A 111907-nucleotide genomic window follows, 5' to 3' on the forward strand; every position below is an offset into this window, starting at 1 on the left:
GCGGCCGGGCCCGGCCGCCGCCCGGCCCGAGCCGGCGCCCGAGGACCCGCGTCCGCCGCTGCCCGCCGCCGCGGCCCGCCGGCTGGCGATGCTGCTCGCCGACCGGCCGGGCACGGCGTCCGGCGGCCGCCGCGGCACGGCCCCCGACCTGATGGAACTGCTGCCGCAGTGGCTCGCCACGGCCAACGCGCGCGGGTACGCCGCTCCCCCGCAGGTCCTGCCCGCGCTGCTCGACGCGGCGCGCGGGCGCACGGACCTGCGCCCGGCCGCGCTGGAGTTCGCCGGGCCGCGGGCCCTGTGGCTGGCCCGGCTCAACCCGGACTGGCGGTTCGCGCTGCGTGCGCTGCCCGGCGGCGGGGCGGCCCTGCCGCGCCCCGAGGAGACCGACCGGGTGCGGCGGCTGTGGGCGGAGGGGCTGTTCGCGGAGCGGGTCGCCCTGCTGGCGGCCCTGCGCTCCCGCGAGCCCGACACCGCGCGCGAGCTGCTGACGACGACCTGGACGACGGAGCGGGCCGAGGACCGCCTGATGTTCCTGGACTCCCTGCGCACGGGCCTCGGGCCGCGCGACGAGCCGTTCCTGGAGCAGGCCCTCGCCGACCGCTCCCGCACCGTCCGGGCGACCGCCGCCGAGCTGCTCTCGGCGCTCCCCGGGTCCGCGCTCGCCGCCCGAATGGCGGTACGGGCCGCCGCGTGTGTGGCCGTGGACCCCCTGCACCCCGTGCCGACGCTCGTCGTCGAGGCTCCCCACGCGTGCGACGCGGGCATGGAGCGGGACGGCGTGGTGCCCAGACCGCCGGCCGGGCGGGGCGAGCGGTCCTGGTGGTTCGGGCAACTGGTGGAGGCCGCCCCGCTGGCCACCTGGCCCACGCGGCTGGGCGGTCGTACGCCGGAGCAGATCGTGGCGCTGCCGGTCGCCGACGACTGGCAGGGCGAACTGCACGCGGCCTGGTGCCGGGCCGCCGTGCGTCAGCGGGATCCGGCCTGGTCACGGGCGCTGCTGGGGCCTCCGTCGGCCCCGGAGGCGGGAGGCCCTGGGGCGGTCTCGCTCGCCGAGCGGGCCAAGCTGCTGGGCACCCTGCCTACCGGGGAGCGGGCCGAGTGGGTGGCCGGGTTCATCGGCACGCACGGCTTGTCGGAGGCGTTCCAGCTGCTCGGCGTGTGCGCGGTGCCGTGGGCCGCGCCGCTGGGGCGCGCCGTGGTCGACGCGCTGAACATCGCCCGGGATGCGGGCAGCTACCCGTGGAGTTTCAGTGGCGTCATGGGTCTCGCCGAACGCTGTCTCGACCCGTCGGAGGCCGGTCGCCTCGACGCCCTCATGGCCGTCCCGGACGAGCCGGAGGACGCGTCGCCGGGCGCCGGGGGCTACTGGGCGGAGGCGTTCCAGAGGCTGGTGACGACGCTCAGGTTGCGAGGGGTGATGAGGGAGGAGCTGGAGGCGCCATGACGCTCGGTCCCGTTCACGACAAGCCCGCACACAGCCCGGCGGGGCGCCCGGAGCCACGGTGGCCGCGGCTCCCGGTGGGCGCCCGTCCCGGTCCGTCCGCGCGGGGAGGCCGGGCGTCAGCTCCCGGAGCCCGCCGGCTGCCGGACGTTGGCGCGCACCCAGTCGACGATCGACTGCGTCGTGGCCCCGGGCGTGAAGATCTCGGCGACGCCCTTCTCCTTCAGCGGCGGGATGTCCGCCTCGGGGATGATGCCGCCGCCGAACACGAGGATGTCCGCCGCGTCCCGCTCCTCGAGCAGGTCGATCACGGCGGCGAAGAGCGTGTTGTGCGCGCCCGACAGGATGGACAGGCCGATCGCGTCGGCGTCCTCCTGGATCGCGGTGTCCACGATCTGCTCGGGGGTCTGGTGGAGCCCGGTGTAGATGACCTCCATACCGGCGTCGCGCAGCGCCCGCGCGATCACCTTGGCCCCGCGATCGTGGCCGTCGAGCCCCGGCTTGGCCACCACCACGCGGATCGGACCGGCTGCCACACCCATCACTGCCTCCATGAAGCGACTCCGTCCATCGGTACCCGACCCGGTGCGACCCTGCACACCGGGCAGTACTCCGGACGCCCGCACCACAGCGTGCGGGGAAGTGAACGAACGTTATCGCCAGCATCCCGCAACCGGCCGTTTCGCGGTGGGGAGCGAGGGGGAAATCACACGGTGGGACACATTCACCGTGCGCCGGTCCCCTTCCTGACGGGGGACCGCGCGCACCGGGAGCCGCAACGGGGTGGCCGTACCACAGCGCCGCAGGCCGTGCGGCGTGCGGACACGGCACACCGGCGCCGGCACGACGGACCCGCAGGACAGGTACGGCACGACAGCGGGACGCCTCGTCGCCACACCGGCGCGGCGCACCCTCCGGTCACCGGCGCCCGCGCCGTTCGCCGCTCCCTCCCGCCGCGGTGCCGCCGCGCCCCGTCGCCTGCCTCGCCCACCGTCTCCCACGAGGGCACACGGGGGTCGCAGGTGATCCCCGGCGTGCCGACAGGAGGTCGGCCATGAAGGTCACCGACGCTTTCGAGCCGTTCGTCCCGCTGTGCCAGCGGCTGCTGCCGTGCAAGCTGGCGGGACTGTCCGTGGCCCTCCTGAAGGCGACCGCGCTGGAGTTCGCGATCCTGGCCGGGCACCTGCTCCTCTATCCGTCCGGCCTGATGCAGGAGCGCCGGGAGGCGGCCGCGCTGCAGTCTTCCGAGGGCGCCGGGGACCCGGCGCGCCTGCCCACCCAGGGCCCGCCCCCGGTGGTCCTGCTGCACGGCTTCATCGACAACCGCTCCGTGTTCGTGCTGCTGCGCCGCAGCCTCGTCCAGCACGGCAGGCACCGGGTCGAATCGCTCAACTACTCGCCGCTGACCTGCGACATCCGCACCGCCGCCGAGCTGCTGGGCCGTCACATCGAGGAGATCTGCGAGCGTACGGGCAGCCCGCAGGTCGACATCGTGGGGCACAGCCTGGGCGGGCTCATCGCCCGGTACTACGTGCAGTGCCTCGGCGGTGACCTGCGGGTACGGACCCTGGTCACGCTGGGCACCCCGCACGCGGGCACGCGCGTGGCGCCGCTGGCCAACGCCCACCCGATCGTGCGCCAGATGCGCCCCGAGTCCCCGCTGATCCAGGAGCTGCGGGGCCCCGCACCGGGCTGCCGCACCCGCTTCGTCAGCTTCTGGAGCGACCTCGACCACCTGATGGACCCGCTGGAGTCCGCCTGCGTCGACCACCCCGACCTGCACGCGGAGAACGTGCGGGTGACCGGCGTCGGCCACCTCGCCCTGCCCGTGCACCCGACGGTGGCCACCGGGATACGGCAGGCCCTGGACGGAACGGGCGTTCAGGACACGGACGGCACGACGAAGGCGCACAAGGGCGGTCTGACGGTCGCCTGACCCCCCTGCATCATCGAACAGAGGTCGAACATAGGGCCAAGGTCGTGCCCGCCGTCCCCCGAAACACGGCCGAATGCCCGTTTCCAGCGCGCGCGAAACCGGTCGAAGATTGTCGCGCCCGCATACCGCCGGGTACAGTCGCCGCACTGCTCTGCCAGCCCCTGTTGTCGAGGCGAAAGAGAAGTTGGTGAACGACCGTCACCCGTCGGGGACTCTGACCACCCCGACCCCGGCCTCCGAGGCCGCCTCGGCGCCCTACGCGTCGTACGGCAGCCAGGAGGCCCAGTACGACGGTTACGCCACGTACGCCTCCGGCTTCGACGCACCGGGCGCCCACAGCACGGATGCCCACACCACTGGTATCCACGCTCCCGGTGTCTACACCCAGGAATTCGCCCCGACCGGTGGCGACTACGGCTCGCCCGCCGACCACGCCACCGCCCACACCTACGCGACGGGCACGTACGACACCACGCAGTGGACGACCGGCACGCACCAGACCCTGAATTACGACCCGTACGCGGCCCAGCACCACGCCGCCTACGACACGGGCGCGTACGACACCACGAACTGGTCCGCGGACCACGAGCAGTTGTCGGCCATTCCGCAGCAGACCGCGGCGCCCGACGTCAGCGGCCAGTGGGACGCGAGCGCCTGGCTCCAGCCTGACCCGTCCGGCGGCCCCGCCGACCGGACCCAGCAGTGGGACTGGAACGCGCAGTCCCTGGACCAGCCGTACGACACCGGCACGTTCGACACCGGCGCCTACGACGCCACGCAGTGGAACTCCGCCGGGGACACCGCGGCGCAGGACGCTCACGAACAGGGTGCCGAATCGTTCGACCAGCAGGTGACCTCCGGTTTCGAGGCCGCCCCGGGCGACGAAGGGCTCACCTCCACCGGCGAGTTGCCCGCCGTGGAGCCGGTCGCCCTGCTCGACGAGCAGGAGGAGACCGCGCCCGCCCCGCGTGCGGCCACCCGCAGCGGGAACCGCTCCCGGCGCCGGCCGCCCCCGAAGCGCTCCGCGCTGCTGACCGTGGCGGTGCCCTCGGTCTGTGTGATGGGCGTCGCCGGGATCGCCGCCGCGTCCGTCGGCACGTTCACCGACGACGGCAAGGAGACCAGCGCCTCCGCCGCGGAGACCAAGTCGGTCAGGCCGTCCGCCGCGAACAACAAGCTGGACACCCAGCTCGAGACCCTGAGCGCCGAGGCCGACAGCTTCGCCGACCGGGCCAGCCGCACCCAGGAGCGCATCGACCTCAAGGCGCAGCAGGAGGCCGAGAGAAAGAAGGCGGCGGCGGAGGCGGCCCGCAAGGAGCGGCTGCGCCCCAAGTACGCCCTCCCGGTCGCCGCGCGCGGACTGAGCGCCTACTTCGGCCAGTCCGGCGTCAACTGGATGTCCCTGCACACGGGCATCGACTTCCCCGTCTCCTACGGCACCACCGTGATGGCCGCGACCGACGGCACCGTGCGGACGCAGTGGAACAGCGCCTACGGCAACATGATGATCATCACGGCGAAGGACGGCACGGAGACCTGGTACTGCCACCTCTCCAGCTACCGCGTCGCCTCCGGTACGACGGTCAAGGCCGGCGAGCCCGTCGCGTACTCCGGGAACTCCGGCAACTCCACCGGCCCGCACCTGCACTTCGAGGTCCGGCCCGGTGGCGGCTCGGCGATCGACCCCCTGCCGTGGCTGCGCAGCCACGGCCTGGACCCGACCTGATCGTCCCTACAGCTTCTCCACCGGCGCGTACCGCAGCAGCAGCCGCTTGGGCTTGGTGTCGCCGAAGTCGATCGTCGCCTCGGCGTTGGCCCCGGTGCCCTTGACCGCGACGACCGTGCCGAGCCCGAACTGGTCGTGCGTGACCCGGTCGCCCACGGTCAGCGCGACCACCGGCTGCTCCGCCGTACGCCGGGTGGCGAAGCCAGACGCGCCCGAGGCCGACGAACGCGACCGGGTCGACGACAGCGAGGCCGCCACGCCCGAACCGGGGGACGCGGCCTGCGCCCCCGTGCGTTTCCAGTCGACGTACGTGCCCGGGATCTCCTCCAGGAACCGCGACGGCGGGTTGTACGACGGCTGCCCCCAGGCGCTGCGCATCGTCGAGCGGGTCAGGTAGAGCCGTTCCCGCGCGCGGGTGATGCCGACGTAGGCCAGGCGGCGCTCCTCCTCCAGCTCCTTCGTCTGGCCGAGGGCGCGCATGTGCGGGAAGACGCCGTCCTCCATGCCGGTGAGGAACACCACCGGGAACTCCAGGCCCTTGGCGGTGTGCAGCGTCATCAAGGTGATGACGCCGGAGCCGTCCTGCTCCTCGTCGGGGATCTGGTCGGAGTCGGCGACCAGCGCGACCTGCTCGAGGAAGTCCGCCAGCGTGCCCGTCTCCCCCTCGCCGCGCTCCTGCTCGAACTCCAGCGCCACGGCGGCGAGTTCCTGGAGGTTCTCGATGCGGGTCTCGTCCTGCGGGTCGGTGGACGCCTGCAACTCGGCCAGGTACCCGGTGCGTTCGAGTACGGCCTCCAGCACCGTGGCCGGTCCGGCGCCGGACTCGACGATCGTCCGCAGCTCCTCCATCAGCGTGTTGAACCGCTTGACGGCGTTGGTGGAGCGCGCGGCCATGCCGTACGCCTCGTCGACGCGGCGCAGGGCCTGCGGGAAGCTGATCCTCTCCCGCTGGGCCAGTGCGTCGATCATGGCCTCGGCGCGGTCGCCGATGCCGCGCTTGGGCACGTTGAGGATGCGACGCAGCGGCACCGAGTCCTCGGGGTTGGCGAGGACGCGCAGGTAGGCCAGGACGTCCCGGACCTCCTTGCGCTCGTAGAAGCGGACGCCGCCGACGACCTTGTAGGGCAGGCCGACGCGGATGAAGACCTCTTCGAAGACACGGGACTGGGCGTTGGTGCGGTAGAACACGGCGACGTCGCCGGCCTTGGCGTCACCCGCGTCGACCAGGCGGTCTATCTCGTCGGCGACGAACTGCGCCTCGTCGTGCTCGTTGTCCGCGACGTAGCCGGTGATGCGCGCGCCCGCGCCCGCGTTGGTCCACAGGTTCTTGGGGCGGCGGGACTCGTTGCGCTCGATGACCGCGTTGGCGGCGGACAGGATGGTCTGTGTGGAGCGGTAGTTCTGCTCCAGCAGGATCGTCGTCGCGTCCGGGTAGTCCTCCTCGAACTGGAGGATGTTGCGGATGGTCGCGCCGCGGAAGGCGTAGATCGACTGGTCGGCGTCGCCCACGACGCACAGCTCGGCGGGCGGGACCACGGCCTCGGGGGGCACGTCCACGGGGTGTTCGCTGCTGCCGACCAGCTCGCGCACCAGGGCGTACTGGGCGTGGTTGGTGTCCTGGTACTCGTCGACCAGGACGTGCCGGAAGCGGCGGCGGTAGTGCTCGGCGACGTCCGGGAAGGCCCGCAGCAGGTTGACCGTCGTCATGATCAGGTCGTCGAAGTCGAGGGCGTTCGCCTCGCGCAGCCGCGACTGGTACAGGGCGTAGGCCTGGGCGAGGGTCTTCTCGAAGCCGTCGGTGGCCTGGGCGGCGAAGTCCTCCTCGTCGATCAGCTCGTTCTTGAGGTTGCTGATCTTGGCGCTGAAGGACTTGGGCGGGAAGCGCTTAGGATCGAGGTCCAGGTCACGGCAGACCAGGGCCATCAGGCGCTTGGAGTCGGCGGCGTCGTAGATGGAGAAGGACGAGGTGAAGCCGAGCTTCTTGCTCTCGCGGCGCAGGATGCGCACACACGCGCTGTGGAAGGTCATGACCCACATCGCGTTCGCCCGCGGGCCGACCAGTTGCTCGACGCGCTCCTTCATCTCGCCCGCGGCCTTGTTGGTGAAGGTGATCGCGAGGATCTGGCCCGGGTGGACGCCGCGCTCGGCGAGCAGGTGGGCGATGCGGTGGGTGAGCACGCGGGTCTTGCCGGAGCCGGCGCCGGCGACGATGAGCAGGGGGGTGCCGGCGTGCACGACCGCGGCGCGCTGGTTGTCGTTCAGCCCGTCCAGGAGCGCCGCCGCGTCGAGCACCGGACGCGGGGCGCCGTCGCGGTAGTGGGTCTCCCGGTCCGGGGGCACGTCGAACTTCCCGGCGAACAGATCGTCCGGAAGCGGCTCCGGGAGGTGATCGTCCTCGGGGGGCGGCGGAGGTTCCTCCTCGTGGCCCCGCGGGGCCTGGAGGTTCGCCAGGAAGCTGTCGTCAAAGAGGCTGCTCATCGCTCTACGAGTCTAGGGGGCCCCACTGACACCCCGGTCGCCCTCCCGGAAACCGGGCGGCCGTACTCTCCGTGACGTGCACGACACGGGCCGCCCCGGCGGTGATCCGGACACGGCGAGGTCACGACAATGTATCGGGCATATCACCCGTCGACCTTCCCAGGCACCCCACGCGTTGGCTACCGTTCCGGCAGGCCGTACGACACCCACCGGCGAACGTCGCCGGGCCGCGCGGCCTCCGCCGAGTCCGGCCCGCCCCGACGGCAGCCGGAGCCGGGGACCCACCGAGATCCTTGGGGTGAATCGGCCCGACCTCCCGCGGGGGGACACGGCCGTAGGGCAACCCTTCCGACCGACCGCCCGAACCCGACAGCTAACCCGGTAGGCGGACCGTGGAAGGAGTCGCCTCCCTTGGCGTCGCAGCACCGCAAGCCCCGCTCCGCGGGCCCCCGGGTGGCCGGCATACGCCCGCCCGTCCTCGCCACCGCCGCCCTCACCTCGGTGGCCCTGTTCTCCCAGACGGCGCAGGCCGCGCCCGCCGACGACGGCAGGCCCAGCCTGGAAGAGGTCGAGAAGAAGGTCGACGACCTGTACCGCCAGGCGGAGTCGGCGACCGAGAAGTACAACGCCGCCAAGGAGAAGACCGCCACCCAGCGCCGGCGCGTCGACGGCCTCCTCGACGACGTCGCCCGGCGCACCCAGGAACTCAACACCGCGCGCGAGGAGCTCGGCACCTTCGCCGCCGCCCAGTACCGCACCGGCGCCTCCGCCCCCGACACGGCGACGTTCCTGCTCGCGGACACCCCCCAGGACTACTTCGACCAGACCCAGCTCATGGGGCGGATGACCGCCCGGCAGAAGAGCGCCGTCGACGACTACGTGACCGAGCAGGCGGCCACGATGAAGAAGCGCCAGGAGGCCGCGCGGAGCCTGCGGACGCTCACCGACACGCAGAGCGACCTCAGGACCGCCAAGGCCACCGTCCAGCAGAAGCTCGGCGCCGCGCGCGAGCTGCTGGCGCAGCTGACGGCGCAGGAGAAGGCGCGGCTCGCGGCGATCGAGAAGCGCAGGCAGGAGGAGGCCGCGCGCAAGGCGGCCGCGCTGGCGAAGCAGCAGGCCGAGGCGCGGGCGGCGCAGCAGGAGAGCGCACCCGGGGCCGCAGCCGGGCCGGGAGCGGGCTCGGGCACGTCCCCGTCGTCCTCGTCGTCCTCGTCGTCCTCTGCGTCGTCGTCCGGAGGCTCGGCCACGACCGACCCCGCCTACGCCACCCGGGCCGGCAAGGCGCTCGCCTTCGCCCGCGCGCAGATCGGCAAGCCGTACGTGTGGGGGGCCACCGGCCCCGGCTCCTTCGACTGCTCCGGCCTCACCCAGGCCGCCTGGAAGGCCGCCGGCGTCACCCTCCCGCGCACCACCTACGACCAGGTCGACGCCGGCACCACGGTCCCGCTCTCCCAGGCCCGGCCCGGTGACCTGGTCTTCTTCTACGGGGACGTCAGCCACGTCGGCCTCTACATCGGCAACGGCATGATGATCCACGCCCCGAAGCCCGGCGCGTACGTCCGCGAGGAGTCCGTCTACTACGACGGCGAGTCGGCGATCCACAGCGTGGTGCGGCCGGCGTAGCGAGGGCGTCTTTACGGGCGCACGCGCGCGTGGCCCGCCCGCACGGCGCCCGATGGTTCCTAGCATCGGGCGCATGTCCGGGACCTCACCTCTGCGCGCCTGGTGGGCGCACCGTCCGCCCGCTGCCGGGGCCGCCGTGATGGCGACCGGCATCCTCTCGGTCGGGCTGCGCCTGACCGGCCACGGCCTCCTGTCCCGCCTCGCGCTGCTGGTGACCGCCGTCGCCTGGGTCGCGCTGGCGGCGGACTTCGTCCTGCGGCTGGCGCGCGACCGCGCGCAGTGGCTGGCCGATGCGGGCACCCCCGGGGCGCTGACGGCCGTGGCGGCCACGGCGGTCCTCGGGACCGGGGTCTCGATGGCGGGCCGGCAGTCGCTCGCCGCGGCGCTGCTGGCGCTCTCGGCACTGCTGTGGCCGGTGCTGCTGGTGCACGTCCTGCGGCACGTGCGGCCGCGGATGCCCGGAGCGGTGTTCCTGTGCTGCGTGGCCACCGAGGCGCTGGCCGTGCTCGGGGCGACGCTGGCGCGGGCCGACGCGGTGGCGTGGCTCGCGCACACGGCGCTGGTGTTCTTCTGGCTGGGACTGCTGCTCTACCTCTTCGCACTCACCCGTTTCGACCTGCGGCAGGTCGTCATGGGCGCCGGTGACCACTGGGTGGCGGGCGGGGCCCTCGCGATCTCGGCGCTGGCGGGTGCCAAACTGCTGGGCGCGGACGAAGCCGGCCTGTACCTGTGGAACGGCGACGACACCGACGTCCTGCGCACCGTCACCGGGGCGCTGCTGGTCCTCGACCTGGCGTGGTACGTGGTCCTGCTGGCCGCGGAGCTGCTGTGGCGGCGCCCCGGCTACGACGTACGCCGCTGGTCGACGGTGTTCCCGCTCGGCATGACGGCCGCGGCGACCCTGTCGGTCGCCGCCGCCCTCGACGCGCCCTGGCTCAGGGGGCCGGGGCAGGTGCTGCTGTGGATCGCGGTCGCGGCCTGGCTGGCCGTGGCGGCGGGAGCGCTCACGACGGCCCGCGCGGCGCTGGCCTCCCACGGGTGGGGGCCCGCTAGGTCCACAGGACCGCGATGAAGATGTTGGCCACGGTCAGCAGTCCGACCAGGCCGAACAGACCCTTGTCCACCTTCTCGTCGTCGCGCTTCACGTAGACGAGGCCGAGGATCACGATCAGCAGCGCCAGCTTCACGCCGATCTTGATGTTGTTGACGTGCTGGTCGTCCGCCTGGTTGAGACCGACCAGGAGCACACCGGTGACCAGCATCGTCGCGGCGCCGTGCAGCATGGCGGGAACGAAGCGGGCGGTGCCCCGGCCCATCGCCTTCATCTGGGTCAGGAAGCCGCCGAGGAGCGCGGCGATGCCGATGATGTGCAGGCCCACGAAGAGATGGATGAGTACGTCCATGGGGCCGGACTCTAATCAGCCGCCCGGGTCCCCCCGACACCGGCCCCGCGACAAGCGCCCGCGGCACATCCAGCCGTTCGCATATATGCGTCCATAGCAGCGCGCCCCTCCCTCGCGCCTCCCCTTCCCCACATCGGTCAGGGCGCCCCGCGAAGTCGGCGCACCCGGACCTGCGACGCGGTCACATACGGCTCTCCCTCGGTCCACTCGTGTCATTTCCGCACATCTCGTTACCGGGCCGACACCGACGGGCCTAGCGTCCTCCCCCAGGTGACCGGCTCCCCACCGCCGCCCGGGCCAGGGGCGGCAGTCGGACACCACCGCCGAAAGGTCCGGCGGCGCCCCGCTCCCCCGTGCGGGGCGTCGCCGGACGCGCCCGCCGCCCCCGCGGCCGGGCCTCCGCCCCCTGTCGGCGCCTCGGCCCCCGCGAGGGCGCGAGGCAGTCGTACGAAAGGACGTGCAGTCCCACGTGGCAGCGCACCGCAAGTCCCGACAGCGCTCGCTCAGCGGCCATACGGCCCGCACCGCGGCCACCCTCGCCCTCGCCGGCGCGGCCACCGCGACCGCCTTCGACGGCACCGGCCACGCCGAACCGGCGCTGACGCCCGCGCAGGTCAAAGCCAAGGTGGACAAGCTCTACCAGGAGGCGGAGGCCGCCACCGAGAAGTACAACGGCGCCAAGGAGCAGGCACACCAGGCCGAACAGCGGCTGGAGTCGCTGCGGGACCAGGCCGCACGCAAGGAACAGCGGCTCAACTCCGCCCGCGAGGCGCTGGGTTCCATGGCCGCCGCGCAGTACCGCAGCGCCGGTCTCGACCCGGCCGTGCAACTGGCCCTCTCCGACGACCCCGACCAGTACCTCGACGGCGTCGCCCTCGCCGAACGCGCCGGTGACCGCCAGTCCGCCGCCGTCGCGGGCGTCCGCAAGCAGCTGCGGGAGATCGAGCAGGTGCGCGGGGCCGCCCGCGTGGAACTGGCCACCCTGAAGGCCCGGCGGGCGGAGCTCCAGCAGCAGAAGAAGAAGGTCACCGACAAGCTGGACGCGGCCCGCCGGCTGCTGTCCCGGCTGACCGCGCGCGAACGCGCCCGCATCGCAGCGGACAGCGCGGCCTCCGGCGCGGACGGCCGCGCCTCACGCACCGTGCCCGGCGCGCGCACCGGCCTCGCGGCGCCCGGCTCCGCGACCGCCCAGGCCCCCACCTCCCGGGCCGCCGCGGCGGTCGCCTACGCCTACTCCAAGCTCGGCAGCCCCTACGTGTGGGGCGCGACCGGCCCCAACGCCTTCGACTGCTCGGGACTCGTCCTGGCCGCCTACCGCTCGGCCGGCGTCTCCCTGCCCCGCACCACCTACGCCCAGATCGACGCCGGCCGCCGGGTCTCGCGCTCCGAACTCCGTCCCGGCGACCTGGTGTTCTTCTACTCCGGCATCAGTCACGTCGGCCTGTACATCGGCAACGGGCAGATGATCCACGCCCCGAACCCCTCGGCCCCGGTGCGCATCGCCCCCATCGACGAGATGCCGTTCGCGGGAGCGACCCGGGTGGCGTGAGCGGGCCGAGGCGTGAGCACCCGCGGTCACCGGGAGCTGATCGCTCAGACCAGTCGCCGGGCCGTCGCCCACCGGGTGAGCTCGTGGCGGTTGGAGAGCTGGAGCTTGCGCAGGACCGCCGAGACATGGGACTCGACCGTCTTCACCGAGATGAAGAGCTGCTTGGCGATCTCCTTGTAGGCGTAGCCCCGGGCGATGAGCCGCAGCACCTCGCGCTCGCGCTGGGTGAGGCGGTCGAGGTCCTCGTCGACCGGCGGGGCGTCCGTGGAGGCGAAGGCGTCCAGCACGAACCCGGCCAGCCGGGGGGAGAAGACCGCGTCGCCCTCCTGGACCCGGAAGATGGAGTCGATCAGATCGGACCCGGTGATGGTCTTGGTGACGTAACCCCGCGCGCCGCCGCGGATCACGCCGATCACGTCCTCCGCCGCGTCGGAGACCGACAGGGCGAGGAAGCGGACGGGCTGCTCGGCGTCCGCCATCAGCGCGGCGCAGCGGCGCAGCACCTCCACCCCGCCGCCGCCCGGCAGGTGCACGTCGAGGAGCACGACCTCGGGCCGGGTCGCGGTGATCACCGTGACCGCCTGGTCGACGTCCGCGGCCTCCCCCACGACCTCCACGCCGGTCTGCTCGGTCTGCCCGATCTCCGCCTGCACGCCCGTGCGGAACATCCGGTGGTCATCGACGAGGACCACTCGCACACGGCGCCGGCCCGCGCCGTCGGCCTGCTCCCCCGCCGCCGTCGCGTTCGTCTCGGTCGGATCGCTCATGACGTCTTCTCCGCCCTCTCCATCTCCAGCTCGACCTCCGTGCCGCCGTCGGGCACCGCCCGCAGCCGCGCCGTGCCGCCGTTGCGCTCCATGCGGCCGATGATCGATTCTCTGACACCCATGCGGTCGGCGGGTATGGAGTCGAGGTCGAAGCCGGGGCCCCGGTCGCGGACGGACACGAAGACCGTCCTCCCCTCGACCTCGGCGTAGACCTGTACGGCGCCGCCCTCGCCACCGTACTTGGCGGCGTTGACCATCGCTTCGCGCGCGGCCTGCATCTGCGCCGCGGTCCTCTCGTCGAGCGGGCAGTCGCCGACCACCACGACCTCGATGGGCACCCCGTGCTTGTCCTCGACCTCGGCGGCGTTGCGCCGGACCGCGTCGGCGAGGGTGGCCGGCTCGTCGGCCTCGTCCTTGCCGGTGCCCTCCGGCTTGTACAGCCAGGTGCGCAGGTCGCGCTCCTGGGCGCGGGCCAGGCGGCGCACCTCCGCGGCGTTCTCCGCGTTGCGCTGGATCAGGGTGAGGGTGTGCAGCACCGAGTCGTGCACGTGGGCGGCCACCTCCGCCCGCTCCTGGGCGCGGATGCGCATCAACCGCTCCTCGGACAGGTCCTGGGTCATCCGCACCAGATACGGTCCGGCGAGCAGGGTGATGCCCACGAGGACCGCGAGCGCCGCCTGGAGGACCGACCCGAGGTGGGCGACCGAGCCCTGGAGGACGAAGACCCCCGAGACACCGGCGGTGACCAGCAGGACGCCGCCTACCGTGCGCAGCAGGGTGAGGGTGCGTCTGCGGCGCCCGACCTCGACCCAGCGGGCCCGGCGGGCGTTGTCCGCCTGCCGCCACACCAGTGCCACGCCGGCGCCGACGAGGACGGCCGGCAGGAGGTAGGCCTTGGCGCCGTTGCCCAGGTTGACGTTGCCGACGAAGACCACGGCCACGACGACCATGAGCAGCAGGGCGACGATCTGCCCCTTGTCCGGCTTGCGGGCGACGAGTCTGCGGCGGCCGTCGGGTGACGTCTCGGTGGTGACCAGGGACGGTGGCTTCTGCGCCTCCACCCCGCCGACGCCGAGCGGCACGAAGAACCAGAAGGCCGCGTACAGCAGCGCGCCGAGCCCGTCCGCCATGAACAGGCCCACGAAGACCAGCCGCACCCAGATCACGGGCAGTCCGAGGTGCCCGGCGAGCCCCCGCGCCACACCACCCAGCCAGCGTCCGTCGCTGCTGCGGTAGAGCTTGCGCGGCGGCCGCGGTTCGACGAGTGGCGCAGTGGCGGCTTCCGGCATGCCAACGATGTTCACACGGCGGGCGGGCCCGGGCATCAGGGTTCTCCCCCGAGACACCCCTGATCCGGGGCGCCGTCGCCCTTCGAACGTCTCCCGGGCCGCCCTCAGGGCCGATCTCAGGGTCCGACCAGGGTCGTTCCGACTGCCGCGACGGCGCCCCGCCCGCCACCATGGACTCATGACGGATCACCAGCGCGCCGGGGACGCCGTGCCCGACGGGGGCGCCGCGTCCGACGCGGCCACCTCGTCCTCGCCGGCGACGCCCGGCACCGCGGGTGAGGTCGCCCGCGCGCACGAGCGGGCGGGCGAGCGCGCGGAAGAAGGTGTGTCCGCGGGGCCCGGAGCGGGTGGGTCCGGTGCCGGTGGAGGCAGGGGTGCGTCCGAGGGGGCGGGCCGGGGTGGGGAGGCGAGTGTGGGAGAGCAGAGGGTGAGGGACGCGGTGGCAGCGGAGTCCGGCGCGGGTCCCGCCGGAGTGGGTCATGCCGGAGTGGGTCATGCCGGGCTGGGTCACGCCGGGCCGGCGGGCGCCGGTGACCGGCCCACGGACGCCACCGGGGGTGGCGAGGCTGCCGGGGCGGCCGCTTGGGGCGGCGCACCCGGTGCACCGCACCACTTCCGGCGGGACCGGGAGCACAAGATGCTCGCCGGGGTGTGCGCGGGACTGGGACGGCAGTGCGACATGGATCCGGTGATCTTCCGGATCACCCTGGCCGTGCTGTCCGCGACCGGCGGCATAGGACTGATCTTCTACGGCTTCGCCTGGCTCTTCGTGCCGTTCGCCGACGACGAGCAGAACGAGGTGCGCCGGCTGCTCACCGGCCGGGTGGACGGCCAGGCGCTGGCCGCGGTGCTGTTCGCGCTGGTCGGCTGCGGGGTGTTCCTGACGATGCTGGGCAACGGCGGGGTGCTGACCTTCGCCGTGATCCTCTCCCTGCTGCTGGCCGGCGCCGGGTACTGGTCGCAGCGGCGCGGGGCGCCCGACCCCGACCCGCTGGCCGCGCAGGCCGTCGCCGACGCCCCGCCCGAGGCGCAGGCCCCGCCGGTGCCGGCCGCCTACCCGTCGTGGTGGCGCGAGCCGATAGTGAAGGACGGCACGCACGTCGGCGGCACCGGCTACCTGTGGGGTCCGCGCGACTCCCGCGACCAGGACGTCCTCGGGGCGTTGGACGTCGGCCTCGATGCGTCCTACCCCCACGGCCGGGGGTCGGTGCGCACCCCGCAGCAGCAGGCGGCGCGCAGGATTCGCGGCCCGCGCTGGATCGGTGGCTGGCTGTTCCTGCTGGCGCTGCTGGCGGGTGGTCTGACCAGCCGGCTGGTCTGGGACGACCACCCGCTCGGCACCAGCCTGCAGGCCGGCCTGTCGGCCGCGCTGATCGTGCTGGGCACAGGCATCGCGGTCAGCTCCTTCCTGGGGCGGACCGGCGCCGGGTCGGTGTTCCTGGCGGTCGTCACGGCGGGCCTGCTGGCCGGCTCGACGGCGCTGCCCCGGGACATCAGCACCCACTGGACGACCACGACGTGGCGGCCGGTGGCGGTGACGGACCTGCGCCCGTCGTACGACCTCGGTACCGGAGACGCCACGCTGGACCTGTCCCGGCTGAGACCGGCCGCGGGACAGACGCTGCGCACCGATGCCGAGGTGGGGCTGGGCCGGTTGCGGGTCGTGGTGCCCCGGGACGTGACGGTGAGGCTGACGATCGACGTGGGCGTGGGCGACATCCAGTTGCCGGGGGACGACAAGAAGGACGTGGACGTGCAGCCCGACAAGCACAAGCGGGTGACGCTGACGCCCGTCATGGGGGGCGCGAACACCGGGACGCTCGACCTGGACCTCCAGGTCGGTGCGGGACAGGCGGAGGTGAGCCGTGCTGCGTCATGAGTTCCGGCCGGGCAGGCTGGTCGCGGGCACGTTCTTCGTCGTCGCGGGCGTCACGTTCGCGGGTGACGCGGGCGGGCTGTGGGACACACCCTGGTTCGCGATGATCCCGATCGTCGTGGTCGGCCTCGTCCTGGCCGCCGTGACGGCACTCCTGGCCGGGGGGATACGCAGGCGCCGTCGGGGGGCGGACGGCGGGGGCGGTGCCCCTGGCTCGGGCGGCGCCCCTGGCTCGGGCGGTGTCTCCGGCGCGGGCGGTGTCTCCGGCGTAGGCGACGGGCGTGGCGGGGCCACGGCGTCCGGAGCATGGCGGGGATCCACGGGCTGAGGGGGACGCGGAAGTCAACGCCTGGGGATCGGGCGCAGACGACCCCGGCTCCGACCCGCTTCCGGCCCCAGACCCCGGCCCACTTCCGGCCCCAGACCCCGGCCCGCTTCCGGCCCCAAACCCCGGCCCGCTTCCGGCCCCACACTCCGGCCCGCTCCCAGTACCCGCTCCCGCCCCCTTCCAGCTCCGGCTCCCGCCCGCCTCAGGCCCACGCGCGGGCGCGCAGCCGGGGGCCTCGGCTCAGTACGCGCCGCCCGCTCGCCGTCGCCGTCGGGCTCGCAGGTAGGCGTCCAGGGAGAGGACCGGGGCCCCGGCGAGGACCAGCGGGAGCCAGGCCATCAGGTAGGCGAGGTCGTTGCCGTAGTAGTAGGGGTCGGACGCCCAGCTGACGGTCAGCCACAGGCTCAGGGAGATGAGCGCTCCGCCGAGGGCGGCGAGGCGGGAGAAGAGCCCGAGGAGGATGCCGATGCCGACGGCGAGTTCACCGAAGGCCATGGCGTAGCCGAAGGCGGGCGGGTTCTTGAGGGCGAAGTCGACCAGGGCGGGGATGGCGGAGGAGTCGCGGACGGCGCGCATGGTCTCGCCGATGGAGCCGGCGCCCCAGGACTTCATGAAGGAGCTGGAGGTGAGTTTGTCGAGGCCCGCGTAGACGAAGGTCACGCCGAGGAAGACCCGGAGCGGGACGAGGGCGTAGCGGGTGGCGGTGTCGCGCCAGTCCCGGTGGCCGTCGAGGTAGGGGGTGTGCGTGTCCGTCCGCATGCTGTGAGTCATCGCCCGTAGCCGCCTCTCGCCCGCTGGGATGAGCCTCAACAGACACTACGTACGAAAGGGGCGGTGCGCTCAATGGGTCGGGGGACGGATCGGGGTGGCCGTCGTCATTCGGTCACGTCGATCGTGTACCGGTTGGTCTCCACGCCGGCCGCGGTCACCACCTGGACCTCCAGCCGGCCGGGCTCCACGTCGGCCGGGACGGGCACGGTGAGGACGGCGTCCGTGGGGTTGCTGAAGCCGCCGGTGACGGGGACGAGGGGCACGTGGACGTGGACGGGGCCGATGCGGACGACCATGCGGGAGAGGCGGTCGGCGGTGTGGGCGCCCGGCGGGACGAATCCGGCGCCGCGGATCTCGATGTCGTCGCCGGTGCGGATCGGGCCGTCGAGGTCGCCGGCCTCGCGGGAGCGGACGACGGACAGGATGACCGGGCGGCCGCCCTCGGCGTACTTGCCGGCCACGTACGTGGCGGCGGAGACCAGGACGGCGACGGCCAGCCCCCAGGGCAGGTCGGGCAGTTGGTCGGGGCGGCGGGCGAGGCGCACGGCGGCGAAGACCAGGGCGGCGCTGCTGAGGACGACGTACTGGATGTCGGCGAAGGTCCCGCGGCCCGAGTCGTCGGTGAGCAGGTCGGCGGCGCGGGGGCGGTCGGCGCGGACCTTCTGCAGGCGCTGGGCCAGGACACGCAGGCCCACCACGCGGCGCACCAGTACGGCGATCCCGCACACCACGGCGAGGACGGTCACCACGCCGGCGCCGCGGGCCAGGTCGAGCCCGGCGATGAGGGCGTCGCGCTCGGCGGGGCCGGAGGCGGCGGCCAGCCGGACGGCCAGCACGAGGACGGCGTACCCGACGAGCAGCACCCAGGCGGCGGCGACCGCGCGGGAGGTGGACAGGCGGTTGTCCTCACCGATGACGGGGGCCAGTGCGCCGCCCCGCGCGCGGTGGAACCAGGAGGCGGCGGTCAGGGCGCCGGCGACGACGGCCGCGGCGAGCAGGCCGGCCGTGCGGGCGGTGGTCCAGCCCGCGCCGATCGCCGTGAGCGACTGGACCAGCAGCAGGACGACGACGGCCGCCCAGACCGTGCCGGTGGTGCGCAGCCAGAGGCGGGCGAGCCAGGCCTGGCCCTCGGCGCGGCGGCGTTCGGCGACGAGGTCGGCGGACTGGGTGAGTTCCTCGGAGACCCACTGGCGGGAGGCCGAGGCGGAGTGGGCGACGGCCGCGGGCAGGCCCTGTCCGGCCGCGAACCCGTCCCGTTTGACCAGGAACGCGGCCACCGCGCGTCGGTGTCCCTCGCGGGCGCCGTGCGGGCAGTCCCCGCAGGCGCAGCCGCCCGCGTGCGCACCCGGCTCCGTGCTCTGTCTCGCCTCCTGCACCGCCACGTGTGACGCCCGCCTTCCCCGCGACCTGTCAGGACGGCGGCGTTCCGCGGACTGCGGGCACCACCGTGCAACTCCCGTGCGACGAGAGCGAATTGTGCCCTACGCGACACGCGCTCCGCCCCTCAGGTCCGGTGGGCGGACGGGCCTGGCCGGACGGGGGTGGCATCTGTGCAGGACGGAGGGGTGGCCGGGGCCGGCCGGGCCCGGGGGCGGGTTCCCTCGGGGCGGGTGAAGCGGGGGTCACCGGGTTGACCCGGCCGGGGGATCGGCGCCCTGTCCGCGGGCCTCAGCTCAGCAGGTCGGGTTCGCTGCGGCTGATGTCCTGCCAGAGGGGCTGGTAGTTGATCCATGCCACCAGGTCGCCGCCGAGCTGTTCCCGGGTGGCGACGGCCTGCCGGTGGTCGATGAGCACCGGGCGGCCCGCCGCGCGGGCGGTGAGCTGCACCTGGCTGGACCGCTCCATCGACACGAACCACCAGGCGGCCGCGTCCACCGAGTCGCCGACGGTCAGCAGGCCGTGGTTGCGCAGCACCAGCGCCTTGTGGGTGCCCAGGGCGGTGGCGATGCGGCGGCCCTCCTCGGCGTCCACGGTGACGCCGGAGTAGGCGTCGTAGAGGCTGTGGTCTTCGTAGAAGGCGCAGCTCTCCTGGGTGATCGGGTCGAGGAGGTCGCCCAGGGCGGCGAGGGCGCGGCCGTGCACGGAGTGGCAGTGGGCGACGGCGACCACGTCGGGGCGGGCGGCGTGCACCTGGGCGTGGACGGTGAAGGCGGCCTGGTTGACGTGGTAGCGGCCCTCGACGACCTGGCCGTCGGCGTTGACCAGCACGAGGTCGCTCACGGTGACGTGCTTGAAGGGCAGGCCGAAGGGATTGACCCAGAAGCAGTCGCTGTACTCGGGGTCGCGGGCGGTGATGTTCCCGGAGACGCCGTCCTCGAAGCCGAGGCGGCCGAAGATGCGCAGGGCGCCCGCCAGCCGTTCCTTGCGGTGCCGGCGTTCGTCCTCGACCGACTCGTGCCGGGGCGGCATGGCGAACTGCAGCCGGTCGGTGGGCAGCGGGGCGGGGGGTGTGGGCCCGTGCATCGGTCCTCCAGCACTGGGTTGCGTTACCGGGCGGAAGTTACCGTCGGTCAGCGCGGGAGAACAGTGCTGTTGATGAAGAGATGACACGGCGGCGCTCGAATACCGGACAAGAGGTGTCCGCTTTTCGGGGGAGGCTGGGTGCATGAGCGCTGTGCAGACCCCTGTGAACTGGGCGGCCTTCGCCGCCGCGGAGCCCGACCTCGCCCGGACCGTGGAGGAGCGGTTCGGCGCCTTCACCCACCACGTCCTCGCCACGCTGCGCCGGGACGGGTCCCCGCGCACCAGCGGCCTGGAGGTGCGTTTCCTGGGCGGGGAGCTGTGGCTCGGCATGATGCCGCACTCCCTCAAGGCCCTGGACCTGCGCCGCGATCCGCGCTTCGCGCTCCAGGCCAACCCCGGGGAGGGGCAGTCGATGGGCGGGGGCGACGTACGGATCGGCGGCCGGGCGGTCGAGGTGACGGACGCCGGGGCCAAGGCCGCGTACGCACGAGAGGTGGAACCGCCGGAGCCGTTCCACCTCTTCCGTGCCGAGCTCACCGAGGTCGTGCGGACCCACGTCGAGGACGACGCCTACCTCGTCCTGCAGACCTGGAGACCGGGCGAGCCCCTGCGCACCGTCAAGCGCACCTAGGGGGCGTCCTCGCCCGCCGACCCACCGGAGCTACCGAGCGGTCACTCCCACTCGATCGTCCCCGGCGGCTTCGAGGTGACGTCGAGGACGACCCGGTTGACGTCGCGGACCTCGTTCGTGATGCGGGTGGAGATCTTGGCGAGGACGTCGTACGGCAGGCGGGACCAGTCCGCGGTCATGGCGTCCTCGCTGGACACCGGGCGCAGCACGATCGGGTGGCCGTAGGTGCGGCCGTCGCCCTGGACGCCGACCGAGCGGACGTCCGCGAGCAGGACGACCGGGCACTGCCAGATGTCCCGGTCCAGGCCGGCCGCGGTCAGCTCCTCGCGGGCGATCGCGTCGGCCTCGCGGAGCAGGTCGAGCCGCTCCTTGGTGACCTCGCCGACGATCCGGATGCCCAGGCCCGGGCCCGGGAACGGCTGGCGCTGGACGATCTCCTCCGGCAGGCCCAGCTCCTGGCCGACCATGCGGACCTCGTCCTTGAACAGCTTGCGCAGCGGCTCGATGAGCTTGAACTCGAGGTCCTCGGGGAGGCCGCCGACGTTGTGGTGGGACTTGATGTTGGCGGCGCCGGTGCCGCCGCCGGACTCGACGACGTCCGGGTAGAGCGTGCCCTGCACCAGGAACTCCACCGCCGGGCCCTCGTCCGCGATGATCTCGGCCTGGGCCTGCTCGAAGACCCGGATGAACTCCCGGCCGATGATCTTCCGCTTCTCCTCGGGGTCGGAGACCCCGGCCAGCGCCTTCAGGAACCGCTCCTCGGCGTCCACGACCTTGAGCTGGACGCCGGTCGCCGCGACGAAGTCCTTCTCGACCTGCTCGGTCTCGCCCTTGCGCATCAGGCCGTGGTCGACGTAGACGCAGGTGAGCTGGGAGCCGATGGCCTTCTGGACCAGCGCGGCGGCCACCGCGGAGTCGACACCGCCGGACAGGCCGCAGATCGCGCGCTTGTCGCCGACCAGCTCGCGGATGGCCGCGACCTGCTCCTCGATGACGTTGTCGGTGGTCCAGTTCGGCTGCAGTCCGGCGCCGCGGTACAGGAAGTGCTCCAGCACCTGCTGGCCGTGCGTGGAGTGCATGACCTCGGGGTGGTACTGGACGCCGTAGAGCTTCTTCTCGTCGTTCTCGAAGGCGGCGACCGGGACGACGTCCGTGGACGCGGTGACCGTGAAGCCGTCGGGGGCGGCGGAGCAGGCGTCGCCGTGCGACATCCACACGTGCTGCTCGGCCGGCGTGCCCTCGAAGAGGGTGGAGGACGCCTTGGCGACGTGCAGGTCGGTCCGGCCGTACTCACGGGCGCCGGTGTTGTCGACGGTGCCGCCCAGGGACTGCGCCATCAGCTGGAAGCCGTAGCACATGCCGAAGACGGGGACGCCGGCCTCGAAGAGCGCGCTGTCGAGGCGGGGGGCACCCTCCTCGTACACGGACGAGGGGCCGCCGGAGAGGATGATCGCCGCCGGGTTCTTGGCGAGGATCTCCTCCACCGGCGTGGTGCTCGGGACGATCTCGCTGTAGACCCGGGCCTCGCGGACTCGGCGGGCGATGAGCTGGGCGTACTGCGCGCCGAAGTCGACGACCAGGACGGTGTCGGGGGCGGCGGCAGTAGGAGTCGCTGATGACACGGGGGCCTTCCGGCGGTGGGCGGGGTCTTGGTGCTGTCCGATTCTACCGAGTGGACGCCGTGGCATACTGTCCGCATGCTCACGCACCCGACCTTCGTCTTTACCTATGGCATCCGGCCCGCCGGCTGCCATGGTCGTGCTGCTTGAGCGAACCGCCGAGCGACTTCCCAGGCGCCCCGGGCCGACAAGGTCCGGGGCGTCTGGCGTTTTCCCGGGCCGTGCCGGTCCGGGGCTCCGCACCCGAGACCCAGGAGCCCCCATGACCACCCTCGACGTGACCGGCGCCCGCACCTCCGAGGCAGCCGACGTGATCACCGGTGCCCGGGAGCGCATCGACGCGCTCGACGACCGGATCATCGGACTGATCCAGGAACGGATGGCCGTCTCCGCGGTGATCCAGGAGGCCCGGATCACCTCCGGCGGCCGCCGCGTGAACCTCTCCCGCGAGATGGAGGTCCTCGGCCACTACCGGGACGCGCTGGGCAAGCCCGGCACCTCCCTCGCCCTGACGCTGCTCGAACTGTGCCGCGGTCGCATCTGAGTTCGGCCCCGCTCTCACCCGTACGGCGCGTGACCGGCCCGGACGGCCTTCGTTGGTCCCGTTGTCCGCGTCAGCCAGGGGCGGGCCCGGAAGATCCACGCGTGGCTCGCTGGAGCGATGAGGCGTGCGGAGTGCCGCAGGCCGTGGGACCTCGCTCCAGGGAAGTGACCGGACGGCAGGGGACAGCAGCCCGGTCACACAAGAGAACGGCCGGTCCCGGGGACGCCCGGGGCCGGCCGGCGGAACGGCCCCCCGCCCCCGGGCGGACCCAGACCAGCGGCGCACCCCCCCCCGGCGCCGCTCCCCAGGCACCGGCGCTGCCCTGACGCCGGTGCTGACGAGAGAAGGGCCCCGCGGCTCCGTACCGCGGGGCCCTTCGTCGTGCCACGGCGCGCCGCACGAGAAGGCCGTAGAAGGCCGTGACGTAGGCCACATAAGAATCTCGTCAGATCGGGCACAACCCTTCACAGGCTTCACCGATCAAACGTCCAGAACCACAGGACCCGTCCGCGCTCCGCGGGCGGAGTCCTGCCGGACCGTGCCGCGGACCCGTGGCGCGACAGATCGTTTCGAGGTCTTCATGAAGCTTCGCCGCGCCATGGTCACCGCGGCGGCGACGGCTGCCATCGTGCCGCTCGCCCTGCTGTCCGCCCCCGCCGCGTTCGCGGACACGTCCCCGACGTCGGGCACCTCCGCCTCTCAGGAGACCGCGCAGGAGGCGTCCTCGTCGCAGACCCCGGGCGGACAGTCCTCGGACGGCGACACCGCGCCGGGCTCCGGCTCCGGTGCGCAGGGCCAGGACGCGACGGCGTCCGAGGGCTCGCAGGACGGCGTCTCCCAGCAGGAGAACGGCACCGAGCAGCAGGACGACGGATCGCCGAAGGGCGAGGACGGCGCGCCGAAGGGCGAGGACGGCAAGGGCGACACCAAGCCGGGCCAGCCGGGCGACGGCAAGCCGAGCCCGAGCACGTCCGAGCCCGAGGAGCCCTCCGAGGACCCGAGCGAGTGCCCGGTCGACGAGGACGGCGTGGACGTCGACTCGCAGCTGAGCCTGGACGTCACCGGGCTGCCCGGCAAGATCGTCGCGGGCAGCGGCTGGCACACGTTCAAGCTCAGGGCCGCCAACCACAGCGACAAGGCGCTCGGCACCGTGCAGTGGCTCGCCGCCGTCGACAACGACTCGATGAGCGACGACGAGGACACCTGGCTGAGCGAGTACGCGAAGCTGCAGTTCTTCGACCCGGAGACGAAGACCTGGGAGTCCATCGCCGACCAGGTCGGCAACGGCTTCTACTTCGGCGAGACCACTCTCGGCGCCCGGCAGACCGTGGACATCAAGCTCCGCGTCAACATCACCCGGAACGCGCCCGTCGGCGACGGCTACACCGTCGGCCTCGGCGGCTACGTGGACTCCGAGAAGAACTGCGTGCACAACGCGTTCGCGCTGTTCGAGTTCACCGTCCTCAAGCCGGGCAGCAGCAACGACGACCCGGGCACGGCCAAGCCGGGCAAGGGCGAGCAGCCGGCCGGCGGCAAGCAGCCGCAGGGCGGCGCCGAGGAGCTCCCGGCCACGGGCAGCCTCGCGGAGACCGGTTCGAGCTCCGCGCTGCCGGTGATCGGTGCCGTCGGCGGCATCGCCGTGGTCGCCGGGGCCGGCGTCGTCTTCGCGGTGCGCCGCCGCAACTCCGGGGCGCACGCCTGACCCACCACCGGTGCCGTGCCCGTCGCGCGTGACGGTACGGCCCGCCCGTGAACCACAGAGGGACCTGCGCTCGGAGGGGGGCGCAGGTCCCTCTGTCATGACCGGGGTCCGGCGGGGACGTCCGGCGGGGTCACTGCTTGGGCGGCACCGCCGGCATCCCGAGGAACGGCAGCCGCAGCGCGCCGAAGGCGTCCGCCGGGACCACCGGGCTCCTCGGCTCGACCGGCTTCAGCCGCTCGTACGCCGCTCCCTGCGCCGGACGGGGGTCCGCCTCGCCCTTGTTGGGCCAGAACGACATCGCCCGCTCGGCCTGCGCGGTGATCGTCAGCGACGGGTTCACGCCCAGGTTCGCCGAGACCGCGGCGCCGTCGACGACCGAGATGCCGGGGTGGCCGTACAGCCGGTGGTACGGGTCGATGACGCCGGTCTCGGGCGAGTCGCCGATGGGGCAGCCGCCGAGGAAGTGGGCCGTGAGCGGGGTGCCCATCAGCTCGCCCACGTTCGACCCGGCGAAGCCGTTGATGTCGGCGGCGAGCACGGAGGCGGCCTCCGACGCCGCCTTGATCTGCTTGGGGTTGGGGGCGCCGTGGCCCTGGCGCGCGGTGAGCAGGCCCTTGCCCACGCCGTCCGGCTTCAGGTACGTGGTCAGGGAGTTGTCCAGCGACTGCATCACCAGGCCGATGATCGTGCGCTCCGACCAGCGCCGGTTCGACAGCGACCGCAGGACCAGCAGGGGGTGCCGGGCCGCGTTGCCCAGCCACGCCAGCACCCGCGACGAGCCCTCGGCGTAGGGGACCTGGAGGATCGACAGGCTGCCCATCGAGTTGGAGCCCCGGCCGTAGCGGACCGGCTCGATGTGGGTGTTCTCGTCCGGGTGGATGGACGAGGTGATCGCGACACCGCGGGTGAAGTCGGCCCTCGGCGCGCCCGTGACCTTGCGGTAGCGCCGGTTGTCGGTCTGCGCGCCGACCAGCGCCTCGGAGTTGGTCCGGGTCAGCTCACCCAACCGCTTGGAGATGTACGGCAGTTGCCCGCCGGCCTTCATCCGGTGCAGCAGGGTCTGGGTGCCGTAGGTGCCGGCGGCCACGACGACGCGGCGGGCCGTGAAGAGGCGGCCCTCGGCGCTGCGGTCGTCGGTCGGCAGGGTGGCGACCGCGTACCCGCCGCGTGAGTCGTCGGTGATCGACACGACCGTCGTCATCGGGTGGACGACCGCGCCGGCCTTCTCGGCGAGGTAGAGGTAGTTCTCGTTGAGGGTGTTCTTGGCGCCGTGGCGGCAGCCCGTCATGCACTCGCCGCACTCGGCGCAGGCCCTGCGCTCCGGGCCCACGCCGCCGAAGTACGGGTCGGGCACCCGCTCGCCGGGCCGGGCCCTCGTGCCGCCGTCGGCGTCCTGGCCGTCGCCGAAGAACACGCCGACCGGGGCCAGGTGGAAGGTGTCGCCCACGCCCATCCGCTCGGCCGCCGCCTTCAGGTGGACGTCGGAGGGCGTCATCGTCGGGTTGAGCCGGACGCCGAGCATCCGCCGCGCCTGGTCGTAGTACGGTTTCAGCTCCTCCTGCCAGTCGGTGATGTCACGCCACTGCGGGTCCTCGAAGAACGCCGTGGGCGGCACGTAGAGGGTGTTGGCGTAGTTCAGCGACCCGCCGCCGACGCCCGCGCCGGCCAGCACCATGACGTTGCCGAGCAGGTGGATGCGCTGGATGCCGTACATGCCGAGCTTCGGCGCCCACAGGTAGTTCTTCAGGTCCCAGGAGTTCTTCGGCAGGGTCTCCCGGGTGAAGCGGCGGCCGGCCTCCAGCACCCCCACGCGGTAGCCCTTCTCGGTGAGGCGCAGGGCGGTGACGCTGCCGCCGAAGCCGGATCCGACGACGATGACGTCGTAGTCGTGGGCGTCGTCGGCGGCAGGGGCGATGCCGTGGTCGGAGCTGTCGGAGCTGTCCTGGGACACGTGCTCTCCTCGTCGAGAACGGGTGGGGCCGGGACGGACCGCGCCGGGCCCGGATTGCGGTGCGGGGGGGCTACTTGAGGCGCAGGGCCTTCATCAGCCGCAGGCTACGGCTCATGAACTGCGCGTACTTCTCGTCCGTCATCCCGAGCGCCGGCGCCATCGGGAGGAGCCGCTGCTGGGCCACCGTCTGGGCCTCCGTGTACTTGAGGATCCCCTCGGAGCCGTGGCGGCGGCCCAGACCGGAGTCCTTCATGCCGCCCATCGGGGATTGGACGCTGCCGTACGCGGCGGCGTAGCCCTCGTTGACATTGACCGTGCCGGCGCGCAGCCGGGCGGCGACCGCGCGGCCCCGGCGGCCGTCCTTGGTCCACACGGAGGAGTTCAGGCCGTACGGCGTGTTGTTGGCGAGGTCGACGGCCTCGTCCTCGGTGCGGAAGCGGTAGACGGAGACGACCGGGCCGAAGGTCTCCTCGCCGCACACCGCCATCGGCTCGGTGACGCCGTCGAGGATCGTCGGCTCGAAGAAGTACGGCCCGACGTCCGGGCGGGCGACGCCGCCGGCGAGGACCCGCGCGCCCTTGGCCACGGCCTCCTCGACGTGCCGGGTGACGGTCTCGAGCTGCCGCTCCCCCACCAGCGAGCCCATGTCGGCGCCGTAGGCGAGCGCCGTGCCCAGCCGCATCGCCCGGGTACGGGCGGCGAAGCGCTCCAGGAAGGCGTCCGCGATCGACTCGTGGACGTACAACCGCTCGATGGAGATGCACAGTTGGCCCGCGGAGGAGAAGCAGGCGCGCACCGCGCCCGCGGCCGCACGGTCGAGGTCGGCGTCCTGCAGGACCAGCATGGCGTTCTTGCCGCCGAGTTCGAGGGAGACGCCGACCAGGCGGGCGGCGGCGCCCTGCGCGACCTCGCGGCCGGTGCGGGTGGAGCCGGTGAAGGAGACGTAGTCGGCGTGCCTGACCACCTCGGGTCCGACGACCGGGCCGTCGCCGAGGACGACCTGGAAGACCTCGGCCGGCAGGCCCGCCTCGACGAGCAGGTCGCGCGCCCACAGCGCGGTCAGGCAGGTCTCGGTGTCCGGCTTCATCACCACCGCGTTGCCCGCCACGAACGCCGGCAGGGCGTCGCCCACGGACAGCTCCAGCGGGTAGTTCCAGGGGGCGATCTGGCCGACCACTCCGCGCGGGTGGCGCAGCTCGGTGACCTTCGTCAGGGTCGGCATCGCGCCGGTGTGCCGCTTGGGCCGCAGGTAGGCCGGGGCCTTGCGGCCGTAGTGGCGGGCGGCGACCGCGACGGCCTGGACCTCCTCGTGCGCGTGCAGCCGGGCCTTGCCGGTCTCGAGCTGGATCAGGTCCAGGACCTCCGCCTGGCGCTCCAGGACCAGGTCGTGGAAGCGCAGCAGCACGGCCGCGCGCTCCCGTACGGGCGTGCGCTCCCACGCGGCCTGCGCGGCGCGGGCCCGCTCGAAGGCGGCGGCCACGTCCTCGGGCGTGGACTCCGGCAGGTCGGCGAGCTTCTCGCCGGTGAACGGCGTGTGGTTGGCGGTCCGGCCCGAGCCGGCCACCGCCTTGGTGAGCTGGGCCACCAGCTCCGGCGTGACCACGTCGGCCGCGGTGCGGGCGCCCGGCGGGACGGGGGCGACGGGATTGGTGCCGGTAGCGGCCTTCTCAGGAGCCTGCGCGTCGGTCATGAGGCGCAGGGTATGCCGCCGGACGCCCTTTGTGTACCCGTCGGTAACAGGGATTCACGCACCGCTCACACGCCGCCAGTGATCACTGGCACGAATGCCCTGATCAGCGGCCTTCGCTCAGCCCGGGAGGATGACGAGCCGGTCCCGGGCCGCCTTGAACAGCGCGGCCCCCTGCCGCTCCTCCGCCGACCCCTTGGGCATCTCGACCCGCAGCTCGTACTGGCGCCCGTCGGCGGTGCGGACGAAGAACTCCAGCACCCGGTGCCGGGCGTCCTTGTCGCCGTACACCGTGTCGGACTGCACGGCGTCCCGGCCGCGCAGCGAGGTGGCCGTGTACTGCGTGGCGTGCTCGTCGAAGTACGTCCAGGTCCGCGCGTGCTGCTTCGCCTGGCTCATGAGGTCGCCGCCGGGCGAGGAGTCGTACTGCACGAGGCGGACCTGGACCGAGCCGGCCGCGTACTCCACCATGCGGGGCTGGTAGGTCTCGCTGCCCTGGCGGGCGTACTCCGTGTAGGCGGCGGGGAGGGAGAGCGTCGCGCGCATCGCCTGCTCGGGGTGCGCGGTCCAGCCCGCGGCGCTCGGGGCGGAGGCGGTGCCGGGGCCCGGCTTCCCGGTCGACGGGCTGTGCGCCGCCGTGTTCCGCGCGTCCGGGCCGTCGCCGGAGTCGAGGACGAAGGCGGACCCGAACCAGACGGTGCCGACCAGGAACCCGCCCAGGAGGGCGAGGGGCAGCGGGCGGCGGTGGAGGGAGCGTCGTCGCGCGGGCGGTGCCGGGGCCTGCGGCGGGGGCGGCTCGTCCGCCGTGTCCGGTCGGCCCGGGGTGCCGTCGTCGGGGGGTGTGCGATCGGCCGCGGGCAGCGGGGCGGCTTCCGTCCCGCGATCGGCCCCCGCCCCGGCGGGCGGCGCGCCCAGCCGCCGTGTCCGTATGTCGTCGGCGAACTCCCGCAGGGCGAGCGCCTCCTGGGGTGCGAGGCCGTCCCGCGTCGACGCCTCCGGTGCCGGCCACGCGCCGGTCGCGGGTACGTCGTCGGCGGCCGCCCCCACCGGGTGCGTCCCGTCGGCCACCGCCCGCAGCACCGCCTCCGCCTCCTCGGCGTCCGGGCGCCCCGCTGGGTCCTTGACCAGCAGCCGGGTGAGCAACGGGCCGAGGGCGCCCGCCTGGTGCGGCTCGGGTGCGTCGGCGGCCAGGATCGCGGCGAGCGTCGACTCCAGTGACGTGCGGCGGAAGGGGGACCAGCCCTCCACGGCGGCGTACAGGAGCACGCCCAGGGACCACAGGTCGGAGGCCGGGCCGGCGATGCGGCCCGACATGCGCTCCGGGGCGACGAACTCCAGCGAGCCGACGAACTCGCCGGTGGCGGTGAGGGAGTCCTCGCCCTGGACGTGGGCGATGCCGAAGTCGGTGAGGACCACCCGGCCGTGCGCGCCGAGCAGGACGTTCGCGGGTTTGACGTCGCGGTGGACGATGCCGACCGCGTGCGCGGCGCGCAGGGCGCCGAGGACGGCGAGGCCGATGCGCGCGGCCTCCGGGGGCGCCAGCGGGCCCCGCCGCAACAGCTCCTGGAGGGACTCGCCGCGGACCAGCTCCATGACGATCCAGGGCAGTACGTCGAGGCCGGCCGCCCCGACCGCCGGGTCGACGCCCTCGCCCTCCGCCTCCTCGACGACCACGTCGTGGATGGACACGGCCGAGGGATGGTCGACGCGGGCGGCCGCGCGGGCCTCGCGGTAGAGGCGGTGCGCCGCCCTGCGGTGCGACTCGTCGCCGGGCTCACCGGGCAACCGGGGCTGCTTGACGGCGACTTCGCGGTCGACCAGCTCGTCGTGCGCCCGCCAGACGGTGCCCATGCCGCCGGAGCCGATGCGCTCCAGCAGCCGGTACCGCCCGCCGACGGTCCGCCCCTTGTCGCCCGCGGCGTCCCGGTCGTTGCCCATGCCCCATGAGTACCGTGCGCGGCCCCCGGTTGTCGACGCGGACCGCGCCCGCCGGTCAGAGCGTGTCCACGTCCAGGCCGGCGATCGCGGTACGGGCCACCTCGCGGCCCCGGCCGGTGAAGTCGCCCTTGCCCGGATAGGCCACGGTGAGCTTGTACAGGTCCCCGGCGGAGGAGCGGTAGTAGAAGATCTGCACCTCGCGCGGCAGGGGATGCCGGCTGTCGTCGGTGTCGTACCTGACCGTGTTCCGGGCCGCCTTCCTGCCGTGGAAGGTGACGTTGTCGTCGGTCTCGGTGCGCGGGTGCCCGGGCATGTCGAGGCGGTAGTCGCCGCGCGCCAGGAAGTCGCCGTTGTCGGCGTACATCTGGGCCGCCGCGGACTCCTTGATGTCGGTGCCGCGGTCCTCGGACCTGCGCGCGACGGACAGCGCCAGGGAGATCGCACCGCTGGGGTCGGTGTAGGCGACCCGACGGCCGTCGTCCGACGCCTTCTCGGGCACGCTCCGCACGTAGGTGTCGGGGTGGGCGAGCGTGGCCGTGAGGTCCTTCTCGTGGTCCTTGGTCCAGTGGTCGGGCAGCGGCCCGGCGAAGGGGTCGGCGAGCACCAGGTACGCCGCCACCGCCGCGGCCACCACGGCCGCTCCCAGCCCGATCCACACCGTGCGCCCCGGCGACCGCTTCCGGCGCGGGACGTCCGCCTCGCGCACGGTCTGCGTCGGCTGCGGCACGGGCGGGTCGGCGGCGGCCCGGAGCAGCGCCCGCACCCGGGCGGCGTCCGGGCGGCGGGCGGGGTCCTTGTCCAGCAGCCCGTTGATGGCCTCCGCGAGCGGACCGGTGGCCGCGGCGGGCGGCGCCGGCACGGCGTGCAGCACCGACTGCAGGGTGGCGGGGGTGTTGCTGCGGCGGAACGGCGAGACGCCCTCGGTCGCCGCGTACAGCACGACACCCAGCGACCACAGGTCGGACGCGGGTCCCGGCCGGCGGCCCAGCACCCGCTCCGGCGCGACGTACTCGGGTGAGCCGACGAAGCCGCCCGTGTCGGTGAGGTTGGTCTCGCCCTCGATGTGGGCGATGCCGAAGTCGGTGAGGACGACCCGGTCGTGGCGGCCCAGCAGCACGTTGTCCGGCTTCACGTCCCGGTGCAGGATGCCCGCCGCGTGCGCGGCCTCCAGCGCACCGAGGACCTCCAGGCCGATCCGGGCCGCCTCGCGGGCGTCCAGCGTGCCCTCCTTGAGGACGTCGCCCAGGGACCGGCCGTGGACCAGCTCCATCACGATCCACGGCCGGTCGTCGACGACGGCCACGTCGTGCACGTTCACGACGGCGGGGTGGTCCAGGCGGGCCGCCGCGCGCGCCTCGCGGCGCATCCGCTCGAAGGCGTTGGCCCGCTCCCGCTCGGGAAGGTGGTCCGGTACCCGCGGCTCCTTGACGGCGACCTCGCGCTCCACGGTCTCGTCCCGGGCCCGCCACACGGTGCCCATGCCGCCGTGCCCGAGCCTGCCCAGCAGCCGGTACCGGCCGGCGACGAGCCGGCCCGCCCCGGGGTCCCGGGAGACGGGCGGGGACGGGAGGGGGCCGGGTGCGGAGGCCGGTGCCGGGGTCGGCACTGAGGACGCCGGGGTCGGCGGGGTGGGGCCCTGCTCCGGTACCGGCGCGGGCCGTGGCGGTTGCAGGACGAAACTCGTCGTGTCCTCGGCCCCGTGCGGGGCGCCCCCGTTGCTGCTCATGCGTCCATCCCTATCGCGCCGGGAGCCCGCCGCTCCACACCCGGGGACCACCGGTCACAGAGCCGTGACGTACCGGGCACGGGTCCGCCGCCTTCCCGGCGGCCTCACGAGGCCATGAAGGTGTCGACGGCCACGTCGAAGTACTCCCGCGCCTCGCGCACCTTGCCGACCGGCGCCGACACCCACACGTCGTACAGCCGGCCGCCCTCCTCCCAGCACAGGTCGTAGGTGTGCCGGGGTCCCTCCGCCGCGCTGAAGCCGTTCCAGGTGAACTCCCAGAGCGCGGCGGGGCGTCCGCCGTGCGTGGTGTCGGTGACCACGCCGTTGCGGTAGCCGGGGTTGGTGTCGGTGCCCCCGGCGGCGGCGCGCTCCATCACGGCGTGCGGGCCGCCCGGCCCCGGGGCGGTCACCTTGACGCCGAGGCGGAAGGCGCCGTCCGGGGAGAGGTAGAAGACCCGCTCCCCCTGCGGGCTGCGGGTGAAGCCGTCCGGGACGGCGAGCGCGAACCCGGCGGGGTCGTCGGCGATGCGGTACCCGGAGGGCGCCGCCGGCCGGGCGTGGGCGGCCGGGGACACCGGCGTCGCCGGCGAGGCGGTGCGCGTCTCGGTCACGGTGGGGTGCGGCGTGGAGGTCGGCGCGGGGGTGGACGCCGGCCCCCGCGTGCCGCTGCCCGTCGCGCCGTGCGGCGCCGAACTGGCCGGCGTGCCGCCCCCGCCGCCCCCGCCGTGCATCAGCAGCGCCGCGGCCGACAGTCCGGCTCCGGCCAGCGCGGCGACCAGCAGCGCGGCGATCAGGGCACCCCGCTTGGTGCGCGGCGCACGGTCCTGCGGGGCGGGCCGGCCGTCGGGCGCGGGCGGCTCCTTCCGGGGCGTACCGGCCGCCTCCCCCGCAGGCCGGCGCCGCGGCGGACCGGCCTGCGGCACGTCCCGCTGGGTCGGCGTGCGGTCGGCGGGCGCCGCGGGCACCCGTCCGGTGTCCCGGTAGGCGCGCAGCATCCGCTCCGCCTCCGCCGCGCCCAGGCGCCGCTGCGGGTCGCGCTCCAGCAGCCCCCGTACGACGGGCAGCAGCGGCCCGGCCTCGGCCGGCGTGCGGATCTCGTCGAAGACGACGGCGTGCAGGATGCCGCCCAGCGAGTCGCGCCGGAACGGCGAGCGGCCGCTCAGGGCCGTGCACAGCAGCGCGCCCAGCGACCACAGGTCGGACTCCGGGCCGGTGCGCTCGCCGGACATGCGCTCCGGGGCGGTGTACTCCGGCGAGCCCACGAAGGAGCCCGTCTCGGTGAGCGTGGTGGCGCCCGCGACCTGGGCGATGCCGAAGTCGGTGAGCACCACCCGGCCGGTGCCGGACTCGATGAGGACGTTCGCGGGCTTGATGTCGCGGTGCAGGACGCCGGCCTCGTGCGCGGCGCGCAGGGCGCCCAGGAGGGCCAGGCCGATCCGCGCCGCCTCGGCCACGTCGACCGGGCCGTGCTCGGCGATCCGGTCGGCGAGCGACCCGCCGTCGATCAACTCCATGACGATGTAGGGGCGTTCGTCCTCCACCACCACGTCGTGCACCACGATGATGTGCGGGTGGTGCAACTGGGCCACCGCGCGGGCCTCGCGCAGGGTGCGGTCGCGGCGGTCGCGGGCGTCGGTGTCGTCGAGGGAGGCGTCCTGGGAGAGTTCCTTCACGGCGACGCTCCGGCCGAGCAGTTCGTCGGTCGCCCGCCACACCACGCCCATGCCGCCGCGCCCGAGCCGTGTCCGCAGCCGGTAACGGCCCGCGATCACACGGCGGTCCTCGTCCCCCTCGGTCCCCATGGGCCCCATCATGCCGCACCGGACGGCCCGCCTCCGGGGCGGTGACCGGCCAACTCCCGTCCCTGCGGCGGCTCCACGGCCACCGGGGGCGGGGTCAGGAGGTGCCGGCGGGCTCCCGCCAGCTCCGCAGCACCGACTCGAACTGCTCGGCGGTGGTGTCCCAGTCGCCGGCCGGCGAGGAGATGTACAGGACGTACTCGGTGCCGTCCCGCCCGAGGTACGTCTCCTCCTTGGCGCGCCGCGGCCCGGGGAACTCGGTGTCCTTGGCGAGCGCGGTCCAGGTGTACTCCCACTCGGACCCGGGGCGGTCGCGGTAGACGTTGCGCTCCAGCGTCACCCGCCGGTAGTCCACGAGCCGCCTCAACTGCGTGTCCAGGTCGGCCTGGTGCTCGTAGGCGTCGTCGTAGTCCGGGGAGGTGTCCACGGCGATGCGCACGAAGTGCTCGCCGCCGTCGGGCGTGTAGTCGATCTGCTTGAGGTCGCCGTCGTCCTGGTACACGACGCGCTTCCAGCCCTCGGGCAGGGACAGCCGGAAGCCCAGCGGGTCGGTCACCGGCCGCCAGCCGTCGGGCGAGGTGCCGTCGGTCGCCGACGGGCTGGGCTGCGAGGGGCTGGGCGCGGAGGGGCTCGGCGAGAGCGTCGTACGGCCGCCGCCCTGGTCGTGCCGCCCGGAGCCGAACTGCTGGAGCACCACGGCCGTACCGCCGCCGATCAGCGCGGCCACGGCCACCACCAGGGCGAGCGTGCGCAGCCGGCGCCGCCGCGGTGGCTGCTGGGGACGCGCGGCGCTTCCCGGCCCCGGGGGCGGGCCCATCGGGGTGGGCCCCACGGCGGTCGGTCCGGTCACCGAGGGCTGCGGCAGAGGCGTGTGCCCCAGGGACGCGTACGGGAGGGGCGTGTGGGAGGACGGCGTGTGGGAGGTCGGCGTGAGCCCTTCCGGCGTCCTCGGGCCGTACGGGCCCCCGGCCGCCGCGTCGACGCCGCCCGGGTGGGTCCCGCTCGGGTAGGGCGTCGGCCCGCTGCCACTGTCGTAGCCGGGCCGGAAGCCGGGGCCGTACTGCGTCGGCACGTACGCCTGGGCCTCGTGCGGGCTGCGGCCCTCGGCGGCCTGCGCGAGCAGGTGCTCGGCCTCGGCGGTGCCGGGGCGGGAGGCGGGGTCCTTGCGCAGCAGGGCGGTGATGACGGGGCCGAGCGGGCCCGCGTGGTGCGCTTCGGCGGCCTCCTCCTCGACGACGGCCTGCATGGTGGACAGCGGGGAGGTGCGGCGGAACGGCGAGCGGCCCTCGACGGCCGTGTACAGGGTGGCGCCGAGCGCCCACAGGTCGGAGGACGGGCCGGGGTCCTGGCCGCGGACCCGCTCGGGGGCGAGGTAGTCGACGGAGCCGACGACCTCCCCGGTGCGGGTGATGGTGGTGTCGCCGTCGATCTGGGCGATGCCGAAGTCGGTGAGCAGGACCCGGCCGTCGTGCGAGAGCAGCACGTTGCCGGGCTTGACGTCGCGGTGCAGGACACCGGCGGAGTGCGCGGCGCGCAGGGCGCGCAGCACCCACAGGCCGATCCGGGCGGCCTCGGCGGGCTCGAGGCGGCCCTCCTGCTTGACGGCGTCGGCGAGCGAGCGGCCCTCGACCAGCTCCATCACGATCCAGGGGCGGCCGTCGTGTTCGAGCACGTCGTGCACGGTGACCACGGCGGAGTGGTTGATCCGTGCGGCGGCGCGGGCCTCGGCCCGGGTGCGCGCGAGGAGCGCCGGCTGTTCGCTCTCGGAGACGTAGAGCGCGGCGGTCAGTTCCTTGATGGCGACGGCCCGGTGCAGCAGCTCGTCGTGGGCGCGCCACACCCGGCCCATGCCGCCGCTGCCGATGGAATCGGCGAGCCGGTAGCGGCCCGCGAGGAGCAGGCCCTGCATCTGATTCACGTTGCCCCGCAATGCTCTTGACAGGGTCAGCGTAAGGATTGCCCACCGTCCACGGAACCAGCGGGGTGCCAAGGAGACCGCACTGTGACGGTTGTCGCTTCCGGCCCGGAACGGGAACCGGATCCGCCACCGGCCCCCGTCGCCGCCGGCTGCGCGCCGGTCAGCCCGTGTACCGGTAAGTAGCCTGCGCCTGCTCGTAGATGCGGGTCACCTCGTCGCGCTCGGCCTCCGGGCCGCGCACCTGGACGACGTGGTAGCGGCCGTCGAGCAGCAGGGCGAGGTTGCGCACGTACAGCTCGCGCCCGCCGGCCCCCGTCCAGGTGAACTGGCCCTCCGCCATGACGCGTTCACCCACCTGGGTGGTCCGCAGCCCCGAAGCCGTGGCCCAGCTCGAGTCCCGGTACGGCTGGAGCTCGCTCTCCTTCTCCCGCTGGTAGACCATCGGGTCGTCGCCGTACCGGGCCGCGGAGTCCCGGCCGGGGACGACGATCAGCTCGAAGTCCCCGTGGGAGTACACCACCTGGGCGCGCCCGTTCTTCGGCGTGCGGTCCCAGCCGTCGGCCACGGCGACGCGGAAGCCGGCCGTGTCGGTGCGCAGCGTGAAGCCGTCGGCGACGGCCGGGCCGGAGCCGGACGGGGTCCCGGCGCTCTTGCTGCCGCCGCCCGGCTCGGGCGAGGTCTGCTCGGGCCGGGGCTCGCTGCTGCTGCTCGCGGCGGGCGCGTCGCTCACGGTGCCCGCGCCGGTGTTCTGCGACGGGCCGTCCTGCTCGCCCGCCTTGGGCATGAACAGCACCGCGTACGCGACCGCCGCCGCCAGCGCGAGCAGGATCAGCACGAGCAGGGTGCGGCCCAGACTGCGGGGCGATCCGCCCGCCTCCTGCCGTTTGTGCCGCCCGTGGTGCGCGGGCAGCCCGGCCCTGCGGCGGCGCACCAGCTCGCCCTTGCGCCGGATGATGGGCAGTCGGCGCGGATCGGCCGGCGGCGCGGCGATCACGTGGGCGCCGGCCTCCGGTTCGGGCGCCGAGCGCACCAGGGAGCGCAGCCAGCCGCTGAGGAGCTCCACGTCGGGGCGCTCGGTGGGGTCCTGGCGCAGCAACGACTCCACGACCGGCCGCAGCGGCCCGCACTCCTCGGCGAACGCCGGCGGCTCCGCGCACACCATCTGCACCAGCTCGGCGGTCGAGTCCTCGGGGTAGGGCGCGTGGCCCTGCACCGCGCGGAACAGCAGGGCGCCGAGCGCCCACAGGTCGGTGGCGGGCCCCACGGGCGCGGCGAGCTGCCAGTTCTCGTGCACCGGGCCGGCCTGTTCGGGTGCCCACCGCTCGGTGACGGGGCCGACCACGGCCATCCGGGCCTGCCGGGCGCGCTCGGCGGCGAGCGCGGTGGCCGGCCCGCGCGGGGCGGGCGTCCCGGCGGCGGGCTCGTCCCACCGGGCGGGGCGCGTCCCCTGCTGCCCGGCCGCTCCGGGACCCTCGGCGGGGAGCTGCCGGCCGCTGTCGTACGGGGCCGGGGCGGGCAGTCCCGCGGGGGCTCCGCGCACCCCGTAGGGGTCGGCGATCTGCCCGGGCGGCTGACCGCCCGCCGGCGCGCGCCCGCTGCCGTACGGCGACACCGGCGCGGACCCGGCCGGGCCGCCCTCGACCGGGGTGCGGGCGCCGGGAAGCGCCGCGCGTCCGCCCGGGCGGCCCTGCTGGGCTTCCTGGGCCTCCTGGATCCGGGCCGCCGCCCGTGCGCCCGCCCGGTACGCGGCGATGGCCCCGGCCCGCGCGGCACGGATGTCCTCGGTGCTCTCCAGCGCCCGGGGAGCGAGGGCGCCACGGGACGACGGAACGCCGGGGGAGGTGCCTTGCGGGGGCACGGCTCCGGTGCCGGAGGCGGGTGCGGTGCCCGGGGCGGGGGCGGGGAGCCGGCCCGCGGCCCGGGCCTCGATGGCGGCGCGGCGCGCGGCCTCGGGGTCGACCGCGCCACCGGGCGGCCCCCCGGCCGCGGGACCGCCGGGACCCGGGCTGTCCTCGTCCTCGGCCGGCACGGGGTCGTACCCGCACAACGCCTCCTCGGCCGCGCCGACCGCGAGCCCGGTCAGCACGACCCGGCCGTCGTCGCAGACCAGGACGGTGCGCGCGGTGATGTTCCGGTGCACCCAGCCGTGCGCGTGCAGCACCCGCAGCGCCATCAGCACGTCGGAGGCGACCTCGGCCGCCCGGTACGGCGTCAGCGTCCGCTCGGCGAGCAGCGCCACGAGCGGACGCGCGGCCACCAGCTCGCTGACGATCCACAGCGAGCCACCGTCGGCGAACACGTCGAAGACCTGGTCGAGGCGGGGGTGGTCGGGGATGCGGGCAGCGGCCTGCGCGGCCTCGACGGCGCGCCGCACGACCGGGTCGGACGGCCTGCGCGTGCTCGCGCCGGGCATCCTGCGCTCACGGGCGGTGAACCCCGCGGGCAGTCCCTCCGCGTCGAGCACCTCGGCCTCGACGACCTCGGGCAACGGGACCTGGCGGACCAGGACTTCCTGCCCGCTGTAGGTGTCGAAGGCCCGGCTCTCGGTGAGTTCGTACTCGTCGGCGGGCGGCAACGGCAGGCGGTAGCGGTCGGCGAGTACCCGCCCCGCATAGTCGTCCACGTGTGCCTCCCCCGGCCGCCCGGTCGGTCAAATCCGTTCGCCTCACGCACCGTTGTGCACATCCGGCTGGATGCGTACGGTCCGCAAGCACTCACGATACGTGCCGGAGGCAACCCGCAAAGGGGGATGGCAGATCTCGCCTCCCCGGCCCTTCCTTGCACGGCTTCCCGTCGTGCCGCGCCCCGAACGCCGGCGCGCCGTCACTTCTTCGGCTGGAACGTCTCCGTCAGCGTCTTCCAGGTGGCCGTCCGCTCCGCGCCGTTCCAGTCGGCCGCCCGCGCCGTGTACATCAGCGCGTACCCCTGGTGGTCGTTCACCACGAAACCCCGGTCGACCGTCCGGTACGCGGTGCCGCCCTCGGCGTAGGTGAACTCCCAGTCGGCGGCCTTCCAGCCGCGGTACTCCAGCGGGACTATGCGAATCTTCTTGTACTGCGAGCGCACCATGTAGCGCTCCTGGTTCTTCCAGTCGGCGACCGGGTCGTCCTTCGGCGTGGTCGTCCAGGCGATGAGCAGCTTCTGCCCGTTCGGCCCGGTGAAGCGGTCGCCGGCGGAGGCGGTCGTCTGGAACTTCCAGCCCTTCGGCAGCCCGATCGAGTACCCCTGGCCGCCGTTGTGCGTGGACGCCGCCGTGCCGGTGCCGCCCGCCGTCGCCGTGGAACCGGCGCTGCTGCTCGCCCCGGTCCCGCTGCCCGGCGCGGCGGCGGAGGAGGTACCGGTCGGCGCGGACTGCGAGGCGGACCCGTCCGTGCCGGTCCCGCCGCTCTTGTCCTCCTTGGTGCCGGGGCTCCGGCCGGCGACCGTGCTCGCCCCGGCACCGCCCTTGGCGCCGTCGGAGCCGTCGTCGTCCCCGCCGCCGAGGGTGAGGGCCAGCACCGTGCCGATCACCGCGAGCGCGGCCACCACGGCGATGATCACCAGCGTGCGCCGCGGCACGACGTCGGTGAGCGGCGCCCGGGGCACCGGCCTCGGCGGCAGATCGGCGGGCGGCGTCATCACGGGCCAGCCCGAACTGCGGCCCCCGCCCGAGCCGGTGGAACCCGCCTCGCCCGCACCGCCGGTGCCGCCGGTACCGCCCGCCGTCCCGACGGACGCCGAGCGCACGGAGGTCGTCGCGGCCGTGCCCGTGGCCCGCGTCCCGGCGGAACCGGCCGTGTCCGCCGTGCCGACCCCGCTCGCGGCCGTCCCGCCCGTGGAGCTGTCGCGCGTCCCGGCGGCGGAGGCGGCCGCCCCGCCCGCGGCGGCCTTGCGCACGGACCGCAGCGCCCCGCGCAGCTTCTCGCCCGAACCGCCCTTGTCGCGCGTCCCGTCGGCCTGCTTCGGCAGCGGCACGACCTTGGTCGCGTCGACCGGCTCGGAGTCCTTCGGGTCGCGCGCGAGCACGACCGCGTTGAGCATGGCCCGCGCCCCGGCGTCGTCCAGGCGCAACTCCGGGTCCTTGGTCAGCAGTCCGTAGATGACGTCCCGCAGCGGACCCGCGTTCTTCGGCTCCTCCAGCGGCTCGGTCATCACCGCGGTGAGCGTCGCGATCGCCGAGCCCTTGTCGTACGGCGGGGTGCCCTCGACCGCCGCGTACAGCAGCCCGCCGAGCGACCACAGGTCGGCCGCGGGGCCGGGCTTGTGCCCGCGGGCCCGCTCCGGGGCGATGTACGAGGGGGCGCCGACGAGCATGCCCGTGGAGGTGATGGACGGGTCGCCCTCCACCTGCGCGATGCCGAAGTCGGTCAGCACGACCCGGTCGGTGCCGGACTCCAGCAGTACGTTGGACGGCTTCACGTCACGGTGCAGGATGCCCTCGCGGTGCGCCGACCGCAGCACGTCCAGGACCGCCAGGCCCACCCGGGCCGCCCGCTTGGGCTCGAGCACGCCGTCCTCGCGGATGACCTCGGCGAGGGACTTGCCCTCGACGAGCTCCATCACGATCCACGGCCGGTCGTCCTCGTCGACCACGTCGAAGACCGTCACCGCGCTGTTGTTGCGGATCCTGGCGATGGCCTTGGCCTCGCGCAGCGTCCGCGTGATCAGCCGGCGCTTCTCGTCGTCGTCGATGTTCGACGGAAACCGCAACTCCTTGACGGCGACCGTCCGTCCGAGCGTCTCGTCCTCCGCGCGCCACACCGTACCCATGCCGCCGCGGCCGAGTACGTCTCCCAGCCGGTACCGCCCGGCGAGGAGACGTGCGCTCTTGTCCTGACGGGATGCTCCCGCCCGCTCCGCCTCCGACATGCGTCCCCTCAAGCAACCCGCCCTGACAGAGCCTCCATTGTCCCTCACCCGACAAGTGCCCAACGCCCCGGGTTCCCCCGTCCGGACCTCTCGCACGGCACATTCCGGCCAATAGGTACAGCACAGTTCGGCCACGGGGGCACGGCCGGCCCGGAGCGGGGCCTTCCGCACCGCCCCGCCACCGCCGCTCACAGGGAGCGCGTGCAGGATGGGCGCGCCCCCCACGAGAGGACCCGCGATGCCGCTGCTTCGAAGCCTGCGGGTCATCCCCCTGACCCTGGTGTTCCTCTGGCTCACCACCGGTGCCTCGCACAGCGCGTCCCCGGCACCCGCGGACGCCCTGCTGCCGCTGCTGCTCACCCGGGGCGGGGCGCCCGCCGCCGCCCTGCTGGCCCGCGAGGAGGGCGGCACCCGCTACGCCGAGGCGGGTCCGGGCATCGCCCCGGGCGACCACTTCCGGGCCGGCAGCGTCACCAAGACGTTCGTGGCCACCGTGGTGCTCCAACTGGCCGCCGAGCACCGGCTGTCGCTGTCCGACCCGGTGGAGCGGCACCTGCCCGGCCTGGTGCGCGGGGCGGGCAACGACGGGCGCGCGCTGACCCTCCGTTCCCTGCTCACCCACACCAGCGGCCTGTACGACTACACCCGGGACACCAGCGGCACGCTGCCCGTCACCGCGCTGGAAGCCGTCCGTCTCGCCGTCACCCACCCTCCGGCCGACCGAGGCCGCTTCGCCTACTCCAACACCAACTACGTCCTGCTCGGCCTGGTCGTCGAACAGGTCACGGGCCGCTCCTACGCCGCCGAGGCCGAGCGGCGGCTGATCACTCCGCTGGGACTGACCGGCACCTCCTTTCCCGGGTCCGTCAGGACCCTGCCCCCGCCGCACGGACGGGCCTACGCCGCCGACGGCTCCGACGTCACCGAGCTGGACCCGCGGACGGCCGGGGCCGCGGGTTCGCTGGTGACCACGCTCGCCGACCTGGACCGCTTCTACGCGGCGCTGCTGGGCGGCCGCCTGCTGCCCCCGCGCCGGCTGCACGAGATGCTGGACACCCGTGCCGCACACGGCGCGTACGGCATGGGCCTGTTCCCCCAGCGGCTTCCGTGCGGCGTCACGGTGTGGGGGCACAACGGTCGTATAGCGGGCAGCTACGTGCGCAGCGCGGCCACCCTCGACGGCCGCCATGTCCTGACCTTCCGGGTGAACACGACGGCGATCGCAGATCCCGGCCTCGAACCGGCCCTGCTCGCCGCCGAGTTCTGCCCTCGCACCCCGTAGAACGACCGGGACCCGAACGGAGATCCCGGTCCACTACACCCGTTCGAGTGAATCGAGCGGGCACCGGCCGCCACCTCGGCAGGGGCCGGTGCCGGTCCCGTCACAGCGGCACGATGTCCGGCGCCCCCAGCCGTGCCGCGTCCGCCGTCTGGTCGTCGGGCTGGAGCTGGGACTCGCGCTCGGCCTCCACCCGCTTCTCGTAGTGCTCGACCTCGCGCTCGATCTGGTCCTTGTCCCAGCCCAGCACCGGCGCCAGGAGCTCCGCCGCCTCGCGGGCCGAGCGCGTCCCGCGGTCGAAGGTCTCGATGGAGATGCGGGTGCGCCGGGTCAGCACGTCGTCGAGGTGACGGGCGCCCTCGTGCGAGGCGGCGTAGACGATCTCGGCGCGCAGGTAGTCGTCGGCGAACTGGAGCGGCTCGCCCAGCGACGGGTCGGCCGCGATCAGGTCGAGGACCTCCTCGGCCATGGACCCGTAACGGTTCAGCAGGTGCTCGACGCGGACCACGTGCAGCCCGGTGCGGGCGGATATCCGCGCCCGCGCGTTCCACAGCGCCCGGTACCCCTCCGCGCCCAGCAGCGGGACGTCCTCCGTGACGCAGTCGGCGACGCGCAGGTCGAGCCCGTGGACCGCCTCGTCGACGGCGTCCTTGGCCATCACCCGGTACGTCGTGTACTTGCCGCCGGCCACCACGACCAGACCCGGCACCGGGTGGGCCACGGTGTGCTCACGCGACAGCTTGCTGGTGGCGTCCGACTCGCCGGCCAGCAGCGGCCGCAGCCCCGCGTACACGCCTTCGACGTCGTCCCTGGTCAGCGGCACGGCCAGCACGGAGTTCACGTGCTCGAGGAGGTAGTCGATGTCGGCGCTGGACGCGGCCGGGTGGGCCTTGTCGAGGTCCCAGTCGGTGTCCGTGGTGCCGATGATCCAGTGCCGGCCCCAGGGGATGACGAACAGCACCGACTTCTCGGTGCGCAGGATCAGCCCGCTCGTGGAGTTGATGCGGTCCTTCGGCACGACGAGGTGGATGCCCTTCGACGCCCGGACGTGGAACTGCCCGCGGGAGCCGACCATCGCCTGGGTGTCGTCGGTCCACACGCCCGTGGCGTTGACGACCTGCTTGGCGCGGATCTCGTACTCGCCGCCGCCCTCGACGTCCTGGACCCGGGCGCCGACGACCCGCTCGCCCTCGCGCAGGAAGCCCGTGACGCGCGCGCGGTTGGCCACCTTCGCGCCGTAGGCCGCCGCCGTGCGCACCAGGGTGGCGACGAAGCGGGCGTCGTCCATCTGGGCGTCGTAGTACTGCAGCGCGCCGACCAGCGCGTCCTTCTTCAGGGCGGGGGCGACCCGCAGGGCGTGGCGGCGGGACAGGTGGCGGTGCGTGGGCAGGCCCCGGCCGTGGCCGCGGGCCATGGACATCGCGTCGTAGAGGGCGACGCCCGACCCGGCGTACAGCCGCTCCCAGCCCTTGTGCTGGAGCGGGTAGAGGAACGGCACCGGCCTGACCAGGTGCGGTGCCAGGCGCTCCAGGAGCAGGCCGCGCTCCTTGAGCGCCTCCCGCACGAGGGCGAAGTCGAGCATCTCCAGATAGCGCAGGCCGCCGTGGATGAGCTTGCTGGACCGGCTGGAGGTGCCCGAGGCCCAGTCGCGGGCCTCCACCAGTCCCGTGGACAGGCCGCGGGTGACCGCGTCGAGGGCCGTGCCCGCGCCGACCACCCCGGCTCCCACCACCAGCACGTCCAGTTCACGCTCGGCCATGGCCGCCAGTGACTCGGCTCGCTGCGCCGGCCCCAGTGTCGCTGTCCTCACCGCTGCCTCCCGCTGTCCGTCGCGTCGGCCGCACCTTCAGGGCGAGGCCCGGTCTCCCTTCCCCATGCCCAAATTCTGACCGCGTTGTCCGGCATCAGCCACCACAGGCCCCCAGCCTGTGGACAACGTCCTCGACAGCGGAACGGACCAGCCGGAAAACACAGTCGATCAATCCCGCATAACGGTCATATTTACTCCTAGTCTGACATTGCGCTCGCTCGTCCTGTCCACAGGGCTTGCGTGCCTGCCCCGCTTCGGTTACTGGGAAGGACGGCCCACGCCATGCCCGCAGATCTCGCCGTCATCGGACTCGGCCCGCTCGGCCTGCCCCTCGCCCAGGCGGCGGTCGCGGCGGGCATCCCCACGCTCGGGTACGCCACCGGGCCCGAGGCGGGCTCCCTCAGCCCCGCGGAACTGCGCCGGATGCTCTCGGGGGGCTTCCGGCGCACCGCCAACGCGGCCGAGCTGGGGAGGGTGCGCACCGCCGTCATCTGCGCGCCCACCCCGCGCGACGCGGACGGCGGGCTCGACCTCAGCCTCGTGGAACAGGCCGCGCGCACCCTGGCCGGGCACCTGCGCCCGCACACCACGGTCATCCTGGAGTCGCCGGTGCCGCCGGGGACCACGGAGGACTTCCTGCGGCCGCTGCTGGAGGAGACCTCGGGGCTGCGGGCCGGGCGCGACTTCCAGCTCGCGTACTCGCCCTGCCGCGTCGATCCCGGCAACCGCGCCTTCACGCCCGGCAACACGCCCAAGGTGATCGGCGGCCTGACGCCCGCGTGCACGGAGTCCGCCGCCGCGTTCTACGGCCGGCTGACCGAGAAGGTGGTACGCGCGCGTGGGCTGCGCGAGGCGGAGACCGTGCAGCTGCTGGAGACCAACTTCCGGCACGTGAACATCGCGCTGGTCAACGAGATGGCCGTGCTGTGCCACGAGTTGGGCGTCGACCTGTGGGACGTCATCCGCTGCGCGGAGACCAAGCCGTTCGGCTTCCAGTCCTTCCGGCCGGGGCCCGGGGTCGGCGGGCACGCGGTGCCGCTCGACCGCGCCGGGCAGGCCGGCGGCCCGTTGCGCATGGTGGAACTGGCCCAGCAGGTCAACAGCCGTATGCCGCGCTACGTCGTCCAGCGCGCGGCCGCGCTGCTCAACGAGCACGGCAAGTCCGCCCGGGGCGCGCGCGTGCTGCTCCTCGGCGTCACCTACAAGCCCGACCTGGCCGACCAGCAGGGCACACCCGCGCGGGAGATCGCGATCCGGCTGATGGAACTCGGCGCGTCCGTCAGCTATCACGACCCGCACGTCCCGTCCTGGAGCGTCCTGGACCGCCCGGTCCCCCGCGCGGACTCCCTCTACGAGGCCGCCGCCGACGCCGACCTCACGATCCTCGTCCAGCAGCACCGCACGTACGACCTCCAGGGCCTGTCGGTGAAGGCCCAACTCCTCCTGGACACCCGCGGCGCGACCCCGACGGGGGCGGCGCACCGGTTGTGAGGGGGGCGCGAGGTGGTGCACGGTCCGGGGACTGCTGGCACAGGGGTGGGGGCGCCGGTAATCTGGCAACAGGTGGAGCCCACCGCAGCGGGTACTGCGGCAGGCTCCTGATGGTTCACGGGCGTCCGTCCCTACCTCTCATAGGGGCGGCCGCTCACCATCCGAAAAGTCGCAAGACCCACCTCCTCCGGAACTTCACCAGCCGAAGCCGGATCCCGTCCCAGCGAGTGGGCTTGCGATGGCGTCCCATGGGCGCCCCCTTCCACGACACCGCCCAGTAGCCCGGGTGGGCGGTCCGTTCGGAACGCGGGCCGGGCCCCGCGGGCGCGGGTCCGGAACCATTCCTTGGAAGGGGGCGACCCAGAGAGCTCGGGTCGCCGATCACGGACATTACCGCCCTCCATACGCCCGTTCGGCCCCCATTCGCCCCGAACGCAACCGCGCGCCCCCCTCCGCGCCGTGCGCCGTCCGACCCGCCGCGGCGCGCACGCAACAGGGCCGGTCACCCCCCTCACGGGAGTGACCGGCCCTGGCGTCCGTTCGGTGGGGCTAGCGGCGGTGCTGTGAGTCCGCCACCGTCACCTCGACCCGCTGGAACTCCTTCAGCTCGCTGTAGCCCGTCGTGGCCATCGCGCGGCGCAGGGCGCCGAAGAGGTTCATGGAGCCGTCGGGGGTGTGGGACGGACCCGTGAGGACCTCCTCGAGGGTGCCGACCGTGCCGAGGTCGACCTTCTTGCCGCGCGGCAGCTCCTCGTTGACGGCCTCCATGCCCCAGTGGTGGCCCCGGCCCGGCGCGTCCGTCGCGCGGGCCAGCGGGGAGCCCATCATCACCGCGTCGGCGCCGCAGGCGATCGCCTTGGGCAGGTCGCCGGACCAGCCGACGCCGCCGTCCGCGATCACGTGCACGTACCGGCCGCCGGACTCGTCCATGTAGTCGCGACGGGCCGCCGCCACGTCCGCGACCGCCGTCGCCATCGGCACCTGGATGCCCAGCACGTTGCGCGTGGTGTGCGCCGCGCCGCCGCCGAAGCCGACCAGCACGCCCGCCGCGCCGGTGCGCATCAGGTGCAGGGCCGCCGTGTACGTGGCGCAGCCGCCGACGATCACCGGGACGTCGAGCTCGTAGATGAACTGCTTCAGGTTCAGCGGCTCGTGCGCACCGGAGACGTGCTCCGCCGAGACCGTCGTGCCGCGGATGACGAAGATGTCCACGCCCGCGTCCACGACCGCCTTGGAGAACTGCGCCGTACGCTGCGGGGAGAGCGCGGCCGCCGTGACCACGCCGGAGTCGCGCACCTCCTTGAGGCGCGCACCGATCAGCTCCTCCTTGATCGGGGCCGCGTACAGCTCCTGGAGGCGGCGGGTGGCCGACTCGGCGGGCAGCTCCACGATCTCGTCGAGCAGCGGCTGCGGGTCCTCGTAGCGCGTCCACAGGCCCTCGAGGTTCAGCACGCCCAGGCCGCCCAGCTCACCGATGCGGATCGCGGTGGCCGGGGAGACGACCGAGTCCATGGGGGCGGCCAGGAACGGCAGCTCGAAGCGGTAGGCGTCGATCTGCCAGGCGATCGAGACCTCCTTCGGGTCGCGCGTACGACGGCTGGGGACGACGGCGATGTCGTCGAAGGCGTACGCCCGGCGGCCGCGCTTGCCGCGCCCGATCTCGATCTCAGTCACGTCTGTGGCCTTTCCCTGATGCGTTGCAGCGTCTTCCAGTATCGCCGACGGCCGTGACGGGGAACGCCCGGCGGCCCGGACGACCGGGGAACGCGCCGAGGGCGGCCCCGGAACTCGTCCCGGGGCCGCCCTCGGCGGACAGGCGTCGCACAGGCGTCACGCGTGCGTGCGGGTCACCGCTTGGCGCTGTAGTTCGGCGCCTCGACCGTCATCTGGATGTCGTGCGGGTGGCTCTCCTTCAGGCCCGCCGACGTGATCCGCACGAAGCGGCCGTTCGACTGCAGCTCGGGCACCGTGCGGCCGCCGACGTAGAACATCGACTGGCGCAGGCCGCCGACGAGCTGGTGGACGACCGAGGACAGCGGGCCGCGGTAGGGCACCTGGCCCTCGATGCCCTCGGGGATGAGCTGCTCGTCGGAGGCGACGCCCTCCTGGAAGTAGCGGTCCTTGGAGAACGACCTGCGGTCGCCGCGGGTCTGCATGGCGCCCAGCGAGCCCATGCCGCGGTACGACTTGAACTGCTTGCCGTTGATGAACATCAGCTCCCCCGGGGACTCCTCGCAGCCCGCGAGCAGCGAGCCCAGCATCACCGTGTCGGCGCCGGCGACCAGCGCCTTGGCGATGTCGCCGGAGTACTGCAGACCGCCGTCGCCGATGACCGGGACACCCGCCGCGCGGGCGGCCTCGGCGGCCTCGTAGATGGCCGTGACCTGCGGGACGCCGACACCGGCGACCACCCGGGTCGTGCAGATGGAGCCCGGTCCGACACCGACCTTGATGCCGTCGGCGCCCGCGTCGACGAGCGCCTGGGCGCCGTCGCGGGTGGCGATGTTGCCGCCGATGACGTCCACGCGCGTGTGGTTGGACTTGATCTTGGCGATCATGTCGCCGACCAGGCGGGAGTGGCCGTGCGCGGTGTCGACGACGATGAAGTCGACGCCCGCCTCGATCAGCGCCTGGGCGCGCTCGAAGGCGTCACCGGCGACACCAACCGCGGCACCGACCAGCAGGCGGCCCTCGGCGTCCTTCGCGGCGTTGGGGTACTTCTCCGCCTTGACGAAGTCCTTGACGGTGATCAGGCCCTTGAGGACACCCTCGCCGTCGACCAGCGGCAGCTTCTCGATCTTGTGCTTGCGCAGCAGCTCCATCGCCTCGACGCCGGAGATGCCGACCGTGCCGGTGACCAGCGGCATCGGCGTCATGACCTCGCGCACCCGGCGCGTGCGGTCCGACTCGAAGGCCATGTCGCGGTTGGTGACGATGCCGAGCAGCTTCTTGTTGCCGTCGGTGACCGGCACACCGCTGATGCGGAACTTGGCGCACAGCGCGTCGGCCTCGGCCAGCGTGGCGTCCGGGTGCACGGTGATCGGGTCGGCGACCATCCCCGACTCGGACCGCTTCACCAGGTCGACCTGGTTGGCCTGGTCCTCGATGGAGAGGTTGCGGTGCAGGACGCCGACGCCGCCCTGGCGGGCCATCGCGATCGCCATGCGCGACTCGGTGACCTTGTCCATGGCGGCGGACAGGAGCGGGATGTTCACCCGCACGTTCTTGGAGACGTACGAGGCGGTGTCGATCTCGTCGGGTGCCATGTCCGACGGGCCCGGCAGCAGCAGCACGTCGTCGTAGGTCAGCCCGAGCGTCGCGAATTTGTCGGGCACTCCGTCGACGTTGGCAGTCATGACACCTTCCCCAAATGGCCTTGATCGGTGCGGATGTCCATGCTAACGGGAAGCGGGGTGGTCTCATTCCACGGCCGGAGGCCGCCCCCGGCTTCGTACGTTCCTACGGACCGGGCCGACGCCCTGTTCACGAACGGCCCAACTCCGCGCGCCCTACTGCTCGGCGAGCGCGCGCAGCCGGCTCAGCGCACGGTGCTGCGCCACCCGTACCGCCCCGGGTGACATTCCCAACATCTGTCCGGTCTCCTCGGCGGTCAGCCCCACCGCGATCCGCAGCAGCAGCAGCTCGCGCTGGTTCTCCGGCAGGTTGGCGAGGAGTTTCTTGGCCCACTCGGCGTCGCTGCTGAGCAGGGCGCGCTCCTCGGGCCCGAGGGAGTCGTCGGGCCGCTCGGGCATCTCGTCGGAGGGCACCGCCGTGGACCCGGGGTGGCGCATGGCCGCCCGCTGGAGGTCGGCCACCTTGTGCGCGGCGATGGCGAACACGAACGCCTCGAAGGGGCGGCCGGTGTCCTTGTAGCGCGGCAGGGCGAGCAGGACGGCGACGCAGACCTCCTGCGCCAGGTCCTCCACGAAGTGCCGGGCGTCGCCGGGCAGCCGGGACAGCCGCGTACGGCAGTAGCGCAGGGCGAGAGGGTGGACGTGGGCGAGCAGGTCGTGCGTCGCCTGCTCGTCGCCGTCGACGGCGAGGTGCACGAGTGAGCCGATCGTCCCCTGGGCAGGAGTGGCCGCCTCGTCGTCGCGCATCGGTCCATGGTGCCCTGCGGCCGTGCGGTCCGCGGCACCGCGCCCGTCGTTGTGCACCGAAGCGTTATGAGCAGGTGCGCCGGAACTCATCCCCTGCGCCCTCCCCTTCCGCTCGACCGAATCGTCCCCGAGGAACTCCACACCTCAAGGATGCGGCATCCGCGCCGAAACGAGCAGCGGCCGTCGCGACGGAACGAATGCGGCCCCTTGCGCGGGCCCGCCGGGACGCCGTACGCGTCCCGCGCGGGAGCGGACGTACGGCGGTACGCCCACCGCGGCCGACCTGCGCGGAACCGCTCGGCCGACGCCCGCGCCCACCGCGGCGGGCGGCCTGCCGGCGGCCACGCACGCGTGCGGGACGACGGGCCGCACACGGGACGAAGGGGCGGAACGCCGTGAGAAAGAACGCACCGCGGGGGGACCACGTCACCGCCGTCGGGTGCGGGTCCCGCCCGGCCGACGGGGCCCGGGCCGCAGGTCCCTGGTCGTGTCTTCCGGGTCAGCCGAGGGCGCCGACCGGACGGGAGGACCTCCGCGCCGGCACGGCCGGGCACGGACGGGTCACCCCCGGCGGCCACGCCGCAGTGAGCCACGGTGCCGCGGTGGGCGAGGCCACGGGGGGCGCCCCCGTCCCGTTCGGGTGGGACGGGTGCGCGGGCCGCGCCGTACGCCCCCGCGGGGCGGGGCCCCGGAGGGATCCGGGAGACACGGCCTAGCGGACGAGACCCCACCGGAAGCCCAGCGCGACCGCATGGGCGCGGTCGGAGGCGCCGAGCTTCTTGAACAGCCGCCGGGCGTGGGTCTTGACGGTGTCCTCGGAGAGGAACAGCTCGCGGCCGATCTCCGCGTTGGAGCGGCCGTGGCTCATGCCCTCGAGCACCTGGATCTCGCGCGCGGTGAGCGTGGGCGCGGCACCCATCTCGGCCGACCGCAGCCGGCGCGGGGCGAGCCGCCAGGTCGGGTCGGCGAGGGCCTGGGTCACGGTGGCCCTCAACTCGGCGCGCGAGGCGTCCTTGTGGAGGTAGCCCCGGGCGCCGGCGGCGACCGCGAGGGCCACGCCGTCCAGGTCCTCGGCGACCGTCAGCATGATGATGCGTGCGCCCGGGTCGGCGGACAGCAGCCGCCGCACGGTCTCGACGCCGCCCAGACCGGGCATGCGCACGTCCATCAGGATGAGGTCCGACCGGTCGGCGCCCCAGCGGCGGAGGACTTCCTCGCCGTTGGCCGCCGTGGTCACGCGCTCGACGCCGGGCACGGTCGCGACCGCGCGGCGCAGCGCCTCTCGGGCAAGCGGGGAGTCGTCACAGACGAGGACGGAAGTCATGGCCGCCCTCCGCAGCTGATGCGCGTCACCTTGTGCCTCCAGGCTGGTACGTATCGTCACCTGTGCGGTCGACCGTCTCGGACGCCTGCCCGAGCGCTTGTGTTTTCAACCGCCTCCGCACTCTCAACGACGGTCACTCGAAAGAGTTACGGGGCTGCGTGCACTCTTCGGCACTCTACGTGAGGGACCGGACACGACCCCGAGAGGCGCTGCCGACCCTCGACCTTCCTTCACAAGCCGTGCCCCATTCGGCCCCATTTCTTCCCTTTTCCTGGTGTCTGAGGCTAGATTCGCAATGAGTCATATTTTCATCTCCTTAGATCGTAGTTGTACGGTCGTGGGCACCGTATCCGCTCAGCACGGCTACAAGGGGTCACGCAATGGCAGATTTCTCCCGCCTTCCCGGACCGAACGCGGACCTGTGGGACTGGCAGCTCCTGGCTGCCTGTCGCGGGGTGGACAGCTCGCTCTTCTTCCATCCGGAGGGCGAGCGCGGTGCGGCCCGGAGCGCTCGCGAGAACTCGGCCAAGGAGGTCTGCATGAGGTGCCCGGTACGCGCCCAGTGCGCGGCGCACGCGTTGGCCGTGCGCGAGCCGTACGGGGTGTGGGGCGGGTTGACCGAGGACGAGCGCGAGGAGCTGATGGGGCGGGCACGCACCCGCCTCGTGTCGGCGTCGAGCGGTATGGACACCGCTTCGAACAACTGAAGGAACGTTTCCGCACACACCTTCTTCCGGCGGCCCGCGTTCTTTTCTGCGGCTCCCGCGAGCCGCGATACCGCTCAGCGCGGTCGCGCCGCCCGCTCCAGTTCACCGAGCGTCGCCGCGACCGCCGGCACCTGCGCCAGGTCGGGCAGGGTCAGCGCCACGATCTCGCGGCGCACCGCCGGTTCCAGGGTCACCGTGCGCGCACCGCGCGGGCGCACGGAGGCGACGGCCAGCTGCGGCAGGACGGCCACGCCGAGGCCGGCGCCGACCAGGCCCACCACGGCCGGGTAGTCGTCGGTGGCGAAGTCGATGCGCGGCGTGAAGCCCGCGCCCTCGCACACCTGCACCAACTGGCCGCGACAGCGCGGACAGCCCGCGATCCACGGCTCGTCGGCCAGGTCCCCGATGGCGACGGACCCCGCGGCGGCCAGCCGGTGCCGCTCCGGCACGAGCCCGACCAGACGGTCCGTCAGCAGCGGCCGTACGACCAGGTCCTCCCACTCCTCGGGGCCCGGGGCGCGCTCGGCGCCGGCCGGCCTCTCGTAGCGGAAGGCGAGGGCGATGTCGCAGTCGCCGGCGCGCAGCTTGTCCACCGACTCCGGCGGCTCGGCCTCCTCCAGGGAGACGCGGGTGCCGGGATGGGCGGCGCGCAGGGCGGCCAGCGCGGTGGGGACGAGGGTCGAGCTGCCGCTCGGGAACGACACCAGCCGGACCCGGCCCGCGCGCAGCCCGGCGATCGCGGCGACCTCCTCCTCGGCCGCCGTCAGCCCGGCGAGGATCCCGGACGCGTGCCGCACGAGGGCCTCGCCCGCCTGGGTCAGGCGCATCTCGCGCCCGGTGCGCACCAGCAGCGGCGTGCCGACGGACGCCTCCAGGGCCTTCATCTGCTGGCTGACGGCGGGCTGGGTGCAGCCCAGCTCGCGTCCCGCCGCGGAGAAGGAGCCCGTGGCGGCGACGGCGCGCAGCACACGGAGATGACGGGCCTCGATCACCCCCCGAGCATAAGCCAGGCTTGGGCCGCGCGCCGAATAATGCGTGGACGCTTTGACGTTGGTCCGCCTACCGTGCGGGCATGAGGCTTCTCTCCCTGAACCTGGGCCGGGCCGTGGCCGTGCCGTACACCGACCAGCCGCAGGGCCTGACCGGGATCGACAAGCGCCCCGTCGACCATCCGGTGCTGGTCACGGCGCCCGGTCCGAAGGGCACCGGGGGCAGCGGCCTGGCCGGGGACGCGGTGTGCGACCTGCGCCACCACGGCGGGGACGACCAGGCGGTGTACGCGGTCGCGCGCGAGGACCTCGACGCGTGGGAGCGCGAGCTGGGGCGCCCGCTGGTGAACGGCTCGTTCGGCGAGAACCTCACCACCGAGGGGCTCGACGTGTCGGACGCGCTGATCGGCGAGCGCTGGCAGATCGGGGCCGAGCTGGTGCTGGAGGTGACGGGCGGCCGGATCCCGTGCCGGACGTTCCAGGGCCACCTGGGCGAGCGGGGCTGGGTCAGGCGGTTCACGCAGAAGGGCGCGACGGGCGCGTACCTGCGGGTGATCGTGCCCGGCGAGATCCGCGCGGGGGACGCGATACGGGTCGTGCACCGGCCCGGGCACGGGGTGACCGCCCGGATGGAGTTCCGGGCCACGACCACCGAGCGGGACCTGCTGCCGCGGCTGCTCGACGCGGGCGAGGCGCTGCACCCGGAGGCGCTGGCGCAGGCGCGGAAGTACGTCGCGCGGCACGGCGGCTGAGCCCGCGTCACCCCGGGCCGGCCGGTGCTCGGCCCCTGCGGGACGGGGCCCGTGCGGACCGGACGCCCGCACTCCGGGTCACTACGCTTCTGCCATGACAACGGCTCTGATTACGGGATCGACCGCGGGCATCGGCGCCGCGTTCGCGCGGCGGCTGGCGGCGGACGGGCACGACCTGGTGCTCGTCGCGCGGGACATCAAGCGGCTGCGGGAGCAGGCGACCGAACTGCACGACCGGCACGGCATCGAGGCGGAGGTGCTGACCGCCGACCTGGCGGGCGACGCGGGCATCGAGGCGGTCGCCGCCCGGCTCGGCGACCGGCGCAACCCGGTCGACCTGCTGGTCAACAACGCCGGCTTCGGCAACAAGGGCCGTTACCTCGAGGTCTCGCTGGCCGACGAGCTGCGGATGCTCAAGGTGCACTGCGAGGCGGTGCTGCGCCTGACGTCGGCGGCGACGGAGGCGATGCGGGACCGCGGGCGCGGGGGCGTCGTCAACGTCGCGTCGGTCGCCGCGTTCGTGCCGCGCGGGACGTACGGCGCGTCCAAGGCGTGGGTCGTGCAGTTCACCCAGGGTGTGGCGCGGGACCTTTCGGGCAGCGGCGTGCGGCTGATGGCGCTGTGCCCCGGGTTCGTGCGCACGGAGTTCCACGAGCGGGCCGGGATGGGCACGGACAACATCCCCGGCTGGATGTGGCTGGACGCGGACAAGGTGGTCGCCTCCGCGCTGCACGACCTGGCCCGCGGGCGGACGCTGTCGATCCCGGACCCCCGCTACAAGGCGCTGATGGGCGCGGCGAAGCTGGTGCCGCGCGGGATGCTGGGCGGTCTGTCGTCGCGGACCGGACGCAAGTACGGGCCGCAGTGAGCCCGTCCCGGACGGGCGGCCGGTGACCGCGGGCGGGCTGCGCCCGCCGGTGGGAAAATGAGCGCGACGGTACCCGACCACGGGGGACCGGAGGCGCGCCATGACCTTCGTACAGCTCATCGAGTGCAGGACGAGCCGGCTGGACGAGATGAACCGGCTCATGGACGAGTGGGTCGAGAAGACCAGGGGGAAGCGGACGGCGACGCACGCGGTGGTCGGCACGGACCGCTCGGACGCGTCGCACGTCGTCGAGATCGTGGAGTTCCCCTCCTACGAGGAGGCGATGCGGAACTCCAACCTTCCCGAGACCGACGAGATCTTCCGGGGCATGGTCGCCCTGTGCGACGAGATGCCGACGTTCACCGACCTGGAGGTGGTGCGCGACGCGCAGCTCGCCGAGGACACCGCGCGGCGGTTCTTCGAGGTGCTCGCCACCCCGGGCGACCTGCCCCCGCTCAACGACCTGCTGGACGAGGACGTCCACAGCGTCGACCCGGTCAACCCGGGGCCCACGATCGGGCTGGACGCGGTGCGCGCCGAGTTCCGGATGTGGCGCGGCGCGTTCGACTTCGCGTTCACGGTCGAGGACCTGGTCGCGCAGACCGGGCGGGCCTGCGCCCGCTGGACGTGGGACGCCACCCACACCGGTGACTTCCTGGGGATCGCCCCCACCGGCAAGCGGGTCACCATGACCGGGATGACGATGTGCGGCTTCGGCACCGACGGCAAGATCACCGAGCTGTGGTGGCAGCACGACCAGCTCGGTCTGATGCAGCAACTGGGGGCGCTGGAGCCGCTGGAGCGGTGACCGGGGCCGGGGAACGAACGGTGCCCGGCACCCCCGTGGAGGGGTGCCGGGCACTGTCGGTCCAGCTCAGCTCAGCTCGGTGCTCAGTGGGCGTGCCCGTGGCTGTGGCCCGCGGCGGCCGGCTCTTCCTCTTCCTTCTTCTCGACGACCAGGGTCTCGGTCGTGAGCAGCAGGGAGGCGATGGAGGCGGCGTTCTCCAGGGCGGAGCGGGTGACCTTGACCGGGTCGATGACGCCGGCCTTGATCAGGTCGCCGTACTCGCCGGTGGCGGCGTTGTAGCCGCTGCCCTTCTCGAGCTCGGCGACCTTGGAGACGATGACGTAGCCCTCGAGGCCCGCGTTCTCGGCGATCCAGCGCAGCGGCTCGACGGCGGCCTTGCGGACCACGGAGACGCCGGTGGCCTCGTCGCCGGTCTTGTCGAGGTTGCCCTCGAGGACCTTGACGGCGTGGACCAGGGCGGAGCCACCACCGGAGACGATGCCCTCCTCGACCGCGGCGCGGGTCGCGGAGATGGCGTCCTCCAGACGGTGCTTCTTCTCCTTCAGCTCCACCTCGGTGGCGGCGCCGACCTTGATCACGCACACGCCGCCGGCCAGCTTCGCGAGGCGCTCCTGGAGCTTCTCGCGGTCCCAGTCGGAGTCGGTGTTCTCGATCTCGGCCTTGATCTGCGCGACGCGGCCCTGGACGTCCGCGGAGTTGCCGCCGCCGTCGACGAGGGTGGTGTCGTCCTTGGTGACGGTGACGCGGCGGGCGGAGCCGAGCACGTCGATGCCGACCTGGTCGAGCTTGAGGCCGACCTCCTCGGAGATGACGGTGGCGCCGGTCAGGACGGCCATGTCCTGCAGCATCGCCTTGCGGCGGTCACCGAAGCCCGGGGCCTTGACGGCCACCGCGTTGAAGGTGCCGCGGATCTTGTTGACGACCAGGGTCGACAGGGCCTCGCCCTCGACGTCCTCGGCGATGATCAGCAGCGGCTTGGAGGAGTTGGTCTGGATGACCTTCTCCAGCAGCGGCAGCAGGTCGGCGATGGAGGAGATCTTGCCCTGGTTGATGAGGATGTAGGGGTCCTCCAGGACGGCCTCCATGCGCTCCTGGTCCGTCACGAAGTACGGCGACAGGTAGCCCTTGTCGAAGGCCATGCCCTCGGTGAAGTCCAGCTCCAGGCCGAAGGTGTTGGACTCCTCGACGGTGATGACACCGTCCTTGCCGACCTTGTCCATCGCCTCGGCGATGAGCTCGCCGACCTGCTGGTCCTGGGCGGACAGCGCGGCGACGGCGGCGATGTCGGACTTCTCGTCGATCGGGCGGGCCGAGGCGAGCAGGTCCTCGGAGACCGCCTTGACCGCGGCGTCGATGCCCTTCTTCAGGGCGGCCGGGGAGGCACCGGCGGCGACGTTCTTCAGGCCCTCGCGCACCAGCGCCTGGGCGAGCACGGTGGCGGTGGTGGTGCCGTCACCCGCGATGTCGTTGGTCTTGGTCGCCACCTCCTTCACCAGCTGGGCGCCGAGGTTCTCGTACGGGTCCTCGATCTCGACCTCACGGGCGATCGTGACACCGTCGTTGGTGATGGTGGGGGCGCCGAACTTCTTGTCGATGACGACGTTGCGGCCCTTGGGGCCGATCGTCACCTTGACCGTGTCGGCCAGCTTGTTGACGCCGCGCTCGAGGGCGCGACGGGCGTCCTCGTCGAACTTCAGGATCTTCGCCATGACAGCGGGAGCCCTCTCGGAAACTTGGGCGGAAAAATCGGGTGTAATGAGCCGCGCCCCCGGCGCCCGGCTGATTAATGGTCGCGGGGGCCAGGGGCGCAGATCGAGCAAAGGCGCTTCACGAGGAAGCGGGGTGAACTACTTCTCGATGATCGCGAGGACGTCGCGAGCCGAGAGGACGAGGTACTCCTCGCCGTTGTACTTCACCTCGGTGCCGCCGTACTTGCTGTACAGGACGACGTCGCCGACCTTGACGTCGAGCGGCAGGCGCTCGCCGTTCTCGAAGCGGCCCGGGCCCACGGCGAGGACGGCGCCCTCCTGGGGCTTCTCCTTCGCGGTGTCCGGAATGACCAGGCCAGAGGCCGTGGTCTGCTCGGCGTCCAGCGGCTGGACCACGATGCGGTCCTCGAGCGGCTTGATGGCAACCTTGGAGCTGGCGGTCGTCACGATCCGACCTCCCCCTTCGGAGATCTCACGGGGTTAACTGTCTGAGGTGGCGACCAGGTCGATCCGTCGTCGCGGGTGCCGGACCTGCCCGTCGCGTTGTTGGCACTCTCACGGGGGGAGTGCCAGAGCCGAGACTATGACCGCGATTAGCACTCGGTCAAGCGGAGTGCCAACGTCGCCGGTGTGTCCGCGCCCCGGACCCCTCGCACGGCGCTGTCGCGGGGCCCGGGTCAGAGGTAGTCCTCCAGGCGCCCGACCGTGAGCCCCTGCCCCTGGACGGTGCGCAGCAGACGCGCGGTGCGCTCCCGCAGTCCCGGGCCGGACAGCTCGTCGGGGTCGACGGTGACGATGTCGCCGGGGAGCAGCCGGTGCGGGCCGTGGGCGAAGGTGAGCTCGGCCGGCCCCATGGCGGCGCGCCACAGGACGACGGCCGTGATGCCGCAGTCGGCGGCGGCGCGCAGGGTCGTGGTGTCGTACGTGCCGTACGGCGGGCGGAACAGGCGCGGGCGCACGCCGAAGCGGGCGTGGAGCTTGTCCTGCTGGCCGCAGATCTCGGCGCGCTGGCCGGGGTAGGGCAGGCCGCGCAGGGCCGCGTGGTCGAGGGTGTGGTTCTCCAGGGCGGCGCCGACCGCGCGCAGGCGCGCGAAGTGGCCGTAGCCCGGGCCGACCACGCTGTCGGTGAGGAACACGCTGACCGGCAGGCGCAGGTCACGGACCATGTGGACGAAGCGGGGGTCGCGTTCGGCGCCGTCGTCGTAGGTGAGGAAGACCACGGGGTCGCGGGTGGGGACCCGGTCGACGACGCGGGGCGGGGCGGAGCGCGACGGGCCGCCGGGCAGCGCGGGGCGCGGGGCGGGGGCCAAGGGGGTGGCCAGGCCCCAGCGCCGGTGGGCGGGTGCGGCGGCCGCGCCGTGCGGGTGCACGCGTTCGGCGGCCTTCTTGCCGAGCCGTTCGATGGGGTCGACCGACTGGGCGCAGCCGCCCAGGACGAGCAGTGCGGTCGCCGCCGCGGCGGCCACCAGGCGCCGGGGCCTCACAGGTAGTCCTCCAGCCGGGCCACCGCGTACCCCTTGGCCGTGACCTTGTTCAGGAACCGGCGGACCATGTCGGGCATGGTGCCCTTCCACTCGCTGCGGCCCCGGAAGTGGGTGAGCACGATGTCGCCGGGGTGCAGGTCGCGGTCGCCCTCGCGGTAGTCCCAGTGGTCGACGAAGACCTCCTCGTCCCACAGCGCGGCGTACCGGATGCCGCAGCTCCTGGCGGCGCGCAGGGTGTCCTGGTCGTAGTTGCCGTAGGGCGGCCGGAAGACGGTCGGGCGCGTGCCGTACCGCTCCTGCAGGACGCGCTGCATGCCGCAGATCTCGTCCTTCTGGCGGGCGTAGGACAGGGCCGGCAGGTAGGGGTGGTGCAGCGTGTGGTTGTTCAGGGTGACGCCCGCGGCCTGCATCGTCTTGAAGTAGCCGTAGTTCTCCTTGATCAGGAAGTCGGAGAGGAAGGCGGTGTACGGCACCTTCAGGTCGCTCATCATGCGCAGGAACGCCGGGTCCTTCTCGGCGCCGTCGTCGATGGTGAGGAAGACGACCTTGTCCCGGGTGGGGACGGTGGTGAGGACCGGCGGCAGGCCGAGCTCCTCGTGCCCGTCGACCTCGAAGCCCTTGCGGGTGGTGATGTGCGGCTTGTGCGCGGGCGGCGCCGGCGCGGGGAGCGGCACCCGGCGCAGGCCCCAGCGCTTCGCGGCGGCGACCCGGGCCGCCTGCTCGGCGCGCAGCCTCCCGGCGTACGACATCAGCGCGCGGGCCGGGCCGGCCTGTTCGGGCTGCTGGCCCGCCGCGGGATCGCCGCCCGTGGCGTGGTCGCCGGTGCGCCCGCAGCCGGCCGGGACGAGGGCGAGGAGGGCCAGCAGCAGCAGGACGCGCCGCGCGCCGGCCCCAGGGCGCCCCACGGACTCCCCCCTCCGCTTTTCATCGTTTTGTACGACTGCTCGCATGGAGCCGGATCTTCCCAGCCGCCGCCGGGGAAGCCGGCCCGACACCGCGGCAGGCGGCGCACGGTCCTCCGACTGGCCCACAATGAGCCGGTGAACGACCTCGCTCCCCTGCTGACCCCCGAGGGCCGGGCCCTCCTCGACGAGGTGCGCGGCACCGCGCCCGCCGACGAACTCGCCGTCGCCACCCGGCTGCGCCGCGACCACCCCGCCCCGCTGGTCTCGGCGGCCCTCGCCCAGGCCCGGCTGCGGCAGCGGGCGGTGGCGAAGTTCGGCGCCGAGGACGCGCACCGGATGTTCTTCACGCCCAACGGGGTCGAGCAGTCGACCCGGGCGAGCGTGGCCGCGTACCGCGCCGCGCGGCTGAAGGAGCTGGGCGTGACGTCGGTGGCCGACCTGTGCTGCGGCATCGGCGGGGACGCGATCGCGCTCGCCCGCGCCGGCATCCGGGTCCTCGCGGTGGACCGCGACCCGGCGACGGCGGCGACCGCGCGGGCCAACGCGGACGCGCTCGGCCTCGGCGGCCTGATCGAGGTGCGCGAGGCCGACGTCACGCAGGTCGACACCTCCGGTCACGACGCGGTCTTCGTCGACCCCGCCCGGCGCGGCGGACGCGGCCGGATCTTCGACCCGGAGGCGTACTCGCCGCCGCTGTCCTGGGCGGTCGCGGCGGCCCGCACGGCCCGGGTCGCCGCGCTGAAGATCGCGCCCGGCGTCCCGCACGAGGCGGTCCCGGCCGACGCCGAGGCCGAGTGGATCTCGGACCACGGGGACGTGAAGGAGGCGGTGCTGTGGTTCGGCACCGAGCCCGGCGCCGTCCGCGCGACCCTGCTGCCGGGCCCGCGCGCCCTGCGCGGCGCCGGCCTGCCCGACCCACAGGTCCGCCCCCTCGGCCGCTACCTCTACGAGCCCGACGGCGCCGTCATCCGCGCCCACCTGGTCGCCGACGTGGCCGCGGAAGTGGACGGCGGCCTGCTCGACGCGACCATCGCGTACGTCACCGCCGACACCCTGCGCCCCACGCCGTACGCCACCGCGTACGAGATCACCGACCAGCTCCCCTTCAACGTCAAGAAGCTCAAGGCCCTGCTCCGCGAGCGCGGGGTGGGCGTGCTCACCGTGAAGAAGCGGGGTTCGGCGGTGGAGCCGGAGGAGCTGCGCCGCAAGGTCAAGCCGCAGGGCCCGAACGCGGCGACGGTGTTCCTCACGCGCGTGGCGGGCGCCCCGACGATGCTGATCGGCGCGCCGGCCGCGGTCTGAGTCCGCCGGACTCCCGGGCCGCTCAGGACCCGTCGTCCAGGTTCCTCAGCCGTTCCAGCAGCAGGTCGCGTTCGCGGGTGTTGGACGTGAGGGCCGCCGCGCGTTCGAGTTCCGCGCGGGCCTCCGCCGTGCGGCCGAGGCGGGTCAGCAGGTCGCCGCGGACGCTGGGCAGCAGGTGGTAGTCGCGCAGGGCCGGTTCCCCGGCGAGGGCGTCGACCAGGGCCAGGGCCTCGGCCGGGCCCTCGGCCATCGACACGGCCACCGCGCGGTTGAGCTCGACCACCGGGGACGGGGAGCGGACCGCGAGCAGGCCGTACAGGGTGGCGATGGTGCGCCAGTCCGTCTCCGCGTAGGTGTACGCGTGCGCGTGGCACGCGGCGATGGCCGCCTGGAGCGCGTACGGGCCGGGCGGGCCGGAGCCGGCCGACTCGGCGCGGGCGAGGGCCGTGATGCCGCGGGTGATGAGCATGCGGTTCCAGCGGCTGCGGTTCTGGTCCCGGAGCAGGACCGGCCTGCCGTCCGGGTCGGTGCGTGCCGGGGTGCGCGACGCCTGGAACTCCAGCAGCGACGCCAGGGCGTGCACCTCGGGTTCCTTCGGCATCAGGCCCTGCAGCCGGCGGGCCAGCCGCAGGGCGTCCTCGCACAGCGCCGGGCGCAGCCAGTCGTCGCCGGCCGTCGCCGCGTACCCCTCGTTGAAGATCAGGTAGATGACGTCCAGGACCGAGCCCAGGCGGGCCTCGCGGTCGGGGCCGTAGGGCACCTCGAAGGCGACGTTGCGCCGGGCGAGGGTGCGCTTGGCGCGGACGATGCGCTGGGCGACGGTCGGCTCCGGCACCAGGAAGGCGCGCGCGATCTCGGCCGTGGACAGCCCGCCGAGCAGCCGCAGCACCAGGGCGGTGCGGGCCTCGGCGGACAGCACCGGGTGGCAGGCCGTGAACACCAGGCGCAGCAGGTCGTCGTCGATGTCGTCCGGGTCGGCGGGCTCCTCGAACGGCTGGACGGTGTCGAGGTCCCGGCCCAGCTCCGCGAGCTTGCGGGCGTAGGTCTCCCGGCGGCGCACCAGGTCGACCGCGCGGCGCCGGGCCGTGGTCGTCAGCCAGGCCCCAGGGTTGTCCGGCACGCCGTCGCGCGGCCACTGCTCCAGCGCGGCGACCAGCGCGTCCTGTGCCAGTTCCTCGGCGATGCCGACGTCCCGCACGACCCGGGCCGCGGCGGCGACGACGCGCGGGGACTCGAGCCGGAACACGGTCTCGATGGCCCGGCGCGAGTCGTCGGTACCGGGCCGGCCGCGCTCGGGGGCGGCTGCGGTGGGCTGTCGTTCCACAGCCCACATCGAACACCCCGAGCGGCGGCGCGCCAAGCGGAGGTCAGCCCTCCGCGATCTCGCGGACCTCGCACGTCACCGTCCAGAACGGCTCGTGCACCTTCAGGAACCGCTTGGTCCACTCCAGGGCCTCGGCCCGGTCCTTGCACTGCATGATCGCGTAGCCGCCGACGACCTCCTTGGCCTCGGTGAACGGCCCGTCCGTCACGGACAGCTCGCCGCCCTCCCAGTGCACCCGCGTGCCCTGCGCGGACGGCGTGAGGCCGGCGGTGTCGAGCATCACCCCGGCCTTGGTGATCTCCTCGATCAGCTCGCCCATCCGCTGCATCAGCTCGGGACTCGGGCCCTCGGCGGGGGCGGACGCCTCGTCGATCTTCACGAGGGACAGGTAGCGCGGCATGGTCACTCCTCGGGTCGGCGGCGGGGTCCGTCCCCGCCTTCCACACCTACGTCGATCGGCGCGCGACGGGATCGACACGAGGGCCCGGAGATGTCCCGGGACTTTTTCCGGCGGCCGGAACCGCCCGCCCGGGCTACCGCAGCGACTGCCACAGCCGGCGTGCCTGCGGCTCCTTCGCCACCACCCGGTTGGGGTCGGAGGGAGCCGTGACCACCGGCATGGTCACCGTCGTCACCGCGTCGGACCCGAGGCCCTCCAGGCTCCGGCCCAGCCTCGTCAGCTCGCCCAGCGAGTCCAGGCCGGTGTCCGTGGTGAGGCCGGCGGTGAGCGCGTCGGCCACCCGGTACAGCCGGGCCGGGTCGGTCAGCAGGCCGGCGTGGGCGATCTGGTCGAGCAGGGCCTTCACCAGCTTCTGCTGGAGCCCTATGCGCCCGAGGTCGCTGCCGTCGCCTATGCCGTGCCGGGTGCGGGCCAGGGCGAGGGCGGTCGTGCCGTCGAGGTGGTGGGTGCCGGCCGCCAGGTGCAGGTGGCTGTCGTCGTCGTCGATGTCCTGGTCCGTGGTGACGGTGACCCCGCCGAGCGCGTCGACGAGCCGGGCGAACCCCGAGAAGTCGACCTCGACGTAGTGGTCCATGCGCACACCGGTGAGCGACTCGGCGGTCTTGACCGCGCACACCGGACCGCCCACCTCGTAGGCGGTGTTGAACATGACGCCGTGCGCGACCGGCGTCGACCCGCCCGAGGGCAGCGGGCAGGACGGCCGGGTCACCAGGGTGTCGCGCGGGATGCTCACCACGGTCGCGCTCGTGCGCCCCGCGTCGATGTGCACCACCATCGCCGTGTCGGAGCGGGCGCCGCCGCTGTCGCCGCCGCCGAGCGCCTTGTTCGCCTTGCCGCTGCGCGAGTCGGAGCCGAGGACCAGGAGGGTGACGGCTCCGGTCGGCAGCGGGGTGGCGTCGGGGGCCGAGGGGGTGGTGACCGCCCGGGCGGGGCGGTCGTCGCCGAGCGCGTCGTCGATGTCGACGCCGGTGATGTTGTCGTCGAGGTGCCGGTAGGCCCAGCCCGCCGCCGCCAGGCCCAGGACCAGGGCACCCGCCAGGGTCAGGCCGGCGGCCTTCCACAGGACCGGCCGCCGGCCTCGCCGCCCGCCGTGTCCGCCGTCGCCGTCGCCCTGCTCCTCGCGTCGCGTCACAGCAGGAACGTACGTCCGAATGATGAGGACACTGTGAGGAACGGTGGACCGGTCCCGGTTTCTTGCGGGAATCTCACGTTCAGCCCAGCGTCACGCTCGGCACCGGATTGCCGCCGCTCCACGTGCCGTTGAAGCCGAAGGTCACCGAACCGCCGTCCGGGACGGTGCCGTTGTAAGAGGCGTTGGTGCACGTGACGGCCGTCCCCGACTGGGTGCAGGCGGCGTTCCACGCCTGGGTGACCTGCTGCCCGGCGCCGTAGGTCCACGTCGCCTTCCACGACGACAGCGCGGCCCCCGAGCAGGCGATCCGCACCTGGCCGGTGAACCCGGTGTTCCACTGGCTGACCACGCTGTACGTGGCCGAGCAGGCACCGGTCGGCGGGGTGGTCGTGGTGCCGCCGAGGGCTTCCGCGATCGCGTAGTAGGCCGGTTTCGGCGCGTAGTTCGCGTCGTACGGCGTCGCGGCCCCGTAGCCGGGGAAGGTGCTGTCCACCCAGGAGTCGGAGTCCGCGAAGCCCCACACGGTGAGGTTGACGCAGCGCGTCACGGCCACGCACGCGGCCGTCACCGCCTTGTAGTCGGCGGCCTGCTGGGCCAGCTCGGCGCTGTCGGCGGGCAGCGCCATGCGCACGTCCAGCTCCGTGATCGCCACGTCGACGCCGAGGTCGGCGAAGCGCTGGATGTTCTGCTGGAGGGTGGAGGGCACCTGGCCGAGGATCAGGTGCGCCTGGAGGCCGACCCCGTCGATCGGGACGCCGCGCTCCTTCAGCGACTTCACCAGGGTGTACAGCGCCGTGGACTTCGCGTTGACGCCCTCGACGTTGTAGTCGTTGATGTACAGCTTGGCGGCCGGGTCGGCGGCGCGGGCCCAGGTCAGGGCGTCGGCGATGTAGTCGGCGCCCAGACCGTTGTACCAGAGGTCGGTGCGGTAGGTGCCGTCCTCGTTGAACGGCTCGTTCACGACGTCCCAGGCGGCGATCTTGCCCTTGTAGCGGCCGACCTCCGTGCTGATGTGGTCCTGCAGCAGGGTGCCGAGCTGGGCGGAGGTCCAGCTTCCGTTGGTCAGCCAGCCCGGGTTCTGGTTGTGCCACACCAGGGTGTGGCCGCGCACCTGCTGGCCGTGGGCCTGGGCGAAGGCGACGATCTGGTCGGCCTCGGTCCAGTTGAAGGTCCCCCGGGACGGCTCCACCGACTCCCACTTCATGGCGTTGCCGGGGGTCAGCGAGCCGAACTGGGAGCCGGCGAGGTCGCCGTAGGTGCCGGTGAGCTTGGAGCCGGTGACCGCCGTGCCGATGACCTTGCCCTTGGCCGCGGCGAGGTCGCGCAGCGGGGTGTCGGCGGCGTGGGCGCTGCTGCCGCCCGCGGCGATCAGGGCCGCCGTGGCGGCCAGGCCCGCGCACAGGGCGGCGAGCCGGGTGCGCAGGGGGGTGCTGGAGGATCTCATGGCGGGTGCCTCCGAAAGTTTCGGTTGTTCAACCGATTGACTCGGAGGAGTGTGGAGGGGCCCGCCCCGGCCGTCAATACGGCACCTTCCGGCCACCACCAACACCGCCGGCACCGGCGCGGACGCGAGCCCCTTACCGCTCACTCGGCCCCCGGCGCCCCCGTGCTCGCCCGCACCACCAGGCTCGTCGCCAGTTCCACCCGGGTCGCGGCCGGGGCCTCGTCGGCGCGACCGAGCTCCAGCACCAGACGGGCCGCCGCCTCGGCCATCTCGGTCAGCGGCTGCCGTACGGTCGTCAGCGGCGGCCCCACCCAGCGGGCCACCGGCAGGTCGTCGAAGCCGACCACGCTGACGTCCTCCGGGATGCGCAGGCCCAGCTCACGGGCGGCCTCGTACAGCCCGAGCGCCTGGAGGTCGTTGCCGGCGAAGACCGCGGTGGGGCGGTCGGGCCGGGAGAGCAGCTCGCGGCCGAGCCGGTAGCCGGTCTCGTGGTGGAAGTCGCCCGTCTTGATCAGCCCCGGGTCGACCGGCAGCCCGGCGGTCTCCAGCGCGGCCCGGTAGCCGTCGATGCGGGCCCGGCTGCACATCATCGCCGGCGGCCCGCTGATCGCGCCGATCCGCCGGTGGCCGAGATCGACCAGGTGCCGGGTGGCGGCCAGGCCGCCCTGCCAGTTGGTCGCGCCGATCGAGGGCACGTCGGCGCCCGGGTCGCCGGCCGGGTCCATCACCACGAAGGGGATGGAGCGGCTGGTGAGCAGCGCGCGCTGGGACTCGTCGAGCCCGGACAGCACCAGCACCACGCCGTGCGGGCGGCGGGCGGCGACCTGGTCGGCCCAGGTCCGCCCCGGGGTCAGCCGGCCCGCGCTCTCGCTGAGCACGACGCTGAGCCCCGCGTCGCGCGCCACGTTCTCCACGCCCCGGATGACCTCCATCGCCCAGGCGCTCTCCAGCTCGTGGAAGACCAGGTCGAGCAGGGGCGAGCGGGTGGCCTCGGCGCGCCGGCGCCGGTAGCCGTGGGCGCGCAGCAGCTCCTCGACGCGGGTCCGGGTCGCGGGCGCGACGTCGGCGCGGCCGTTGAGCACTTTCGAAACAGTCGGCGCGGACACGCCGGCCTCGCGGGCGATCTCCGCGAGGGTGGCGGTCTGCGCCGGCCGGCCCTCGGCCCGTGGCGCCGATCGTTCTTGCGCAGGCGTCGCCGACCGGTCCTGCGCTGTGGTCGTCCGCGTCTCAGCGGGCTCGGGGGGTCTCATGGCCGCGATCGTATCCCCGCGCGTCGTCCTGACGAACCCCTGGCGACGCCTCGGGTTCCCGGAACATTCGAAGTGCCCGTCGAAACATTCGCACGGGGACTTCGTCACCGTGGTCGAAGCGGGCGAGCCGGAGCTGCGGCCGGGCAGGACCTCCGCCACCGGGCGGGGATCGGCACCCGTCGGGCCGCGGGGCGGCGGCCGCAACGGGGGCGCGCTCCGCCCCGCTCCGCTCCTTGGCCCGAGTCGCCCCCCGACCGCCTCAGTCCACCGCCTCGAACCGCCACCGGTGGACCGGGCGGCTCACCAGCGCGCCGTCCGGCTCGGGCAGTTCCGGGAGGTCGGCGTCGGGGGCCGCGTCCCACCAGGTGATGACCAGGACGCGGTCCTGCGGGGCGCGGAAGGTCTCGCGGCGCAGGGGGGTCCCGGCGAGGTGCTGGGCGCGCGCCCAGGCGAGCAGGTCCGCGCCGCGTCCGTCGACCGCCCGCGCCTCCCACATCAGGGCGACCGTCACGAGTACAGGTTCTCCTCGCCGAGCTCGTGCACGTGGTCGTGGTCGTGGTCGTGCGCGGGGCCGCGGCCCGGCACGTGCGGGTCCGTCACCGGCAGGGACGAGTCGGCCGACAGGTCCCAGTCGGAGGCGGACCGGTTCCGGGCGACCATCTCGGCGCCCAGCGCCGCCACCATCGCGCCGTTGTCCGTGCACAGCTTGGGGCGCGGCACCCGCAGCCGGATGCCGGCCGCCTCGCAGCGCTCCTGGGCCAGGGCCCGCAGCCGGGAGTTGGCGGCCACTCCCCCGCCGATCATCAGGTGGTCGACGCCCTCGTCCTTGCAGGCGCGCACGGCCTTGCGGGTCAGCACGTCGACCACGGCCTCCTGGAAGGACGCGGCCACGTCACGGACGGGGACCTCCTCGCCCGCCGCCCGCTTCGCCTCGATCCAGCGGGCCACCGCGGTCTTCAGGCCGGAGAAGGAGAAGTCGTAGACCGGGTCGCGCGGGCCGGTCAGGCCGCGCGGGAAGGCGATCGCCCCCGGGTCCCCCTCGCGCGCGTAGCGGTCGATGACCGGGCCGCCGGGGAAGCCCAGGTCCAGCACGCGCGCGATCTTGTCGAAGGCCTCGCCCGCCGCGTCGTCGATGGTCGCGCCGAGCGGGCGCACGTCCGAGGTGATGTCCGCGGACAGCAGCAGGGAGCTGTGGCCGCCGGACACCAGCAGCGCCATCGTCGGCTCCGGCAGCGGGCCGTGCTCGAGCTGGTCCACGCAGATGTGGGAGGCGAGGTGGTTGACGCCGTACAGGGGCTTGCCGAGGGCGTAGGCGTACGCCTTGGCCGCCGAGACGCCCACCAGCAGGGCGCCGGCCAGGCCGGGGCCCGCCGTCACCGCGATGCCGTCGAGGTCGCGGGCCGACACGCCCGCCTCCTTCAGGGCCCGGTCGATGGTCGGGACCATCGCCTCCAGGTGGGCCCGGGAGGCGACCTCGGGCACGACCCCGCCGAAGCGGGCGTGCTCGTCGACGCTGGAGGCGACGGCGTCGGCCAGCAGGGTGGTGCCACGCACGATGCCGACGCCGGTCTCGTCGCAGGAGGTCTCGATGCCGAGGACGAGGGGCTCGTCCCGTGAGTCAGCCATGGGTCTCGGTTCCTTGTACGCCGTTCACGGAGGTTGCCGGGTCGGTCAGGCGCATCACCAGCGCGTCCACGTTGCCCGGTTGGTAGTAGCCGCGCCGGAAGCCGACCGGCTCGAAGCCGAACCGCTCGTACAGCTTCTGCGCGCGGACGTTGTCGACCCGGCACTCGAGCAGGACCTCGGCGCACTCGAAGGTCGTGGCCGCCCGCAGCAGCTCGGTGAGCAGGCGCCCGCCGAGCCCGGTGCCCCAGTGGTCGCGGGCGACGGCGATGGTCTGGACGTCGGCCAGCTCGCCGGAGGAGGCGAGGCCCGCGTAGCCGACCAGCCGGTCGCCGGCCTCGGCCACGACGTACCGCCGGGTGGCCCGCGGGCCGCGGGCGTGCGCCAGCTCGGACCAGAACATGCCCCGGGACCAGGCGTCCTCGGGGAAGAGGTCCCTCTCCAGCTCCAGCACGGGGTCGATGTCCCACCAGCGCATCTCGCGCAGGCGAGGAGTCACGGGCTCGGTCACTTGGGGGTGACCACCTTGTAGTTCTTGGGGACCTGGGCGTCGGGCCGGCGCAGGTACAGCGGGCGGGGCCGGGGCAGTTCCTCGCCGGCCGCCAGCCGCTCGGCGGCCAGCCGGGCCAGGGCCGCGGCGGAGACGTGCTCCGGCTCGTGGGCCCGGGGGAAGGTGTCGGGGTACAGCAGCGCGCCCGCGCCGACGGCCGGGAGTCCGGCCACTCGCTCGGCGATGTCCGCGGGCCGGTCCACGGCCGGGTCGGTCAGCCGGGTGCGCGCGTCGGCGTACGTCGCCCAGTAGACCTCCTTGCGGCGGGCGTCCGTCGCCACGACGAACGGTCCCTGGCCGGCGGCGAGGTCGGAGGCGAAGGCCAGGCCGTCGAGCGTGCACAGGCCGTACACGGGGACGCCGAGCGCGAGCCCGAAGGTGTCGGCGGTCATCAGGCCGACGCGCAGCCCGGTGTAGGGGCCGGGGCCGGTGCCGACGACGACCGCGGTGACGGCGTCGAGGGTGAGGCCGGCCTCGGCGAGGACGCGGTCCACGGCGGGCAGCAGCAGCTCACCGTGGCGGCGCGCGTCCACCTGGCTCGACGAGGCGATGACGTCCGTCCCGTCGTGCAGCGCGACGGTGACGGCGGGGGTGGCGGTATCCAGAGCGAGCAAGAGCACGCAAACAGCCTACGGCGCCCCGGGCGGCGGCACCGCCGCCCCGGCGGGACCCACGGCGACTGCTAACGTCGCCCCGAATCCCTACATATCCCGACACACCCGTGCGACATGGCGAAACACGGTGATTCCGTGCGACACGGTACGTCCGTACGGGCCGAGGCAGAGGTGGGCGCAGGTGGCAAGCAGCAGTGCGGGGATCGTGGCCGGGCTCACCGCGGCGGCCGTGGCGACCGTGGGCTTCCTGGGCTGGCAGGCGGCGGCGCACGTGCCCGCCGACCTCGCGCACCCGGCCGGCGCGACGCTGGCGCCCGGCATCAGCGCGACCAAGGCGCCCCGCGACAGCGACCGGCCGGCCGCGCTGCCGTCGGGGTCCGGAAGGGGTGAACGGGTGGTGTACTCGGTGGACGACGACCGGGTGTGGCTGGTCGACGCGGACGGCACGGTGCTGCGCACCTTCACGGTGACGCCCGGCACCCTCGACCCGTCGCCGGGCGCCTACGCGGTCACCTCCCGCGCGAACCAGGTCACCGGCACCGACGGCACCCCCGTGGAGCACGTCGTCCGCTTCGCCTCCGCGCAGGGGCTGGCGATCGGGTTCAGCGCGGCCGTGGACGGCTCGACGCCGGCACCGGGGGCGGACGCCAGGACGGGCGCCATCCGCGAGTCGCGCGCGGACGGGAGCGCGCTGTGGGACTTCGCGACGATCGGCAAGCGGGTCGTGGTGATCCGCTAGCGGGTGTCCACGACGCCGCGCCAGACCCGGGGCCGGCCACGTGCCACCCTTGCGCCCGCCCGGCCGCCCAGCCGGCGCCCGCCCGCCCGGCCGCTCAGGCGGCCTCGCGGTGGCCGCGGGCGGCCGGGCGGTCGTGGGGCTCGGGGGCGCGCGGGGGGCGGGAGACGGCGTCCGCGGCCGCGCAGGCCGCCAGCAGGTCGCGCATGGACACCGCGGGGGCCGGGGCGCCTCCCGTGGACCCGGACCCGGACGCGCACCCGGACTCGGGCACGGACACGGAGGAGAACGCCGGGTGCCGCCGGGGCTGGGCCACGGGCTCGGGAGCGGGCATGGACGCCTCCTGATGGTCGGGGGCGGACGTGGTTAGGCGAACCTAACCACGAACTGGATACCATGTGACCACGCCCGGCGCTCCCGGCGCAATACGGTCCCGACACCCTGTCGGTAAACGTTCCCGCCCGCCCCGGCCCGGCCGCCGGGGACGCGCTCAGGCCGCCAGCACGCCCAGGTCGACGGCGCCCCACCGTTCACCCACGGGGGTGAGCGTGACGTGCCGTACCTCGTCCGTGGTGTCGCCCACCGCGCGGTGCAGGGTGATGTGCAGCCGGTCCTCGGTCAGCTCCTCGACCTTGCCCTCGCCCCACTCCACGACGACCACCGAGTCCGGCAGGGACACGTCGAGGTCGAGGTCCTCCATCTCGTCGAGCCCGCCGGAGAGCCGGTAGGCGTCGACGTGGACGAGCGGCGGGCCGTCGGTGAGGGACGGGTGGACGCGTGCGATCACGAACGTCGGCGAGGTGACCGCGCCCCGCACCCCGAGTCCTTCGCCGAGGCCGCGCGTGAGGGTCGTCTTGCCCGCGCCGAGCTCCCCGCTGAGCATCACGAGGTCACCGGCGCGCAGCAGTTTCGCGAGCTCGCGGCCCAGCTCCCGCATCTGCTCGGCGGAGGTGACGGTCAGGCGGAGGTCAGCCGCGTCGTGCGGTGCTGCTGGTGCTTCCATAGCCACCCACGGTAGCCCCTGCCGGCACGGCACCGGCGCGGGTGAGCAGGTCGGCGAGGCGGTCGGTGACCACCTCGGGGTGCTCCAGCATCACCAGGTGGCCGGCGTCCGGCACCAGGACCAGCTCGGCCCCCGGCAGCAGGTCGGCGATGGCCTCGCTGTGCTCGCTGGGCGTGACCAGGTCGCCGATCCCGGCGAGCACCAGCACCGGCATGTCCGTGAAGCGGGCCAGGGCCTCGGTCTTGTCGTGGTCGGTGAAGGCCGGGTAGAACTCGGCGACCACGTCGATCGGCGTGCCCTCGATCATCCGCTCGGCGAACCGGGCGACGGCCGGGTCGACGTCCCGGGACGCGAACGAGTACCGCTTGACGACCCCCGCGAACAGGTCGGCGGTCGCCCGCCGCCCGCGCTCCACCAGCTCGGCCTGCTGGCCCAGCGCCCGCAGCACCCCCGGCAGCACCCGCCGCACCGCGTTGACACCGGCCACCGGCAGTCCGAAGTTGACCTCGCCGAGCCGCCCGGACGAGGTGCCCACGAAGGCCGTGGCGACGACCCGCTCACGGATCAGCTCGGGGTAGTGCGCGGCCAGCGCCATGACGGTCATCCCGCCCATGGAGTGCCCCACCAGCACGATCGGCCCGTCCGGTACGGCCGCGTCGAGGACCGCCTTCAGGTCGCGGCCGAGCTGGTCGATGGTGAGCGGCACGTCGTCCTGGACCTGCGCCACGCCGCGCCCCGAGCGGCCGTGGCTGCGCTGGTCCCAGTGCACGGTGCGCACGACGCCCCGCAGCGCCGCGCGCTGGAAGTGCCAGGAGTCCTGGTTGAGGCAGTAGCCGTGGCTGAAGACCACCGTGACCGGGGCGGGGGCCTTGCGGCCGAAGAGGCGGCGCCGGCGCCCGGCGAGCGCGGCCGGCGGCTCGACCTCGTCGACCTCGTAGTACAGCTCGGTGCCGTCGTCGGCGTACGCCTTGCCGGGCGTGCCGCGCAGCGTGCCGTAGGGGCCGGTCGAGTCCAGGGCGAGGAGGGCCTTCCTGCGTATGCCCCGTCCGACGGTCATCCGCTCGATCGCGACCCCCGCCGCGGCGCCCGCGGCGAGGACGCCCAGCGCGGCCCCCGCGATGCCCGTGGTCCGGCGCCAGCCACCGGCCGCCGCCGTGGCGGATGCGGCGACGGCCGCCGAGGCGACGCCCGCCACCGCCTCCGCGCTGCTCTCGCTCACGTCCCGCTCCCTCGTCGCCGTCCGGCCGGTGCCCCGGGCGGGGCCCCCCCGACGGGGACGTCCCCGAAGGGGCGTCCCTGCCAGGCGGTTACCCCGCTCGCCGCTCGTTCACGTGGACGCGGGGCACCCGTGCGCCGACGCGGGTCACGATCTCGTACCCGATCGTGCCCGCGGCCTGCGCCCAGTCCTCGGCGGTCGGCTCCCCGCGGTCACCGGGGCCGAACAGTACGGCCTCGTCCCCCGGCTCCGGCCGGTCGCCCCCCAGGTCGACGACGAACTGGTCCATGGCGATGCGCCCCGCGACGGTCCGCCACTTGCCCCCGACCAGCACCGGACCCGTGCCCGAGGCGTGCCGGGGCACCCCGTCGGCGTACCCGAGCGGGACCAGGCCCAGCGTGGTCTCGCCGGGCGTGGCGTAGTGGTGGCCGTAGCTCACGCCGTGGCCGCCGGGCACGTCCTTGACCAGGGCGAGGGAGGCGGACAGCGTCATCACGGGCCGCAGTCCGAGGTCGGCGCTGCTGCCGAGGGCCGGGGCGGGCGAGAGGCCGTACATGGCGATGCCGGGGCGCACCAGGTCGAAGTGCGTCTCGGGCAGGGTGAGCGTGGCGGGCGAGTTGGCGATGTGCCGCACCTCGGGCCGTACGCCCCGGTCCTCCGCGTCCGCGACCATCTCGCGGAACAGCGACAGCTGGGCGCCGATGGAGGGGTGCCCCGGCTCGTCGGCGCAGGCGAAGTGGGACCACAGGCCGGTGACGCGCAGCAGCCCCGCGCGTTCGGCCCGCAGCGCCTCGTCGACCAGCTCGGGCCAGTCGGCGGGCTGGCAGCCGTTGCGGCCGAGCCCGGTGTCGGCCTTGAGCTGCACGCGCGCGACGCGGGAGGTCCCGCGCAGCGCCCCGGTCAGCTCCCGCAGGGCCCACATCCCGCTGACGGAGATGTCGACGTCGGCCTCGACGACCTCCCGCCAGGGGCCGCCCGGCGTCCACAGCCAGCACAGCACGCGGACGTCCGCCGGCAGCGCGGCGTCCGCGCGGACCGCGAGGGCCTCCTCGGGCGTGGCGGTGCCGATCCAGGTGGCGCCCGCCTGCACGGCCGCGCGGGCGCAGGGGATCGCGCCGTGGCCGTACCCGTCGGCCTTCACCACGGCCATGAAGGCGGCGCCGGGGGCCTTCGCGCGCAGGGTGCGCACGTTGGCCCGCAGGGCGGCCAGATCGATCTCGGCGCGGGCGCGCGGTGTTCCGCCCCGCGGTGGTGCAGTCTCACTCATCCCGCCCAGTGTCTCAGAGGGGCGGGCGGGCGTTCCCGACCCGGGCGACCACGGGACGCGGCGGCGGGTCGACTCCCGTCCTTCGGCCCGTGCCCCGGCCCGTCCCCCGGTACGACGCCCCGGCCGGCCGGCCGACCCGCGTACGACGGCCGGGTCCCGCCCCCTCCCGGGCCTCGCCTACCCCCGTACGACGTCCCGCCAGGCCAGGCCCACGGCCTCCGCGACCTGGTGCGCCCGCACCGGCGCGCCGCGCGCCGCGAGCCGCCCGGCGAGGCCGTGCAGGTAGGCGCCCACGCTCCCGGCGTCCCGCGCCGACAGGCCGGCCGCGAGCAGGGAGCCCGCGACGCCGGACAGCACGTCCCCGCTCCCGGCGGTCGCCAGCCACGGCGTGCCCGTGGCGTTCACCCGGACCGGCGCCGCACCGCCCGGGTCGGCGACCAGCGTGGTCGAGCCCTTCAGCAGCACGGTCGCCCGGTACGCCTCGGCCAGCTCCCGCACCGCGGTGAGCCGGCCCGCCTCGACCTCCTCCCGGGACACCCCGAGCAGGGCGGCCGCCTCGCCCGCGTGCGGGGTCAGGAGGGTGGGCGCGGTGCGGGCGCGGACCGCGTCCCGGTCGGCCAGGCGCAGCCCGTCCGCGTCGATCAGCACGGGCACCTCGGCGGCGACCACCTCGGCGACGGTGGCCGCGTCCTCCCCGGCCCCGGGTCCGACGGCCCACGCCTGGACGCGTCCCGCCTTCGCCGGGCCCGTGGCGGAGACGAGGGTCTCGGGGTAGCGGGCGATCACGGCGTCCCCGGCGGCGCCGACGTACCGCACGGCCCCGGCGCCGCCCCGCAGGGCCCCGGCGACGGCCAGGACCGCGGCGCCCGGATAGCGGTCGGACCCGGCGGCGACGCCGACCACCCCGCGCCGGTACTTGTCGCTCTCGGCCGCGGGCACCGGCAGCAGCCGGGCCACGTCGGCGTGTTGCAGGGCCTCCAGCTCGGCCCCGTCCGCGGGCAGGTCCAGCCCGATGTCGACGAGGCGCACCGAACCGGCGTGTGCGCGCGCCGGGTCGATCAGCAGCCCCGGCTTGTGCGCGCCGAAGGTGACGGTCAGGTCGGCCCGTACGGCCTCCCCGCGCACCTCGCCGGTGTCGGCCTCGACGCCGCTGGGCAGGTCGACGGCGACCACCGCGGCCCGGGACGCGGCGGCGGCGCGCGCGAGCGCGGCGGCCTCCGGCCGCAGGCCGCCTTTTCCGCCGATGCCCACGATCCCGTCGACGACGAGGTCCGCCCGCGCGACGGCGTCCTCCGCGCGGCCCGGCTCGACCACGGCGCCCCCGGCGCGGCGGAACGCGGCGAGCCCCGCGGGGTGCGCCCGGCCGGGCGACAGCAGTACGGCCGCGACCCCTGCCCCGCGCCGGGCCAGCCGGGCCCCGGCGTACAGCGCGTCACCCCCGTTGTCCCCGCTGCCGACCAGCAGCACGACCCGGCTGCCGTACACCCGGTCCAGCAACTCCGCGCAGGCGGCGGCCAGTCCGGCGGCGGCCCGCTGCATCAGCGCCCCCTCGGGGAGCCGTTCCATCAGCTCCCGCTCGGCGGCCCGTACGGTCTCGACGCGATAGGCAGTACGCATGGCCCCCAGTCTCACACCGACCGCCCGCGACCGGCGCTCGGAACCGGGGACCGGTGGGTCACCCCTCCGCGACGACCATCGCGGAGGCGATCCCCGCGTCGTGGCTGAGCGACAGGTGCCAGGCACGCACCCCCAGTTCGGCGGCCCGCGCCGCCACGGTCCCGCGCACCCGCAGCCGTGGCTGCCCGCTGGCCTCGACGAAGACCTCCGCGTCCGTCCACAGCAGCCCGCCCGGCGCCCCGAGCGCCTTGGCCACCGCCTCCTTCGCCGCGAACCGCGCCGCCAGCGACGCCACCCCGCGCCGGGCCCCGCTCGGCAACAGCAACTCCCGCTCCACGAAGAGCCGTTGCGCCAGCCCGGGCGTACGCTCCAGCGATGCCGCGAACCGCTCGATCTCGGCCACGTCGATACCGACCCCGATGATGCTCATGCCGAGCACCCTACGGGCGGCCGGGGCTCACACCGGGTACGGCGACGCCGCGCGGGCCGACCGCAGGGCGTGGGCCCACCAGGTCAGCTGGTCCAGGAGGGTCTTGGCGCGGCCTGCGGCCCGTGCGTCGAGGGGGGCGCCGTCCCGCCACCCGGTGAAGCAGTCCGGGAAGGCGAGGCCGTCGCGGATCGTCACCGCGTGCAGTTCGGTCAGGACGTTCTCCAGGTGCAGCACCGCGTGCCGGCCGCCCGCCGCGCCGCCGTAGCTGACGAAGGCGACGGGTTTGGCCGTCCACTGGGTGAAGTGCCAGTCGACGGCGGCCTTCAGGGAGGCCGGGTAGCTGTGGTTGTACTCGGGGGTGACGACGGCGAACGCGTCGGCGCGCTCCAGCGCCGCGGTCAGCCCCGCCATCCCGGCGGGGCGGGGGTAGTCGTCGCCCGCGTACTTCGGTGAGACGGCCGGCAGTTCCGTCGGGACGTCGTGGTCGGCCAGGTCGACGACCTCGACGTCGAAACTGCCGTGCGCCCGGGCCTGCCGGGCGAACCACTCCGCCACGACCGGGCCGAACCGGCCCTCGCGCACGCTCCCGATGAGGACGGCCAGCCTCGGCCCGCTGCTGTTGCTCCGCGTGTTGTCCATGGCGTCCACGGTCGGCCGGTATCGCCACGGCGGCCAGACCGCACCCGGGCTGGCCCCCACAGGGCCATGCTGAACCCCCGAACGGAACCTACCCTCGTGGATATGGGTACGCCGTTGGGGGACTTCGTACGGGCCAAGCGCGACAGCATCCAGCCGCAGACGCTGGGTCTGCCGGACCACGGCCGGCGCCGCGCACCGGGGTTGCGCCGCTCCGACCTCGCCGTCCGGGCCGGGATCAGCGTCGAGTACCTGACCCGCATCGAGCAGGGGCGCGACCGCAACCCCTCCCCCGCGGTGGTGAACGCCCTCGCCGACGCCCTCAGCCTGTCCCGCGCCGAACGCGAGCACCTGCGCCACCTGGCGAAGATCACCGGCGGCGCCTGCCCCTCCCACACCCGTCCGGCCCCGCCGTCCCGCGAAGTGCGCTCCGACGTCCTGCGCACGCTGCGCCTGCTGGAGCCGGGCATCGCCGTGGTGACCAACCGCCTGGGCGACGTGCTCGCCCACACCGACGGCTACGCGTCCCTGGTGGCCGGCACGGGCCTGCTCGACGGCGACCCGCCGAACCTCACCCGGTACGTCTTCACCGACCCGCGCGCTCGCGCGTTCTTCGCCGACTGGGACGCCGTGGCCGACGAGCGGGCCTTCGACCTCTGGCTCGGCCCGTCCGTCGAGAACGCCGAGTGGTTCGCGGCGGAACTCGCCCCCGTCGCGGGGCCGGAGTTCACCCGTCGCCGCGGCCACCACCGGGTCCCGGCCCGCGGTGACCTGCGGCTGCGCCACCCGTCCGGCCCCACCCTGCGGCTGCGCCGGGAGACGCTGGAGATCCCGTCCGACGCCCAGCAGTTGGTGGTCCACCTCCCCGCGGACGACGCCACGGCCCGCGCCCTGGACACCCTCGGCCCCCGACAGCCGGGCCGGCTGCGGGCCATCTCCTGACGCGCGGGCCCGGCCGACGGAAAGGCCCCGGCCGGGCAACTCACCCCTCCGGCCGGGGCCCTGCCCGCACCCGCGCCCTACTCGACCGTCACCGACTTCGCCAGGTTGCGCGGCTGGTCCACCTCGTTGCCCCGGGCGGTGGCCAGTTCGCAGGCGAAGACCTGCAGCGGCACGGTCGCCACCAGCGGCTGCAGCAGCACCGGCGTCGCGGGGATGCGGATCAGGTGGTCGGCGTACGGCGTCACCGTCTCGTCGCCCTCCTCCGCGATGACGATGGTGCGGGCGCCGCGCGCCCGGATCTCCTGGATGTTGGAGACGATCTTGTCGTGGAGCACCGACCGGCCGCGTGGCGAGGGCACCACGACGACCACGGGCAGGTCCTCCTCGATCAGCGCGATCGGCCCGTGCTTCAGCTCGCCCGCCGCGAAGCCCTCGGCGTGCATGTAGGCGAGTTCCTTCAGCTTCAGGGCGCCCTCCAGCGCGACCGGGTAGCCCACGTGCCGGCCCAGGAAGAGCACCGTGTTCTTCCCGGCGAGGGACCGGGCCAGCTCGCGCACCGGCTCCATGGTCTCCAGCACCCGGTCCACCGCACCGGCGATCTGCGACAGGTCCCGGATCACCGCGCGGATCTCGTCGCCCCACTTGGTGCCCCGCACCTGCCCGAGGTACAGCGCGACCAGGTAGCAGGCGACGAGCTGCGTGAGGAACGCCTTCGTCGAGGCGACGGCGACCTCCGGCCCGGCGTGCGTGTAGAGCACCGCGTCCGACTCGCGCGGGATCGTCGAGCCGTTGGTGTTGCAGATCGCCAGCACCCGGGAGCCCTGCTCGCGCGCGTGGCGCAACGCCATCAGCGTGTCCATGGTCTCGCCGGACTGGGAGATCGCGATGACCAGGGAACGGGAGTCGAGGATCGGGTCCCGGTAGCGGAACTCGCTGGCCAGCTCCACCTCGCAGGGGATGCGCGTCCAGTGCTCGATGGCGTACTTGGCGATCATCCCGGCGTGGAAGGCCGTACCGCAGGCGACGATGACGACCTTGTCGACCTCGCGCAGCTCCGCGGCGCTGATCCGCACCTCGTCCAGGCTGAGCGAGCCCGCCGCGTCGATCCGGCCCAGCAGGGTGTCGGCGACCGCCTTGGGCTGCTCGGCGATCTCCTTCAGCATGAAGTAGTCGTAGCCGCCCTTCTCCGCGGCCGACGCGTCCCAGTCCACGTGGTACGTCCGCACGTCCGCCGGACGCCCGTCGAAGCCGGTGACCGTCACCCCATCGCGGCGCAGCTCCACGACCTGGTCCTGCCCGAGTTCGATGGCCTGGCGGGTGTGCTCGATGAACGCGGCGACGTCCGAGGCGAGGAAACACTCGCCTTCGCCGACGCCCACGACGAGCGGCGAGTTGCGCCGCGCGCCGACCACCACGTCCGGTTCGTCCGCGTGCACGGCGACCAGGGTGAACGCGCCCTCCAGCCGCCGGCACACCAGCCGCATCGCCTCGGCGAGGTCGGCGCAGGACGAGAACTCCTCGGCCAGCAGGTGCGCGACGACCTCGGTGTCGGTCTCCGAGGCCAGGTCGTGTCCGCGCTCGGCCAGCTCGGCGCGCAGCACGGCGAAGTTCTCGATGATCCCGTTGTGCACGACGGCCACGCGCCCGGCGTTGTCCAGGTGCGGGTGGGCGTTGGCGTCGGTGGGCCCGCCGTGCGTGGCCCAGCGCGTGTGCCCGATCCCGGTCGTGCCGGTCGGCAGCGGCCGGTCGACCAGCTCCTTCTCCAGATTGACGAGCTTGCCGGCCTTCTTCGCCGCGGCGAGCCCCCCGTCGGCCGGCACGGCGACGCCCGCCGAGTCGTAGCCGCGGTACTCCAGCCGCTTCAGTCCGGCCATCACGACATCGAGCGCCGACTGCGCCCCCACGTAACCCACGATTCCGCACATGCGCGGCAGCCTACGGTCCCGGCACGGCCGGAATCTGTCCTTGCGTGCCCGATTCCGGAAATTCCCGCGCCCGTACGACCCCCCGCGCACGCCCTTCCGGAGAAGCGTGACGGACTCCACCCGCCACGCCGTTCAAACTCCGTTAACAATGGACTGTGATCTCTCCGGTCTCCCCGATACCCCGGAGCGCCCACCGGCAGCGGCCGGAGGCGACTCCCTTCGTCGACCTCACCCGCACGGAGTGGAGCGCGCTGCGCGACAAGACGCCGCTGCCGCTGACCGCCGAGGAGGTCGAGAAGCTGCGCGGCCTCGGTGACGTCATCGACCTCGACGAGGTGCGGGACATCTACCTGCCGCTGTCCCGGCTGCTCAACCTCTACGTCGGCGCCACGGACGCCCTGCGCGGCGCCCTGAACACCTTCCTCGGCGAACAGGGCTCGCAGTCCGGCACCCCCTTCGTGATAGGCGTCGCCGGCTCGGTCGCGGTCGGCAAGTCGACCGTCGCCCGTCTGCTGCAGGCCCTGCTCTCCCGCTGGCCGGAGCACCCGCGCGTGGAGCTGGTCACCACCGACGGCTTCCTGCTGCCCACCCGGGAGCTGGAGGCCCGCGGCCTGATGTCCCGCAAGGGCTTCCCCGAGTCCTACGACCGCCGCGCCCTGACCCGGTTCGTCGCCGACATCAAGGCCGGCAAGGACGAGGTGACCGCCCCGGTCTACTCCCACCTGATCTACGACATCGTGCCCGGCGAGAAGCTCACCGTGCGCCGGCCCGACATCCTGATCGTGGAGGGCCTGAACGTCCTGCAGCCGGCGCTGCCCGGCACGGACGGCCGCACGCGCGTCGGCCTCGCCGACTACTTCGACTTCAGCGTGTACGTCGACGCGAGCGCCGAGGACATCGAGCGCTGGTACCTCGACCGCTTCAAGAAGCTGCGCCAGACCGCCTTCCAGAAGCCGGACTCGTACTTCCGCAAGTACACCCAGGTCTCCGAGGAGGAGGCCCTCGCCTACGCCCGCGGCCTGTGGCGGACCATCAACAAGCCCAACCTGATCGAGAACATCGCCCCCACCCGCGGCCGCGCCACCCTGGTGCTGCGCAAGGGCCCCGACCACACGGTCCAGCGCCTGCGCCTGCGCAAGCTCTGAGCGTCCACGGCCGTCTGCTACAAAGGGCGCCATGCTGCACCTGCGCCTGATCACCCCGGCCGACCGCACCGACGACGTCGTCCGGCTGATCGAGAAGACCGTCGGCACCACGCACCTGGTGGTGCTGCCGGGCGTGGCCCGCAACCCCGCGGGCGACGTCGTGCTGTGCGACGTGGCCCGCGAGGCCGGCGACGAACTCCTCGCCGGCCTGAGGAAGTTGGACCTGGACCGCACCGGCTCGATCGCCGTCGAGAACATCGACCTGTCGCTGTCCCGGCGCGCCGACAAGGCGGAGGCAGAGGCGCCCGGCGAGGGTGCGGACGCGGTGCTGTGGGAGCACCTGACGGACGCCACCCACGAGGAGTCGACGCTCTCCGTCACCTACGTCGCCTTCATCACCCTCGCCACGATGATCGCCGCCTGCGGTGTCGTCCTGGACAACGCCATCCTGATCGTGGGCGCGATGGCGGTCGGCCCCGAGTTCGGGCCCCTGGCGGGCATCTGCACCGCGATCGTGCAGCGCGCCCCGCGGCTGGCGCTGCGCTCACTGGTCGCCCTGCTGGCCGGCTTCGCGGCGGCGATGGCGGTGACGGCGGGCTTCAGCCTCTTCATGGACGCCGTCGGCCTGTTCAGCAAGGCGCAGTTGGAGGCGGACCGGCCCAACACCGGTTTCATCTACGCCCCGGACTGGTTCTCGTTCGTCGTCGCGGTCCTGGCGGGCGCGGCGGGCATGCTGTCCCTGACGTCCGCCAAGTCGGGTGCCCTGGTGGGCGTGGCGATCTCGGTGACGACGGTCCCCGCTGCGGCGAACGCGGCCGTGGCGCTGATCTACAGCGACACCACCCAGGCCGGCCGCTCCACGCAGCAGCTCCTGCTGAACCTGCTGGGCATCGTCCTGGCGGGGACCCTGACCCTGACGGCCCAGAAGGTCTTCTGGCGAGGGCAGCGCCGGCGGCGGCGACGGCGGGAGCAGCAGGTGCACGGCGCGTGAGGCGCGGGGCCGGGTCCGGCCCCGCTCGCACCCCCGCGCGCCCGGCTCAGCCCAGCGCGGACTTCACCGCGTCGGCCAGCCGCCCGGCCACCGACCGGGCCTGGTCGATGTCGGCCGCCTCCACCATCACGCGCACCAGCGGCTCGGTGCCCGACGGCCGCAGCAGCACCCGCCCGGTCGCGCCCAGCTCGCGCTCGGCGTCGGCGACCGCGGCTGCGAGGTCGGCCGAGGTGGTCACCCGGGACTTGTCGACGTCGGGGACGTTGATCAGCACCTGCGGCAGCCGCTCCATGACGGACGCCAGCTCCTGCAGGCTCCGGCCGGTCCTGGCCACCCGCGCGGCGAGCAGCAGTCCGGTCAGCGTGCCGTCGCCGGTCGTCGCGTGGTCGAGGATGATCACGTGCCCGGACTGCTCGCCGCCGAGCGCGTAGCCGTGCTCCTTCATCTCCTCCAGCACGTACCGGTCGCCCACCGCCGTCTGCACCAGCCGCAGCCCCTCGCGCTCCAGGGCGAGCTTGAAGCCGAGGTTCGACATGACGGTCGCGACCACCGTGTCGGAGCGCAGCCCGCCCTGCTCGCGCAGGGCCAGGGCCAGCACCGCGAGGATCTGGTCGCCGTCGACCTCCGAGCCGGTGTGGTCGACGGCCAGGCACCGGTCGGCGTCACCGTCGTGCGCGATGCCGAGGTCCGCGCCGTGCTCGACGACGGCGGCCTTGAGCGGGCCCAGGTGGGTCGAGCCGCACCCGTCGTTGATGTTGAGCCCGTCCGGCTCGGCGCCGATGGTGACGACCTCGGCCCCGGCCCGGCGGAACGCCTCGGGGGAGACCCCGGCGGCGGCGCCGTGCGCCTCGTCCAGGACGATCCGCAGCCCGTCGAGCCGGTTCGGCAGCACGCCGACCAGGTGCTCGACGTACCGGTCGAAGCCCTCGTCGTAGGAGCGCACGCGGCCCACGCCGGCGCCGGTCGGCCGCTCCCACGGCTCGCCGCGCCGGTGCTCCTCGTAGACGGTCTCGATCCTGTCCTCGAGCTCGTCGGCGAGCTTGTGACCGCCGCGGGCGAAGAACTTGATGCCGTTGTCCGGCATGGCGTTGTGGCTGGCGGAGAGCATGACCCCGAGGTCGGCGCCGAGGGCGCCGGTGAGGTGGGCGACGGCGGGCGTCGGCAGCACGCCGACCCGCAGCACGTCCACGCCCGCGCTGGCCAGGCCCGCCACCACGGCGGCCTCCAGGAACTCCCCGGACGCACGCGGGTCCCGTCCGACCACCGCGGTCGCCCGGTGGCCCTCGAACGTGCCCGCCTCGGCCAGCACGTGGGCCGCCGCGACGGACAGACCGAGGGCCATCTCGGCCGTCAGATCCGCGTTGGCGACACCGCGCACGCCGTCCGTGCCGAAGAGTCGTCCCACTTGTCCTCCTGAGGAAGCGTCAGTCGCGGGCGCCGGAGCCGTGCCAGGTGCGGCCCGCACGGCTGCTCCGGCGTCCCGGGCATTCCATGCCCGTGAACATCCGATCACACAAGCCTTTAGGTGTCTTGTGTCGTTATACGCCCGAAGGGCGCGATACACGAACGCCCCGGCGGCACAGTGGTGTGCCGCCGGGGCGTTCGGAGTACGTACGGGCCCGAGGGGGTCCGCAGGCGTACGAGCAGGCAGCGAAGCTTAGCGCTTGCTGTACTGCGGGGCCTTGCGGGCCTTCTTCAGACCGGCCTTCTTGCGCTCGACCGCACGGTCGTCGCGGCGCAGGAAGCCCGCCTTCTTCAGCGCGCCGCGGTTGTTGTCCACGTCGGCCTCGTTCAGCGCGCGGGCCACACCGAGGCGCAGGGCGCCGGCCTGACCCGAGACGCCGCCACCCGCGATGCGGGCGATGACGTCGTAGCGGCCCTCGAGCTCGAGGACCTTGAACGGCTCGTTGACTTCCTGCTGGTGCACCTTGTTCGGGAAGTAGTCCTCGAGGGTGCGACCGTTGATCTTCCACTTGCCGGTGCCCGGGACGATCCGGACACGGGCGATGGCGTTCTTGCGGCGGCCCAGGCCGGCGGCCGGCTGGGGGTCGCCGAAGCGGGACGCCAGGGACTCCGAGGTGTACTCGCCCTCGACGGGGACGTCGGACTCGGTGGTGTAGCTGTCGATGTCAAGCTCTTCGAGCGGCTGCTCGGCAGTGGTCTCGGCCACGGTTCTCCTCAGATTCTCTTCAGGCTCGGGGGTGGCCGGACTTACTGCGCGACCTGGGTGATCTCGAACGGCTGCGGCTGCTGCGCGCCGTGCGGGTGCTGGTCACCCTTGTAGACCTTCAGCTTCGAGAGCATCTGACGGCCCAGCGAGTTCTTGGGGAGCATGCCCTTGACGGCCTTCTCGATGGCCTTCTCGGGGTTCTTGTCCAGCAGCTCGTCGTAGCGGACGGAGCGCAGACCACCCGGGTAGCCGGAGTGGCGGTACGCCATCTTCTGGGTCCGCTTGTTGCCGGACAGGTGCACCTTGTCGGCGTTGATGATGATGACGAAGTCACCCGTGTCAACGTGAGGCGCGTAGATCGGCTTGTGCTTGCCACGCAGGATGGAGGCCGCAGTGGAGGCCAGACGGCCCAGGACGACGTCCTGAGCGTCGATGACGTGCCACTGGCGCGTCACATCGCCGGGCTTGGGGCTGTACGTACGCACGGTTCGTAGCCTTCGCTTCTTCAGTGAATGGTCCTGACAAGGTCACCGAAGCGATCACGACAGCCCAGACCGCACTGCGGTGACGCAAACCGCGTGCTGGTCGCTGGTCATCGGCCCGGTGGACCGGTGTAAGGGCCCGTCCCGTGAGAATGAGCAAGCCAATACACAACGAAAATGCAGGATACCCGGATCCGACCTGGCGGGTCAAAACGCGGGATCGCTGCCTGTCCCCGAGGATACCGGGACCGGCGCCCCGGTGCGGACCGGCGAGGGGCCGGTGCCGCGCGGCGGCCCGGGGCGGGCGGTGCGGGCGACCGCCAGGGCCAGGGCGACCAGGGTCGCCGCGTCCCGGAACGCCCGGCGGGTCACCGGTTCCAGGAAGGGCCAGGTCACGCCGGGGAGCTGCGGGACCAGCGCGAGCCAGAACCAGGGGCCCCGGGCCACCGCACCCGCGCAGGGCAGGCCGGCCAGCAGCAGCGGCAGGACGACGACCAGGTAGTGGTCGTAGGACGGCCGGGAGACGAGGAACGCCGACAGCATCAGCCCGCACGCCGTCTCGGCGAGCCGCAGCGGGCCGGGGCCGCCCCGCCGCCAGCGCAGCCAGGCGCACGCCGTCCCCGCCGCGCAGGCCGCCAGCGCCAGGGCCCGGGCGAGGGCCGCGGGCACCCCGAGCCGCGGCAGCACCGCCGCCGGGGACGCCTCGTAGAGCCGGACGAAGGCGTCGTCGCCGTGCAGCAGGAAGGGCAGGGTGCGGGTGACGAAGCCCGCCGGGTCGGGCAGCAGCAGCGCGCACAGGGCCGAGACGACGGCCGGCACGGCGAGCAGCACGGCCAGCGCCCGCCACCGGCGCGCGAACACGAACAGCAGCGCCACCGGGGCCAGCAGCGGCTTGACCGCGAGGGTCGCGCCGATCACCGCGCCCGCCGCGACCCACCGTTCCCGCCGCGCCAGCAGCAGCGCCGGCGGCAGCGCGAGCGCGGCGGACACCGTCCAGTTGCCGAGCCGCACCAGGTGCGCGAACGGCGCGAACCCGGCCGCGAGCGCGGTCAGCCCCAGGACCGCGAAGCGGCTGCCGAGCGGCACCCGGTGCAGCCGCAGCGCGCAGGCCCACGCCACCACCAGGCAGGCGGTCACCGCGCACGGCACCAGCACCCGCACCAGGGCGTGGGGCAGCAGGGCCTGGGGCGCGGCGGCGAGCACCGCGCCGGGCAGGTAGAGGAAGTGCGGGTCGTCGTAGGGGGAGCCGCCGGCCAGCCAGGTGCGGGCGGCCCGGACGACGATCGCGTTGTCCATGCCGCCGTCCGGGGTGGCCCTCGCCACGTGTCCGGACAGCGCGCACAGGACCGCCGCCGGCGCGATCCACCACGGCCAGGGGGAACGCCGCACCAACCACCCGAAGATGTCGCTTTTGCCCATAGTCACGCGGGCAACGCTAGGCGCCGAAGGGCTCGTTGGGGCGGAACAGCACACCCCGGGCCCCGTCTAAGATGCGCCCCATGAGCTATGGGCAGGGGGGACCTCAGTCCCAGTGGGACCCTTGGAAACCGAACTCGCAGCAGCCGTGGAACGACGGCGGCGGCGGGCAGTCCCCGGACTGGGCGGCACTCGCCGAGGCGTCCGAGACCCGCAACAAGCGCCGCAGGCTGCTGTTCATGGGCGGCGGCGCACTGGCCGTCGTCGGCATAGGCACCGCCGTGGCCATGGGCATCGTCTCGGCGAACGACGACGGCAAGGCGGACCGGCCGGCCTCGTCGCTGCCCGCGACCGCGGACCTGCCGAGCGGATCCGGCACCCCGTCCTTCGCCCCGACCAGCGCGCCGCCGCCGCTGGACCCGAAGGAGTTCGTCGCCAGCAAGGCCAAGGACACCGCCCCCAACGGGTTGGGCATCATGTTCCCCGGCCGGCAGCTCACCATGGGCGCCAACGTCTACAAGAAGGGCCCGACGGCCGACACCACCGCGTGCGCCACCGCCGCCAAGGGCAGCCTGCCCGCCGTCCTCACCGCCAACGGCTGCACCCGCCTGATGCGGGTCACCTACACCCGTGACGGCATGGCCGTGACGGTCGGCGTGGCCGTCTTCGACACCGAGGCGCAGGCCCTGAAGGCCAAGCAGCAGGCCGACCGCAAGAGCTTCGTGCAGGCCCTGTCCGGCAAGGGCGTCGCCGTCTTCTGCAACGGCGCGGTGTGCCGCTCGACGACCAACTCCTACGGCCGCTACGCCTACTTCACCCTCACCGGCTTCACCGACGGCAAGAACGTCACCACCAAGGACACCCAGGCGTTCACCACCGGCGACGACCTGGCGGAGTTCACCTTCCAGCAGATCCGCCGGCGCGGCGAGACCCAGGCGTCGGCCGCCGCGGGCGGCTGACCCCGCCCCCGGGCCGGCTCAGCAGCAGCCGGCCCCGGGCGCCAGGGGCAGCGACCGCTTGTTGCGCGCCTCCCGGCTGCGGGCGGCCAGCAGTTCGTCGGCCGGGTAGCCGACCTCCTCCAGCGTCAGCCCGTGCGGCCGTACGACGTGCACGGCGGAGTCCCGCACCCCGGCGGCCAGGACCTTGCCCGGCCAGTCCGGCGGGCGGTGCCCGTCGCCGACGAACAGCAGCGCGCCGATGAGCGAGCGGACCATGTTGTGGCAGAAGGCGTCGGCCCGCACGGTCGCGGTGATGATCCCGTCGGCGCCCTTCTCCAGGCTCAGCTCCTGCAGGGTGCGGATGGTGGTCGCCCCCTCCCGCTTCTTGCAGTAGGCGGCGAAGTCGTGCTCGCCCAGCAGCGCCCGGGCGGCCTCGTTCATGGCGTCGACGTCCAGGGGCCAGTCGTGCCACAGGACGTGGCCGCGCAGCAGCGGGTCCACTCCCCCGGGGTTGTCGGTCACGCGGTAGGCGTAGCGCCGCCAGACGGCCGAGAACCGCGCGTCGAAGCCCTGGGGCGCCTCGCGCAGCGCCCACACCCGCACGTCCTTGGGCAGCCGCCCGGCGAGCCGCTTCAGCAGCTTGTCGTGGTGCTCGGCCCACACCTCGCGCGGCAGGTCGACGTGCGCCACCTGCCCGCGCGCGTGCACCCCGGCGTCGGTCCGCCCGGCGACGGTCAGCTCGTACGTCTCCCGCGACCGCGTCACGGTGCGCAGGGCGTCCTCGATCTCCCCCTGCACGGTCCGCCGTCCCCCGGCCTGCTTGGCCCACCCGGAGAAGGCGCTCCCGTCGTACGACAGGTCCAGCCGGACCCGGACGTGCCCGGGCGCTACGTCGTCACTCACCCACAGATCCTCTCAGCACACCGGAACGGGCCCGCTCCTGGAAGGAACGGGCCCGCTCGTCAGACGTCAGGCAGAGCCTCAGGCGTCCTTGGGCTCCTCGGCGGAAGCCTCGTCGGCCTCGTCGGCCTTGGTCGTGTCGACCTTGGTCTCCGTGGCCTCGGGCGCCTCGGCGTCCTTGGCGGCGCGCTTCGTCGCCGCCTCGGCCTCACCGGTGGCCTGCTGCGCGACCGTCAGCGCCTCGACCAGCTCGATGACCGCCATGGGCGCGTTGTCGCCGCGACGGTTGCCGACCTTGGTGATGCGGGTGTAGCCACCGGGACGGTTCTCGTACCGCGGGCCGATCTCGGTGAAGAGCGTGTGGACGATGCTCTTGTCCGTGATGACCTGGAGCACCTGACGGCGGTTGTGAAGGTCGCCCTTCTTCGCCTTGGTGATCAGACGCTCGGCGTAGGGCCGCAGACGGCGGGCCTTCGCCTCGGTGGTGGTGATCTTGCCGTGCTCGAAGAGGCTCTTGGCGAGGTTCGCGAGGAGCAGCTTCTCGTGCGCGGCGCTGCCGCCCAGACGGGCACCCTTGGTGGGCTTCGGCATGGTTCTTCTCCTGTGTGTCTGCCCCGGCCGTATCAGGTACCGAGGTCAGTATCCGAGCAGGCGGTCGCCTGTCGAAGATCCGGGAGACGTCCCCGCAGGGGACGCTCCCGGAAGGGGCGCGGGGAACCGCGCGACCAGTCACAGCCGGCCCGCGGACGCAGTACAGCCTCCCCGCGGAGCTCTCAGTACTGCTCGGTCTCCACGAAGCCCGCGTCCGCGTCGTCGTCGGCGCCGAAGGCGTCGGCGGCGGCGGTGGGGTCGAATCCGGGCGGGCTGTCCTTGAGGGCCAGGCCCATGCCGGCCAGCTTCGCCTTGACCTCGTCGATGGACTTCGCACCGAAGTTGCGGATGTCCAGCAGGTCCGCCTCGGACCGCGCCACGAGCTCACCCACGGAGTGGATGCCCTCGCGCTTGAGGCAGTTGTAGGAGCGGACCGTGAGCTCCAGCTCCTCGATCGGCAGCGCCAGGTCGGCGGCCAGGGCGGCGTCCGTCGGGGACGGGCCCATGTCGATGCCCTCGGCGTCGATGTTGAGCTCGCGCGCCAGACCGAACAGCTCGACCAGGGTCTTGCCGGCCGACGCCATGGCGTCACGGGGACGCATGGCCTGCTTGGTCTCGACGTCGACGATCAGCTTGTCGAAGTCGGTGCGCTGCTCGACACGCGTGGCCTCGACCTTGTACGTGACCTTGAGCACCGGCGAGTAGATGGAGTCGACCGGGATACGGCCGATCTCCTGGCCCACCTGCTTGTTCTGCACGGCGGAGACGTAGCCGCGACCGCGCTCGACGGTCAGCTCCATCTCCAGCTTGCCCTTGCCGTTGAGCGTGGCGAGGACGAGGTCGGGGTTGTGCACCTCGACACCGGCCGGGGGCGCGATGTCGGCGGCGGTGACCAGACCCGGGCCCTGCTTGCGCAGGTACATCACGACCGGCTCGTCGTGCTCCGAGGAGACGACCAGCTGCTTGATGTTGAGGATCAGGTCGGTGACGTCCTCCTTGACGCCCGGCACGGTGGTGAACTCGTGCAGGACACCGTCGATGCGGATGCTGGTGACAGCCGCACCGGGGATGGAGGACAGCAGGGTCCGGCGGAGGGAGTTGCCGAGGGTGTAGCCGAAGCCCGGCTCCAGCGGCTCGATCACGAACCGGGAGCGGAACTCGTCGACGACCTCTTCGGTCAACGAGGGACGCTGAGCGATCAGCATGTGGGGATCAGATCCTTCATTCGTGGACGCCCGCTATTTGACGCCCGACGGGAACCGCGCCCGTGAGGAACGCGGGTACTGCAAGGGTACGGGCGGCACGGCCCTTTCACGGAGCCGTACCGCCCGGAACACCCGGTGAAGCGAGGTCAGACGCGACGACGCTTCGGCGGACGGCAGCCGTTGTGCGGGGTCGGGGTGACGTCCTGGATGGAGCCGACCTCGAGGCCCGTGGCCTGCAGGGAGCGGATCGCGGTCTCACGACCGGCACCCGGACCCTTGACGAACACGTCGACCTTGCGCATGCCGTGCTCCTGGGCGCGGCGGGCAGCCGACTCGGCGGCCATCTGCGCGGCGAACGGCGTGGACTTGCGGGAGCCCTTGAAGCCGACGTGGCCGGCGGAGGCCCAGGAGATCACGTTGCCGCTCGGGTCCGTGATGGACACGATCGTGTTGTTGAACGTGCTCTTGATGTGCGCCTGGCCGTGCGCGACGTTCTTCTTTTCCTTGCGGCGCACCTTCTTGGCAGCGCCCTGACGACCCTTGGGGGGCATCTACTAACTCCTACGGGAGGTGGTCGGTCCTACAGCGAAGACCGTGGACAGGTGTCCGCTGCGGACTACTTCTTGCCCGGCTTCTTCTTGCCGGCGATGGCGCGACGCGGGCCCTTGCGGGTACGGGCGTTGGTGCTGGTGCGCTGACCGCGGACGGGCAGACCGCGACGGTGACGGAGACCCTGGTAGGTACCGATCTCGACCTTGCGGCGGATGTCGGCCTGGATCTCGCGACGGAGGTCACCCTCGGTCTTGATGTTGTTGTCGACGTACTCGCGGATCGCGACGAGCTGCTCTTCGGTGAGGTCCCGAACACGGGTGTTCGGGTCGACGCCGGTCGCGGCCAGCGTCTCCTTCGAGAGCGTCCGGCCGATGCCGAACACGTAGGTCAGGGCGATCTCCACGCGCTTTTCGCGCGGGATGTCGACACCGGAAACGCGTGCCATTCAATGGCTCCTGGTGATCTTCGGAGGTCTTCCACAGAACCGGTTCCCGGCCGCCGTATGAGGTACGGAACGGGTCCCCGGCCTCCGAACCGGGGGTGTCAGGCCCGAGGGACCTGGGTTCTGCGTATGAACAAATTCAGCTCGCGTCGCGCGAAACTCTGCGGCAGAGGTGCAGAGGGTGTGCGATCTTGCGATCAGCCCTGGCGCTGCTTGTGGCGCGGGTTCTCGCAAATGATCATGACCCGGCCGTGACGGCGGATCACCCTGCACTTGTCGCAGATCTTCTTGACGCTCGGCTTGACCTTCATGGGATGTGAGGTTCTCCGGGTCAGTTGCCGGCGGCCCCGCCCGAGGGCGGGACGTGGGGCAAGATCTACTTGTACCGGTAGACGATCCGGCCACGCGTCAGGTCGTACGGAGACAGCTCCACCACGACCCGGTCGTCAGGGAGGATGCGGATGTAGTGCATGCGCATCTTGCCGCTGATGTGTGCCAGGACCTGGTGGCCGTTCTGGAGCTCGACCCTGAACATGGCGTTCGGAAGAGACTCGACGACAGTGCCCTCGATCTCGATGGCACCTTGCTTCTTGGCCACGCTTCGCCCTTCGAATCGACTACCTTGATCGACCCCGTACGCACGCATGCAGACATGCGGGTGCACGAGAGCCGACGAGTCAGTCTACGTCAGCGCACCCGGAAAGACGAATCGGGGAAGTCTGCCCCGCAGGGGAGATCACCATGCGGGGCGTACCGGAGAAGGTTCGGCGCGGGAGGACCGTTCAGCCGAGCGGGTCCGGGGCCGCCGTGACACCCAGCTCGGCCAGCTTGGCGCGGCCGCCGTCGGGGGCCGTGAGCACCAGCGGGCCCTCCTCGGTCAGCGCCACGGAGTGCTCCCAGTGGGAGGACCAGGTGCCGTCGGTGGTGATGACCGTCCAGTCGTCGGACAGCACGCGGGTCTTCGGGGTGCCGAGCGACACCATCGGCTCGATCGCGAGGCAGAAGCCGGGCACCAGCTTGGGGCCCTTGCCGCGGCGCCGGTCGACGTAGTTCAGCAGGTGCGGGTCCATGTGCATCTCGGTGCCGATGCCGTGGCCGCCGTAGTCCTCGATGATCCCGTACCGGCCGCCGCCCGGCTTGGGCTGGCGGCGGATGTAGGTCTCGATGGCCCGGGAGACGTCGACGAGCCGGTTGCCCTGCTTCATGGCCGCGATGCCGGCCCACATGGACTCCTCCGTCACCCGGGAGAGCTCCAGCAGCTCCGGGGCGTGACCGGAGCCCACGAAGGCCGTGTAGGCCGCGTCGCCGTGCCAGCCGTCGACGATCGCGCCGCAGTCGATGGAGATGACGTCGCCGTCCTTCAGGACGACGTCCTCGGACGGGATGCCGTGCACCACCACGTCGTTGACCGAGGTGCAGATGGTCGCCGGGAACCCGCCGTAACCCAGGAAGTTCGACTTGGCGCCGTGCTCGGCGAGCACCTTGCGGGCCACCTCGTCCAGGTCCTTGGTGGAGGCACCCGGGACGGCCGCCTCCCGCGTGGCGGCGTGGATCGCGGCGACGACCAGCCCCGCCGCACGCATCCTGGCGATCTGCTCGGGGCTCTTGATCTGCACCATGGGGGGCCTGCGCTCTCCGTCACTCGCGTCAACCGGTTACCTGCACAACACTACGGCCGTGACACCCGCAGGGGCGTCACGGCCGCAGACGACCGACGACTACCGGTCGTCGCCGTCGCGCTTCAGCGCCGTCAGCGCACGGCCCGTGACCTCTTCCACCGGACCCATGGAGTCGATCGTCACGACCAGGCCCTGGGCCTTGTAGTAGTCGATGATCGGCTCGGTCTGCGTGTGGTAGACCTCCAGCCGCTTGCGGACGGTCTCCTCGGAGTCGTCGTCGCGCTGGTACAGCTCGCCGCCGCACACGTCGCACACGCCCTCGCGGGCCGGCTTCTTGTACGTCACGTGGAAGACGTGCGCGGAGTCGTTGCGGCAGACGCGCCGGCCGGCGATCCGCTTGACGACCTCCTCCTCGGGGGCCTCGAGGTCCAGCACGGCGTCCAGCTTGATCCGCTCGGTCTCCAGCAGTTCGTCCAGCGCCTCGGCCTGGGAGACGTTCCGCGGGAACCCGTCGAGCAGGAAGCCGTTCGCGGCGTCCGGCTGCTCCATGCGGTCCTTGGCCATCGCGATCGTCACCTCGTCGGGGACGAGGTTGCCGGCGTCCATGTAGGACTTCGCGAGCTTGCCGAGTTCCGTCTGCCCGCTGATGTTGGCGCGGAACAGATCACCGGTGGAGATGTGGGGCACACGCAGCTTCTCTGCGAGGCGCGTGGCCTGCGTTCCCTTACCGGCACCCGGCGGCCCGACGAGGACGATACGCATCAGCGGAGGAACCCTTCGTAATTGCGCTGCTGGAGCTGGCTCTCGATCTGCTTCACCGTCTCGAGACCCACACCCACGATGATCAGGATGGAGGTCCCGCCGAACGGGAAGTTCTGGCTTGCCCCGAAGCCAACCAACGCCATCGTCGGTACGAGAGCGATCAGTCCCAGATACAGCGAACCCGGCCAGGTGATCCGGTTGAGCACGTACGACAGGTACTCAGCGGTCGGTCGGCCAGCCCGGATGCCCGGGATGAAGCCACCATACTTCTTCATGTTGTCCGCGACTTCCTCGGGGTTGAAGGAGATCGCCACGTAGAAGAACGCGAAGAACACGATGAGCAAGAAGTACAGAGTGATGTAGATCGGGTGGTCGCCCTTGACCAGGTTCTGTTCGATCCAGCGCTTCCAGCCGGAGTCGTTCTTGGAGAACTGTGCGATCAGGGCGGGGATGTAGAGCAGCGACGAGGCGAAGATGACCGGGATCACACCGGCCTGGTTCACCTTCAGCGGGATGTACGTCGAGGTACCGCCGTAGGACCGGCGCCCGATCATGCGCTTCGCGTACTGCACGGGGATGCGGCGCTGGGCCTGCTCGACGAAGACCACCAGGCCGACCATGACCAGGCCGACCAGGATCACGGTGCCGAACTCGATCCAGCCGCCGGCCAGCGTGCCCTGCTTCTTGATGGCCCACAGCGCGGACGGGAAGGTCGCGGCGATCGAGATGAACATCAGGATCGACATGCCGTTGCCGATGCCGCGGTCGGTGATGAGCTCACCGAGCCACATCACGACGGCCGTGCCCGCGGTCATGCAGATGACCATGGTGATGGTGGTGAAGATCGCGCGGTCCGGGACGATCTGGCTCGCGACCGTGCACCCGGAGAACAGGGCGCCGCTGCGGGCGGTGGCCACCAGGCCGGTGCCCTGCAGGATGGCGAGCGCCACGGTGAGGTACCGGGTGTACTGCGTGATCTTCGCGGTACCGGCCTGGCCCTCCTTCTTGAGCGCTTCCAGGCGCGGGATGACCACGGTCAGCAGCTGGAGGATGATGCTCGCCGTGATGTACGGCATGATGCCCAGCGCGAAGACCGTGATCTGGAGCAGTGCGCCGCCGCTGAACATGTTGACCAGACCGAAGAGGCCCTGGTTGCCGGACGCCTGGTCCACGCACTCCTGGACGTTCTTGTAGTCGACGCCCGGGATCGGGATGTGCGTACCCACCCGGTACACCACGATGATGGCGAGCGTGAAGAGCAGCTTCTTGCGCAGGTCGGGCGTCCTGAACGCCCGGGCGAACGCGGTGAGCACGGTGCCTCCTGCGACCCCCGCGCATCTGCGTCAAGGGTGACGGTCTTGAGGTTCGACGAATACGAATAGAGAACAGCGCAGGCCACCTTACCCGCGACACAGCTCCCTCGGAACGACCAACCGGGGATACCCCTTTTATGGGGTATCCCCGGTCGGGATCGTTCACGTCATCGAGGCGCCTGAGGGGTTCAGACGAGCTCGGTGACAGTACCGCCGGCGGCGGTGATCTTCTCCTTGGCGGAGCCGGAGACGGCGTCGACCGTCACCTGCAGCGCCACGGAGATCTCGCCCTGGCCGAGCACCTTGACCAGCGCGTTCTTGCGAACGGCGCCCTTGGCCACCAGACCCTCGACGGTGACCTCGCCACCCTCGGGGTAGAGCGCGGCCAGCTTGTCGAGGTTCACGACCTGGTACTCGGTCTTGAACGGGTTCTTGAAGCCCTTCAGCTTCGGGAGGCGCATGTGGAGGGGCATCTGGCCACCCTCGAAGCGCTCCGGAACCTGGTAACGGGCCTTCGTGCCCTTGGTACCACGACCGGCCGTCTTACCCTTCGACGCCTCACCACGACCGACACGGGTCTTGGCGGTCTTGGCGCCCGGGGCGGGACGGAGGTTGTGGATCTTGAGCGGGTTCTGCTCCGCCATGATCAGTCGACCTCCTCGACCGTCACGAGGTGGCGGACGGTGTGCACCATGCCGCGGAACTCGGGGCGGTCCTCCTTGACGACCACGTCACCCAGGCGCTTGAGGCCCAGGGAACGCAAGGTGTCACGGTGGTTCTGCTTGCTGCCGATGTAGGACTTCGTCTGCGTGATCTTGAGCTGCGCCATGATTACGCACCCGCCCCGGCACGCGCACGAAGGAGGGCCGCGGGGGCGACGTCCTCGAGGGGCAGACCGCGGCGGGCCGCGATCTCCTCGGGACGCTGCAGGCCCTTGAGGGCCTCCACGGTCGCGTGCACGATGTTGATCGCGTTGTCGGAGCCGAGCGACTTCGACAGCACGTCGTGGATACCGGCGCACTCGAGCACGGCACGCACCGGACCACCGGCGATCACACCGGTACCGGGGGACGCCGGCTTGAGCAGCACGACACCGGCCGCCTTCTCACCCTGGATGGGGTGCGGGATGGTGCCCTGGATGCGGGGGACCTTGAAGAAGTGCTTCTTGGCCTCCTCAACACCCTTGGCGATGGCGGCCGGCACCTCCTTGGCCTTGCCGTATCCGACACCCACGGTGCCGTCACCGTCGCCCACCACGACCAGCGCGGTGAAGCTGAAGCGACGACCACCCTTCACAACCTTGGCGACGCGGTTGATCGCGACGACGCGCTCAACGTACGCGGTCTTCTCGGCGGCAGCAGCGCCGCCGTCACGGCCCTTCCGGTCCCGCCGCTCGCCGCCACCGGCACCGCTTCCGCGGCGCTGGGGTCCAGCCATTGGATTACCTCTCTCTTTCCGCTAGCTACAAGCGGCTCAGAACTTGAGCCCGGCTTCGCGGGCGGCGTCCGCCAGGGCGGCGATGCGCCCGGCGTACTGGTTGCCACCACGGTCGAACACGACGGCCTCGACACCGGCGGCCTTGGCACGCTCGGCGACCAGGGCGCCGACCTGCTTGGCCTGCGCGGACTTGTCGCCCTCGCCACCACGGATCGACGCGTCCAGGGTGGACGCCGACGCCAGGGTGTGGCCCTTCAGGTCGTCGATCACCTGCGCCACGATGTGGCGGTTGGAGCGGGTCACGACCAGACGGGGGCGCTCCGCCGTACCGGCGATCCGCTTGCGGATCCGGATGTGACGGCGCTTGATCGCGGCGCGCTTGTAGGCGTCGCCCTTGAGGATCTTCTGCCCGTATGCCATGGCTTACTTACCCGCCTTTCCGACCTTGCGGCGGATGACTTCGCCCTCGTACTTGACGCCCTTGGCCTTGTACGGGTCGGGCTTGCGCAGCTTGCGGATGTTGGCCGCGACCTCGCCGACCTTCTGCTTGTCGATGCCCTCGACCTGGAAACGGGTCGGGGTGTCGACCTTGAAGGTGATGCCCTCGGGGGCCTCGACCGTGATCGGGTGGCTGTAACCGAGCGCGAACTCGAGGTTCGAGCCCTTGGCGGTCACGCGGTAACCGACACCACTGATTTCGAGCTTCTTCACGTAACCCTGGGTCACGCCGGTGATCATGTTCGCCACCAGCGTGCGGGACAGGCCGTGCAGGGCCTTGCTCTGACGCTCGTCGTTGGGGCGGGTCACCTGCAGGGTGCCGTCTTCGCCCTTGGCGATGTCGATCGGAGCAGCGACGGTGTGGGTCAGCTCGCCCTTGGGGCCCTTGACCTTGACCGTGCGGCCGTCGATGGTGACGTCCACGCCGGCGGGAACCGCGATGGGGAGCTTGCCGATGCGCGACATAGCTGTTTCCTCCGTTCCCTTCCGCTACCAGACGTAGGCGAGGACTTCCCCACCCACGCCCTTCTTGCCGGCCTGCTTGTCGGTGAGGAGCCCGTGCGACGTGGAGATGATGGCCACGCCCAGGCCGCCGAGCACCTTCGGCAGGTTGGTGGACTTCGCGTACACCCGGAGACCGGGCTTGGAGATCCGCTTGATGCCCGCGATGGAGCGCTCACGGTTCGGGCCGAACTTCAGCTCGAGAACGAGGTTCTTGCCGACCTCGGCGTCCTCGACCTTCCAGCCCGTGATGAAGCCCTCCTGCTGGAGGATCTCCGCGATGTGCGACTTGATCTTGGAGTGCGGCATCGACACCGAGTCGTGGTACGCCGAGTTCGCGTTACGCAGACGCGTGAGCATGTCTGCGATCGGATCAGTCATGGTCATGAATTGGCCTTCGGCCTCTCTCGCCGGGGTTTCCTGGTGCGCCATCCCTCTCCCCGATCCGAGACGGGACGGGTGCGGCGCGGTGGACCTACGGCGTAGTAAGCAAACGTTAGCGGGTCGTGCCCGCGGGTGTACGGGCGGCGGCAGACGCCCAACCCCACAAGCCTAAGGCATGCGAGGTGGGCGTCCGACCGCCCGTACTGCTTACCGAGAGCCTTGGAGTCCCTAAGTCGGGGACTACCAGGAGCTCTTGGTCACGCCCGGCAGCTCGCCGCGGTGAGCCATCTCACGAAGGCACACGCGGCAGAGGCCGAACTTGCGGTACACGGAGTGCGGACGGCCGCAGCGCTGGCAGCGGGTGTACGCGCGCACACCGAACTTGGGCTTGCGAGCAGCCTTCGCGATGAGAGCCTTCTTCGCCATCTCGCTCACGCCTCCTTGAACGGGAAGCCGAGGTGACGGAGGAGCGCGCGGCCCTCTTCGTCGTTGGTCGCCGTGGTGACCACGGTGATGTCCATACCCCGGACGCGGTCGATCTTGTCCTGGTCGATCTCGTGGAACATGACCTGCTCCGTGAGACCGAAGGTGTAGTTGCCACGGCCGTCGAACTGCTTGGGGGACAGGCCGCGGAAGTCGCGGATGCGCGGGAGCGCCAGCGACAGGGTGCGGTCCAGGAACTCCCACATGCGGTCGCCACGGAGCGTGACGTGGGCACCGATCGGCTGACCCTCGCGCAGCTTGAACTGCGCGATGGACTTGCGGGCCTTGGTGACGGCCGGCTTCTGACCGGTGATGGTGGTCAGGTCGCGGATCGCGCCCTCGATGAGCTTCGAGTCACGGGCGGCGTCGCCGACACCCATGTTGACCACGATCTTGACGAGGCCCGGAACCTGCATGACGTTCGCGTACTGGAACTGGTCACGCAGCTTCTGGATGATCTCCTCGCGGTACTTCTGCTTCAGACGCGGAGTCACGGTGGTGGTAGCCATCAGATGTCCTCACCCGTCCGCTTGGCAACGCGGATCTTGTTGCCCTCGTCGTCGAAGCGGTAACCGACACGCGTGACGACCTTGTTGCCGTCCTTCTCCACGACCAGCTGGACGTTGGAGACGTGGATCGGGGCCTCGGTCGTGACGATGCCGCCGGCCTGGGAACCGCGAGCGGTCGGACCGGCCTTCGTGTGCTTCTTGACCCGGTTGACACCCTCGACCAGGACGCGGTCCTCGCGGGGGAAGGCCGCGATGACCTTGCCCTGCTTGCCCTTGTCCTTACCGGTGATGACCTGGACCAGGTCGCCCTTCTTGATCTTCATGCTTACAGCACCTCCGGAGCCAGCGAGATGATCTTCATGAACTTCTTCTCGCGCAGCTCACGCCCGACCGGGCCGAAGATGCGGGTGCCGCGAGGGTCGCCGTCGTTCTTCAGAATGACGGCGGCGTTCTCGTCGAAGCGGATGTACGAGCCGTCCGGACGGCGGCGCTCCTTGACGGTGCGAACGATGACCGCCTTGACGACGTCACCCTTCTTCACGTTGCCACCGGGGATCGCGTCCTTGACGGTGGCGACGATGACGTCACCGATGCCCGCGTAGCGGCGACCGGAGCCACCGAGCACACGGATGCAAAGGATTTCCTTCGCCCCCGTGTTGTCGGCGACGCGCAGTCGCGACTCCTGCTGGATCACGTCTATCTCCTGATCGTCTGCCGGTTCCCCGGGGGCCGCTTCTCAACGGCCCCCGGAGCCTGGCGGAACTCTCCTGCGGGGTCTGCCCCGCAGGAATTACTTGGCCTTCTCGAGGATCTCGACGACGCGCCAGCGCTTCGTCGCGGACAGCGGCCGGGTCTCCATCAGGAGGACGCGGTCGCCGACACCCGCGGCGTTCTGCTCGTCGTGCGCCTTGAGCTTGTTCGTACGGCGGATGACCTTGCCGTACAGCGCGTGCTTCACACGGTCCTCGACGGCGACGACGACGGTCTTGTCCATCTTGTCGCTGACGACGAGACCCTCGCGGGTCTTGCGGAAGCCGCGCGCTTCCTTGTTCTCAGTCACGTTGCTCTCGCTCATGCGTTCTCCACCGTTTCGATGCCCAGCTCACGCTCGCGCATCAGGGTGTAGATCCGCGCGATGTCCTTACGGACGGCCTTGAGCCGACCGTGGTTTTCGAGCTGACCCGTGGCCGCCTGGAAGCGGAGGTTGAACAGCTCTTCCTTGGCCTCGCGGAGCTTGTTCAGAAGCTCCTCGTTGCCCAGCTCGCGCAGCTCGGACGCCTTGGTACCGGCCGACATCACGCTTCACCTGCCTCGCGCTTGACGATCCGGCACTTCATCGGCAGCTTGTGGGCCGCACGCGTCAGCGCCTCACGGGCGATCTTCTCGTTGGGGTACGACAGCTCGAACATGACGCGTCCGGGCTTGACGTTGGCGATCCACCACTCCGGAGAACCCTTACCGGAACCCATGCGGGTCTCGGCCGGCTTCTTGGTGAGGGGACGGTCCGGGTAGATGTTGATCCAGACCTTGCCGCCACGCTTGATGTGGCGGGTCATCGCGATACGGGCCGCCTCGATCTGGCGGTTCGTCACGTAGGCCGGGGTCAGCGCCTGGATGCCGTACTCGCCGAACGCAACCTGCGTGCCACCCTTGGACATGCCGTTGCGCTTGGGGTGGTGCTGCTTGCGGTGCTTGACCCTACGGGGGATCAGCATGGTGGTCAGGCCTCCGTTCCGGTGCTCTCAGCCGGAGCGGCGGCGGGCGCGTCGGCCTGGGGGGCCTCGGCAGCCGGAGCCTGCTGCTGCGGCTTGCGACCGCGCCGCTCGCCACCGCGGCCACCACGGGCCGGGCGGTCGGCGCCACCGCGGGCCGGGCGGTTACCCGCACGGGCGGCAGCGTTCTCGGCGCGGACCTCGGCGATGTTCTTCACGTCGCCCTTGTAGATCCAGACCTTCACGCCGATGCGGCCGAAGGTCGTCTTGGCCTCGAAGAAGCCGTAGTCCACGTTCGCGCGGAGCGTGTGCAGGGGCACGCGGCCCTCGCGGTAGAACTCCGAGCGGGACATCTCGGCGCCGCCGAGGCGGCCACCGCACTGGATCTTGATGCCCTTGGCGCCGGCCTTCATGGCGGACTGCATGCTCTTGCGCATGGCCCGACGGAAGGAGACGCGGGAGGAGAGCTGCTCGGCGACGGCCTGGGCCACGAGCTGAGCGTCCGTCTCGGGGTTCTTGACCTCGAGGATGTTCAGCTGGACCTGCTTGCCGGTGAGCTTCTCGAGGTCGCCGCGGATGCGGTCGGCCTCGGCGCCACGGCGGCCGATGACGATGCCCGGACGAGCGGTGTGGATGTCCACCCGCACGCGGTCACGGGTGCGCTCGATCTCGACCTTGGAGATGCCGGCGCGCTCCATGCCGGACGTCATCATCCGACGGATGGCGACGTCTTCCTTGACGTAGTCCTTGTACAGCTTGTCGGCGTACCAGCGCGACTTGAAGTCGGTGGTGATGCCGAGCCGGAACCCGTGCGGGTTTACCTTCTGGCCCATTACCGGGTTCCTTCCTTGCTGCTGACGACCACGGTGATGTGGCTGGTCCGCTTGCGGATCCGGTAGGCGCGGCCCTGGGCACGCGGCCGGAACCGCTTCAGGGTCGGGCCCTCGTCGACGTAGGCCTCGGAGATGTAGAGGCTGTCGGCGTCGGTGTGGTCGTAGTTGTGCGCGGCGTTGGCGATGGCGCTGTCCAGCACCTTGCCCACCGGCACCGAGGCGGCCTGCGGAGCGAATCGCAGGACGGCCTGGGCCTCCGTGGCGTCCATGCCACGGATGAGGTCCACCACGCGGCGGGCCTTCATGGGCGTGACGCGGATGTACCGCGCCTGGGCCCTGGCTTCCATGGTTGTCCCTTCAGTTACTTACGTGTCTGAATGCGATCCGCTGCTAGCGGCGCTTCGACTTCCGGTCTTCCTTGACGTGACCCCGGAAGGTACGCGTCGGCGAGAACTCGCCGAGCTTGTGGCCGACCATCGACTCGGTGACGAACACCGGGATGTGGGTCTTGCCGTTGTGCACCGCGATCGTGTGCCCGAGCATCGCCGGGATGATCATGGAGCGCCGGGACCAGGTCTTGATGACGTTCTTGGTGCCGGCTTCGTTCTGAGCGTCCACCTTCTTGATGAGGTGGTCGTCGACGAAGGGCCCCTTCTTCAAGCTACGAGGCATCTCAACCCGTCCTTAGCGCTTCTTGTTCGTCTTGCGGCGGCGGACGATGTACTTGTTGCTCGCCTTCTTGGGAGAACGAGTACGACCTTCCTTCTGACCCCAGGGGCTGACCGGGTGGCGACCACCGGAGGTCTTGCCCTCACCACCACCGTGGGGGTGGTCAACCGGGTTCATCGCCACACCGCGAACGGTCGGGCGGACGCCCAGCCAGCGCTTGCGGCCGGCCTTGCCCCAGTTGATGTTGCTCTGCTCGGCGTTGCCGACCTCGCCGACCGTGGCGCGGCAGCGCTGGTCGACCAGGCGGATCTCACCGGAGGGCATGCGGAGGTGGGCCATCGAGCCCTCCTTCGCGAGCAGCTGCACGGAGGCACCGGCGGAGCGGGCGAACTTGGCGCCGCCACCCGGACGAAGCTCCACGGAGTGGATCGTCGTACCGACCGGGATGTTGCGCAGCGCCAGGTTGTTGCCGGGCTTGATGTCGGCCGACGGGCCGTTCTCGATCCGGTCGCCCTGGTTGAGGCCCTTGGGGGCCAGGATGTAGCGCTTCTCGCCGTCCGCGTAGTGCAGGAGCGCGATGCGCGCGGTGCGGTTCGGGTCGTACTCGATGTGCGCGACCTTCGCCGGCACGCCGTCCTTGTCGTGACGACGGAAGTCGATCACGCGGTAGGCGCGCTTGTGGCCACCGCCCTGGTGGCGGACGGTCACACGACCGGAATTGTTACGGCCGCCCTTGCTGTGCAGGGGACGGACCAGCGACTTCTCCGGCGTGGACCGCGTGACCTCGACGAAGTCGGCGACGCTGGAGCCACGACGGCCCGGAGTCGTCGGCTTGTACTTGCGGATACCCATTTCTCAGTCCTCGTCCGATATCGAACGATCCGGACCTCCGTCAGGAGGTCGGACCGCCGAAGATGTCGATACGGTCGCCCTCGGCGAGGGTCACGATCGCGCGCTTGGTGGCCGCGCGCTGGCCGAAGCCGGTGCGGGTCCGCTTGCGCTTGCCCTGGCGGTTGATCGTGTTGACCCCGGTGACCTTGACCGAGAAGACCGCCTGGACGGCCTCCTTGATCTGGGTCTTGTTGGCCCGCGGGTCGACGACGAACGTGTACTTGTTGTCGTCGAGCAGCGCGTAGCTCTTCTCGGACACGACCGGCTTCAGCAGGACGTCACGGGGGTCCGTGTACGCCTTGCTCACCGGGGTGACGACGGTGTTCTTGCCCTCGGCGGCGTGGCGGCGCGCCTTCGCGACGCGCGCGGCCTTGGCGGCCTTCGCAGCCTTGGAGGCAATGCTCGGGTGACGCGTAGCCATCAGGCCTCGCTCCCTTCGGTGTCGGTGGCCTTCGGGCCGGCGACGAAGGACTCGAGAGCGGCCTGGGTGAAGACCACGTCGTCCGAGACGATCACGTCGTACGTGTTCAGCTGGCCCGGCTCCAGGATGTGGACCTGGGGCAGGTTGCGGGCGGACAGCCACGCGGCCTCGTCGGCGCGCTCGACGACCAGGAGCAGGTTCTTGCGCTCCGAGATCTTGCCGAACAGGCTCTTCGCGGCCTTGGTGGACGGGGTCTCGCCCTCGATCACGCCGGAGACGACGTGGATGCGGTTCGCGCGGGCCCGGTCGGTGAGGGCGTGCCGCAGGGCGGCGGCCTTCATCTTCTTCGGGGTGCGCTGCGAGTAGTCGCGCGGCACGGGACCGTGCACGACGCCACCACCGGCGAACTGCGGCGCGCGGGTCGAGCCCTGGCGGGCGCGGCCGGTGCCCTTCTGGCGGTACGGCTTCTTGCCGCCACCACGGACCTCGCCACGGGTCTTGGTCTTGTGCGTGCCCTGACGGGCAGCCGCGTTCTGCGCGACGACGACCTGGTGGATCAGCGGGATGCTGACCTTCTCCACGCCGAAGATCTCCGCGGGGAGCTCGACGCTACCGGTCTTCTCGCCGGCAGGCGAAAGGATGTCAACAGTGCTCATCGGTACCTCAGGCCCCCTTGGCCGCGGTGCGGACCAGGACGAGGCCGCCGTTCGGACCGGGAACCGCGCCCTTGATGAGCAGCAGACCCTTCTCCGCGTCAACGGCGTGGACGGTCAGGTTCTGGGTGGTGACGCGCTCGTTGCCCATGCGACCCGCCATGCGGAGGCCCTTGAACACACGGCCCGGGGTGGCACAGCCACCGATGGAACCGGGCGAGCGGTGCTTGCGCTGGGTGCCGTGTCCGGCGCCGAGGCCCTTGAAGTTGTGACGCTTCATGACACCGGCGAAGCCCTTGCCCTTGCTCTTGCCGGTCACGTCGACCTTGATGCCGGCCTCGAACACCTCAGCGGTGATCTCCTGGCCGAGGGTGTACTCGCTGGCGTCAGCGGTACGGATCTCGACGAGGTGGCGGCGGGGAGTGACGTCGGCCTTGGCGAAGTGGCCCTTGAGGGGCTTGTTCACCTTGCGCGGGTCGATCTCGCCGAACGCGATCTGGACGGACTCGTAGCCGTCGACGTCGTTCGTGCGGACCTGGGTGACGACGTTGGGGCCGGCCTTGACGACGGTGACCGGAACAACACGGTTGTTCTCGTCCCACACCTGCGTCATGCCGAGCTTCTCGCCCAGGATGCCCTTGATCTGCTTAGCCATCGTTCAGATCACCGGCCTCAGAGCTTGATCTCGATGTCGACACCGGCCGGCAGGTCGAGTCGCATCAGAGAGTCAACGGTCTTGGGGGTCGGGTCGAGGATGTCGATCAGGCGCTTGTGCGTGCGCATCTCGAAGTGCTCGCGCGAGTCCTTGTACTTGTGCGGCGACTTGATGACGCAGTACACGTTCTTCTCAGTGGGCAGCGGCACCGGGCCCGCGACCGACGCACCGGTACGGGTCACCGTCTCGACGATCTTCTTCGCCGAGGAGTCGATGACCTCGTGGTCGTAGGCCTTGAGCCGGATGCGGATCTTCTGTCCCGCCATGGCTACTCAGTAGTCCTGTCTCTCTTACGCTCCGGAACCCGGTGGTTCCGCCTTCTCCTCCGACCCACGCGGTCGGGCGTGTCGCGCTCCCGCTGACACAGATGTCCCTTGTTCGAACATCCCTGCGGGGAATGCACACGGCCCTACCGGAACCGCAGACCGGGGGCGAAGGCCCACCGGGCGCCTGGCCGGTGCCGCACCACACTTCCCGGAAGATTCCCGTACGTCCGCCCCAGCGCTGCCATGAGGCAGTTAGGGCGACGAGTACTGTGGGACTCGCTTCCGGTCCCCCCGGCGGGAGGCGCACAGCATCAACACTCGACCGAGCAACTCGGACAGTCTGCCACAAGGAACGGGGGCCTGGCCAATCGAGCCGGAGAGAATACCCCGCGAGTGACGTACGTCAAACACAAGGCCGGGCGCACGCCGCCCGGCCTCACGCGTGGCGCACGGCTCCCGGGCGGCTGCCCTCGAAGGCCTCCAGGAAGTCCCGCACGACGTCGCGGGAGAACGGGTCGGTGTCCGGGTCCGCCGGTGTCACCACGCTGACCGCGTAGAGGACCTCCCCGAGCGGCTGACGGTGGGCCCGGTAGAAGACGGCGTAGGCACCCTGTCCCGCGGCGTCCGGGCCGTGGCCGGCGCCCTCCCCCGGCCGGCCCGGGGAGAACGTGACGGCCGACGGGCGGCCGTCCTCCCCGGGCTCCGGCAGGTGCCAGTCCTCGAGGGCGTCCGGCGGCAGCGGCTCCCCGTCCACGTGCAGTCCGGGCCAGCGCTGCTGGGCGCGGCGGACGAAGCGGAACATGGCGTGGAACAGCGACGAGTCCGCGACGAAGTCCGTCGCGTAGCCGGTCGGCAACATCTGTCCTCCGTGCCGTGGATGCCGTCGTGCGGTGCGGTGGAGCGGCCCCGGCCGCCGCCGGGCACCGTCAGCCTAGGGACCCTGCCGCTCCCCCGGGGGCCGCACCAGCGATTCCGCCCCATCCGCACGCTCCTCGGCGCGCCGGGTTGACGCGACGGCTCAGGAACTCCCCCAGGAGCGCCGGCCGGCGCCCCCGCGTCCCTGGCCCGCCGACCGCGTCCCGGAGGGCGTACGGGGCCGGCGCCGGGCGACGGGGCCCCGTCCCGTGCGGCGGCCGACGGCCAGGCTCACCACGCCCGCGCCCAGCCCGATCAGGCCGAGCCGCACGCACCACTGCCCGGCCAGCCCGTGCCCGCACAGCGGCTCCAGGGCGAGCAGGGCCGTGCCCAGCGGGAAGCTGGCCACGACGACGGCCAGCACCAGCGGGAACGGCGGCTCCGTGGTCAGGGTGAGCAGGGAGCCGGCCAGCACGACGACGACGGCGACGACGACAAGCACGGCGGTGTCCATGCCTCCACCCTTGCGGCCGCGGACGCGTCCGGCGTCCGCCGGGAGCACGAACGGCGCCTTGGCCCCTGGACGGACCCGGTGTCCCCCCTGAGGACTACACGGCCCCGCCCGGGACCGCGCCGGCATCGCGCCGGGGCATGCGAAAGGGCCCGTACGAACGAGTCGTACGGGCCCCCTCAGGTGCTCGCGGATGGAGCTACCGGGTCAACAGACCCCAAGCAAGCGGAACTTACTTGACGATCTTGATGACCTGGCCGGCGCCGACGGTCCGGCCACCCTCACGGATGGCGAACTTCAGGCCCTCCTCCATGGCGACGGGCTGGATCAGCTCGACGCGCATCTCGGTGTTGTCGCCCGGCATGACCATCTCGGTGCCCTCGGGGAGGTGCACGACGCCGGTCACGTCCGTGGTACGGAAGTAGAACTGCGGGCGGTAGTTGTTGAAGAACGGGGTGTGACGGCCACCCTCGTCCTTCGACAGGATGTAGGCCTGGGCCTCGAACTCGGTGTGCGGGGTGACCGAGCCCGGCTTGATGATGACCTGGCCGCGCTCGACGTCCTCGCGCTTGATGCCGCGGAGCAGCAGACCGACGTTCTCACCGGCCTGGCCCTCGTCGAGCAGCTTGCGGAACATCTCGATGCCGGTGACCGTGGTGGTGGTCTTCTCGGTCTTGATGCCGATGATGTCGACGGTCTCGTTGACCTTGAGGACACCACGCTCGATACGGCCGGTGACGACCGTACCGCGACCGGTGATCGTGAAGACGTCCTCGATCGGCATCAGGAACGGCTTGTCGACGTCACGCTCGGGCTCCGGGATGGACTCGTCGACGGCCTTCATCAGGTCGAGGACGGACTGCGTCCACTGGGCGTCGCCCTCCAGCGCCTTCAGCGCGGAGACGCGGACGACCGGCAGGTCGTCGCCCGGGAACTCGTACTCGGACAGGAGCTCACGGACCTCGAGCTCGACGAGCTCCATGATCTCCTCGTCGTCCACCATGTCGGCCTTGTTCAGGGCGACGACGATGTACGGAACGCCGACCTGGCGGGCCAGGAGCACGTGCTCCTTGGTCTGCGGCATCGGGCCGTCGGTGGCGGCGACCACGAGGATGGCGCCGTCCATCTGCGCCGCACCCGTGATCATGTTCTTGATGTAGTCCGCGTGACCGGGGCAGTCGACGTGGGCGTAGTGACGGGTCTCCGTCTGGTACTCGACGTGCGCGATGGAGATGGTGATACCGCGCTGACGCTCCTCGGGCGCCTTGTCGATGTTGTCGAACGCGGTGGCCTCGTTCAGGTCCGGGTACGCGTCGTGCAGCACCTTGGTAATGGCGGCCGTGAGGGTCGTCTTACCGTGGTCGATGTGACCGATGGTGCCGATGTTGACGTGCGGCTTAGTCCGCTCGAACTTCGCCTTCGCCACTGGGGTCCTCCTGGGAGTGGTTCTGGTACGCCTTACTTCATCGGCGCCAGGTGATCTTTGCTGTTAAGTCCCGGGCCCCGGGGCAAACACCTTTTTCGGGCGTTTGCCCCGCGAGGCTCCGGGGTCAAGCCTAAGGCGTCGGAACGCGGTGCGTTACTCGCCCTTGGCCTTCGCGATGATCTCCTCGGCGACGTTCCGGGGAACCTCGGCGTAGGAGTCGAACTGCATGGAGTAGCTGGCGCGGCCGGACGTCTTGCTGCGCAGGTCGCCGACGTAACCGAACATCTCCGAGAGGGGCACGAGACCCTTCACGACGCGGGCACCGGCCCGCTCCTCCATGGCCTGGATCTGGCCACGGCGGGAGTTGATGTCGCCGATGACGTCACCCATGTAGTCCTCGGGCGTGGTGACCTCGACGGCCATCATCGGCTCGAGCAGCACGGGGCTGGCCTTGCGCGCGGCCTCCTTGAAGGCCTGCGAGCCGGCGATCTTGAACGCGAGCTCGGAGGAGTCCACCTCGTGGTAGGCACCGTCGAGCAGCGTGACGCGCACGCCGGTCATCTCGTAGCCCGCGAGGATGCCGAACTGCATGGCCTCCTGGGCGCCGGCGTCCACCGAAGGGATGTACTCCTTCGGGATGCGACCACCGGTCACCTTGTTCACGAACTCGTACGAGGTGTCGCCGCTCTCGATCGGCTCGACCGCGATGATGACCCGACCGAACTGACCGGTACCACCGGTCTGCTTCTTGTGGGTGTACTCGACCTTCTCCACAGCCTTGCGGATGGTCTCGCGGTACGCGACCTGCGGCTTGCCGACGTTGGCCTCGACCTTGAACTCACGGCGCATGCGGTCGACCAGCACCTCGAGGTGCAGCTCGCCCATACCGCCGATGATGGTCTGGCCGGTCTCCTCGTTCGTGGAGACCTGGAAGGACGGGTCCTCCTCGGCCAGGCGCTGGATCGCGACGCCCAGCTTCTCCTGGTCGCCCTTCGACTTGGGCTCGATGGCGACCTGGATCACCGGCGCCGGGAAGTCCATGGACTCCAGGATCACCGGGGACTTCTCGTCGGACAGCGTCTCACCGGTGGTGGTCTGCTTCAGGCCCATGACGGCGACGATGTCGCCGGCGCCCACCGACTCGATCTCCTCACGCTTGTTGGCGTGCATGCGGTAGATCTTGCCGATGCGCTCCTTGCGGCCCTTGACGGAGTTCAGCACCGAGGTGCCGGACTGCAGGCGGCCGGAGTACACGCGGACGAAGGTGAGCTTGCCCAGGTGCGGGTCGCTCATGATCTTGAACGCCAGCGCGGAGAGCGGCTCGTCGTCCGAGGGCTTGCGCTTGATGACCGTCTCCGGGTCCTTGACGTCGTGGCCCTCGATGGCCTCGATGTCGACCGGGGACGGCAGGTAGCGCACGACCGCGTCGAGCAGGGGCTGGACGCCCTTGTTCTTGAACGCGGTGCCGCAGAACACCGGGGTCACCGTGGTGCCGGTGCCCTTGCCGGACGCGATGGTGATACGACGGACCGCGGCGTACAGCTGCTCCTCGGTGGGCTCCTCGCCCTCCAGGTACAGCTCCATGATCTCTTCGTCGTTCTCGGCGACGGCCTCGACCAGCTTGGCGCGCCATTCCTCGGCGGCCTCGGTGTGCGTGGCCGGGATGTCGACGATGTCGTACATCTCGCCCTTGGTCGCCTCGGCGGACCAGACCAGGGCCTTCATCTTCACCAGGTCGACGACACCCTTGAAGTCCGCCTCGGCGCCGATCGGCAGCTGCATGACGAGCGGCTGGGCGCCCAGGCGGTCGGTGATCATGTCGACGCAGCGGTGGAACTCGGCACCGGTGCGGTCCAGCTTGTTGACGAAGCAGATGCGCGGAACGCCGTAGCGGTCCGCCTGGCGCCACACCGTCTCGGACTGGGGCTCTACGCCGGCGACGCCGTCGAACACCGTGACAGCACCGTCGAGCACGCGCAGGGAGCGCTCCACCTCGACGGTGAAGTCCACGTGGCCCGGCGTGTCGATGATGTTGATGGTGTGGTCGACGTCTTCCAGCGACCAGTGACAGGTGGTGGCAGCAGAGGTGATCGTGATGCCACGCTCCTGCTCCTGCTCCATCCAGTCCATGGTGGCGGCGCCGTCGTGGACCTCACCGATCTTGTAGGACACACCGGTGTAGAACAGGATCCGCTCGGTGGTGGTCGTCTTGCCCGCGTCGATGTGGGCCATGATGCCGATGTTGCGCACCTTGGCCAGGTCAAGCGAAGTGGTAGCCATAAGGCTTCAGTCTTCTCTCGGTCTCGATGTGGGTTGCGACTACCAGCGGTAGTGCGCGAAGGCCTTGTTGGACTCGGCCATCTTGTGCGTGTCCTCGCGCTTCTTCACAGCGGCGCCCAGGCCGTTGCTGGCGTCGAGGAGCTCGTTCAGCAGACGCTCGGTCATGGTCTTCTCGCGACGGGCGCGGGAGTAACCGACGAGCCAGCGCAGCGCCAGGGTGTTGGCACGACCGGGCTTGACCTCGATCGGGACCTGGTAGGTGGCGCCACCGACACGGCGGGACTTGACCTCGATGGTCGGCTTGATGTTCTCGAGAGCGCGCTTGAGCGTGATGACCGGGTCGTTGCCGGTCTTGTCGCGCAGGCCCTCCATGGCGCCGTAGACGATGCGCTCGGCGGTGGAGCGCTTGCCGTTCAGCAGCACCTTGTTGATGAGGGAGGTCACCAGAGGAGAACCGTAGACCGGGTCGATGATGACCGGGCGCTTCGGGGCGGGGCCCTTACGAGGCATTCTTACTTCTCCTTCTTGGCGCCGTAACGGCTGCGAGCCTGCTTGCGGTTCTTGACACCCTGGGTGTCGAGCGAGCCGCGGATGATCTTGTAGCGAACACCCGGCAGGTCCTTCACACGGCCGCCGCGCACGAGCACGATGGAGTGCTCCTGCAGGTTGTGTCCCTCACCCGGAATGTAAGCGGTGACCTCGATCCCGCTGGTCAGACGCACACGCGCGACCTTACGCAGGGCCGAGTTCGGCTTCTTCGGGGTGGTCGTGAACACACGCGTGCAGACGCCCCGACGCTGAGGAGAACCCTCGAGTGCGGGCGTCTTGTTCTTCTCGACCTTGTCCTGCCGGCCCTTGCGGACCAGCTGCTGGATCGTAGGCACTACTTCTCCGGTTTCTGTGTGCCGATGGGTACAGCTAACCTGGAACGTCGCCGACCCACGCGGTCGGGTGTGTCGAATCCCGCGGACCCCCGCCACCGGGGTGGAGGAAAGCGCGGATTACGGTGGCCGCTCAGGGACCCCGTGTGCGGTTCGCAGGCACGCACAAGGGCCAGGGCACACCCCAGGCACAAGGTCTGAGCGTACCCAGCGCACGTACTCCGGTCAAAACAGAAACCGGAGAGCCCGTCTCCTTACCACAGGGAACGCCGGCGCGCGACCGGGGATTCCTCGGCCGAGTCGTGGCTCACGTAGTACGAGGGCCGGTTCTGCACCGCCGTGTAGATGCGGGCCACGTACTCGCCGAGCAGCCCCACGCAGATGAGCTGTACGGCACCGATGAACAGCACCCCGGTGAACAGGGACGTCCACCCCGGGACCGTGCGGCCGAGGGCGTACGCCCCCAACGTGTACCCCATCAGACCGAGGCACACCAGGAACGCGCAGCCACCGAGCCAGGTGGCCAGCCGCAGCGGCGCCGCCGAGAAGCTCGTCACACTGTCCACCGCGAGCCGGATCATCCGCCCCAGGGGATACTTGCTGCGCCCGGCCGTGCGCGCGGCCCGCTCGTAGGTGACCCGCCCGCTGGGGAACCCCAGCCAGGGCACCAGCAGCCGGTAGACCCGCTGCTGGTCCGGCAGCTCCTTCAGCGCGTCCACCGCGGCCCGGCTCAGCAGCCGGAAGTCGCCCGCCTGCGCGGGCACGGACGGCCCCGCGAGCCGGCGCACGAGCCGGTAGTACCCGGCCGCCGTCCACCGCTTGAAGCCGGTGTCGCTGGCCCGGTCGGCGCGGATGCCGTAGACGATGTCCAGGCCCTCCTCCCGGGCCAGCCGCAGCATCTCGGGGATCTTCTCGGGCGGGTCCTGGAGGTCGGCGTCCAGGCTGACCACGTACTCCCCCACCGCCCGGTCGAGCCCGGCGGTCAGCGCGGCCTGGTGGCCGCAGTTGCGGCGCAGACCTATGACCCGCAGCTCGGGCCAGCCCAGCCGGAAGGCCGCGAGCAGGGCGGCGGTGCGGTCGGTGCTGCCGTCGTCCACGGCGACGAGCTCGTACGGCACGCCGAGGGCGTCGAGGACCGGGCGCAGCCTGCCGACGAGGGCGGGCAGCGCTTCCTCCTCGTCGTACATCGGTATGACGACGGACAGCACGGTCGTCGCGGTCCTCGCACCGGATTCCGCCAATCCCCCGGGTTCGCCGGACTCCTCGGACACCCGCCCCTCCCCCCTTCGTGGCGCACGTGCGACTCTGTGGCCGCACGCACACGACTCTGTTGTGATCTTATGACTGGCACGTTCAGGACCATCCGGACAGCGGGACGCCCCCGGGCCCGGTGGTCGACCGAGGGGGGACCGCGGGGATGAGCACCGCTTCCAGGGACACGGCGGAGGACTCCGCCCGCCCCGGCGAACGGGCCGGACGGCCCCGCACGGGCCGCCTGTCGCTGCCGCCCGCCGCCCGACCCTACGTGCCCCCGCTCGTCCTGTACGGCGTCACCAAGCTCGTCGGCCTCACCATCTTCGCGTGTCTGCTGGAGTACGCCGGGGACTACCGGAAAAAGGAGCCGCGGTTCGGCGGCGGCGCCCACTGGTGGGACGTGCTGCAGACCTGGGACGGCTGGTGGTACCTCCAGGTCGCCGAGAAGGGCTACGACCCGCGGCCCCTGCAGCCGCTCGCGCCGGGCGGGCTGTTCACGGTCCAGCAGAACTCGGTCGCCTTCTTCCCGCTGTACCCCGGCCTGATCCGGGGCGTCTCCGAGGTCACCGGCCTCGGCCTGTACGGCTCCGCGATCCTGGTGTCGGTGCTGGCGTCCTTCGTGGCGGCCGCCGGCATCTACGCGGTGGTCGCGGCCCTGGCCGGTACGCGCGCGGGGACGATCGCCGCCGGACTGTGGGCGGTGGCCCCCGGCGCCGGCGTCGAGTGGGCGGTGTACTCGGAGTCGCTGTTCGTCGCGATCGCCGCCTGGGCCTGCTGGTGCGTGATGACGAAGCGCTGGCTGGCGGCGGGCCTGCTGGCCTTCTTCGCGGGCCTGAACCGGCCCACCTCGGCCGCCCTCATCGGCGCCGTGGGTCTCGCCGCCCTCGTCACGCTGCTGCGGCCGGACAGTCGGCGCGAACAGGGCGTTCTCGGGCCGGTGTACGCGATGGTGGCGGCACCGCTCGGGCTGCTGACCTACATCGCCTGGGTCGGGCTGAGCATGGGCGACCTGACGGCGTACTTCACGCTCCAGCGCGAGGGGTGGGCGCACTACTTCGACGGGGGCGCGTACACCCTGGACGTGCTGCGCAACGTCGCCGTCGGGCACAACGACTACCTGTTCGCGTTCTCCGTCCCGGACCTGCTCGGCGTGCAGCTGGTGATCGCGCTGCCGTTCCTGATCGCGCTGATGCTGCGCAGGAAGCCGCCGCTGGTGCTGGTGGCGTACACCCTGGCGAGCGTCCTGACGGTGCTCGGCACCCAGCAGATGTTCGGGAACACCGGCCGCTACCTGCTGCCCGCCTTCCCGCTGCTGCTGGCGCCCGCGGCCGCCCTGGGCCGGCTGAGGTGGCCGACGCTGACGGTGTTCTTCACGACGGCGGCGGTGGCGTCGGGCTGGTACGCGCACTACGTGATCTTCGAGCTGGGGATCCCGTAGGGGGCGGGTGGCGTCCGCTCGCGCACCGCGTCAGGTGCCGGAGGCCGTCGCCAGGGTGAGGATCACCACCACCACCGCCCAGCCCGCGACCGACAGCCAGCCCAGGATCAGGCCGGCCAGCGCGAACCCGTCACCGCCCTCGCCGGTGCGGCGGATCTCCGCGCGGGCGGTGTGCCCGAGGATCACCGCCGGGAGGCCGGTCAGGCCCATGGTCATCGTGGTGAGGATGCCGCACACCATGGCGCCGACCGCCTTGCCGTTGGTCGGCGGGGCGGGCGCGGGCAGGAAGGTGCGCGGCACGGGGGCGGTGTAAGGCTGCGGGAGGGCCGGCTGGGCGGCCACGGGGCCCTGGGGCAGGTCGGCGACCAGCAGGGACAGCTCGCCGACCGTGCGGGCCTCGTAGGCCCGGGCCACCCGCTTCTCGAACTCGGGCTGCTGCAGGCGCCCCTCGCTGAACCCGGCTCTGAGCACGTCGACGGCGCGCTCGCGGTCGGCGTGGGAGGCGAGCATGGCCCCACTGCTCTGCCCCTGCCACGGCTGCCATGGCGACGGATACGACACGGACCCACCTCCCCCGGTGGCTGACTGCCTCCATCATGACCCAACGCGGCACGGGCGGGCGCGGTTCCCTCCGGGCGAGCCACCGGCAGTCGCCGTGACGCTGTGTCACAAATCGACTTCGGCAAACACGGAGCGACACCACCGGAATGCTCGTACACTAGTTCGAACCAGTGCCGCGCCGGTCCCGCGCCGGCGCACCACCGAGGGGACGGCATCACCGTGGAACGGAGAGACCCATGACCGATCCGCCGCACCTCCCGCCCGACCCGACCGCCGTCGCCGTCGAGCTGGAGCGGCTGCGCGGCACCGTCGAGGCCGGCTTCGCCCGGATCGACGGCTCGCTCGCGCTGCTGGTCCAGCGCAGCGACCAGACCGACAGACAGCTCGCCGACCACGAGCAGCGCCTGGAGGCCCTGGAGCGCTCCCGCTGGCCGCTCGCCAGCGTCGGCACGCTGGCCGCCGTCGCCACGGTCGTCGTCACGGCCTGGCAGCT

112 protein-coding genes and 1 riboswitch (1 of these 113 cut by a window edge) are annotated in these 111907 nt (G+C 72.5%); of the genes, 25 read left to right on the forward strand and 87 right to left on the reverse strand.

Going from position 1 to position 111907, the window contains the following annotated elements:
• Nucleotides 1-1444: DUF5691 domain-containing protein (locus tag E4U92_RS27120; protein WP_137303089.1), on the forward strand; the 1444-nt coding region annotated here is incomplete at its 5' end.
• A gap of 116 nt (nt 1445-1560) precedes the next feature.
• Here the strand turns inward: E4U92_RS27120 and E4U92_RS27125 are convergent.
• Nucleotides 1561-1983: a coenzyme B12-dependent isobutyryl CoA mutase small subunit gene (locus E4U92_RS27125; RefSeq protein WP_137303090.1), complete on the reverse strand. Its 423-nt coding sequence runs from the start codon at nt 1981-1983 to the stop codon at nt 1561-1563.
• A gap of 512 nt (nt 1984-2495) precedes the next feature.
• Between E4U92_RS27125 and E4U92_RS27130 the strand changes: the two genes are divergently transcribed.
• Complete coding sequence (locus tag E4U92_RS27130) at nt 2496-3377, forward strand: esterase/lipase family protein (RefSeq protein ID WP_137303091.1); 882 nt, start codon at nt 2496-2498, stop codon at nt 3375-3377.
• 187 nt (nt 3378-3564) lie between these two features.
• On the forward strand, nt 3565-5103 hold the full coding sequence (locus E4U92_RS27135) for a M23 family metallopeptidase (RefSeq protein WP_229863246.1): 1539 nt from the start codon (nt 3565-3567) through the stop codon (nt 5101-5103).
• A gap of 6 nt (nt 5104-5109) precedes the next feature.
• Here E4U92_RS27135 and pcrA read toward each other — a convergent pair whose 3' ends face one another.
• Entirely contained in the window at nt 5110-7581 is a 2472-nt protein-coding gene (gene pcrA / locus E4U92_RS27140; protein WP_137303093.1) for a DNA helicase PcrA, read from the reverse strand.
• A 229-nt stretch (nt 7582-7810) separates the two neighbouring features.
• Nucleotides 7811-7985: riboswitch (cyclic di-AMP (ydaO/yuaA leader) on the forward strand.
• A gap of 7 nt (nt 7986-7992) precedes the next feature.
• On the opposite strand from pcrA, the gene E4U92_RS27145 reads away from it, so the two are divergent.
• Nucleotides 7993-9204 carry a C40 family peptidase gene (locus E4U92_RS27145; RefSeq protein ID WP_137303094.1) on the forward strand — a complete coding sequence of 404 codons (1212 nt, stop codon included), beginning with the start codon at nt 7993-7995 and terminating at the stop codon, nt 9202-9204.
• Between the two features lie 73 nt (nt 9205-9277).
• On the forward strand, nt 9278-10276 hold the full coding sequence (locus E4U92_RS27150) for a tellurite resistance/C4-dicarboxylate transporter family protein (RefSeq protein WP_137303095.1): 999 nt from the start codon (nt 9278-9280) through the stop codon (nt 10274-10276).
• Here E4U92_RS27150 and E4U92_RS27155 read toward each other — a convergent pair.
• Nucleotides 10254-10607, reverse strand: coding sequence for a hypothetical protein (locus E4U92_RS27155; RefSeq protein WP_137303096.1), 354 nt, complete (start codon nt 10605-10607; stop codon nt 10254-10256). The two genes, E4U92_RS27150 and E4U92_RS27155, sit on opposite strands and share 23 nt — an antisense overlap.
• A 469-nt stretch (nt 10608-11076) precedes the next feature.
• On the opposite strand from E4U92_RS27155, the gene E4U92_RS27160 reads away from it, so the two are divergent.
• Nucleotides 11077-12156 (forward strand): C40 family peptidase, encoded by a 1080-nt coding sequence (locus E4U92_RS27160; RefSeq protein WP_137303097.1) that lies wholly within the window; start codon nt 11077-11079, stop codon nt 12154-12156.
• A 44-nt stretch (nt 12157-12200) separates the two neighbouring features.
• Here E4U92_RS27160 and E4U92_RS27165 read toward each other — a convergent pair whose 3' ends face one another.
• Together E4U92_RS27165 and E4U92_RS27170 are read right to left on the reverse strand one after the other, a co-directional pair.
• A complete protein-coding gene (locus E4U92_RS27165; protein WP_137303098.1) occupies nt 12201-12923 on the reverse strand; it encodes a LuxR C-terminal-related transcriptional regulator in 723 nt (240 codons plus the stop codon).
• Nucleotides 12920-14212 carry an ATP-binding protein gene (locus E4U92_RS27170; protein WP_137303099.1) on the reverse strand — a complete coding sequence of 431 codons (1293 nt, stop codon included), beginning with the start codon at nt 14210-14212 and terminating at the stop codon, nt 12920-12922. Before E4U92_RS27170 ends, E4U92_RS27165 begins: the two co-directional genes overlap by 4 nt.
• Nucleotides 14213-14639: 427 nt before the next feature.
• Here E4U92_RS27170 and E4U92_RS27175 point away from each other — a divergent pair, with 427 nt between their 5' ends.
• Nucleotides 14640-16091: a PspC domain-containing protein gene (locus E4U92_RS27175; protein WP_373311688.1), complete on the forward strand. Its 1452-nt coding sequence runs from the start codon at nt 14640-14642 to the stop codon at nt 16089-16091.
• Nucleotides 16078-16416, forward strand: a complete 339-nt coding sequence (locus E4U92_RS37170) for a hypothetical protein (protein ID WP_308433322.1) — start codon at nt 16078-16080, stop codon at nt 16414-16416. The genes E4U92_RS27175 and E4U92_RS37170 overlap by 14 nt, the downstream gene beginning before the upstream one ends.
• 240 nt (nt 16417-16656) lie before the next feature.
• Here the strand turns inward: E4U92_RS37170 and E4U92_RS27185 are convergent, their stop codons facing one another.
• The 3 genes from E4U92_RS27185 to E4U92_RS27195 all read right to left on the reverse strand — a co-directional run bounded on the left by E4U92_RS27185 (nt 16657) and on the right by E4U92_RS27195 (nt 19650).
• Nucleotides 16657-17187, reverse strand: a complete 531-nt coding sequence (locus E4U92_RS27185; RefSeq protein WP_137303101.1) for a DoxX family protein — start codon at nt 17185-17187, stop codon at nt 16657-16659.
• 104 nt (nt 17188-17291) lie between these two features.
• Entirely contained in the window at nt 17292-18569 is a 1278-nt protein-coding gene (locus E4U92_RS27190; protein ID WP_137303102.1) for a hypothetical protein, read from the reverse strand.
• 286 nt (nt 18570-18855) lie between these two features.
• Nucleotides 18856-19650 carry a class II aldolase/adducin family protein gene (locus E4U92_RS27195; RefSeq protein ID WP_137303103.1) on the reverse strand — a complete coding sequence of 265 codons (795 nt, stop codon included), beginning with the start codon at nt 19648-19650 and terminating at the stop codon, nt 18856-18858.
• A 142-nt stretch (nt 19651-19792) separates the two neighbouring features.
• Between E4U92_RS27195 and E4U92_RS27200 the strand changes: the two genes are divergently transcribed.
• Nucleotides 19793-20281 carry a pyridoxamine 5'-phosphate oxidase family protein gene (locus E4U92_RS27200; RefSeq protein ID WP_137303104.1) on the forward strand — a complete coding sequence of 163 codons (489 nt, stop codon included), beginning with the start codon at nt 19793-19795 and terminating at the stop codon, nt 20279-20281.
• A 41-nt stretch (nt 20282-20322) separates the two neighbouring features.
• Here the strand turns inward: E4U92_RS27200 and guaA are convergent, their stop codons facing one another.
• Nucleotides 20323-21903: a glutamine-hydrolyzing GMP synthase gene (gene guaA, locus E4U92_RS27205; RefSeq protein WP_137303105.1), complete on the reverse strand. Its 1581-nt coding sequence runs from the start codon at nt 21901-21903 to the stop codon at nt 20323-20325.
• A 259-nt stretch (nt 21904-22162) separates the two neighbouring features.
• Here guaA and E4U92_RS27210 point away from each other — a divergent pair, with 259 nt between their 5' ends.
• Both E4U92_RS27210 and E4U92_RS27215 read left to right on the forward strand, forming a co-directional pair.
• On the forward strand, nt 22163-22444 hold the full coding sequence (locus E4U92_RS27210; protein WP_067240158.1) for a chorismate mutase: 282 nt from the start codon (nt 22163-22165) through the stop codon (nt 22442-22444).
• A 580-nt stretch (nt 22445-23024) separates the two neighbouring features.
• Nucleotides 23025-24146, forward strand: coding sequence for an LPXTG cell wall anchor domain-containing protein (locus tag E4U92_RS27215; RefSeq protein ID WP_229863238.1), 1122 nt, complete (start codon nt 23025-23027; stop codon nt 24144-24146).
• A 130-nt stretch (nt 24147-24276) separates the two neighbouring features.
• Here E4U92_RS27215 and E4U92_RS27220 read toward each other — a convergent pair whose 3' ends face one another.
• The 8 genes from E4U92_RS27220 to E4U92_RS27255 form a co-directional block, all read right to left on the reverse strand.
• A complete protein-coding gene (locus tag E4U92_RS27220) occupies nt 24277-26097 on the reverse strand; it encodes a GMC oxidoreductase (RefSeq protein WP_277754762.1) in 1821 nt (606 codons plus the stop codon).
• Nucleotides 26098-26167: 70 nt separating this feature from the next.
• Complete coding sequence (locus E4U92_RS27225) at nt 26168-27787, reverse strand: succinic semialdehyde dehydrogenase (RefSeq protein WP_137303106.1); 1620 nt, start codon at nt 27785-27787, stop codon at nt 26168-26170.
• 117 nt (nt 27788-27904) lie between these two features.
• A complete protein-coding gene (locus E4U92_RS27230; protein WP_137303107.1) occupies nt 27905-29722 on the reverse strand; it encodes a serine/threonine-protein kinase in 1818 nt (605 codons plus the stop codon).
• 55 nt (nt 29723-29777) lie between these two features.
• Entirely contained in the window at nt 29778-31448 is a 1671-nt protein-coding gene (locus E4U92_RS27235; RefSeq protein WP_137303108.1) for a serine/threonine-protein kinase, read from the reverse strand.
• Between the two features lie 104 nt (nt 31449-31552).
• Nucleotides 31553-33250 (reverse strand): serine/threonine-protein kinase, encoded by a 1698-nt coding sequence (locus tag E4U92_RS27240; protein WP_137303109.1) that lies wholly within the window; start codon nt 33248-33250, stop codon nt 31553-31555.
• 94 nt (nt 33251-33344) lie between these two features.
• On the reverse strand, nt 33345-35156 hold the full coding sequence (locus tag E4U92_RS27245; protein ID WP_137303110.1) for a serine/threonine-protein kinase: 1812 nt from the start codon (nt 35154-35156) through the stop codon (nt 33345-33347).
• Nucleotides 35157-35325: 169 nt separating this feature from the next.
• Entirely contained in the window at nt 35326-37788 is a 2463-nt protein-coding gene (locus E4U92_RS27250) for a protein kinase (protein ID WP_137303111.1), read from the reverse strand.
• 200 nt (nt 37789-37988) lie between these two features.
• Complete coding sequence (locus E4U92_RS27255) at nt 37989-40013, reverse strand: serine/threonine-protein kinase (RefSeq protein ID WP_137303112.1); 2025 nt, start codon at nt 40011-40013, stop codon at nt 37989-37991.
• A 238-nt stretch (nt 40014-40251) separates the two neighbouring features.
• Between E4U92_RS27255 and E4U92_RS27260 the strand changes: the two genes are divergently transcribed.
• On the forward strand, nt 40252-41295 hold the full coding sequence (locus E4U92_RS27260) for a serine hydrolase domain-containing protein (RefSeq protein ID WP_137303113.1): 1044 nt from the start codon (nt 40252-40254) through the stop codon (nt 41293-41295).
• A gap of 100 nt (nt 41296-41395) precedes the next feature.
• Here the strand turns inward: E4U92_RS27260 and E4U92_RS27265 are convergent, their stop codons facing one another.
• A complete protein-coding gene (locus tag E4U92_RS27265; protein ID WP_137303114.1) occupies nt 41396-43102 on the reverse strand; it encodes a glycerol-3-phosphate dehydrogenase/oxidase in 1707 nt (568 codons plus the stop codon).
• 282 nt (nt 43103-43384) lie between these two features.
• Between E4U92_RS27265 and E4U92_RS27270 the strand changes: the two genes are divergently transcribed.
• Nucleotides 43385-44593, forward strand: a complete 1209-nt coding sequence (locus E4U92_RS27270) for a nucleotide sugar dehydrogenase (RefSeq protein ID WP_137303115.1) — start codon at nt 43385-43387, stop codon at nt 44591-44593.
• 549 nt (nt 44594-45142) lie between these two features.
• Here E4U92_RS27270 and E4U92_RS27275 read toward each other — a convergent pair.
• The 4 genes from E4U92_RS27275 to E4U92_RS27290 form a co-directional block, all read right to left on the reverse strand.
• Nucleotides 45143-46267 (reverse strand): GuaB3 family IMP dehydrogenase-related protein, encoded by a 1125-nt coding sequence (locus tag E4U92_RS27275; RefSeq protein ID WP_137303116.1) that lies wholly within the window; start codon nt 46265-46267, stop codon nt 45143-45145.
• Between the two features lie 173 nt (nt 46268-46440).
• Nucleotides 46441-47949 carry an IMP dehydrogenase gene (gene guaB, locus E4U92_RS27280; RefSeq protein ID WP_137303117.1) on the reverse strand — a complete coding sequence of 503 codons (1509 nt, stop codon included), beginning with the start codon at nt 47947-47949 and terminating at the stop codon, nt 46441-46443.
• Nucleotides 47950-48102: 153 nt separating this feature from the next.
• Nucleotides 48103-48693: a sigma-70 family RNA polymerase sigma factor gene (locus tag E4U92_RS27285; RefSeq protein ID WP_137303118.1), complete on the reverse strand. Its 591-nt coding sequence runs from the start codon at nt 48691-48693 to the stop codon at nt 48103-48105.
• Nucleotides 48694-49405: 712 nt separating this feature from the next.
• A complete protein-coding gene (locus E4U92_RS27290) occupies nt 49406-50017 on the reverse strand; it encodes a response regulator transcription factor (protein ID WP_003948568.1) in 612 nt (203 codons plus the stop codon).
• A 380-nt stretch (nt 50018-50397) separates the two neighbouring features.
• Here E4U92_RS27290 and E4U92_RS27295 point away from each other — a divergent pair, with 380 nt between their 5' ends.
• Nucleotides 50398-50724: a WhiB family transcriptional regulator gene (locus E4U92_RS27295; protein WP_137303119.1), complete on the forward strand. Its 327-nt coding sequence runs from the start codon at nt 50398-50400 to the stop codon at nt 50722-50724.
• Nucleotides 50725-50798: 74 nt separating this feature from the next.
• Here E4U92_RS27295 and E4U92_RS27300 read toward each other — a convergent pair whose 3' ends face one another.
• Nucleotides 50799-51716 (reverse strand): LysR family transcriptional regulator, encoded by a 918-nt coding sequence (locus E4U92_RS27300; RefSeq protein ID WP_137303120.1) that lies wholly within the window; start codon nt 51714-51716, stop codon nt 50799-50801.
• Nucleotides 51717-51796: 80 nt separating this feature from the next.
• Between E4U92_RS27300 and E4U92_RS27305 the strand changes: the two genes are divergently transcribed.
• The 3 genes from E4U92_RS27305 (at nt 51797) to E4U92_RS27315 (ending at nt 54141) form a co-directional block, all read left to right on the forward strand.
• Nucleotides 51797-52465: an MOSC domain-containing protein gene (locus E4U92_RS27305; protein ID WP_137303121.1), complete on the forward strand. Its 669-nt coding sequence runs from the start codon at nt 51797-51799 to the stop codon at nt 52463-52465.
• 94 nt (nt 52466-52559) lie between these two features.
• A complete protein-coding gene (locus E4U92_RS27310) occupies nt 52560-53333 on the forward strand; it encodes an SDR family NAD(P)-dependent oxidoreductase (protein ID WP_137303122.1) in 774 nt (257 codons plus the stop codon).
• Between the two features lie 100 nt (nt 53334-53433).
• Nucleotides 53434-54141: an ester cyclase gene (locus E4U92_RS27315; RefSeq protein WP_137303123.1), complete on the forward strand. Its 708-nt coding sequence runs from the start codon at nt 53434-53436 to the stop codon at nt 54139-54141.
• Between the two features lie 83 nt (nt 54142-54224).
• On the opposite strand, the gene groL is transcribed toward E4U92_RS27315, so the two are convergent.
• The 4 genes from groL to E4U92_RS27335 form a co-directional block, all read right to left on the reverse strand.
• A complete protein-coding gene (groL, locus tag E4U92_RS27320; RefSeq protein WP_137303124.1) occupies nt 54225-55850 on the reverse strand; it encodes a chaperonin GroEL in 1626 nt (541 codons plus the stop codon).
• A gap of 138 nt (nt 55851-55988) precedes the next feature.
• Nucleotides 55989-56297, reverse strand: a complete 309-nt coding sequence (gene groES / locus E4U92_RS27325) for a co-chaperone GroES (protein ID WP_039652762.1) — start codon at nt 56295-56297, stop codon at nt 55989-55991.
• 230 nt (nt 56298-56527) lie between these two features.
• Nucleotides 56528-57334: a polysaccharide deacetylase family protein gene (locus tag E4U92_RS27330; protein ID WP_137303125.1), complete on the reverse strand. Its 807-nt coding sequence runs from the start codon at nt 57332-57334 to the stop codon at nt 56528-56530.
• Complete coding sequence (locus tag E4U92_RS27335; protein ID WP_137303126.1) at nt 57331-58284, reverse strand: polysaccharide deacetylase family protein; 954 nt, start codon at nt 58282-58284, stop codon at nt 57331-57333. Before E4U92_RS27335 ends, E4U92_RS27330 begins: the two co-directional genes overlap by 4 nt.
• Before the next feature lie 90 nt (nt 58285-58374).
• Here E4U92_RS27335 and E4U92_RS27340 point away from each other — a divergent pair, with 90 nt between their 5' ends.
• Nucleotides 58375-59541 (forward strand): THUMP-like domain-containing protein, encoded by a 1167-nt coding sequence (locus tag E4U92_RS27340; RefSeq protein WP_229863235.1) that lies wholly within the window; start codon nt 58375-58377, stop codon nt 59539-59541.
• 22 nt (nt 59542-59563) lie between these two features.
• On the opposite strand, the gene E4U92_RS27345 is transcribed toward E4U92_RS27340, so the two are convergent.
• From E4U92_RS27345 to tsaB, 9 genes are all read right to left on the reverse strand, one after another.
• Nucleotides 59564-60874 (reverse strand): RNA polymerase sigma factor, encoded by a 1311-nt coding sequence (locus tag E4U92_RS27345; protein ID WP_137303128.1) that lies wholly within the window; start codon nt 60872-60874, stop codon nt 59564-59566.
• A gap of 34 nt (nt 60875-60908) precedes the next feature.
• Entirely contained in the window at nt 60909-61265 is a 357-nt protein-coding gene (locus tag E4U92_RS27350; RefSeq protein WP_067240286.1) for a YciI family protein, read from the reverse strand.
• Between the two features lie 133 nt (nt 61266-61398).
• Nucleotides 61399-62457: an LCP family protein gene (locus E4U92_RS27355; RefSeq protein WP_373311683.1), complete on the reverse strand. Its 1059-nt coding sequence runs from the start codon at nt 62455-62457 to the stop codon at nt 61399-61401.
• Between the two features lie 79 nt (nt 62458-62536).
• Nucleotides 62537-63901: a glycoside hydrolase family 10 protein gene (locus E4U92_RS27360; RefSeq protein ID WP_137303129.1), complete on the reverse strand. Its 1365-nt coding sequence runs from the start codon at nt 63899-63901 to the stop codon at nt 62537-62539.
• A 140-nt stretch (nt 63902-64041) separates the two neighbouring features.
• A complete protein-coding gene (locus tag E4U92_RS27365) occupies nt 64042-65151 on the reverse strand; it encodes a LacI family DNA-binding transcriptional regulator (RefSeq protein WP_137303130.1) in 1110 nt (369 codons plus the stop codon).
• Nucleotides 65152-65410: 259 nt separating this feature from the next.
• Nucleotides 65411-65662, reverse strand: a complete 252-nt coding sequence (locus E4U92_RS27370; RefSeq protein ID WP_137303131.1) for a hypothetical protein — start codon at nt 65660-65662, stop codon at nt 65411-65413.
• The gene (gene tsaD / locus E4U92_RS27375) at nt 65659-66777 is read right to left on the reverse strand and encodes a tRNA (adenosine(37)-N6)-threonylcarbamoyltransferase complex transferase subunit TsaD (protein ID WP_137303132.1); all 1119 of its coding nucleotides are present in this window, start codon (nt 66775-66777) and stop codon (nt 65659-65661) included. Before tsaD ends, E4U92_RS27370 begins: the two co-directional genes overlap by 4 nt.
• Nucleotides 66770-67285: a ribosomal protein S18-alanine N-acetyltransferase gene (gene rimI, locus E4U92_RS27380; protein ID WP_168725214.1), complete on the reverse strand. Its 516-nt coding sequence runs from the start codon at nt 67283-67285 to the stop codon at nt 66770-66772. The genes tsaD and rimI overlap by 8 nt, the downstream gene beginning before the upstream one ends.
• Nucleotides 67282-67944 (reverse strand): tRNA (adenosine(37)-N6)-threonylcarbamoyltransferase complex dimerization subunit type 1 TsaB, encoded by a 663-nt coding sequence (gene tsaB / locus E4U92_RS27385; RefSeq protein WP_137303133.1) that lies wholly within the window; start codon nt 67942-67944, stop codon nt 67282-67284. The genes rimI and tsaB overlap by 4 nt, the downstream gene beginning before the upstream one ends.
• Before the next feature lie 175 nt (nt 67945-68119).
• Between tsaB and E4U92_RS27390 the strand changes: the two genes are divergently transcribed.
• Nucleotides 68120-68677: a hypothetical protein gene (locus E4U92_RS27390; RefSeq protein WP_137303134.1), complete on the forward strand. Its 558-nt coding sequence runs from the start codon at nt 68120-68122 to the stop codon at nt 68675-68677.
• 94 nt (nt 68678-68771) lie between these two features.
• Here the strand turns inward: E4U92_RS27390 and E4U92_RS27395 are convergent, their stop codons facing one another.
• The 7 genes from E4U92_RS27395 to E4U92_RS27425 form a co-directional block, all read right to left on the reverse strand.
• Complete coding sequence (locus tag E4U92_RS27395; protein ID WP_137303135.1) at nt 68772-69008, reverse strand: hypothetical protein; 237 nt, start codon at nt 69006-69008, stop codon at nt 68772-68774.
• A gap of 156 nt (nt 69009-69164) precedes the next feature.
• Entirely contained in the window at nt 69165-69677 is a 513-nt protein-coding gene (gene tsaE, locus E4U92_RS27400) for a tRNA (adenosine(37)-N6)-threonylcarbamoyltransferase complex ATPase subunit type 1 TsaE (RefSeq protein ID WP_067240298.1), read from the reverse strand.
• Nucleotides 69643-70896 (reverse strand): alpha/beta fold hydrolase, encoded by a 1254-nt coding sequence (locus E4U92_RS27405; protein WP_137303136.1) that lies wholly within the window; start codon nt 70894-70896, stop codon nt 69643-69645. Before E4U92_RS27405 ends, tsaE begins: the two co-directional genes overlap by 35 nt.
• 88 nt (nt 70897-70984) lie before the next feature.
• Complete coding sequence (alr, locus tag E4U92_RS27410) at nt 70985-72160, reverse strand: alanine racemase (protein WP_137303137.1); 1176 nt, start codon at nt 72158-72160, stop codon at nt 70985-70987.
• Nucleotides 72161-72337: 177 nt separating this feature from the next.
• Complete coding sequence (locus tag E4U92_RS27415; protein WP_137303138.1) at nt 72338-73777, reverse strand: NAD(P)H-hydrate dehydratase; 1440 nt, start codon at nt 73775-73777, stop codon at nt 72338-72340.
• 58 nt (nt 73778-73835) lie between these two features.
• Nucleotides 73836-74207, reverse strand: coding sequence for a holo-ACP synthase (locus tag E4U92_RS27420; RefSeq protein WP_137303139.1), 372 nt, complete (start codon nt 74205-74207; stop codon nt 73836-73838).
• A 27-nt stretch (nt 74208-74234) separates the two neighbouring features.
• On the reverse strand, nt 74235-74846 hold the full coding sequence (locus E4U92_RS27425; protein WP_137303140.1) for an NADPH-dependent FMN reductase: 612 nt from the start codon (nt 74844-74846) through the stop codon (nt 74235-74237).
• Nucleotides 74847-74948: 102 nt separating this feature from the next.
• Here E4U92_RS27425 and E4U92_RS27430 point away from each other — a divergent pair, with 102 nt between their 5' ends.
• Nucleotides 74949-75785 (forward strand): helix-turn-helix transcriptional regulator, encoded by an 837-nt coding sequence (locus E4U92_RS27430; RefSeq protein ID WP_137303141.1) that lies wholly within the window; start codon nt 74949-74951, stop codon nt 75783-75785.
• Nucleotides 75786-75862: 77 nt separating this feature from the next.
• Here E4U92_RS27430 and glmS read toward each other — a convergent pair whose 3' ends face one another.
• A complete protein-coding gene (gene glmS / locus E4U92_RS27435; protein WP_137303142.1) occupies nt 75863-77710 on the reverse strand; it encodes a glutamine--fructose-6-phosphate transaminase (isomerizing) in 1848 nt (615 codons plus the stop codon).
• Nucleotides 77711-77865: 155 nt separating this feature from the next.
• Between glmS and coaA the strand changes: the two genes are divergently transcribed.
• Nucleotides 77866-78855 (forward strand): type I pantothenate kinase, encoded by a 990-nt coding sequence (gene coaA / locus E4U92_RS27440; RefSeq protein WP_137303143.1) that lies wholly within the window; start codon nt 77866-77868, stop codon nt 78853-78855.
• Nucleotides 78856-78886: 31 nt separating this feature from the next.
• Nucleotides 78887-79846 carry a DUF389 domain-containing protein gene (locus tag E4U92_RS27445; RefSeq protein WP_137303144.1) on the forward strand — a complete coding sequence of 320 codons (960 nt, stop codon included), beginning with the start codon at nt 78887-78889 and terminating at the stop codon, nt 79844-79846.
• Nucleotides 79847-79892: 46 nt separating this feature from the next.
• Here the strand turns inward: E4U92_RS27445 and glmM are convergent, their stop codons facing one another.
• The 4 genes from glmM to E4U92_RS27465 form a co-directional block, all read right to left on the reverse strand.
• On the reverse strand, nt 79893-81251 hold the full coding sequence (gene glmM, locus E4U92_RS27450; protein WP_137303145.1) for a phosphoglucosamine mutase: 1359 nt from the start codon (nt 81249-81251) through the stop codon (nt 79893-79895).
• Nucleotides 81252-81503: 252 nt separating this feature from the next.
• Entirely contained in the window at nt 81504-82016 is a 513-nt protein-coding gene (gene rpsI / locus E4U92_RS27455) for a 30S ribosomal protein S9 (protein WP_137303146.1), read from the reverse strand.
• Between the two features lie 41 nt (nt 82017-82057).
• Entirely contained in the window at nt 82058-82501 is a 444-nt protein-coding gene (gene rplM / locus E4U92_RS27460) for a 50S ribosomal protein L13 (protein ID WP_137303147.1), read from the reverse strand.
• 204 nt (nt 82502-82705) lie between these two features.
• Nucleotides 82706-83917, reverse strand: a complete 1212-nt coding sequence (locus tag E4U92_RS27465; RefSeq protein ID WP_137303195.1) for a glycosyltransferase family 87 protein — start codon at nt 83915-83917, stop codon at nt 82706-82708.
• 80 nt (nt 83918-83997) lie between these two features.
• On the opposite strand from E4U92_RS27465, the gene E4U92_RS27470 reads away from it, so the two are divergent.
• A complete protein-coding gene (locus E4U92_RS27470; protein WP_137303148.1) occupies nt 83998-84873 on the forward strand; it encodes a hypothetical protein in 876 nt (291 codons plus the stop codon).
• Between the two features lie 18 nt (nt 84874-84891).
• Here E4U92_RS27470 and truA read toward each other — a convergent pair whose 3' ends face one another.
• The 38 genes from truA to E4U92_RS27665 all read right to left on the reverse strand — a co-directional run bounded on the left by truA (nt 84892) and on the right by E4U92_RS27665 (nt 109432).
• Nucleotides 84892-85755 carry a tRNA pseudouridine(38-40) synthase TruA gene (gene truA, locus E4U92_RS27475; RefSeq protein WP_137303149.1) on the reverse strand — a complete coding sequence of 288 codons (864 nt, stop codon included), beginning with the start codon at nt 85753-85755 and terminating at the stop codon, nt 84892-84894.
• Between the two features lie 78 nt (nt 85756-85833).
• Complete coding sequence (gene rplQ / locus E4U92_RS27480) at nt 85834-86343, reverse strand: 50S ribosomal protein L17 (protein ID WP_137303150.1); 510 nt, start codon at nt 86341-86343, stop codon at nt 85834-85836.
• Between the two features lie 182 nt (nt 86344-86525).
• The gene (locus E4U92_RS27485) at nt 86526-87548 is read right to left on the reverse strand and encodes a DNA-directed RNA polymerase subunit alpha (protein ID WP_003966937.1); all 1023 of its coding nucleotides are present in this window, start codon (nt 87546-87548) and stop codon (nt 86526-86528) included.
• Between the two features lie 146 nt (nt 87549-87694).
• Nucleotides 87695-88099 (reverse strand): 30S ribosomal protein S11, encoded by a 405-nt coding sequence (gene rpsK, locus E4U92_RS27490; RefSeq protein WP_055718826.1) that lies wholly within the window; start codon nt 88097-88099, stop codon nt 87695-87697.
• A gap of 65 nt (nt 88100-88164) precedes the next feature.
• On the reverse strand, nt 88165-88545 hold the full coding sequence (gene rpsM, locus E4U92_RS27495) for a 30S ribosomal protein S13 (protein ID WP_067240336.1): 381 nt from the start codon (nt 88543-88545) through the stop codon (nt 88165-88167).
• Nucleotides 88546-88739: 194 nt separating this feature from the next.
• A complete protein-coding gene (gene rpmJ / locus E4U92_RS27500) occupies nt 88740-88853 on the reverse strand; it encodes a 50S ribosomal protein L36 (protein WP_004984509.1) in 114 nt (37 codons plus the stop codon).
• 65 nt (nt 88854-88918) lie between these two features.
• Nucleotides 88919-89140 (reverse strand): translation initiation factor IF-1, encoded by a 222-nt coding sequence (gene infA / locus E4U92_RS27505; RefSeq protein ID WP_004927214.1) that lies wholly within the window; start codon nt 89138-89140, stop codon nt 88919-88921.
• 184 nt (nt 89141-89324) lie between these two features.
• Complete coding sequence (gene map / locus E4U92_RS27510) at nt 89325-90161, reverse strand: type I methionyl aminopeptidase (protein ID WP_137303151.1); 837 nt, start codon at nt 90159-90161, stop codon at nt 89325-89327.
• A 99-nt stretch (nt 90162-90260) separates the two neighbouring features.
• Nucleotides 90261-90923 (reverse strand): adenylate kinase, encoded by a 663-nt coding sequence (locus E4U92_RS27515; protein WP_137303152.1) that lies wholly within the window; start codon nt 90921-90923, stop codon nt 90261-90263.
• Nucleotides 90923-92236 (reverse strand): preprotein translocase subunit SecY, encoded by a 1314-nt coding sequence (secY, locus tag E4U92_RS27520; protein WP_137303153.1) that lies wholly within the window; start codon nt 92234-92236, stop codon nt 90923-90925. The genes E4U92_RS27515 and secY overlap by 1 nt, the downstream gene beginning before the upstream one ends.
• Nucleotides 92237-92424: 188 nt before the next feature.
• Nucleotides 92425-92880, reverse strand: a complete 456-nt coding sequence (gene rplO / locus E4U92_RS27525) for a 50S ribosomal protein L15 (RefSeq protein WP_059127184.1) — start codon at nt 92878-92880, stop codon at nt 92425-92427.
• A gap of 2 nt (nt 92881-92882) precedes the next feature.
• The gene (gene rpmD / locus E4U92_RS27530; protein ID WP_009190145.1) at nt 92883-93065 is read right to left on the reverse strand and encodes a 50S ribosomal protein L30; all 183 of its coding nucleotides are present in this window, start codon (nt 93063-93065) and stop codon (nt 92883-92885) included.
• 2 nt (nt 93066-93067) lie between these two features.
• Entirely contained in the window at nt 93068-93673 is a 606-nt protein-coding gene (rpsE, locus tag E4U92_RS27535; protein WP_019753099.1) for a 30S ribosomal protein S5, read from the reverse strand.
• 36 nt (nt 93674-93709) lie between these two features.
• On the reverse strand, nt 93710-94093 hold the full coding sequence (gene rplR, locus E4U92_RS27540) for a 50S ribosomal protein L18 (protein ID WP_067240348.1): 384 nt from the start codon (nt 94091-94093) through the stop codon (nt 93710-93712).
• Nucleotides 94094-94096: 3 nt separating this feature from the next.
• A complete protein-coding gene (gene rplF / locus E4U92_RS27545) occupies nt 94097-94636 on the reverse strand; it encodes a 50S ribosomal protein L6 (protein ID WP_137303154.1) in 540 nt (179 codons plus the stop codon).
• 24 nt (nt 94637-94660) lie between these two features.
• Nucleotides 94661-95059 (reverse strand): 30S ribosomal protein S8, encoded by a 399-nt coding sequence (rpsH, locus tag E4U92_RS27550; protein ID WP_014674378.1) that lies wholly within the window; start codon nt 95057-95059, stop codon nt 94661-94663.
• A gap of 237 nt (nt 95060-95296) precedes the next feature.
• Nucleotides 95297-95482 carry a type Z 30S ribosomal protein S14 gene (locus E4U92_RS27560; RefSeq protein ID WP_003956452.1) on the reverse strand — a complete coding sequence of 62 codons (186 nt, stop codon included), beginning with the start codon at nt 95480-95482 and terminating at the stop codon, nt 95297-95299.
• A gap of 5 nt (nt 95483-95487) precedes the next feature.
• Nucleotides 95488-96048 carry a 50S ribosomal protein L5 gene (rplE, locus tag E4U92_RS27565; protein ID WP_137303155.1) on the reverse strand — a complete coding sequence of 187 codons (561 nt, stop codon included), beginning with the start codon at nt 96046-96048 and terminating at the stop codon, nt 95488-95490.
• A complete protein-coding gene (gene rplX / locus E4U92_RS27570; protein ID WP_003992365.1) occupies nt 96048-96371 on the reverse strand; it encodes a 50S ribosomal protein L24 in 324 nt (107 codons plus the stop codon). The genes rplE and rplX overlap by 1 nt, the downstream gene beginning before the upstream one ends.
• Before the next feature lie 2 nt (nt 96372-96373).
• A complete protein-coding gene (gene rplN, locus E4U92_RS27575; protein ID WP_003998823.1) occupies nt 96374-96742 on the reverse strand; it encodes a 50S ribosomal protein L14 in 369 nt (122 codons plus the stop codon).
• 96 nt (nt 96743-96838) lie between these two features.
• Nucleotides 96839-97123, reverse strand: a complete 285-nt coding sequence (rpsQ, locus tag E4U92_RS27580) for a 30S ribosomal protein S17 (protein WP_039656223.1) — start codon at nt 97121-97123, stop codon at nt 96839-96841.
• Nucleotides 97120-97344: a 50S ribosomal protein L29 gene (gene rpmC / locus E4U92_RS27585; protein ID WP_059079052.1), complete on the reverse strand. Its 225-nt coding sequence runs from the start codon at nt 97342-97344 to the stop codon at nt 97120-97122. Before rpmC ends, rpsQ begins: the two co-directional genes overlap by 4 nt.
• Entirely contained in the window at nt 97344-97763 is a 420-nt protein-coding gene (gene rplP / locus E4U92_RS27590) for a 50S ribosomal protein L16 (RefSeq protein WP_009190136.1), read from the reverse strand. Before rplP ends, rpmC begins: the two co-directional genes overlap by 1 nt.
• A 5-nt stretch (nt 97764-97768) precedes the next feature.
• Entirely contained in the window at nt 97769-98593 is an 825-nt protein-coding gene (gene rpsC, locus E4U92_RS27595) for a 30S ribosomal protein S3 (protein ID WP_067240354.1), read from the reverse strand.
• Complete coding sequence (gene rplV / locus E4U92_RS27600) at nt 98593-98940, reverse strand: 50S ribosomal protein L22 (RefSeq protein ID WP_019329637.1); 348 nt, start codon at nt 98938-98940, stop codon at nt 98593-98595. Before rplV ends, rpsC begins: the two co-directional genes overlap by 1 nt.
• A gap of 43 nt (nt 98941-98983) precedes the next feature.
• Nucleotides 98984-99265, reverse strand: a complete 282-nt coding sequence (gene rpsS / locus E4U92_RS27605; protein ID WP_137303156.1) for a 30S ribosomal protein S19 — start codon at nt 99263-99265, stop codon at nt 98984-98986.
• Nucleotides 99266-99277: 12 nt separating this feature from the next.
• Nucleotides 99278-100114 carry a 50S ribosomal protein L2 gene (gene rplB, locus E4U92_RS27610; RefSeq protein WP_067240357.1) on the reverse strand — a complete coding sequence of 279 codons (837 nt, stop codon included), beginning with the start codon at nt 100112-100114 and terminating at the stop codon, nt 99278-99280.
• Nucleotides 100115-100154: 40 nt separating this feature from the next.
• Nucleotides 100155-100574 carry a 50S ribosomal protein L23 gene (gene rplW, locus E4U92_RS27615; RefSeq protein ID WP_137303157.1) on the reverse strand — a complete coding sequence of 140 codons (420 nt, stop codon included), beginning with the start codon at nt 100572-100574 and terminating at the stop codon, nt 100155-100157.
• Nucleotides 100574-101230, reverse strand: a complete 657-nt coding sequence (gene rplD / locus E4U92_RS27620) for a 50S ribosomal protein L4 (protein WP_137303158.1) — start codon at nt 101228-101230, stop codon at nt 100574-100576. Before rplD ends, rplW begins: the two co-directional genes overlap by 1 nt.
• 7 nt (nt 101231-101237) lie before the next feature.
• Nucleotides 101238-101882 (reverse strand): 50S ribosomal protein L3, encoded by a 645-nt coding sequence (rplC, locus tag E4U92_RS27625; protein WP_020135811.1) that lies wholly within the window; start codon nt 101880-101882, stop codon nt 101238-101240.
• A 17-nt stretch (nt 101883-101899) separates the two neighbouring features.
• Nucleotides 101900-102208, reverse strand: a complete 309-nt coding sequence (gene rpsJ, locus E4U92_RS27630) for a 30S ribosomal protein S10 (protein WP_003948644.1) — start codon at nt 102206-102208, stop codon at nt 101900-101902.
• Between the two features lie 436 nt (nt 102209-102644).
• Nucleotides 102645-103067 carry a hypothetical protein gene (locus tag E4U92_RS27635; protein WP_137303159.1) on the reverse strand — a complete coding sequence of 141 codons (423 nt, stop codon included), beginning with the start codon at nt 103065-103067 and terminating at the stop codon, nt 102645-102647.
• A 159-nt stretch (nt 103068-103226) separates the two neighbouring features.
• Nucleotides 103227-103577: a hypothetical protein gene (locus E4U92_RS27640; RefSeq protein ID WP_137303160.1), complete on the reverse strand. Its 351-nt coding sequence runs from the start codon at nt 103575-103577 to the stop codon at nt 103227-103229.
• Nucleotides 103578-103806: 229 nt separating this feature from the next.
• Entirely contained in the window at nt 103807-105000 is a 1194-nt protein-coding gene (gene tuf / locus E4U92_RS27645; RefSeq protein WP_067240366.1) for an elongation factor Tu, read from the reverse strand.
• 153 nt (nt 105001-105153) lie between these two features.
• Entirely contained in the window at nt 105154-107280 is a 2127-nt protein-coding gene (gene fusA / locus E4U92_RS27650; RefSeq protein ID WP_067240368.1) for an elongation factor G, read from the reverse strand.
• A 39-nt stretch (nt 107281-107319) separates the two neighbouring features.
• On the reverse strand, nt 107320-107790 hold the full coding sequence (gene rpsG / locus E4U92_RS27655) for a 30S ribosomal protein S7 (protein ID WP_130441039.1): 471 nt from the start codon (nt 107788-107790) through the stop codon (nt 107320-107322).
• 2 nt (nt 107791-107792) lie between these two features.
• Nucleotides 107793-108164, reverse strand: coding sequence for a 30S ribosomal protein S12 (gene rpsL / locus E4U92_RS27660; RefSeq protein ID WP_003948652.1), 372 nt, complete (start codon nt 108162-108164; stop codon nt 107793-107795).
• Between the two features lie 251 nt (nt 108165-108415).
• Complete coding sequence (locus E4U92_RS27665; protein WP_373311677.1) at nt 108416-109432, reverse strand: glycosyltransferase family 2 protein; 1017 nt, start codon at nt 109430-109432, stop codon at nt 108416-108418.
• Nucleotides 109433-109578: 146 nt separating this feature from the next.
• Between E4U92_RS27665 and E4U92_RS27670 the strand changes: the two genes are divergently transcribed.
• Nucleotides 109579-110853: a glycosyltransferase family protein gene (locus E4U92_RS27670; RefSeq protein ID WP_137303161.1), complete on the forward strand. Its 1275-nt coding sequence runs from the start codon at nt 109579-109581 to the stop codon at nt 110851-110853.
• Nucleotides 110854-110883: 30 nt separating this feature from the next.
• Here E4U92_RS27670 and E4U92_RS27675 read toward each other — a convergent pair whose 3' ends face one another.
• Nucleotides 110884-111363, reverse strand: a complete 480-nt coding sequence (locus E4U92_RS27675) for a DUF1707 and DUF4190 domain-containing protein (protein ID WP_137303162.1) — start codon at nt 111361-111363, stop codon at nt 110884-110886.
• A 287-nt stretch (nt 111364-111650) separates the two neighbouring features.
• Between E4U92_RS27675 and E4U92_RS27680 the strand changes: the two genes are divergently transcribed.
• A protein-coding gene (locus tag E4U92_RS27680) for a hypothetical protein (protein ID WP_137303163.1) crosses the window boundary here: on the forward strand, nt 111651-111907 show its 5' portion. Its footprint extends 13 nt past the window's final position; only the first 257 of its 270 coding nucleotides appear in the window; its start codon is at nt 111651-111653; its stop codon lies off the right edge, out of view.

The sequence above is a fragment of the Streptomyces galbus genome (assembly GCF_005280195.1).
GTDB classification, from domain to species: Bacteria; Actinomycetota; Actinomycetes; order Streptomycetales; family Streptomycetaceae; genus Streptomyces; species Streptomyces galbus.

Excerpts from the sequence above, each read along its gene's own strand:
- E4U92_RS27270 (WP_137303115.1), top strand. The coding sequence starts at position 43,385 with ATGCCCGCAGATCTCGCCGTCATCGGACTCGGCCCGCTCGGCCTGCCC.
- rpsK (WP_055718826.1), bottom strand. The coding sequence starts at position 88,099 with ATGCCCCCCAAGGGTCGTCAGGGCGCTGCCAAGAAGGTGCGCCGCAAG.
- E4U92_RS27210 (WP_067240158.1), top strand. The coding sequence starts at position 22,163 with ATGACCACCCTCGACGTGACCGGCGCCCGCACCTCCGAGGCAGCCGAC.
- E4U92_RS27215 (WP_229863238.1), top strand. The coding sequence starts at position 23,025 with ATGAAGCTTCGCCGCGCCATGGTCACCGCGGCGGCGACGGCTGCCATC.
- fusA (WP_067240368.1), bottom strand. The coding sequence starts at position 107,280 with ATGGCTACCACTTCGCTTGACCTGGCCAAGGTGCGCAACATCGGCATC.
- E4U92_RS27560 (WP_003956452.1), bottom strand. The coding sequence starts at position 95,482 with ATGGCGAAGAAGGCTCTCATCGCGAAGGCTGCTCGCAAGCCCAAGTTC.
- E4U92_RS27165 (WP_137303098.1), bottom strand. The coding sequence starts at position 12,923 with ATGAGCGATCCGACCGAGACGAACGCGACGGCGGCGGGGGAGCAGGCC.
- rpsM (WP_067240336.1), bottom strand. The coding sequence starts at position 88,545 with ATGGCACGCGTTTCCGGTGTCGACATCCCGCGCGAAAAGCGCGTGGAG.
- E4U92_RS27635 (WP_137303159.1), bottom strand. The coding sequence starts at position 103,067 with ATGTTGCCGACCGGCTACGCGACGGACTTCGTCGCGGACTCGTCGCTG.
- E4U92_RS27365 (WP_137303130.1), bottom strand. The coding sequence starts at position 65,151 with ATGAGACCCCCCGAGCCCGCTGAGACGCGGACGACCACAGCGCAGGAC.
- rpsC (WP_067240354.1), bottom strand. The coding sequence starts at position 98,593 with ATGGGCCAGAAGGTAAACCCGCACGGGTTCCGGCTCGGCATCACCACC.
- E4U92_RS27640 (WP_137303160.1), bottom strand. The coding sequence starts at position 103,577 with ATGGACACCGCCGTGCTTGTCGTCGTCGCCGTCGTCGTCGTGCTGGCC.
- rplC (WP_020135811.1), bottom strand. The coding sequence starts at position 101,882 with ATGGCTAAGCAGATCAAGGGCATCCTGGGCGAGAAGCTCGGCATGACG.
- rpsQ (WP_039656223.1), bottom strand. The coding sequence starts at position 97,123 with ATGAGCGAGAGCAACGTGACTGAGAACAAGGAAGCGCGCGGCTTCCGC.
- groL (WP_137303124.1), bottom strand. The coding sequence starts at position 55,850 with ATGGCGAAGATCCTGAAGTTCGACGAGGACGCCCGTCGCGCCCTCGAG.
- E4U92_RS27485 (WP_003966937.1), bottom strand. The coding sequence starts at position 87,548 with ATGCTGATCGCTCAGCGTCCCTCGTTGACCGAAGAGGTCGTCGACGAG.
- E4U92_RS27515 (WP_137303152.1), bottom strand. The coding sequence starts at position 90,923 with ATGCGTATCGTCCTCGTCGGGCCGCCGGGTGCCGGTAAGGGAACGCAG.
- E4U92_RS27150 (WP_137303095.1), top strand. The coding sequence starts at position 9,278 with ATGTCCGGGACCTCACCTCTGCGCGCCTGGTGGGCGCACCGTCCGCCC.
- guaB (WP_137303117.1), bottom strand. The coding sequence starts at position 47,949 with ATGACTGCCAACGTCGACGGAGTGCCCGACAAATTCGCGACGCTCGGG.
- E4U92_RS27285 (WP_137303118.1), bottom strand. The coding sequence starts at position 48,693 with ATGCGCGACGACGAGGCGGCCACTCCTGCCCAGGGGACGATCGGCTCA.
- E4U92_RS27225 (WP_137303106.1), bottom strand. The coding sequence starts at position 27,787 with ATGACCGACGCGCAGGCTCCTGAGAAGGCCGCTACCGGCACCAATCCC.
- E4U92_RS27290 (WP_003948568.1), bottom strand. The coding sequence starts at position 50,017 with ATGACTTCCGTCCTCGTCTGTGACGACTCCCCGCTTGCCCGAGAGGCG.
- rplB (WP_067240357.1), bottom strand. The coding sequence starts at position 100,114 with ATGGGTATCCGCAAGTACAAGCCGACGACTCCGGGCCGTCGTGGCTCC.
- rplP (WP_009190136.1), bottom strand. The coding sequence starts at position 97,763 with ATGCTGATCCCCCGTAGGGTCAAGCACCGCAAGCAGCACCACCCCAAG.
- E4U92_RS27235 (WP_137303108.1), bottom strand. The coding sequence starts at position 31,448 with ATGAGCAGCAACGGGGGCGCCCCGCACGGGGCCGAGGACACGACGAGT.
- rpsG (WP_130441039.1), bottom strand. The coding sequence starts at position 107,790 with ATGCCTCGTAAGGGCCCCGCCCCGAAGCGCCCGGTCATCATCGACCCG.
- rpmC (WP_059079052.1), bottom strand. The coding sequence starts at position 97,344 with ATGTCGGCCGGTACCAAGGCGTCCGAGCTGCGCGAGCTGGGCAACGAG.
- E4U92_RS27360 (WP_137303129.1), bottom strand. The coding sequence starts at position 63,901 with ATGAGATCCTCCAGCACCCCCCTGCGCACCCGGCTCGCCGCCCTGTGC.
- E4U92_RS27310 (WP_137303122.1), top strand. The coding sequence starts at position 52,560 with ATGACAACGGCTCTGATTACGGGATCGACCGCGGGCATCGGCGCCGCG.
- rplE (WP_137303155.1), bottom strand. The coding sequence starts at position 96,048 with ATGGCTACCACCACCGTGACTCCGCGTCTGAAGCAGAAGTACCGCGAG.
- rpmD (WP_009190145.1), bottom strand. The coding sequence starts at position 93,065 with ATGGCGCAGCTCAAGATCACGCAGACGAAGTCCTACATCGGCAGCAAG.
- rplO (WP_059127184.1), bottom strand. The coding sequence starts at position 92,880 with ATGGCGGAGCAGAACCCGCTCAAGATCCACAACCTCCGTCCCGCCCCG.
- E4U92_RS27230 (WP_137303107.1), bottom strand. The coding sequence starts at position 29,722 with ATGGGCAACGACCGGGACGCCGCGGGCGACAAGGGGCGGACCGTCGGC.
- rplQ (WP_137303150.1), bottom strand. The coding sequence starts at position 86,343 with ATGCCGAAGCCCACCAAGGGTGCCCGTCTGGGCGGCAGCGCCGCGCAC.
- rplV (WP_019329637.1), bottom strand. The coding sequence starts at position 98,940 with ATGGAAGCCAGGGCCCAGGCGCGGTACATCCGCGTCACGCCCATGAAG.
- E4U92_RS27675 (WP_137303162.1), bottom strand. The coding sequence starts at position 111,363 with ATGCTCGCCTCCCACGCCGACCGCGAGCGCGCCGTCGACGTGCTCAGA.
- E4U92_RS27350 (WP_067240286.1), bottom strand. The coding sequence starts at position 61,265 with ATGCCGCGCTACCTGTCCCTCGTGAAGATCGACGAGGCGTCCGCCCCC.
- tsaD (WP_137303132.1), bottom strand. The coding sequence starts at position 66,777 with ATGGCTGACTCACGGGACGAGCCCCTCGTCCTCGGCATCGAGACCTCC.
- rpsS (WP_137303156.1), bottom strand. The coding sequence starts at position 99,265 with ATGCCTCGTAGCTTGAAGAAGGGGCCCTTCGTCGACGACCACCTCATC.
- rplW (WP_137303157.1), bottom strand. The coding sequence starts at position 100,574 with ATGGCTACGCGTCACCCGAGCATTGCCTCCAAGGCTGCGAAGGCCGCC.
- E4U92_RS27430 (WP_137303141.1), top strand. The coding sequence starts at position 74,949 with ATGGGTACGCCGTTGGGGGACTTCGTACGGGCCAAGCGCGACAGCATC.
- E4U92_RS27445 (WP_137303144.1), top strand. The coding sequence starts at position 78,887 with ATGCTGCACCTGCGCCTGATCACCCCGGCCGACCGCACCGACGACGTC.
- E4U92_RS27670 (WP_137303161.1), top strand. The coding sequence starts at position 109,579 with ATGAGCACCGCTTCCAGGGACACGGCGGAGGACTCCGCCCGCCCCGGC.
- rpsJ (WP_003948644.1), bottom strand. The coding sequence starts at position 102,208 with ATGGCGGGACAGAAGATCCGCATCCGGCTCAAGGCCTACGACCACGAG.
- E4U92_RS27415 (WP_137303138.1), bottom strand. The coding sequence starts at position 73,777 with ATGCGTACTGCCTATCGCGTCGAGACCGTACGGGCCGCCGAGCGGGAG.
- tsaE (WP_067240298.1), bottom strand. The coding sequence starts at position 69,677 with ATGGAAGCACCAGCAGCACCGCACGACGCGGCTGACCTCCGCCTGACC.
- E4U92_RS27335 (WP_137303126.1), bottom strand. The coding sequence starts at position 58,284 with ATGCGAGCAGTCGTACAAAACGATGAAAAGCGGAGGGGGGAGTCCGTG.
- E4U92_RS27260 (WP_137303113.1), top strand. The coding sequence starts at position 40,252 with ATGCCGCTGCTTCGAAGCCTGCGGGTCATCCCCCTGACCCTGGTGTTC.
- E4U92_RS27470 (WP_137303148.1), top strand. The coding sequence starts at position 83,998 with ATGAGCTATGGGCAGGGGGGACCTCAGTCCCAGTGGGACCCTTGGAAA.
- E4U92_RS27420 (WP_137303139.1), bottom strand. The coding sequence starts at position 74,207 with ATGAGCATCATCGGGGTCGGTATCGACGTGGCCGAGATCGAGCGGTTC.
- E4U92_RS27305 (WP_137303121.1), top strand. The coding sequence starts at position 51,797 with ATGAGGCTTCTCTCCCTGAACCTGGGCCGGGCCGTGGCCGTGCCGTAC.
- glmS (WP_137303142.1), bottom strand. The coding sequence starts at position 77,710 with ATGTGCGGAATCGTGGGTTACGTGGGGGCGCAGTCGGCGCTCGATGTC.
- E4U92_RS27395 (WP_137303135.1), bottom strand. The coding sequence starts at position 69,008 with ATGCCCGCTCCCGAGCCCGTGGCCCAGCCCCGGCGGCACCCGGCGTTC.
- E4U92_RS27195 (WP_137303103.1), bottom strand. The coding sequence starts at position 19,650 with ATGCACGGGCCCACACCCCCCGCCCCGCTGCCCACCGACCGGCTGCAG.
- rplD (WP_137303158.1), bottom strand. The coding sequence starts at position 101,230 with ATGAGCACTGTTGACATCCTTTCGCCTGCCGGCGAGAAGACCGGTAGC.
- rplF (WP_137303154.1), bottom strand. The coding sequence starts at position 94,636 with ATGTCGCGCATCGGCAAGCTCCCCATCGCGGTTCCCGCCGGCGTGGAC.
- E4U92_RS27130 (WP_137303091.1), top strand. The coding sequence starts at position 2,496 with ATGAAGGTCACCGACGCTTTCGAGCCGTTCGTCCCGCTGTGCCAGCGG.
- E4U92_RS27125 (WP_137303090.1), bottom strand. The coding sequence starts at position 1,983 with ATGGGTGTGGCAGCCGGTCCGATCCGCGTGGTGGTGGCCAAGCCGGGG.
- E4U92_RS27240 (WP_137303109.1), bottom strand. The coding sequence starts at position 33,250 with ATGGGGACCGAGGGGGACGAGGACCGCCGTGTGATCGCGGGCCGTTAC.
- pcrA (WP_137303093.1), bottom strand. The coding sequence starts at position 7,581 with ATGAGCAGCCTCTTTGACGACAGCTTCCTGGCGAACCTCCAGGCCCCG.
- E4U92_RS27255 (WP_137303112.1), bottom strand. The coding sequence starts at position 40,013 with ATGTCGGAGGCGGAGCGGGCGGGAGCATCCCGTCAGGACAAGAGCGCA.
- E4U92_RS27345 (WP_137303128.1), bottom strand. The coding sequence starts at position 60,874 with ATGTGGGCTGTGGAACGACAGCCCACCGCAGCCGCCCCCGAGCGCGGC.
- E4U92_RS27200 (WP_137303104.1), top strand. The coding sequence starts at position 19,793 with ATGAGCGCTGTGCAGACCCCTGTGAACTGGGCGGCCTTCGCCGCCGCG.
- map (WP_137303151.1), bottom strand. The coding sequence starts at position 90,161 with ATGGTGCAGATCAAGAGCCCCGAGCAGATCGCCAGGATGCGTGCGGCG.
- rpmJ (WP_004984509.1), bottom strand. The coding sequence starts at position 88,853 with ATGAAGGTCAAGCCGAGCGTCAAGAAGATCTGCGACAAGTGCAGGGTG.
- E4U92_RS27315 (WP_137303123.1), top strand. The coding sequence starts at position 53,434 with ATGACCTTCGTACAGCTCATCGAGTGCAGGACGAGCCGGCTGGACGAG.
- E4U92_RS27465 (WP_137303195.1), bottom strand. The coding sequence starts at position 83,917 with ATGGGCAAAAGCGACATCTTCGGGTGGTTGGTGCGGCGTTCCCCCTGG.
- E4U92_RS27155 (WP_137303096.1), bottom strand. The coding sequence starts at position 10,607 with ATGGACGTACTCATCCATCTCTTCGTGGGCCTGCACATCATCGGCATC.
- rpsH (WP_014674378.1), bottom strand. The coding sequence starts at position 95,059 with ATGACCATGACTGATCCGATCGCAGACATGCTCACGCGTCTGCGTAAC.
- E4U92_RS27425 (WP_137303140.1), bottom strand. The coding sequence starts at position 74,846 with ATGGACAACACGCGGAGCAACAGCAGCGGGCCGAGGCTGGCCGTCCTC.
- E4U92_RS27170 (WP_137303099.1), bottom strand. The coding sequence starts at position 14,212 with ATGCCGGAAGCCGCCACTGCGCCACTCGTCGAACCGCGGCCGCCGCGC.
- E4U92_RS27245 (WP_137303110.1), bottom strand. The coding sequence starts at position 35,156 with ATGCAGGGCCTGCTCCTCGCGGGCCGCTACCGGCTCGCCGATTCCATC.
- rplX (WP_003992365.1), bottom strand. The coding sequence starts at position 96,371 with ATGAAGATCAAGAAGGGCGACCTGGTCCAGGTCATCACCGGTAAGGAC.
- E4U92_RS27295 (WP_137303119.1), top strand. The coding sequence starts at position 50,398 with ATGGCAGATTTCTCCCGCCTTCCCGGACCGAACGCGGACCTGTGGGAC.
- rpsE (WP_019753099.1), bottom strand. The coding sequence starts at position 93,673 with ATGGCTGGACCCCAGCGCCGCGGAAGCGGTGCCGGTGGCGGCGAGCGG.
- rplR (WP_067240348.1), bottom strand. The coding sequence starts at position 94,093 with ATGGCATACGGGCAGAAGATCCTCAAGGGCGACGCCTACAAGCGCGCC.
- alr (WP_137303137.1), bottom strand. The coding sequence starts at position 72,160 with ATGAGTGAGACTGCACCACCGCGGGGCGGAACACCGCGCGCCCGCGCC.
- E4U92_RS27185 (WP_137303101.1), bottom strand. The coding sequence starts at position 17,187 with ATGACTCACAGCATGCGGACGGACACGCACACCCCCTACCTCGACGGC.